This window comes from Hathewaya histolytica, from assembly GCF_901482605.1.
GTDB lineage: Bacteria > Bacillota > Clostridia > Clostridiales > Clostridiaceae > Hathewaya > Hathewaya histolytica.
In genome coordinates this window covers 2,187,912-2,303,254 of sequence record NZ_LR590481.1, presented here as the reverse complement: position 1 = coordinate 2,303,254, position 115,343 = coordinate 2,187,912, and the positions used below count along the sequence as shown (strand labels likewise).

Annotated in this window: 112 protein-coding genes, 5 tRNA genes and 4 riboswitches (2 of these 121 cut by a window edge); of the genes, 97 read left to right on the top strand and 20 right to left on the bottom strand. The window is 29.1% G+C overall.

Features of this window, described 5'->3' with window-relative positions:
• A protein-coding gene (locus FGL08_RS11095; RefSeq protein WP_138210850.1) for a hypothetical protein crosses the window boundary here: on the bottom strand, nucleotides 1-164 show its 5' portion. It extends 40 nt beyond the left edge of the window; the window shows 164 of its 204 coding nt (coding positions 1-164); the start codon lies at nucleotides 162-164; its stop codon lies beyond the left edge, outside the window.
• A gap of 137 nt (nucleotides 165-301) precedes the next feature.
• Between FGL08_RS11095 and FGL08_RS11090 the strand changes: the two genes are divergently transcribed.
• The 3 genes from FGL08_RS11090 to FGL08_RS11080 all read left to right on the top strand — a co-directional run bounded on the left by FGL08_RS11090 (nucleotide 302) and on the right by FGL08_RS11080 (nucleotide 3,593).
• On the top strand, nucleotides 302-1,207 hold the full coding sequence (locus FGL08_RS11090; protein WP_138210849.1) for an ABC transporter ATP-binding protein: 906 nt from the start codon (nucleotides 302-304) through the stop codon (nucleotides 1,205-1,207).
• Nucleotides 1,207-2,439 carry a DUF2705 family protein gene (locus FGL08_RS11085; RefSeq protein WP_138210848.1) on the top strand — a complete coding sequence of 411 codons (1,233 nt, stop codon included), beginning with the start codon at nucleotides 1,207-1,209 and terminating at the stop codon, nucleotides 2,437-2,439. Before FGL08_RS11090 ends, FGL08_RS11085 begins: the two co-directional genes overlap by 1 nt.
• An 86-nt stretch (nucleotides 2,440-2,525) precedes the next feature.
• A complete protein-coding gene (locus tag FGL08_RS11080; protein WP_138210847.1) occupies nucleotides 2,526-3,593 on the top strand; it encodes a mannose-1-phosphate guanylyltransferase in 1,068 nt (355 codons plus the stop codon).
• A 50-nt stretch (nucleotides 3,594-3,643) separates the two neighbouring features.
• On the opposite strand, the gene FGL08_RS11075 is transcribed toward FGL08_RS11080, so the two are convergent.
• The gene (locus FGL08_RS11075; RefSeq protein WP_138210846.1) at nucleotides 3,644-3,970 is read right to left on the bottom strand and encodes a HesB-like protein; all 327 of its coding nucleotides are present in this window, start codon (nucleotides 3,968-3,970) and stop codon (nucleotides 3,644-3,646) included.
• Nucleotides 3,971-4,222: 252 nt separating this feature from the next.
• Nucleotides 4,223-4,366 carry a hypothetical protein gene (locus FGL08_RS13455; RefSeq protein WP_171012060.1) on the bottom strand — a complete coding sequence of 48 codons (144 nt, stop codon included), beginning with the start codon at nucleotides 4,364-4,366 and terminating at the stop codon, nucleotides 4,223-4,225.
• Nucleotides 4,367-4,871: 505 nt separating this feature from the next.
• Here FGL08_RS13455 and FGL08_RS11070 point away from each other — a divergent pair.
• Nucleotides 4,872-6,173 carry an APC family permease gene (locus FGL08_RS11070; RefSeq protein WP_138210845.1) on the top strand — a complete coding sequence of 434 codons (1,302 nt, stop codon included), beginning with the start codon at nucleotides 4,872-4,874 and terminating at the stop codon, nucleotides 6,171-6,173.
• Between the two features lie 68 nt (nucleotides 6,174-6,241).
• On the top strand, nucleotides 6,242-7,072 hold the full coding sequence (locus tag FGL08_RS11065; RefSeq protein WP_171012059.1) for a class I mannose-6-phosphate isomerase: 831 nt from the start codon (nucleotides 6,242-6,244) through the stop codon (nucleotides 7,070-7,072).
• A 53-nt stretch (nucleotides 7,073-7,125) separates the two neighbouring features.
• On the opposite strand, the gene FGL08_RS11060 is transcribed toward FGL08_RS11065, so the two are convergent.
• Nucleotides 7,126-7,293, bottom strand: a complete 168-nt coding sequence (locus FGL08_RS11060) for a small, acid-soluble spore protein, alpha/beta type (RefSeq protein WP_138211332.1) — start codon at nucleotides 7,291-7,293, stop codon at nucleotides 7,126-7,128.
• A 236-nt stretch (nucleotides 7,294-7,529) separates the two neighbouring features.
• Between FGL08_RS11060 and FGL08_RS11055 the strand changes: the two genes are divergently transcribed.
• The 3 genes from FGL08_RS11055 (at nucleotide 7,530) to FGL08_RS11045 (ending at nucleotide 10,877) form a co-directional block, all read left to right on the top strand.
• The gene (locus FGL08_RS11055; RefSeq protein WP_138210843.1) at nucleotides 7,530-8,552 is read left to right on the top strand and encodes a LacI family DNA-binding transcriptional regulator; all 1,023 of its coding nucleotides are present in this window, start codon (nucleotides 7,530-7,532) and stop codon (nucleotides 8,550-8,552) included.
• A gap of 146 nt (nucleotides 8,553-8,698) precedes the next feature.
• A complete protein-coding gene (gene galT / locus FGL08_RS11050; RefSeq protein WP_138210842.1) occupies nucleotides 8,699-9,682 on the top strand; it encodes a galactose-1-phosphate uridylyltransferase in 984 nt (327 codons plus the stop codon).
• A gap of 25 nt (nucleotides 9,683-9,707) precedes the next feature.
• A complete protein-coding gene (locus tag FGL08_RS11045; RefSeq protein WP_138210841.1) occupies nucleotides 9,708-10,877 on the top strand; it encodes a galactokinase in 1,170 nt (389 codons plus the stop codon).
• Between the two features lie 88 nt (nucleotides 10,878-10,965).
• Here the strand turns inward: FGL08_RS11045 and FGL08_RS11040 are convergent, their stop codons facing one another.
• Nucleotides 10,966-12,090 (bottom strand): glycosyltransferase family 4 protein, encoded by a 1,125-nt coding sequence (locus FGL08_RS11040; RefSeq protein WP_138210840.1) that lies wholly within the window; start codon nucleotides 12,088-12,090, stop codon nucleotides 10,966-10,968.
• Nucleotides 12,091-12,216: 126 nt separating this feature from the next.
• Between FGL08_RS11040 and FGL08_RS11035 the strand changes: the two genes are divergently transcribed.
• Genes FGL08_RS11035 through FGL08_RS11025 form a run of 3 tightly spaced genes read left to right on the top strand, consistent with a single transcriptional unit; the run spans nucleotide 12,217 to nucleotide 15,058 of the window.
• Complete coding sequence (locus FGL08_RS11035) at nucleotides 12,217-13,224, top strand: CotS family spore coat protein (RefSeq protein ID WP_138210839.1); 1,008 nt, start codon at nucleotides 12,217-12,219, stop codon at nucleotides 13,222-13,224.
• 27 nt (nucleotides 13,225-13,251) lie between these two features.
• Nucleotides 13,252-14,010, top strand: coding sequence for a spore coat protein (locus tag FGL08_RS11030; protein WP_138210838.1), 759 nt, complete (start codon nucleotides 13,252-13,254; stop codon nucleotides 14,008-14,010).
• Between the two features lie 13 nt (nucleotides 14,011-14,023).
• A complete protein-coding gene (locus FGL08_RS11025; RefSeq protein ID WP_138210837.1) occupies nucleotides 14,024-15,058 on the top strand; it encodes a CotS family spore coat protein in 1,035 nt (344 codons plus the stop codon).
• A gap of 37 nt (nucleotides 15,059-15,095) precedes the next feature.
• Here FGL08_RS11025 and FGL08_RS11020 read toward each other — a convergent pair whose 3' ends face one another.
• Nucleotides 15,096-16,220, bottom strand: coding sequence for a glycosyltransferase family 4 protein (locus FGL08_RS11020; RefSeq protein WP_138210836.1), 1,125 nt, complete (start codon nucleotides 16,218-16,220; stop codon nucleotides 15,096-15,098).
• Nucleotides 16,221-16,351: 131 nt separating this feature from the next.
• On the opposite strand from FGL08_RS11020, the gene FGL08_RS11015 reads away from it, so the two are divergent.
• The 17 genes from FGL08_RS11015 to rho all read left to right on the top strand — a co-directional run bounded on the left by FGL08_RS11015 (nucleotide 16,352) and on the right by rho (nucleotide 33,357).
• Nucleotides 16,352-17,353, top strand: coding sequence for a CotS family spore coat protein (locus tag FGL08_RS11015; RefSeq protein WP_138210835.1), 1,002 nt, complete (start codon nucleotides 16,352-16,354; stop codon nucleotides 17,351-17,353).
• A gap of 160 nt (nucleotides 17,354-17,513) precedes the next feature.
• Nucleotides 17,514-18,431, top strand: a complete 918-nt coding sequence (yabG, locus tag FGL08_RS11010; RefSeq protein ID WP_138210834.1) for a sporulation peptidase YabG — start codon at nucleotides 17,514-17,516, stop codon at nucleotides 18,429-18,431.
• 194 nt (nucleotides 18,432-18,625) lie between these two features.
• Nucleotides 18,626-18,862 carry a Veg family protein gene (locus tag FGL08_RS11005; RefSeq protein WP_138210833.1) on the top strand — a complete coding sequence of 79 codons (237 nt, stop codon included), beginning with the start codon at nucleotides 18,626-18,628 and terminating at the stop codon, nucleotides 18,860-18,862.
• 191 nt (nucleotides 18,863-19,053) lie between these two features.
• The gene (locus tag FGL08_RS11000) at nucleotides 19,054-20,613 is read left to right on the top strand and encodes a DUF3794 and LysM peptidoglycan-binding domain-containing protein (RefSeq protein WP_138210832.1); all 1,560 of its coding nucleotides are present in this window, start codon (nucleotides 19,054-19,056) and stop codon (nucleotides 20,611-20,613) included.
• A gap of 123 nt (nucleotides 20,614-20,736) precedes the next feature.
• Nucleotides 20,737-21,582 (top strand): 4-(cytidine 5'-diphospho)-2-C-methyl-D-erythritol kinase, encoded by an 846-nt coding sequence (ispE, locus tag FGL08_RS10995; protein WP_138210831.1) that lies wholly within the window; start codon nucleotides 20,737-20,739, stop codon nucleotides 21,580-21,582.
• A gap of 96 nt (nucleotides 21,583-21,678) precedes the next feature.
• Complete coding sequence (locus tag FGL08_RS10990; protein WP_138210830.1) at nucleotides 21,679-21,870, top strand: CLC_0170 family protein; 192 nt, start codon at nucleotides 21,679-21,681, stop codon at nucleotides 21,868-21,870.
• 38 nt (nucleotides 21,871-21,908) lie between these two features.
• Nucleotides 21,909-23,369: a spore germination protein gene (locus FGL08_RS10985; protein WP_415578605.1), complete on the top strand. Its 1,461-nt coding sequence runs from the start codon at nucleotides 21,909-21,911 to the stop codon at nucleotides 23,367-23,369.
• A gap of 41 nt (nucleotides 23,370-23,410) precedes the next feature.
• The gene (locus tag FGL08_RS10980) at nucleotides 23,411-24,514 is read left to right on the top strand and encodes a GerAB/ArcD/ProY family transporter (protein WP_138210829.1); all 1,104 of its coding nucleotides are present in this window, start codon (nucleotides 23,411-23,413) and stop codon (nucleotides 24,512-24,514) included.
• On the top strand, nucleotides 24,504-25,688 hold the full coding sequence (locus tag FGL08_RS10975; RefSeq protein WP_138210828.1) for a Ger(x)C family spore germination protein: 1,185 nt from the start codon (nucleotides 24,504-24,506) through the stop codon (nucleotides 25,686-25,688). The genes FGL08_RS10980 and FGL08_RS10975 overlap by 11 nt, the downstream gene beginning before the upstream one ends.
• A gap of 63 nt (nucleotides 25,689-25,751) precedes the next feature.
• Nucleotides 25,752-26,393 (top strand): stage II sporulation protein R, encoded by a 642-nt coding sequence (gene spoIIR, locus FGL08_RS10970; protein ID WP_138210827.1) that lies wholly within the window; start codon nucleotides 25,752-25,754, stop codon nucleotides 26,391-26,393.
• Nucleotides 26,394-26,506: 113 nt separating this feature from the next.
• A complete protein-coding gene (gene ypeB, locus FGL08_RS10965) occupies nucleotides 26,507-27,883 on the top strand; it encodes a germination protein YpeB (protein ID WP_138210826.1) in 1,377 nt (458 codons plus the stop codon).
• A 143-nt stretch (nucleotides 27,884-28,026) separates the two neighbouring features.
• The gene (locus FGL08_RS10960) at nucleotides 28,027-29,058 is read left to right on the top strand and encodes a D-alanine--D-alanine ligase family protein (protein WP_138210825.1); all 1,032 of its coding nucleotides are present in this window, start codon (nucleotides 28,027-28,029) and stop codon (nucleotides 29,056-29,058) included.
• 22 nt (nucleotides 29,059-29,080) lie between these two features.
• Complete coding sequence (locus tag FGL08_RS10955) at nucleotides 29,081-30,061, top strand: DUF814 domain-containing protein (RefSeq protein ID WP_138211330.1); 981 nt, start codon at nucleotides 29,081-29,083, stop codon at nucleotides 30,059-30,061.
• 16 nt (nucleotides 30,062-30,077) lie between these two features.
• Complete coding sequence (locus FGL08_RS10950; RefSeq protein ID WP_138210824.1) at nucleotides 30,078-30,518, top strand: YwiB family protein; 441 nt, start codon at nucleotides 30,078-30,080, stop codon at nucleotides 30,516-30,518.
• Between the two features lie 168 nt (nucleotides 30,519-30,686).
• Nucleotides 30,687-30,911 (top strand): hypothetical protein, encoded by a 225-nt coding sequence (locus FGL08_RS10945; protein ID WP_138210823.1) that lies wholly within the window; start codon nucleotides 30,687-30,689, stop codon nucleotides 30,909-30,911.
• A 222-nt stretch (nucleotides 30,912-31,133) separates the two neighbouring features.
• Nucleotides 31,134-31,478 (top strand): hypothetical protein, encoded by a 345-nt coding sequence (locus FGL08_RS10940; RefSeq protein WP_138210822.1) that lies wholly within the window; start codon nucleotides 31,134-31,136, stop codon nucleotides 31,476-31,478.
• 376 nt (nucleotides 31,479-31,854) lie between these two features.
• On the top strand, nucleotides 31,855-33,357 hold the full coding sequence (gene rho, locus FGL08_RS10935; RefSeq protein ID WP_138210821.1) for a transcription termination factor Rho: 1,503 nt from the start codon (nucleotides 31,855-31,857) through the stop codon (nucleotides 33,355-33,357).
• A gap of 138 nt (nucleotides 33,358-33,495) precedes the next feature.
• Here the strand turns inward: rho and rpmE are convergent, their stop codons facing one another.
• A complete protein-coding gene (rpmE, locus tag FGL08_RS10930; protein ID WP_138210820.1) occupies nucleotides 33,496-33,705 on the bottom strand; it encodes a 50S ribosomal protein L31 in 210 nt (69 codons plus the stop codon).
• 172 nt (nucleotides 33,706-33,877) lie between these two features.
• On the opposite strand from rpmE, the gene FGL08_RS10925 reads away from it, so the two are divergent.
• The 26 genes from FGL08_RS10925 (at nucleotide 33,878) to FGL08_RS10800 (ending at nucleotide 55,499) form a co-directional block, all read left to right on the top strand.
• Nucleotides 33,878-34,456: a thymidine kinase gene (locus FGL08_RS10925; RefSeq protein ID WP_138210819.1), complete on the top strand. Its 579-nt coding sequence runs from the start codon at nucleotides 33,878-33,880 to the stop codon at nucleotides 34,454-34,456.
• Between the two features lie 55 nt (nucleotides 34,457-34,511).
• On the top strand, nucleotides 34,512-35,360 hold the full coding sequence (prmC, locus tag FGL08_RS10920) for a peptide chain release factor N(5)-glutamine methyltransferase (RefSeq protein WP_138210818.1): 849 nt from the start codon (nucleotides 34,512-34,514) through the stop codon (nucleotides 35,358-35,360).
• A 59-nt stretch (nucleotides 35,361-35,419) separates the two neighbouring features.
• Nucleotides 35,420-36,499 (top strand): peptide chain release factor 1, encoded by a 1,080-nt coding sequence (gene prfA / locus FGL08_RS10915; protein ID WP_138210817.1) that lies wholly within the window; start codon nucleotides 35,420-35,422, stop codon nucleotides 36,497-36,499.
• A gap of 31 nt (nucleotides 36,500-36,530) precedes the next feature.
• Nucleotides 36,531-37,106 (top strand): hypothetical protein, encoded by a 576-nt coding sequence (locus FGL08_RS10910; RefSeq protein WP_171012058.1) that lies wholly within the window; start codon nucleotides 36,531-36,533, stop codon nucleotides 37,104-37,106.
• Nucleotides 37,107-37,168: 62 nt separating this feature from the next.
• Entirely contained in the window at nucleotides 37,169-37,888 is a 720-nt protein-coding gene (locus FGL08_RS10905) for a ZIP family metal transporter (protein ID WP_138210815.1), read from the top strand.
• Nucleotides 37,889-37,916: 28 nt separating this feature from the next.
• Nucleotides 37,917-38,966: an L-threonylcarbamoyladenylate synthase gene (locus FGL08_RS10900; RefSeq protein ID WP_138210814.1), complete on the top strand. Its 1,050-nt coding sequence runs from the start codon at nucleotides 37,917-37,919 to the stop codon at nucleotides 38,964-38,966.
• 17 nt (nucleotides 38,967-38,983) lie between these two features.
• Nucleotides 38,984-39,448 (top strand): low molecular weight protein arginine phosphatase, encoded by a 465-nt coding sequence (locus FGL08_RS10895; RefSeq protein WP_138210813.1) that lies wholly within the window; start codon nucleotides 38,984-38,986, stop codon nucleotides 39,446-39,448.
• Nucleotides 39,449-39,514: 66 nt separating this feature from the next.
• Nucleotides 39,515-39,964 carry a ribose 5-phosphate isomerase B gene (gene rpiB / locus FGL08_RS10890; protein WP_138210812.1) on the top strand — a complete coding sequence of 150 codons (450 nt, stop codon included), beginning with the start codon at nucleotides 39,515-39,517 and terminating at the stop codon, nucleotides 39,962-39,964.
• Between the two features lie 25 nt (nucleotides 39,965-39,989).
• Complete coding sequence (gene upp, locus FGL08_RS10885) at nucleotides 39,990-40,619, top strand: uracil phosphoribosyltransferase (RefSeq protein ID WP_138210811.1); 630 nt, start codon at nucleotides 39,990-39,992, stop codon at nucleotides 40,617-40,619.
• Between the two features lie 185 nt (nucleotides 40,620-40,804).
• The gene (locus FGL08_RS10880) at nucleotides 40,805-41,290 is read left to right on the top strand and encodes a deoxycytidylate deaminase (protein WP_138210810.1); all 486 of its coding nucleotides are present in this window, start codon (nucleotides 40,805-40,807) and stop codon (nucleotides 41,288-41,290) included.
• A gap of 25 nt (nucleotides 41,291-41,315) precedes the next feature.
• On the top strand, nucleotides 41,316-42,341 hold the full coding sequence (locus FGL08_RS10875) for an MraY family glycosyltransferase (protein WP_138210809.1): 1,026 nt from the start codon (nucleotides 41,316-41,318) through the stop codon (nucleotides 42,339-42,341).
• Between the two features lie 562 nt (nucleotides 42,342-42,903).
• Nucleotides 42,904-43,266, top strand: coding sequence for an ATP synthase subunit I (locus FGL08_RS10870; RefSeq protein ID WP_138210808.1), 363 nt, complete (start codon nucleotides 42,904-42,906; stop codon nucleotides 43,264-43,266).
• 13 nt (nucleotides 43,267-43,279) lie between these two features.
• A complete protein-coding gene (locus FGL08_RS10865) occupies nucleotides 43,280-43,957 on the top strand; it encodes a F0F1 ATP synthase subunit A (RefSeq protein WP_243117980.1) in 678 nt (225 codons plus the stop codon).
• Nucleotides 43,958-43,982: 25 nt separating this feature from the next.
• Nucleotides 43,983-44,219, top strand: coding sequence for an ATP synthase F0 subunit C (gene atpE, locus FGL08_RS10860; protein WP_138210807.1), 237 nt, complete (start codon nucleotides 43,983-43,985; stop codon nucleotides 44,217-44,219).
• A gap of 56 nt (nucleotides 44,220-44,275) precedes the next feature.
• Nucleotides 44,276-44,758, top strand: coding sequence for a F0F1 ATP synthase subunit B (locus tag FGL08_RS10855; RefSeq protein WP_138210806.1), 483 nt, complete (start codon nucleotides 44,276-44,278; stop codon nucleotides 44,756-44,758).
• Between the two features lie 2 nt (nucleotides 44,759-44,760).
• Entirely contained in the window at nucleotides 44,761-45,294 is a 534-nt protein-coding gene (locus FGL08_RS10850) for a F0F1 ATP synthase subunit delta (protein ID WP_138210805.1), read from the top strand.
• Nucleotides 45,295-45,309: 15 nt separating this feature from the next.
• Nucleotides 45,310-46,824 carry a F0F1 ATP synthase subunit alpha gene (gene atpA, locus FGL08_RS10845; RefSeq protein WP_138210804.1) on the top strand — a complete coding sequence of 505 codons (1,515 nt, stop codon included), beginning with the start codon at nucleotides 45,310-45,312 and terminating at the stop codon, nucleotides 46,822-46,824.
• A 28-nt stretch (nucleotides 46,825-46,852) separates the two neighbouring features.
• Complete coding sequence (gene atpG, locus FGL08_RS10840; RefSeq protein ID WP_138210803.1) at nucleotides 46,853-47,698, top strand: ATP synthase F1 subunit gamma; 846 nt, start codon at nucleotides 46,853-46,855, stop codon at nucleotides 47,696-47,698.
• 46 nt (nucleotides 47,699-47,744) lie between these two features.
• Nucleotides 47,745-49,136 (top strand): F0F1 ATP synthase subunit beta, encoded by a 1,392-nt coding sequence (atpD, locus tag FGL08_RS10835; RefSeq protein ID WP_138210802.1) that lies wholly within the window; start codon nucleotides 47,745-47,747, stop codon nucleotides 49,134-49,136.
• A gap of 26 nt (nucleotides 49,137-49,162) precedes the next feature.
• Complete coding sequence (gene atpC, locus FGL08_RS10830; RefSeq protein ID WP_138210801.1) at nucleotides 49,163-49,564, top strand: ATP synthase F1 subunit epsilon; 402 nt, start codon at nucleotides 49,163-49,165, stop codon at nucleotides 49,562-49,564.
• Nucleotides 49,565-49,743: 179 nt separating this feature from the next.
• Nucleotides 49,744-50,397 (top strand): hypothetical protein, encoded by a 654-nt coding sequence (locus FGL08_RS10825; RefSeq protein WP_138210800.1) that lies wholly within the window; start codon nucleotides 49,744-49,746, stop codon nucleotides 50,395-50,397.
• A 28-nt stretch (nucleotides 50,398-50,425) separates the two neighbouring features.
• On the top strand, nucleotides 50,426-51,685 hold the full coding sequence (gene murA, locus FGL08_RS10820) for a UDP-N-acetylglucosamine 1-carboxyvinyltransferase (RefSeq protein WP_138210799.1): 1,260 nt from the start codon (nucleotides 50,426-50,428) through the stop codon (nucleotides 51,683-51,685).
• A 154-nt stretch (nucleotides 51,686-51,839) separates the two neighbouring features.
• Nucleotides 51,840-52,928 carry a stage II sporulation protein D gene (spoIID, locus tag FGL08_RS10815; RefSeq protein WP_138210798.1) on the top strand — a complete coding sequence of 363 codons (1,089 nt, stop codon included), beginning with the start codon at nucleotides 51,840-51,842 and terminating at the stop codon, nucleotides 52,926-52,928.
• Nucleotides 52,929-53,126: 198 nt separating this feature from the next.
• A complete protein-coding gene (locus FGL08_RS10810; protein WP_171012057.1) occupies nucleotides 53,127-53,942 on the top strand; it encodes a M23 family metallopeptidase in 816 nt (271 codons plus the stop codon).
• Nucleotides 53,943-54,019: 77 nt separating this feature from the next.
• The gene (gene spoIIID, locus FGL08_RS10805; RefSeq protein ID WP_138210796.1) at nucleotides 54,020-54,271 is read left to right on the top strand and encodes a sporulation transcriptional regulator SpoIIID; all 252 of its coding nucleotides are present in this window, start codon (nucleotides 54,020-54,022) and stop codon (nucleotides 54,269-54,271) included.
• A 235-nt stretch (nucleotides 54,272-54,506) separates the two neighbouring features.
• Nucleotides 54,507-55,499 carry a rod shape-determining protein gene (locus tag FGL08_RS10800; RefSeq protein ID WP_138210795.1) on the top strand — a complete coding sequence of 331 codons (993 nt, stop codon included), beginning with the start codon at nucleotides 54,507-54,509 and terminating at the stop codon, nucleotides 55,497-55,499.
• A gap of 28 nt (nucleotides 55,500-55,527) precedes the next feature.
• On the opposite strand, the gene yyaC is transcribed toward FGL08_RS10800, so the two are convergent.
• The gene (yyaC, locus tag FGL08_RS10795) at nucleotides 55,528-56,076 is read right to left on the bottom strand and encodes a spore protease YyaC (RefSeq protein WP_138210794.1); all 549 of its coding nucleotides are present in this window, start codon (nucleotides 56,074-56,076) and stop codon (nucleotides 55,528-55,530) included.
• A 239-nt stretch (nucleotides 56,077-56,315) separates the two neighbouring features.
• On the opposite strand from yyaC, the gene FGL08_RS10790 reads away from it, so the two are divergent.
• The 13 genes from FGL08_RS10790 (at nucleotide 56,316) to FGL08_RS10730 (ending at nucleotide 70,688) form a co-directional block, all read left to right on the top strand.
• Nucleotides 56,316-56,400: transfer RNA gene (locus tag FGL08_RS10790), tRNA-Tyr, on the top strand.
• A 21-nt stretch (nucleotides 56,401-56,421) separates the two neighbouring features.
• Nucleotides 56,422-56,497: transfer RNA gene (locus tag FGL08_RS10785), tRNA-Thr, on the top strand.
• Between the two features lie 7 nt (nucleotides 56,498-56,504).
• Nucleotides 56,505-56,589: transfer RNA gene (locus tag FGL08_RS10780), tRNA-Tyr, on the top strand.
• Nucleotides 56,590-56,685: 96 nt separating this feature from the next.
• Nucleotides 56,686-56,770, top strand: a tRNA-Tyr gene (locus tag FGL08_RS10775).
• Between the two features lie 158 nt (nucleotides 56,771-56,928).
• Nucleotides 56,929-57,032: riboswitch (SAM riboswitch) on the top strand.
• A gap of 90 nt (nucleotides 57,033-57,122) precedes the next feature.
• Nucleotides 57,123-58,298, top strand: a complete 1,176-nt coding sequence (gene metK, locus FGL08_RS10770; protein WP_138210793.1) for a methionine adenosyltransferase — start codon at nucleotides 57,123-57,125, stop codon at nucleotides 58,296-58,298.
• Between the two features lie 127 nt (nucleotides 58,299-58,425).
• Nucleotides 58,426-60,645 carry an SF1B family DNA helicase RecD2 gene (recD2, locus tag FGL08_RS10765; protein ID WP_138210792.1) on the top strand — a complete coding sequence of 740 codons (2,220 nt, stop codon included), beginning with the start codon at nucleotides 58,426-58,428 and terminating at the stop codon, nucleotides 60,643-60,645.
• Nucleotides 60,646-60,729: 84 nt separating this feature from the next.
• Entirely contained in the window at nucleotides 60,730-61,389 is a 660-nt protein-coding gene (locus FGL08_RS10760; protein WP_138210791.1) for a ComF family protein, read from the top strand.
• 256 nt (nucleotides 61,390-61,645) lie between these two features.
• Nucleotides 61,646-62,170 carry a ribosome hibernation-promoting factor, HPF/YfiA family gene (hpf, locus tag FGL08_RS10755; RefSeq protein ID WP_138210790.1) on the top strand — a complete coding sequence of 175 codons (525 nt, stop codon included), beginning with the start codon at nucleotides 61,646-61,648 and terminating at the stop codon, nucleotides 62,168-62,170.
• A gap of 229 nt (nucleotides 62,171-62,399) precedes the next feature.
• Nucleotides 62,400-64,904 carry a preprotein translocase subunit SecA gene (gene secA / locus FGL08_RS10750; RefSeq protein WP_138210789.1) on the top strand — a complete coding sequence of 835 codons (2,505 nt, stop codon included), beginning with the start codon at nucleotides 62,400-62,402 and terminating at the stop codon, nucleotides 64,902-64,904.
• A 402-nt stretch (nucleotides 64,905-65,306) separates the two neighbouring features.
• Nucleotides 65,307-66,215, top strand: coding sequence for a hypothetical protein (locus FGL08_RS10745; protein ID WP_138210788.1), 909 nt, complete (start codon nucleotides 65,307-65,309; stop codon nucleotides 66,213-66,215).
• 236 nt (nucleotides 66,216-66,451) lie between these two features.
• Nucleotides 66,452-67,562, top strand: a protein-coding gene (gene prfB / locus FGL08_RS10740) for a peptide chain release factor 2 (RefSeq protein ID WP_179951329.1) whose coding sequence is annotated in 2 segments (ribosomal slippage) — nucleotides 66,452-66,529 and nucleotides 66,531-67,562 — 1,110 coding nt in all. Because the reading frame shifts where the segments join, the coding sequence is not laid out codon by codon here.
• Between the two features lie 46 nt (nucleotides 67,563-67,608).
• Entirely contained in the window at nucleotides 67,609-69,777 is a 2,169-nt protein-coding gene (locus FGL08_RS10735; RefSeq protein WP_138210787.1) for a Tex family protein, read from the top strand.
• 60 nt (nucleotides 69,778-69,837) lie between these two features.
• A riboswitch (FMN riboswitch) is annotated at nucleotides 69,838-69,955 on the top strand.
• 94 nt (nucleotides 69,956-70,049) lie between these two features.
• Nucleotides 70,050-70,688 carry an ECF transporter S component gene (locus FGL08_RS10730; RefSeq protein ID WP_138210786.1) on the top strand — a complete coding sequence of 213 codons (639 nt, stop codon included), beginning with the start codon at nucleotides 70,050-70,052 and terminating at the stop codon, nucleotides 70,686-70,688.
• Between the two features lie 102 nt (nucleotides 70,689-70,790).
• Here the strand turns inward: FGL08_RS10730 and rimI are convergent, their stop codons facing one another.
• Genes rimI through tsaE form a run of 3 tightly spaced genes read right to left on the bottom strand, consistent with a single transcriptional unit; the run spans nucleotide 70,791 to nucleotide 72,420 of the window.
• Nucleotides 70,791-71,243, bottom strand: a complete 453-nt coding sequence (gene rimI, locus FGL08_RS10725; RefSeq protein WP_138210785.1) for a ribosomal protein S18-alanine N-acetyltransferase — start codon at nucleotides 71,241-71,243, stop codon at nucleotides 70,791-70,793.
• A gap of 5 nt (nucleotides 71,244-71,248) precedes the next feature.
• Nucleotides 71,249-71,962, bottom strand: a complete 714-nt coding sequence (gene tsaB / locus FGL08_RS10720) for a tRNA (adenosine(37)-N6)-threonylcarbamoyltransferase complex dimerization subunit type 1 TsaB (RefSeq protein WP_138210784.1) — start codon at nucleotides 71,960-71,962, stop codon at nucleotides 71,249-71,251.
• Nucleotides 71,962-72,420, bottom strand: a complete 459-nt coding sequence (tsaE, locus tag FGL08_RS10715) for a tRNA (adenosine(37)-N6)-threonylcarbamoyltransferase complex ATPase subunit type 1 TsaE (protein ID WP_138210783.1) — start codon at nucleotides 72,418-72,420, stop codon at nucleotides 71,962-71,964. Before tsaE ends, tsaB begins: the two co-directional genes overlap by 1 nt.
• Nucleotides 72,421-72,696: 276 nt before the next feature.
• Between tsaE and FGL08_RS10710 the strand changes: the two genes are divergently transcribed.
• The 10 genes from FGL08_RS10710 to pepT all read left to right on the top strand — a co-directional run bounded on the left by FGL08_RS10710 (nucleotide 72,697) and on the right by pepT (nucleotide 82,389).
• Nucleotides 72,697-73,317, top strand: coding sequence for a CBS domain-containing protein (locus FGL08_RS10710; RefSeq protein WP_138210782.1), 621 nt, complete (start codon nucleotides 72,697-72,699; stop codon nucleotides 73,315-73,317).
• Between the two features lie 138 nt (nucleotides 73,318-73,455).
• A tRNA-Trp gene (locus FGL08_RS10705) sits at nucleotides 73,456-73,531 on the top strand.
• Between the two features lie 176 nt (nucleotides 73,532-73,707).
• A complete protein-coding gene (locus FGL08_RS10700) occupies nucleotides 73,708-74,961 on the top strand; it encodes an NAD(P)/FAD-dependent oxidoreductase (RefSeq protein ID WP_138210781.1) in 1,254 nt (417 codons plus the stop codon).
• 11 nt (nucleotides 74,962-74,972) lie between these two features.
• Nucleotides 74,973-75,971: a tRNA epoxyqueuosine(34) reductase QueG gene (queG, locus tag FGL08_RS10695; RefSeq protein ID WP_138210780.1), complete on the top strand. Its 999-nt coding sequence runs from the start codon at nucleotides 74,973-74,975 to the stop codon at nucleotides 75,969-75,971.
• 34 nt (nucleotides 75,972-76,005) lie between these two features.
• Entirely contained in the window at nucleotides 76,006-76,710 is a 705-nt protein-coding gene (locus FGL08_RS10690; protein WP_138210779.1) for a lysophospholipid acyltransferase family protein, read from the top strand.
• A gap of 252 nt (nucleotides 76,711-76,962) precedes the next feature.
• Nucleotides 76,963-78,156: a glycine C-acetyltransferase gene (locus tag FGL08_RS10685; RefSeq protein WP_138210778.1), complete on the top strand. Its 1,194-nt coding sequence runs from the start codon at nucleotides 76,963-76,965 to the stop codon at nucleotides 78,154-78,156.
• A 25-nt stretch (nucleotides 78,157-78,181) separates the two neighbouring features.
• Complete coding sequence (locus FGL08_RS10680; RefSeq protein ID WP_138210777.1) at nucleotides 78,182-79,132, top strand: L-threonine 3-dehydrogenase; 951 nt, start codon at nucleotides 78,182-78,184, stop codon at nucleotides 79,130-79,132.
• A 146-nt stretch (nucleotides 79,133-79,278) separates the two neighbouring features.
• Nucleotides 79,279-79,908, top strand: coding sequence for an endonuclease III (gene nth / locus FGL08_RS10675; RefSeq protein WP_138210776.1), 630 nt, complete (start codon nucleotides 79,279-79,281; stop codon nucleotides 79,906-79,908).
• Between the two features lie 49 nt (nucleotides 79,909-79,957).
• Nucleotides 79,958-81,133 (top strand): NAD(P)-dependent malic enzyme, encoded by a 1,176-nt coding sequence (locus tag FGL08_RS10670; RefSeq protein ID WP_138210775.1) that lies wholly within the window; start codon nucleotides 79,958-79,960, stop codon nucleotides 81,131-81,133.
• A 29-nt stretch (nucleotides 81,134-81,162) separates the two neighbouring features.
• Entirely contained in the window at nucleotides 81,163-82,389 is a 1,227-nt protein-coding gene (gene pepT / locus FGL08_RS10665) for a peptidase T (protein ID WP_138210774.1), read from the top strand.
• A 32-nt stretch (nucleotides 82,390-82,421) separates the two neighbouring features.
• Here the strand turns inward: pepT and FGL08_RS10660 are convergent, their stop codons facing one another.
• The 3 genes from FGL08_RS10660 to FGL08_RS10650 all read right to left on the bottom strand — a co-directional run bounded on the left by FGL08_RS10660 (nucleotide 82,422) and on the right by FGL08_RS10650 (nucleotide 85,268).
• Nucleotides 82,422-83,639 carry a S1C family serine protease gene (locus FGL08_RS10660; RefSeq protein ID WP_243117979.1) on the bottom strand — a complete coding sequence of 406 codons (1,218 nt, stop codon included), beginning with the start codon at nucleotides 83,637-83,639 and terminating at the stop codon, nucleotides 82,422-82,424.
• A 181-nt stretch (nucleotides 83,640-83,820) separates the two neighbouring features.
• Nucleotides 83,821-84,396 carry a type II toxin-antitoxin system VapC family toxin gene (locus FGL08_RS10655; protein WP_171012056.1) on the bottom strand — a complete coding sequence of 192 codons (576 nt, stop codon included), beginning with the start codon at nucleotides 84,394-84,396 and terminating at the stop codon, nucleotides 83,821-83,823.
• Between the two features lie 248 nt (nucleotides 84,397-84,644).
• Complete coding sequence (locus FGL08_RS10650) at nucleotides 84,645-85,268, bottom strand: RusA family crossover junction endodeoxyribonuclease (RefSeq protein WP_138210772.1); 624 nt, start codon at nucleotides 85,266-85,268, stop codon at nucleotides 84,645-84,647.
• A gap of 184 nt (nucleotides 85,269-85,452) precedes the next feature.
• Between FGL08_RS10650 and tsaD the strand changes: the two genes are divergently transcribed.
• Nucleotides 85,453-86,475 carry a tRNA (adenosine(37)-N6)-threonylcarbamoyltransferase complex transferase subunit TsaD gene (gene tsaD, locus FGL08_RS10645; protein ID WP_138210771.1) on the top strand — a complete coding sequence of 341 codons (1,023 nt, stop codon included), beginning with the start codon at nucleotides 85,453-85,455 and terminating at the stop codon, nucleotides 86,473-86,475.
• Between the two features lie 175 nt (nucleotides 86,476-86,650).
• Here the strand turns inward: tsaD and pdxS are convergent, their stop codons facing one another.
• Nucleotides 86,651-87,520 carry a pyridoxal 5'-phosphate synthase lyase subunit PdxS gene (pdxS, locus tag FGL08_RS10640; RefSeq protein ID WP_138210770.1) on the bottom strand — a complete coding sequence of 290 codons (870 nt, stop codon included), beginning with the start codon at nucleotides 87,518-87,520 and terminating at the stop codon, nucleotides 86,651-86,653.
• 186 nt (nucleotides 87,521-87,706) lie between these two features.
• Here pdxS and FGL08_RS10635 point away from each other — a divergent pair, with 186 nt between their 5' ends.
• Complete coding sequence (locus FGL08_RS10635) at nucleotides 87,707-88,528, top strand: formate/nitrite transporter family protein (protein WP_138210769.1); 822 nt, start codon at nucleotides 87,707-87,709, stop codon at nucleotides 88,526-88,528.
• 89 nt (nucleotides 88,529-88,617) lie between these two features.
• Complete coding sequence (locus tag FGL08_RS10630) at nucleotides 88,618-89,892, top strand: M14 family metallopeptidase (protein ID WP_138210768.1); 1,275 nt, start codon at nucleotides 88,618-88,620, stop codon at nucleotides 89,890-89,892.
• A 63-nt stretch (nucleotides 89,893-89,955) separates the two neighbouring features.
• Here FGL08_RS10630 and FGL08_RS10625 read toward each other — a convergent pair whose 3' ends face one another.
• The gene (locus tag FGL08_RS10625; RefSeq protein WP_138210767.1) at nucleotides 89,956-91,875 is read right to left on the bottom strand and encodes an ABC-F family ATP-binding cassette domain-containing protein; all 1,920 of its coding nucleotides are present in this window, start codon (nucleotides 91,873-91,875) and stop codon (nucleotides 89,956-89,958) included.
• Nucleotides 91,876-92,114: 239 nt separating this feature from the next.
• Here FGL08_RS10625 and FGL08_RS10620 point away from each other — a divergent pair, with 239 nt between their 5' ends.
• The 5 genes from FGL08_RS10620 to FGL08_RS10600 all read left to right on the top strand — a co-directional run bounded on the left by FGL08_RS10620 (nucleotide 92,115) and on the right by FGL08_RS10600 (nucleotide 98,211).
• On the top strand, nucleotides 92,115-92,759 hold the full coding sequence (locus FGL08_RS10620) for a redox-sensing transcriptional repressor Rex (RefSeq protein ID WP_138210766.1): 645 nt from the start codon (nucleotides 92,115-92,117) through the stop codon (nucleotides 92,757-92,759).
• A 276-nt stretch (nucleotides 92,760-93,035) separates the two neighbouring features.
• Nucleotides 93,036-93,159, top strand: a riboswitch (glycine riboswitch).
• A gap of 196 nt (nucleotides 93,160-93,355) precedes the next feature.
• Nucleotides 93,356-94,225: a sulfide/dihydroorotate dehydrogenase-like FAD/NAD-binding protein gene (locus tag FGL08_RS10615; RefSeq protein WP_138210765.1), complete on the top strand. Its 870-nt coding sequence runs from the start codon at nucleotides 93,356-93,358 to the stop codon at nucleotides 94,223-94,225.
• Nucleotides 94,225-95,616, top strand: coding sequence for an NADPH-dependent glutamate synthase (gene gltA / locus FGL08_RS10610; RefSeq protein WP_138210764.1), 1,392 nt, complete (start codon nucleotides 94,225-94,227; stop codon nucleotides 95,614-95,616). Before FGL08_RS10615 ends, gltA begins: the two co-directional genes overlap by 1 nt.
• Nucleotides 95,617-95,883: 267 nt before the next feature.
• Nucleotides 95,884-97,080, top strand: coding sequence for a CD0519/CD1768 family membrane protein (locus FGL08_RS10605; RefSeq protein ID WP_138210763.1), 1,197 nt, complete (start codon nucleotides 95,884-95,886; stop codon nucleotides 97,078-97,080).
• Between the two features lie 243 nt (nucleotides 97,081-97,323).
• Complete coding sequence (locus tag FGL08_RS10600; RefSeq protein ID WP_138210762.1) at nucleotides 97,324-98,211, top strand: DNA-3-methyladenine glycosylase family protein; 888 nt, start codon at nucleotides 97,324-97,326, stop codon at nucleotides 98,209-98,211.
• 302 nt (nucleotides 98,212-98,513) lie between these two features.
• Here FGL08_RS10600 and FGL08_RS10595 read toward each other — a convergent pair whose 3' ends face one another.
• Nucleotides 98,514-98,771: a hypothetical protein gene (locus FGL08_RS10595; RefSeq protein ID WP_138210761.1), complete on the bottom strand. Its 258-nt coding sequence runs from the start codon at nucleotides 98,769-98,771 to the stop codon at nucleotides 98,514-98,516.
• Nucleotides 98,772-98,860: 89 nt separating this feature from the next.
• On the opposite strand from FGL08_RS10595, the gene FGL08_RS10590 reads away from it, so the two are divergent.
• Together FGL08_RS10590 and FGL08_RS10585 are read left to right on the top strand one after the other, a co-directional pair.
• Nucleotides 98,861-99,793, top strand: a complete 933-nt coding sequence (locus tag FGL08_RS10590) for a hypothetical protein (RefSeq protein ID WP_138210760.1) — start codon at nucleotides 98,861-98,863, stop codon at nucleotides 99,791-99,793.
• 317 nt (nucleotides 99,794-100,110) lie between these two features.
• Complete coding sequence (locus FGL08_RS10585) at nucleotides 100,111-101,574, top strand: IS1182 family transposase (RefSeq protein WP_138208895.1); 1,464 nt, start codon at nucleotides 100,111-100,113, stop codon at nucleotides 101,572-101,574.
• 131 nt (nucleotides 101,575-101,705) lie between these two features.
• On the opposite strand, the gene FGL08_RS10580 is transcribed toward FGL08_RS10585, so the two are convergent.
• A complete protein-coding gene (locus FGL08_RS10580) occupies nucleotides 101,706-102,365 on the bottom strand; it encodes a TIGR01906 family membrane protein (RefSeq protein WP_171012055.1) in 660 nt (219 codons plus the stop codon).
• A gap of 312 nt (nucleotides 102,366-102,677) precedes the next feature.
• On the opposite strand from FGL08_RS10580, the gene groES reads away from it, so the two are divergent.
• The 6 genes from groES (at nucleotide 102,678) to guaA (ending at nucleotide 110,240) form a co-directional block, all read left to right on the top strand.
• Nucleotides 102,678-102,965: a co-chaperone GroES gene (groES, locus tag FGL08_RS10575; protein WP_138210758.1), complete on the top strand. Its 288-nt coding sequence runs from the start codon at nucleotides 102,678-102,680 to the stop codon at nucleotides 102,963-102,965.
• Between the two features lie 40 nt (nucleotides 102,966-103,005).
• Nucleotides 103,006-104,637: a chaperonin GroEL gene (groL, locus tag FGL08_RS10570; RefSeq protein WP_138210757.1), complete on the top strand. Its 1,632-nt coding sequence runs from the start codon at nucleotides 103,006-103,008 to the stop codon at nucleotides 104,635-104,637.
• A 180-nt stretch (nucleotides 104,638-104,817) separates the two neighbouring features.
• The gene (locus FGL08_RS10565; protein WP_138210756.1) at nucleotides 104,818-105,912 is read left to right on the top strand and encodes a PfkB family carbohydrate kinase; all 1,095 of its coding nucleotides are present in this window, start codon (nucleotides 104,818-104,820) and stop codon (nucleotides 105,910-105,912) included.
• Nucleotides 105,906-106,826, top strand: a complete 921-nt coding sequence (locus FGL08_RS10560; protein WP_138210755.1) for a pseudouridine-5'-phosphate glycosidase — start codon at nucleotides 105,906-105,908, stop codon at nucleotides 106,824-106,826. The genes FGL08_RS10565 and FGL08_RS10560 overlap by 7 nt, the downstream gene beginning before the upstream one ends.
• Before the next feature lie 217 nt (nucleotides 106,827-107,043).
• Nucleotides 107,044-107,140, top strand: a riboswitch (purine riboswitch).
• Nucleotides 107,141-107,231: 91 nt separating this feature from the next.
• Entirely contained in the window at nucleotides 107,232-108,686 is a 1,455-nt protein-coding gene (guaB, locus tag FGL08_RS10555; protein WP_138210754.1) for an IMP dehydrogenase, read from the top strand.
• A gap of 18 nt (nucleotides 108,687-108,704) precedes the next feature.
• Nucleotides 108,705-110,240, top strand: coding sequence for a glutamine-hydrolyzing GMP synthase (gene guaA, locus FGL08_RS10550; RefSeq protein WP_138210753.1), 1,536 nt, complete (start codon nucleotides 108,705-108,707; stop codon nucleotides 110,238-110,240).
• 180 nt (nucleotides 110,241-110,420) lie between these two features.
• Here guaA and FGL08_RS13705 read toward each other — a convergent pair whose 3' ends face one another.
• Nucleotides 110,421-110,552, bottom strand: coding sequence for a hypothetical protein (locus FGL08_RS13705; protein WP_279232957.1), 132 nt, complete (start codon nucleotides 110,550-110,552; stop codon nucleotides 110,421-110,423).
• Between the two features lie 417 nt (nucleotides 110,553-110,969).
• Between FGL08_RS13705 and FGL08_RS10545 the strand changes: the two genes are divergently transcribed.
• The 4 genes from FGL08_RS10545 to FGL08_RS10530 all read left to right on the top strand — a co-directional run bounded on the left by FGL08_RS10545 (nucleotide 110,970) and on the right by FGL08_RS10530 (nucleotide 115,027).
• The gene (locus tag FGL08_RS10545) at nucleotides 110,970-111,521 is read left to right on the top strand and encodes a sugar O-acetyltransferase (protein WP_138210752.1); all 552 of its coding nucleotides are present in this window, start codon (nucleotides 110,970-110,972) and stop codon (nucleotides 111,519-111,521) included.
• Between the two features lie 280 nt (nucleotides 111,522-111,801).
• Nucleotides 111,802-112,233, top strand: a complete 432-nt coding sequence (locus FGL08_RS10540; RefSeq protein WP_138210751.1) for an SRPBCC family protein — start codon at nucleotides 111,802-111,804, stop codon at nucleotides 112,231-112,233.
• A gap of 1,209 nt (nucleotides 112,234-113,442) precedes the next feature.
• The gene (locus FGL08_RS10535; protein ID WP_138210750.1) at nucleotides 113,443-114,375 is read left to right on the top strand and encodes a helix-turn-helix transcriptional regulator; all 933 of its coding nucleotides are present in this window, start codon (nucleotides 113,443-113,445) and stop codon (nucleotides 114,373-114,375) included.
• 130 nt (nucleotides 114,376-114,505) lie between these two features.
• On the top strand, nucleotides 114,506-115,027 hold the full coding sequence (locus tag FGL08_RS10530) for a ClbS/DfsB family four-helix bundle protein (RefSeq protein WP_138210749.1): 522 nt from the start codon (nucleotides 114,506-114,508) through the stop codon (nucleotides 115,025-115,027).
• A 176-nt stretch (nucleotides 115,028-115,203) separates the two neighbouring features.
• Here FGL08_RS10530 and FGL08_RS10525 read toward each other — a convergent pair whose 3' ends face one another.
• Nucleotides 115,204-115,343, bottom strand: the 3' end of a protein-coding gene (locus tag FGL08_RS10525; RefSeq protein ID WP_138208895.1) for an IS1182 family transposase. The gene runs 1,324 nt beyond the window's last position; the window shows 140 of its 1,464 coding nt (coding positions 1,325-1,464); its start codon lies off the right edge, out of view — the gene reads right to left on this strand; the stop codon is at nucleotides 115,204-115,206.

Below are 115,343 nucleotides of genomic sequence, written 5' to 3'. Positions count from 1 at the left end.
TGTGGATATATGGAGAAACCATATAATTCATTTTGGAGTTTTTCAGATTTAATTTTATTTTTATTAATTTCCTTATCTTTACGAACAATATAATCTTCTAGAGATTCTCCTACATCCTTATTTTTATAATATGGTACATTGTTTACTAAATTATCTTTATCCATCTCAATACCTCCTTATATATTTATTATCTTCAAAAGTTTAAAAAAAATTCTAATCTAGCTTAAATTACAAACATAATGTTTATTTTTTACTATTTTATAGTATAATCATATTAAACGCTAGGAGAGGAGTGGAGTAGATGAATGTTTTAGAGGTAAGTGGACTTAAAAAGAAACTTGGAAAAGAGTTAATTATAAAGGGAATAGATTTTTCTGTTAAAGAGGGTGAAGTCTTTGGATTTCTTGGACCAAATGGTGCAGGGAAGACAACTACCATTAGAATGATTGTTGGTCTTATTCATAATGATAGTGGAAGTATAAAGATAATGGGACATGATTTAAAAAATGAAAGAGAGAAAGCATTATCAAATGTAGGAGCAGTAGTAGAAAATCCTGAATTATATGGTTATCTATCTGGTAGGGAAAATTTAATGCAGATAGCAAGGATAAGAGGAGTTAAACGAAGGGAAGTAAACAGACTTATAGAGTTAGTTGGGCTTAAAGATAAAATAGATGTTAATGTAAAGAAGTATTCTCTAGGTATGAAACAAAGATTAGGACTTGCTGCAGCTCTAATATCAGATCCTAAGTTACTTATATTAGATGAACCTACTAATGGGTTAGACCCAACAGGAATATTAGATTTTAGAAAAATAGTAAAAACTGCTGCTAAGGAGAGAGGCGTATCTGTATTTATATCTTCACATATTTTAAGTGAAGTTCAGCAATTATGTGATAGAGTAGCTTTTATTAAGGATGGGCTTATTCAATCTATAGAGAGTGTAAATAATGAAGAAGATGAAAGTATAATTACAGTTATAAGATCTTTAGATAATGAACATTGCATAAAAGTTTTAAATGAAATAGATAAAATAGCAGAAATAGTGGAAAGGGAAGATTGTATAGAAATAAAGACTAGTAAGGAAGATATACCTGTAATAATAAAAAATTTAATACATAGAGGTGTTCTCCTTGAGGAATTTTATATAAAACACAAGGGATTAGAGCAAAGATATTTAGAATTAGTTAAGGGGGGAGCTAAATAATGGGTACTTTAATTAAAAATGAGCTAATAAAATTATTTAAAAGAAAAAAGACTTTAGTAGTATTTATAGGATTTTTATTACTTCTATCTGTAGCTACATTTCTACAATATAATACTGAAAAGTCTATTTTAGAAAGTAATAAACCTGAAAATATATTGGCTTCTCATAACAAAACTTTAAAGCATCTAGAAGAAGAAAAGAAAAGTGTAAGTAGTGAATTAAAGGACAAGCCAGATGAATTAACACTAAGAATTAAAGGTATAGATGAGGAGATATTATCAGTAGAAAAAAATATTGCAGAGGTTCAAGAAGTAATTAAAAGTGGTAATAAAGAGCCAGATTGGAAAGTTAAATTACAAGATGATATAAAATTAGGAGAAGCCCAATATGAACTAAATAAAAAAGGTAAAGTTAAAGATTTAGAATTTATAAGATTAAAAATAGAGGAATCCAAGTACCTTCTTAAAAATAATATTAAACCTGTGGAAGACTATAAAGTAAACGGATTTAACTTTTTAAGATTCATAATAAGTAGTTTAGGTATGTCATTTTTAACTATGGGTATAATTGTATTCTCAGCAGATATAGTATCTGGAGAATATACTCCTGCAACACTTAAATTTTTGTTAATTCAACCTATATCTAGAGTTAAAGTACTTTTATCTAAATTTATATCGCTAGTAGCTTCAGCTGTAACATTAATAATTGGTGGAGAGCTTATATTCTTTTTAGGAATTAGTATTTGGAGAGGTATGGGAAATGCAAACTATCCAATAATACAAGGGGTTAAATATGCTTTTGACACGACTAGATTAAATGAGTTTGGTAAATATAATTTAGTTCCCATGACTAACTCAGGGAGTATAATGCCTGTATGGAAGTTCTTAGCTTTAGCTTTGTTGATACAGATAGTATATATAATAACTTGCTGTACCTTAGCATTTTTAATTTCAACCATTGTAAAGAGTAGTATGATGTCCATGACTCTTTCTATAGTTACAGTTATTATGTTTCAGTTCTTATCAGTTGTAATGGGGAAATTCCAAGGATTTAATAGATTTATAGTTACAATGTATTCAAATCCTATAAGCTTGCTAGAAGGCAATCTTGCTTTTCAGATAGGAGATCCAAGCATAAGTACTAAAAATGCCGTGATAATAATGCTTGTTTGGATAATCATATGTTACATTATTTCACATATTAATTTTAAGAAAAAAGATATATTAATATAATATTTAGTAAATATATAAACTTATTCACTCCAAAGAGTTTGTATACATAATATAAATGTATAACAATTCTTTGGAGTGTTTTATTCGTGTTATATGCTTTAATACTAGCCGGTGGAAAAGGAACTAGATTGTATCCACTATCTAGAAATGATAACCCTAAACAGTTTCTAAATATAATAGACGATAAAAGTTTTTTAAGAACTACTGTAGATAGAATACTTCCCATAGTTCCAAAAGAAAATATATATGTAGTTACTAACAAAAATTATTATGAGCAAATTTGTAATGAGATACCAGAAATAAATAAGGAAAATATAATTTTAGAACCAAACAATAAAGAAACTGCTACATGTATAGGCTTTTCAGCTATAAAGCTTTTAAAAAAAGATAATGATGCAACCATGATAGTACTACCATCTGATCACTATATAGCTAATGAAAAAATATTTATAGAAACAATAGAAGAGGCTGTTACAATAGCAAAGAGAAAGAGAGGACTTGTTACGCTAGGAATTACACCTGATAGGCCTGATACTGGTTATGGATATATAGAGATGGGGGACATGGTTAATTCTAAAGTTAATTCTTATAAGGTAAGTAGGTTTCTAGAAAAACCCAATAGTGAAGTTGCTAAAGATTTAATTCTAAAAGAGACTTATCTTTGGAATAGTGGTATGTTTATTTGGAGAGCAGATATATTTTTAAGGGAGATGGAAAAGTATCTACCTGAAATGTATGAGAGATTAATGACAATATATAAAAGTTTGGGTACAAGTGAAGAAGAGAATGTTATTAATGAACAATATAATTTAATTAAAGGAATTTCTGTGGATTTTGGAATAATGCAAAAAACAAGAAAGGCATATGTTATAAAAAGTAACTTTATTTGGGATGATATAGGTAGTTATACTGCTTTAAGTCGATTTATAGAAAATTTCCGGGGTAATAATGTAAAAGGAAATGTCTTTATGGAAGAATGTGAGGATTGTTCTGTATTCTCTAAAGATAAACTAATTATAGGGTTTGGAATAAATAACTTGGTTATAGTGGATACAGATGATGTTATACTAGTTATGGATAAAACTAAAGATCAAGATGTAAAACATTTAGTAAATATTCTTAAGGATAAAGAAGAATATGATAAATATATATAAATATAAAAAAGAAGTTCTATAAAATATATAGAACTTCTTTTTTTACTTAATTAGTGGCAACCAGAACAAGTTGAGCATCCTCCAGCAGGTGGAATCTCTGTTTCTATGGATAGACCGCCATAGCCATTTTCTTCACTGGATTTAATTTGTAATGCACCGAATTCTTCGTTTATATCTTTTTGAACAAGGAAAGTTAAGTCTTCAATCTTTTCTACAAGATCATCTTCTTTTTGTTCATCTAAAGTTATACCGAATCTTGGACCGCTACATCCCATACCAGATACGATTATCCTAACAATATCCGTATCTATATCGCTATTTTTTAAAAGTTCTTTAAGTTCATTTAAAGCACTTTCACTCATTTTAACTATTGCCATATATTTTACCTCACTTTATATTTAGAGAATTTGGTCTTAAATATTATGAATTTAAAGTAAAAACAAGAAGCATTATTATTTGATAAATACACTCAACATATTCAAATATAGAATAATACAAACAAAGTTTTTTTTCAATAGGATTAGGATTTAGTTTTTTAATAGAAGATACTATTAGTATTGTTATTTTAAATAAAAGTTATTCAAAATAAAAAGAGACTCTATAAAAACTATAGAATCCCTTTTATTATTTTAGCCGCAGCTTGAACAACTTCCACATCCGCCAGAAGAAGTTTCTGGTTCGATAGATAGGCCACCATAACCATTTTCTTCACCAGATTTAATTTGTAAACAACCATATTCTTTATTTATATCTTCTTCTACAAGGAAAGTCATATCTTCAACTTTTTCAAAAACATCATTTTCTTTTTGTTCATCCAGAACAAGTCCAAATCTTGGACCACCTCAGCCAATGCCTGATATAACTATTCTAACAGTATTAGTCTCTATTTTATTGTCTTTTAAAAGTTCTTTAAATTCTTTTAAAGCAACTTCGCTTATCTTAACTATTGACATATAGATTACCTCTTTTCATTTTTAATGGGTACAGATTTTATTTAATTATAAAAGTTATATAATAAACTTTATTATATGATAAAAACAATCAAAATTTAGCTTTATACTTATAATAATATAAATAAAACTAATTTTCAATAGGGTATCTATTTGAAATTTCTATAACACATATAGATTATAATATAATTAATTTCTAATTTAGAAATTATAATAAAAAATGACAACATATAACTTAAAAAAAATATTGAATTGAACTTAAAATATGATAGAATAAATAATATTACGCTTAAGATGAAACCATAAAAGGTCGAATATGGAGGGAAATATGGAAAAGGAAAATTTAAAGAAATCCGTTAATTTTTTTAATGCATTATTTTTGGTTATTGGAACTATTATTGGATCAGGTATATTTCTTAAATTGGGTATAGTATTTAAGAATGCTGGTTCTGGAATTATGGGGTTGTGGGCGTGGATTATAGGAGGAGTTATAACCTTATGTTCCGCACTTACTATTGCTGAGGTAGGTACAGCTATACCTAAAACAGGAGGATTATATATTTATCTAGAAGAGTTATATGGAAAGAAAGTTGGATTTTTGTTGGGATGGGTTCAAACTATTATAGGTGCACCAGCGATTTATGCTGCACTTTCTATAGCTTTTATGACTTTTGCATCTTTTTTTATACCTATGAGTGGCATTATGTTAAAGGTGTTTGCAGCAATAGTTTTAATACTTCTAACTTGTTTAAATATTATAAGTACTAGATATGGTGGTTATATTCAATCCGTATCAACTATAGGAAAGTTATTGCCTATAATAATTTTAGTTTTTTTCGGAATTATTAAAGGAGAGGCACAAGTTGTAATATCAATGAAAGATGCATCATTTAGTTCAGGGTTTGGCACAGCCATATTAGGAACTTTTTGGGCTTATGATGGATGGATATATGTTACTAATATGGCTGGTGAATTAAAGAATCCTAAAAGGGATTTACCAAGATCAATTATTTTAGGGGTTTTGTCTGTTATTTTTACATATGTAGTTTTTAATTTTGCTATATTAAAGATTCTTTCATTTGATAAAATTATAATATCAAAAGAGCCTGCCGTTGATGCAGCTACAATTTTGTTTGGAAATCAAGGAGCTGTATTTATAATATTAGGAATTATGGTATCAGTTTTTGGTACATTAAATGGGTATTTGATGAGTGGAGCTAGAACACCATTTGCTATGGCAAGTAAAGGAGAATTACCGTTTTCAGAGATATTGTCAAAAGTTCATCCTAAATTCAATACCCCTATTAATGCATTAATATTACAGACTGTTATATCATTAATATATATATTTAGTGGTAGTTTTAATACCTTAACAGATATGGTTGTTTTTGTACTTTGGATATTCTTTACACTAGGAGTTTTCTCTGTATTTATTTTAAGAAAGAAATATAGTGAAAAAGAAAGACCATATAAAGTACCATTATATCCTATAGTACCTATACTTGGTGGATTAGGTGGAGTATATATATTAGTAGCTACAATTAAAAGTAACCCATTTAATTCATTTATAGGCATAGCAATAACCTTATCCGGCCTAGTTGTATATTATTTTGTAAATAATAAAAATTAAAATCATTAACAATAGAAATGCTCTTTGAATACTTTAATAATAAAAGTAGTTTAGGGAGTGTTTTTTATATGAAAAATTCAATATTGAAATTAAATGCAGTACACAAACGTAAACCATGGGGATGGGAAGATTGGAACTTATGCTGTCATAAAGAGGGAGTATCTATAATAGAAAACTATGATATAGAAGAGAAAAATTTATGGAAATACTTGAATTTTAAAGATTTCCCTATACTAGTAAAAAATATAATGGCAATAAAAGATTTATCAATTCAAGTTCATCCAGGGCATGAGTTTGCAAGAATGGTAGAAAAGGATAATGGAAAAAGTGAATGTTGGTATATTTTGGATTCTAAGGAGAACTCATATATATATTACGGGTTAAAAGAAAATGTAAGTTATGAAAAACTTAAGGATATATTATATAATGGAACTATAGAAGAATTTGTGCATAGGGTCCCGGTGAAAAGAGGAGATTTTATATATATACCAGCAGGAACTATACACGCTATAGGTGCTGGAATAGAACTTTTGGAAATTCAGCAAAATAGCAATATAACTTATAGGATATATGACTATAATAGGGGTAGAGAACTACATCTTGAAAAGGCATTACATGTAATTGATTTAAAAAATAACTTAAATATTAAAAAGATTGATGATTTTAAGATTTTTAAAAGTAATGAATTTATAATAGAAAAAATACGTGTAAGTAAGAGTGGAGTTTTTGAAACCTTGGATAAGTTTCAATGTATTTTCATTTTAGAAGGAGAAGGGGAAATTAAGAATTTGAGTTCAGGGGAAGTACTAGAACTTAAGGAGAAAGATACTTTCTTTATTGAGTCAGGCATAGAATATGAAATTAAGGGAAATATAGAATTTATAAAAACTGGAGAATAAAATATATACCTACTTCAAGTTGGTAGGAAGTAGGTATATACTAAAATTAACTTTTACCTATTTCTTTTAGCACCTTCACCAGAAGTTTTACCAAGTTTTTTAGATTCATTATTTACACCAATTTCATTTGCAGTTTCAACTTTCATTTTCTCTAATTCGGTTCTTGTTTTTTGACTTACTTTTTTATTTTGTTTACTATTTTTATTATTTTTATGTGACATTATATTAGCCTCTGTAAAAGAAGCTTTCACCTCCCCGAAATTTTAGTACATTTTTAGTATTATCAAATTTATAATAAATATTATGTAAGTTTATGGTGCAAAAGGTTAAAATACAAAGAAAAAACAAAAAAATAAAAATGAAATTTAAAAAATATTGAAATACAATTAAAAATTTGATAATATGTAGTTAGTGGAAATTTAGCGAAAATTCAAATAAATAGTAAAGAGGTGACCTCATGCCAGTAACAATTAACGATGTAGCTAAAGAGGCAGGAGTTTCAATAACTACTGTATCTAGAGTGCTTAATAACAATTACCCAGTAAAAAAGGAAACTAGAGAAAAAATAGAAAAGGCTATAGATAAACTTAATTATAGACCGAATATAATGGCTAGAGGATTAATAACTAAAAAAACTTGTGTTATAGGAGTATTGGTTCCAGGAATTACAAATTTGTTTTTTTCAACTATAGTTGAAAGCATAGAAAAATGTATAAAAAAATTTGGTTATAGCATTTCATTGTGTAATACTTGTGGTAGTGCCAAAGAAGAGAAGGAATTAATTGAAGATATTATTTCAAGACAAGTAGATGGAATTATATCTATAGACCCTAATTTAGATAATTTAAAGGAAGGTTATTACAAGAAAATATCAAAAGTATTACCTACAATAGTTATAAAAGGATCATGGAAAGATGATGAGTATAACTCTGTTACTTATGATGAAAGGAAAGGTACAATTGAGGCATTTAAGTATCTTTTAAAATTGAAACATAAGGACATATTATTTGTTAGAGGTAATAAGAGCCTTTCTTATGATATAAAAGAAGAGGTTTATAAAAACATAGTACAGGAACATAAATTATCCTATGATAAGGTGTTAAATGTTGGTGAGGGAAATAGTATAGAAGTTGTAGAAAATACAGAAATTCTATTTGAAAAATTATTAGATAAGGAAAAAAGACCTACTGCAGTTCTTGCATGTAATGATCTTATGGCTATTGGAATATTAAATGTTTGTTCAAAACTTGGTATAAATGTTCCAGAAGATATGTCTATTATTGGTTTCGATAATACCATACTTTCTAGTGTGACAAGACCAAGGCTTACCACAGTGGATCAAAATATGATGCAGGTAGCCAAAGAAGCATCTGTACACCTAATGGAAATGATAGATAATAGTAATAAAACTAAAGTTAGCATAGAACTTCAAACTAAGCTAATATTAAGAGAAAGCTGTGGAGAAAATAATAAAAAGTAAAAGTTAGAAGACATAAAAGTATTGATATATTTTATTCAGTGCATTTATGTTTTTTTACTTTAATAATATTAATGTGTTATAATTGAGTAAAATAATTTTTGTGGTTAAAGATATAGAAAAGGTTTTCTTAATAAGGGGGTTTTTTTATGGCAGAATTAAGGTGGAATCCGTTGTTAAAAGATTGGACTATGGTTGCATCACATAGGCAGAACAGACCTCAGATGCCAAAGGATTGGTGTCCATTTTGTCCAGGATCGGGAAAAGTTCCAAAGGACTATGAGGTTTTAAAATATGAAAATGATTTTCCGGCTTTGTGTACTGATCCATCAGAACCAGATGAGGTGGGGAGCTCATTCTATAAAATAAAAAAGGCCTATGGAAAGTGTGAGGTTATACTTTATTCTCAAAATCATAATGCGGTACTAAGTGACCTTCCAGTAGATCATATAAGAAAGTTAGTAGACTTATGGTGTGAAAGATATATAGAATTATCTAAAGATACAAATATAAAATATATATTACAATTTGAAAATAGAGGGGAAGAGGTAGGGGTTACGATGCCTCATCCTCATGGACAAATATATGGATATTCTGTAATGCCTTTAAAAATTCAAACAGAATTAAATTCTTGTAGGGAATATTATGAGGAAAATTCAGAATGTCTTATTTGTAAGATGAATAAGGAAGAAGTGGATTTTAAGAGTAGAATTGTAATGGAAAATGAAGATTTTATAGCATATATTCCATTTTTTACGGACTATCCTTATGGCATATTTATAGTGGCAAAAGATCATTACAGTAAAATAATAGATTTTGATGAAAGAGCGAAAAATAATTTTGCTGATATTCTCAGAAAAGTTTCAGGGACTTTTGATGCTTTATTTGACAGGGTATTTCCTTATATGATGTGTATTCATCAGGCGCCAGTTAATTCTGAAGAATATGGAAATTATGATGATTATTATCACTTTCACGTAGAATTTTATCCACCATTAAGGTCGCAAGATAAAATTAAATTTAATGCATCTTCAGAAACGGGGGCTTGGGCTGCTTGTAATCCAAGGGCTGTTGAGGAAACTGCACAAGAATTAAGAGATGCATATAAAAGATTTATGAATACAAATAATTAATTATAGGGTAGTATAGGGGGATATTATGGAATTAATAAATCTTAATAAGAGTTTTAATGAAATATACGGGGTAAATTTTAAGAATGAAATATTTTGTTTTCATTCTCCTGGAAGAGTAAATTTAATTGGAGAACACATAGATTATAATGGTGGTCTGGTTTTCCCTTGTGCTCTGGACCTTGGTATTTATGGTCTAGTTAGGCAAAATAATAGTAACAGAATAAACTTAGCTTCTACAAATTTTGATCTCAAGGTGTCTTTAGATATAGATAACATAATGTATGAAAAAAAAGATGGCTGGGCTAACTACTGTAAGGGTGTTTTAAAAGTAATGAAAGATAGAGGATTTACAATTAAAGGCATGGATATTTTGGTAAGTGGTGATATACCAAATGGAGCAGGATTATCTTCATCTGCATCTTTAGAAGTATTAATTGGACATATAGTCAATGACCTTTTTAATGATTGTAAAATACCAATGGTGGATATAGTTAGACTATGCCAAAAAGCTGAAAATGAATTTGTAGGTGTAAATTGTGGCATTATGGATCAATTTGCAGTGGGTATGGGAAAAATGAATAAAGCTATATTGTTAGACTGTAATACCCTAGAATATAAATATGCTGATTTGGATTTAAAGGATTATACTCTAGTACTTATGAATACAAATAAGAGAAGGGCATTAAATGAATCGAAATACAATGAAAGAAGAGCAGAGTGTGATGAAGCAGTAAATACAATTAAAATGAAAAGAGATATAACTAACTTATGTGAGATTTCCAAAGAGGAATTTATAGAATATAAGAAGTTATTAAAAAAAGATATAATAAGGAATAGAGCAGAACATGTTATTCATGAAAACCAAAGGGTAAAAGATGCATATAGGGCTTTAATTGAGGGGGATTTAAAAGAATTTGGTGATTTATTAGTTGAGTCTCATAAATCATTAAAAAATTTATATGAGGTAACAGGTTTAGAACTTGATACAATTGTTGAAGAAGCTCTAAAGGTAAAGGAGTGCATTGGCGCTAGAATGACTGGAGCTGGATTTGGGGGATGCGCCATAGCTATAGTAAAAAAGGAAGCTGTGAATGATTTTATCACAAAAGTAAGAATTGGATATAGAGAAACAATAGGACATGAACCAAGTTTTTATTTAAGTGGCATAGGCGGGGGCACCAGGAAATTAAGTTAAAAAAATGCTTGTAAAATATATTAATATATTTTACAAGCATTTTTGTTTTTTATAAAATAATAAGTCATGATCCAAGATATAATAAGTTTTAAATCATTTTATTATAAATCTTATTATATGATTCTAGTGTTAGTTCTGCAGTGTTTTTCCAAGAAAATTCTTTTGAACCTTCCAAGGATTTTTTTCTTAAGGATTCCCTTAGATTTTTATTATTTAGAACATTTTCTATAGAATATTCTAAGTCTTTTTTTATATGTGGATTTATTAATATTCCATTACCTTTAACAACTTCCGGAATTGAGGAAAGGTTTGAAGAAATAACAGGAGTTCCGCAACTCATTGCTTCTAAGGGAGGAAGACCAAAACCTTCATAAAAAGATGGATAAATGAAAACAGAAGCTGCATTATAAAAAATAGGCAATTCTTCTTCAGGGATAAATCCAGTAAAAATTATTTTCTCACCCATACCTAAACTTTCGGCTAGCCTAACTAGTTTTTGATTTGGATCTCTATAAGAACCTATAATGAAAAGGTTAAACTTTTCATCTAAATTTTTATAAGCTTTAGAGAATGCTTCTATAAGAGAATGGACATTCTTTCTATCGCTAAAACCACCTACATACATTGCAAATTTATTTGTAATATTATATTTTTCTTTAATATAATTTTTACAGTACAGTGGATCTAAGGGCTTAAAGATTTTATTTGCAGCTAAAGGCGTTACAAAAATTTTATTTTCATCTACAGGAAAAAATCTTAATATATCCTTTTTAGAAAACTCTGAAACAGTGAGTATTCCATCAGAATTTTCTATTATATAAGGCATTTCTTTTAAGAACTTATTTAAATATCCCTTACCTACAGTTTCAGGCATTACATAAGGAATTAAGTCGTGAACTGTTACGAATTTTATACAATCTATATTATTTGAAAGACCTATTCCATTTTGAGGTACGTGATATATGTCTATTTTTTCATTTTCAATGTTATTAGGGAAAATATGTTGTTGAAAAAATCTATGGTGTTTTTCGGAAGACATTATAAAGTTTGCATTATATTTTTCATATTTTTCATATCCTAAACCTGACCAAAATAAGTGATAATAATTTTCGTCATCTATTTTTAGGAGATTTTTTAATAAGTTATCTGTATAAGTACCTATACCAGTGCCATGATACCAATTAATACCTCTACAGTCTATAGCAATTTTCATGAGATCACTCCCTAACATTTATAACATATATAATACTATATTAACTTCTTATTAAAGTTGTGCTAGCACAATAATTTAAGCATACTCATATATTAAAATATAGCAATTAATAGGGGCATTAAATCTATGTTTGAGGAAATAAAGAACCTAGTAGAGAAAAATTATAATTTAGAAGTTTGTAACATAGAAAAAATAAAAAATGTATATAAGATTCAAGCTGATAATAAATTTTATGCGTTAAAGGTTATAAAATATGAATTTTCTCATTTCATTTATATATATAAAGCAATGAAACATCTTCAAAGCAATGGCTATGATAGAATACCTGAGTTTATTCCTACAAAAGATGGAATGGACTATATAAGTTTTCTAGGTAAATATGCATATCTTAATCCATGGTTAGATGCCAGAGAGAGTAACTATGATAATTTTGTAGATATGTATCTTGCAACATCTAATTTGGCAAAACTTCATTTAAGCTCTCAGGGATTTAGTGTGAATAAAAATATGAAACCAAGAATAGGGTGGCTTAGATGGATAAAAACATTTAGTACAAGGAAAGACGAAATTTTAGATTTTAAAAGAAGAATTTCTGAAAAAAGTAATAAGAGCCTCTTCGACATGGAATATTTAAGTATTATGGAAAGAGAATTAAAGAGATGTGAAAAATCTATAACAAAATTACAGAGAAGTTCCTATGAGAAATTAATGAGGCAAGAAATGAAAAACAATGGTTTTTGCCACCATGATTATGCTAACCATAATGTTTTAATTAATAAGGAAAACAATGTATATTTAATAGATTTTGATTATTGTATACTGGATACTCATTTACATGATTTATGTAGTCTTCTCATAAGACGAATGAAGGATGGTAAATGGAGTATTTTTAATGCTTTAGATATTCTAAAAATTTATGATGAAATAAATCCAATATATAATAATGAGATTCCAGTTATGGCAGGATTTATGGAGTTTCCGCAGGCTTATTGGCAACTTGGAATACAATATTATTGGGAAAGGCAGCCATGGGAAGAAGAAGCATTTATAAAGAGGCTAAAAAGATATGTCTTAGATATAGAACAAAGAGAAGAGTTTATTAATGATTTTATAAAGTTAGACGTTTTTAATTAAAGTTACGGTGTATAAGGTGGTGAAATAATGAATCCTAGAATCTTAGATTTTAAGGAATATCTTATAAAAAATAATATTAATATAGTAAATAGCTTTAAAAAGATAGAATATATAAAAAGTATAACAGAAAAAGAAGTTATAGAACATTTAAGGACTGTAAGTGAGTTTCATAAAAGAACAATGGGATTTGAAATGTTTTTAAAGAATAAGCTTCCTAATAAAATTGGGAGAGAGATAGAAGAATATAAAGTTAATCTTAGAAGAGCTTCTAGAGAAATAGATAGGATAAAGCTCTCAAAGCCTATGAATGAATTTGAAGAAGTTTTAGTTAGAGTTGGTGATGTTTATATTAAAAGGGCAGAGGACTCTTTAAGAATTGTGGATTCTTCATATTATATAGAAATAATTCTAAGGAGCATGAGGAGAAAAGAAATTTGTATACAAAACATATGGAAAGATAACCTACAATCCTATGGGGATAACATAAATATAATTAACATTAAAAATGCTTCTTATAATTTATTAGAAATGGATATTATACATCTAGTTAATAAACTTCGTAAGGAGCAATATAATTTTAATTGGTACATTATATGTAAGGAATTTTGCCATGTAGAAAATATTGATGATTATAGTGAGGAATTTATAATTTCTCTTGTATCTTATCCAACTGAGTTTATGAAGTGTTGTAATAAGTATATAGAAAATAAAAAAAGTTGGTCTGTAGAAAAGTATGTTAAGAAACTTAAAAAGGCTATTTTAGAAGATGGGGAAAGTCTGATTTAGAGGGAGTGGTTATATGATGGAAGTCAGATATAAGGAAAGGGAGTATTTGAAAGACTACTGTCTTGATATAAAACTGTTTAAGAAGTTTAATCTTACGGTTAAGGATGTTATACCTATTAGAAAAGTTTTTATAGTAGTTACAGAAGAAGGCGATTTTATACTGAAAAAGTTAGATTATGATGTTGAAGGATTATATTTTATAAGTCATGGATTAGAATATATAAGAAGAAATGGATTTAGGAGAACTTTTAATTTTAGAAAAACCATAGATGGGAAAATATATGAGACTTATAAAGGTGAAAATTATTGTATGATAAATCTCATAAATGGAAGAGAGTGTGTATATAGTAATCCCGTAGATGTTACTTTGGCAACAGATACTTTAGCATTACTTCATAAAAGCTCAAAGGGATTTTATAGTGAATTTAGAAACAGGGATAATAGGGGGAAAATCATAGAGAAGTTACAGGAAGAGTTAAATCAAATTAAGTTACTAAAAAATATGGTTTTAAGTTATCGTGAAAAAAAAGAACTTGATGAAATTTTCTTAGATAATGTGGACTACTTAATAGAAAAAGCAAATGAAAGTATAAGTATATTAAATAAATCCTCCTACTATAGTATTTGTAATAAAGAGGATAAAGTAGCATTTTGCCATCATGATCTTGCATATCATAATATAATAATCAAAGATGAAGAGGCGTATTTTATTGATTTTGATTACGCTATTATAGATCTAAAAGTACATGACATGGCTAATTATATTTATAGAGTTATAAAAAGTTTTGGGTACGATATAGAAAAGGCTAAGTATATTATAGAGGAATATAGCAATAATTATTATATAGATAAAGATGAGTTAGAAGTTTTACATGGCATTATGAGTTTTCCCCATAGAAAGTTTATATTATTTAGAAATTATTATTTTAGACAAAAAGACTGGGAATACAGTAGTTTTTTACAGAAAGCTATAAATAAATGTGATTTTAAAGATGAAGAGGAAGAGTTTTTACAAAAATTCAATGATGTGTTTTTGCATAATAAATAAAACTGCTGATTATATTATCAGCAGTTTTATTTGTAATTTATTTATTGGAATTGCATAGAATTTTATAAGACTCCATTGTTTTATAAGCAGTATTTTTCCAATTAAATTGTTTTGACCTTTTAATTCCTAAATTTTTCAATTTAATCATAAGCTCCTTATTAGTTAATAAATTATACATTTCATTACTTAAGGCATAGGTATCTCGTGGATTTATCAAAATGGCAGCATCTCCAGTAACTTCTGGTATTGAGGTAATATTAGAACTTATTACAGGAATACCACAAGACATAGCTTCTATAGTAGGGAGACCAAAACCTTCATAAAGTGATGGATATATAAATATTTCAGCAGCATTATAAATGTATGGCATATGTTCCATAGATATAAACCCTGGAAATATAACTTCATTTTCTATGGAAAGCCTTTCAGTTTCTTTTTTGTAAGTTTCATATAAAGGTCCTTTTGTACCTGCTATAACTAATTTTATATTTTTTTTATAACCTTTTCTTAATAATTCAAAGGATTGAATTACTCTAAGAATATTTTTTCTTATACCTAGTCCGCCAACATAAAGGATGAAAGGACCATCAATACCATAATTTTTTTTGATTATATCTTTACTATATAATTTATCTAAAGGTTTATATATACTTTCACTTGCTAGAGGAGTTACAAAAATTTTATTTTTAGGATAATTAAATGTTTCAACAATATCACGTTTTGAAAACTCTGATACGGTTATTACAGCATTAGATCTTTCTAAAATAGTAGGCATAGTTCTGTTAAATATATTTAAAAGTTTAGGATTTACTGTTTTAGGAAGTTTACAGGGAATAATGTCATGAAGTGTTATTATATAAGGACATTTTTGTGAAAGTGGCAATCCTATTCCATTTTGAGGTACGTGATATAGAGATATATCAAGAGAATCTATAGAATTAGGATTTCTAACCTCATCCCAAAAATTTTTTTCATAATAATTTTTCGATTTTAGTATGTTCATATTACTATATTTCGGAAAGGATATGTCGCTAGGCATATGCACATAGTAAAAAAAGTTTCCAGGGTTTTTCCCAAGAAAATTTATTAGCTCATAAGTATAAGTTCCTATGCCAGTTCCTCTATACCATTTGGCAGCTCTTCCATCAATACCAATTTTCATAATAAAACTCCTTATATATGAATATAATTTATTATATTAAAAGTTTCATTGAATTGTTAGTAATAAAGAAGAAAATCTTAATTCTAAATATTATATCGATTGCATATAAATTTACAGGGGGGTAGATAACAATGATGAGAGAACTAGAAATCGAAAGACAGTTTGATATTAAAATTGAAGAAATGATTCCTAATAGAGGTATATATGAATTAAATACAAACAAAGGTAAAAGGTGCTTAAAAAGAATTAATTATGGAATCCAAAAATTGTTCTTTATATATGGTGCTAAAGAGCATCTAATAAAGAATGGATTTAAAGATATAGATAGATACTATTTAAATACAGAAGGAAATCCCTATGCTTTGGTAAATGAAGACATATATACTCTTTCACAATGGATTGAGGGGAGAGAGTGTGATTTTTATAATAATAACGATATAATAATAGCATCTAAAAAACTTGCACAATTACATGTTTCTTCTAAGGGCTATGAACCACCAGAAAATAGTAAATTAAAAAGCGATTTAGGAAGATGGCCATATTTAATGGAAAAGAGAGTTAATTCCTTTGGTAAAATGAGAAATATGGTAAGGAAGAAGAAGAATAGGAAGAGTGATTTTGATATCGAGTATTTAAAACATATGGAGTTTTACAAAGAATTAGGTATAAAAGCTAGAGAAATTTTAAATAACTCTAGTTATGAAACCCTATGTGTAGAGGCAGAAAATGAGAAAAGTTTTTGCCATCATGACTATACTTATCACAATATAATAGTAGGTGAAAATGACAATATTAATGTAGTGGATTTTGATTATTGTAAAAGAGAATTGAGAGCTTATGATATATCTAATTTTATTACCAAAGTCCTAAAAAGAAGAGAATGGGATATTGATATTGCTAAACTTATAATAGATTCATATAACTCAATAAGCAAACTAAAAGAAGAAGAATATGAGGTTATATATGCATTTTTAATGTTCCCACAGAGATTTTGGAGATTATCCAATCGCCATTATTATAATGAAACTGCATGGATACAAAATACATTTATGAAAAAAATACAAACTTTATCAAATGAGAAGGAATCATATATAAATTTTATAAATGAATTTAAAAAGAACTTTGATTTATAAAAGTAATATAATTAAAATATATTGGAGTTATAAAAATAATGGTAAAATAATATAATATAAAAAGTAGCACCAGTTAAAAGTGCTACTTTTTATATTTAGGTACCAACAATAAGGTTTAAGCATATACTATTTAAGAGAGTATTCTTTACGGGGGAGTATAATGAATATAGGCGACTTTGTAGTGCGAAAATCTTATGAAAAGGATATAACTTTTAAAATAATAGATATAAAAACTTTAGAAAATAAAGAAAAAGTATATATACTTAAAGGGGTAAATCTTAGGATAGAGGCAGATGCTTTAGGTGATGATCTTGAAGTTGTCACAGAAAAAAATATGAGTAAAGCAGATATTATATTCAATAAAAAAATTAATGAGTCAATAAAAAAAGTTATAGCAAAAAGGGAAGAAGAAAAATCTATTTTGGTTTCAGCAAAGGAAAAAAAACAAGGGAAATTTCGGAAAAAGTCAAGAGGAGAAGGTGGAAAAAGAAACTTTAAAAACAACCTAAGTTTTGGGAGACCAGGACGTATACTTCATATAGATGGAGACTCAGAGTATTTACAATTATGTCTTGAAACATATAAAAAACTTTCACTGGAGGCCTTTGGACATGCTATTCCAGAAAAAGAGCAACCCAATATTACATTAGAATTGGTAAAGGAGTATAATCCAGATATAGTAGTTATAACAGGACATGATGGTATGATAAGGCATGCAAAAGAATACATGGATCTAGATAATTATAGGAATACCAAGTATTTTATAGATACAGTTAGGAAACTTAGGGCTTATGAAAGAAGTTATGATGATTTGGTTATTTTTGCAGGGGCTTGCCAATCCTGTTATGAAGCAATATTAGATGCGGGTGCAAATTTTGCCAGTTCACCTAATAGAGTTCTAATACATTGTCTTGATCCTGTTTTAGTTTGTGAAAAAATAGCGTATTACAATATTGAAAATATAGTACCCATTGAAGAAGTAATTAAAAACACTATAACAGGTATAAAGGGAATAGGAGGCCTTCAAACAAGAGGTAAATATAGGGAGGGGTTCCCTAAGTCTTCATTTATAAAGTAAAATGTGCTATAATATATATATAAATAGGGTAAAATCCATACATTTTACTCTATTTCTTATTCATAAATGCTATATTTTATATGAAATAATTAATTAGTATAAAATATATGGTTTATATTCATAATAATAAATAGATGTGTAAAATTTGATATTAATAAAAATTAATATAAATGCCTTAGAAAGGGTGTGTTTTAATGGAAGCTAAGAGCCAATTAGGAGTGATTAGATCAGAAATTGAAAGACATGTAGGTAAAAAGGTTAACCTAAAAGATTCTGCAGGGAGGAAAAAAGTCCTTATAGAAGATGGTGTAATAGAAAATGCCTACTCAAGTATTTTCACAGTAAAAGTAGAAGGTAGTTTTGACAGAATAATTGCTTATAGCTATTCAGACGTGCTTACCAAAACTGTTCAAATTCAGTATATAGCATAATCTAAATATGGTCTACATATTTCTAGCTAAATTTTTCATCTCACTTAACAATGATCATCCTGACTTATATAATTTAATCCCAGAAAAAATAGTAGAATTATGACATATAAAAAATAAATTATTTCTCATAAATTCTTAAAGTACATTATATACATTAATTAGTAGGTATTTTAAGAAGGGGGAAATAAAGTATGGAACTTATTAAAGAGAATATAGAGTATGAGCAGTTACTAGGAGAAAACTATGCAGATACGGTATTAAGAGATGAATATGTAATTCCGGATACTCATCCTGATGTAGAAGATATTCTTCTTTTAGATGCAAGACCGAGGGTTAGTAATATTCAAGTTCTTCAAGACAAGGTATTTATAGAAGGTGTGATTGACTATAATTTAATGTATGTTAATAGAGGTGAAGAAGCATCTCAAGTTCATGCAGTAAAATATACCAAATCATTTACAAATAGCATAGATTGTAATGGTGCAACTTCTGATATGAATTGTGAAGCAGCGTGTTTTGTAGAACATATGGAATGTAATATAGTAAATGAAAGAAAGGTTTGCATAGAAGGAATAGTTAAGTTAAAAAGTGAAGTGTATAACAAATATAATTATGAAATAGTAAAAGATATTAAAGAAGCAGAAGAAGTTCAATTTTGGAGAAATCCTATATTGATAGATAAGGTTATAGATAATATATCTACAGATTTAATGGGTGAGTGCAGTATAAAGATACCTATGGAAAAGCCACAGGTATCTAAAATAATAAATTGGGATGCTAATTTTCATAAAAAAGATGTTAAGATTTTAGATGGAAAATTAAAGCTAGAACTATGGGCCAAAATAAAAATACTTTATCAAGCACCAGAAAATTTTAAAGATATATATACACTTGAAGAAGATATATTTATTGAAAAAGATCTAGAATCAAGAAGTGTTAATGAAGATATGAATAATTTTACATCATACGATATATTGGATTTAAATTATTCTATTAAAGAAGATGATTTAGGAGAGAATAGAATATTAGATATAGTTCTTATGGGTAAAGCTAATACTAGAGTTACGTGTAAAGAAGAACTTAAAACTATAGAAGATGCATATTGCCCTAATATGATCTTAAACATGGAGAAAAAGCAATACAACATGAATATTATCCATGATCAGGTTACTGAAGAAAGGGTCATAAAGGGAGATGTTGAACTAGATAGTACAATTCCTAGGCCGAGGGAAATTATCTTTTGCAAGGCTACTTTAAATGTAACAGATAAAAAACTAGTAGAAGATAGAGTTGTGGTTGATGGAATAATTAATGTTAATGTTCTCTATAAAAGTGATGAAGAGGGAAAAGAGACATATTCAATAGAAGATCAAATTCCTTTTAACACTGCTATGGACATTGAAGGAACAAAAATTCATATGCAATCACTTTGTAGAATGGCACTGGAAGATGTAGAAGCTGAAATTCGAGGTGGCAATATTTCTATAAAGGCAATAGTACAGCTATATGTACGTGTGAATTATATGGAAGGCAAGGAGTTTTTAGTCCATGTAGAAAAAGGGGAAGGTGAAGTCCCTAAGAAAAAAGCTAGTATAATAATTTATTCTGTGCAACCAGGAGATACTCTATGGAAAATAGCTAAAAGATACAATACTACAATAGAAACTATAAGTAAGGTAAATGAAATTGAAGATGTTAATAACATTAAGGTTGGATCAAAACTTATTATACCAGGAAGAGCTATTATATAATTTTTAAATCTTAAGATAGTCTTAATTATAAGACTATCTTTTTTTACAATATTATATATTAATACTTATTTGATGTTATAATGTTTAGAGAAATAATATTCAATTAAGGAAGTGGTTTTATATATGCAAAAAAAAGCTTATGCAAAAGTTAATTTATCCTTGGATGTAGTTGGAAAAAGAGAAGATGATTATCATCTTTTGAAGATGATAATGCAGCAAATAGATTTATACGATATTATAGATATAAATGAAAATAAGGAAAAGGAAATTAAAGTTTTTTGTAATAAGCCTTTTGTACCCTTAGATAATAGAAATCTAGCATATAAGGCTGCTGAAGCTTTTATTGAAAAGTACAATATAGGTGTGGGAGTAGATATAAAGATCCAAAAAAACATTCCTGTATCTGCAGGACTTGCTGGCGGGAGTACAGATGCAGCAGCAGTTTTATCCTTAATGAGGGAAATCTTTAAAAAGCATATAAGTATGGATGAGATAATGAAACTAGGTCTTGAAATCGGGGCTGACGTTCCTTACTGTATACAGGGAGGAACCGCACTTTGTGAAGGTATAGGGGAAAAAATTAATCCATTAAAACCATTTAGAAATTACATACTAGTTTTGGTGAAACCTAATTTTGGAGTATCTACTAAAGATATATATAAAAGTTTAAATATAAATAAAATATATAAGCACCCTAATACAGAAGCTATAATAAAAGCTATGGAAAATGAAGATTTAAGATTTGTAGGAAGTAACATGAAAAATGTTCTTGAAAATGTAACAGTAAGTGTTTATCCTACTATCTCTAATATTAAAAAAAATATGATGAATTTAGGTGCTGTAGGAAGTTTGATGAGTGGAAGTGGTCCAACAGTATTTGGACTATTTGAGGATATGCTAAAAGCTCAGAGAGCATATGAATATTTTAAATGCACATATAATGATGTATTCATTACTAGAACTTTATGATATTTTGTATAAATTAATATATGTTAGCAAAAACTATTTAAACATAGAACTTATCTATATTTAAATAGTTTTTTATTTTTATAAGGAGACATTATCATGGAATATTTTGAATTATTTGACAAATATTTTTTTATATTAGTATTAATTGATGGGCTTATATTGACTCAAATTGATGTAAGAACTTTTAAAAAAATTAAAGACCATACTGCTGAAAAAAGAGCAAGGATATTAGGATATTCTCTAATAATAATTGGGTTCATACTTTTTCTTATTAGGGAGCTTGCTTGAAAAATAAGTTAAATTGAAATAAGGTAGGTGTTATAGTTTTGAAAGAGCATATAAAAAAAGAAATTGATATATGGACAAAAAATAATATGAAGTATCTAAGAGAACTTTTAAAAGATAATTCAGATATGGTATTTAGAGAATTTAATTTAAAAGACAGAAAAGTTGGATTAGTTTACATAGATGGCATGGCAGATAAACTTTTATTAAATGAATATGTTATAGAACCTATAATGGAGAACTTGGAAGAGATTATTCTTGCAGGTGAAATTAAAGATAATATTATTTCTGTTTCTGATATAAGAGAAGTTGAGAGTCTAGAAAAAGGAGTTAATGCTATTCTTTCTGGGGAAACTCTAATGTTTGTAGATGGGCTTGAAAAGGCTTATGTTATTGCTAACCGTTCATGGCCAACAAGAAGTGTATCAGAGCCTTCAGCTGAAACAGCAATAAGAGGATCGAGAGAAGGATTTGTTGAGACTATAAGATTTAATACAGCTTTAATTAGAAGAAGAATTAGAGATACCAGACTTAAAATACAGGCTAAAAGTATAGGAGTAAGATCCAAAACTGATGTTGCTATCTTATATATTGATGATATTGTAAACAAAGAAGCATTAAGCGAAGTACAGGATCGAATTGATAGTATAAATATAGATGCTATCTTAGATAGCTCGTATATAAGTGCATTTATAGAAGATAATAGATTTTCCCCATTCCCTCAAATTCAAAGCACAGAGAGGCCCGATGTAGTTGCAGCTGCTTTATATGAAGGTAGAATAGCTATATTGGTAGATAACTCACCTTTTGCAATTATTGTCCCTAGTACTATGATTAATTTATTTCAATCTCCAGATGATTATTATCAAAGATGGATAGATAGTTCTATAGTTAGGATACTTAGATTCTTTTCTATATTTATGTCAATAATACTACCTGGACTATATGTAGCTATAACATCTTTTCATACTTCCATAATACCTACAAAGCTTGCATATTCTATAGCAGCATCTAGGGAAGGTGTTCCATTTCCGGCGTTTATAGAGGCTATTATTATGGAAGTAAGTTTAGCATTATTAATAGAAGCAGTAGCAAGGCTTCCAAAAGCCATAGGGGCTACAATAGGTATTGTAGGAGGACTAATCATAGGTCAGGCAGCTGTTAGTGCTGGTATAGTAAGTCCTATAATGATAATTATACTTGGGGTTACAGCTATTACTACATTTATAACACCCAATTATGAAATTACTTCTGCATTTAGATATATTAGATTTATATTAATCATACTAGCAGCAGCATTAGGATTATATGGAATGGTTCTAGGATTAATATTAGTATTAATACATTTAGTCAGACTTAAAAGTTTTACAATACCATATCTAGCTCCTATAGTATGTCCTAGTTTTAAAGATTTTAAGGACTTATTTATTAGATTACCATTAAAATATTTAAAAGAAAGACCTAGATATATGAAAACGGAAGATAAGATAAGGCAAAAATAGAAAGGGGTGAACTTTCTTACTACTTATAGTAAGTGGAATATATGAAACAAAACTTTAAGGTTGGAAGTTATGGCATATTTTGTACCATGATAGTAAGCATAATGGGAATAAATATATTTTACTATCCTAGAACTGTAACAACAATTGTGGAAACTGAAGGGTGGATAGTTACTATATTAGCATGCTTAATTTATATATTTTTTCTAAAATTAATATATAAAACTATGGAGTTAAATGAATTTAAAACTTTTGATGAGTTAATTATGGCTAATTTTGGGAAAATATTAGGCAGTATAATTCTTATAATATTTTGTTTATATAATATAGTGTTTAGTGGAATTGGTATCAGGATATTTGTAGAAGTTTTGAATATGTATCTTTTACCGAAGACTCCTTCAGAATTTATGATAATTTCATTTATAATAGTTGGAATCTTTATAGTTCGTGGAGGCATAGAGGCTGTAATAAAGTTTAATGAAATAATATTTTGGATAGTTTTCATACCTTTATCTATAACTCTTATGTTAACATTAAATAATTGTGATTTTACAAATGTATTGCCTGTCCTAAATAATGCACCAGTAAATTATGCTAAAGGTACATTAAAAGCTATGTATGCTTTTATAGGAACCAATATAGCATATATGATTATACCTTATGCTAAAAATAAGGATAAACTTAGTAAGGTATTAACTAAATCAACAATTTTTGTAGCAGTATCATATATTATAGTTACTGTTTTTGCCCTTTCAATTTTTGGAAGCAATGAAATTAAATCTTTACTATGGCCAACTATATCTACTATTAGATCCATAAATATTCCAGGAGCTTTTATAGAAAGATGGGAAGGCGTTGTTATGGTATTTTGGATTTTGTTTTTCTTTACGAGTTTTATAAATATGTTTAACTTTTCATCTGAAATATTAGGTAGTGTAATGAAATTAAAAGATGTTAGATTTTCAGCTGCTATTATAGCACCAATATATTACTATGTTGCTTTAAGTGCTAGTAATATAGCCGAGGTTTATGAGTTTAGACAGAAGTTTCCCTATGCTTGGATTAATATAGCAATAATGCTTTTCCCCATTTGTATATACCTCTTTTGTAAATTTAAAAGTAAAAGGGGGAAGACCAATGAGAAATAAATTTAAACTAATCTCCATATTAATAATAATTTCTATGTTTCTAACAGGATGTTGGGATAAAATAGAGATAGATAGAAGAATATTTGTGTCTACCATAGCTATAGACCCGGGAAAGGACATTGATAGGTGGAAAGATTTAAAGAATGTAAATAAAGAAGATCCATTTCAAGAAAGACAAATTAAAAAATTAAAGGTGACATACGGATTCCCAGATATAAGTATGTTAGGACCTAACATAGGTGGAGCGGCAGAAGAAAAAAATATAATGACTGAAGGATATTCAATGACTGATTGTTTATCAGAGGCTATAAGTAAAAGTAGTCGAAGTGTTCATTTAGGACAAAGCAAGTTATTAATTTTAAGTGATTCTATATTATCTTATCCTGATATAATGAAAGAGGTCATGGACTATTTCAAAAGAAATCCCAGTATAAATAGAAGTATGAATATAGTAATAGTAGAGGGAAGTGCAGAAGAATACGAAAATTTTAAACCTAAAATGGAACGTAACTTTCAAAATTACGTAAGTGGACTTATGGAAAATAGTAATAAAACGGCAAGTATATTACCTACTACATTAAATGAATTTTTAAAGTTATTAGGTGATAATGGAAGTGCAATTGTTCCCTATATGAAAATAGATAAGAATAAAAATGAGCTAATATTGTATGGCATTGGATTAATTAAGGATTATAAATTTATAGGTAATCTTAATAGTGTAGAAACATCAGATATTGAAATATTAAGAGGAAAGGTGAAAAGTGGTAAAAAGGTTATTTATAAAGATGGTCATCCTATAGATTATAGTATAGAAGGTGTAGAGCGCAAGCTTAAGATTAAAAAAATAGATAAAAATAAATTAGAAATGGATATAGATATTAAAATTGAAGGTGCTATAAATGGATTTACAGTAGAAAAGGATTTGTTGTCTGCGGATAAAATAAGAGAAATAGAAGGTGATTTTAACAAATCACTAGGCGTTGAGTGTGAAAAGGTAATAAATATGCTTCAATATAAATATAACATTGAACCTTTTGGAATTAGAGAACACATAAAAAAATATCACCCATATAAATGGAGAGAGATAGAGAAGAATTGGGAAGAAATTTATAAAGGTGCAAATATAAAAGTTAATTTTGATACTAAAATAAGAAGAATAGGTATAACTAGATGATTAAAAAGTAAAAATATGGATATACTCCTAAATAGAATAAATCATATTTAGGGGGAATCGGTTATGAAAAAAACACTAACTTTTATAATAATATCTTTAATATTATTTGGAGTATTTGGAAATAATGCTAAAGGAAATTCTAAAAATGAGGAAGAATTAATAAATGACATATCAAATAAGATAGTTAGATTTCATGTTATAGCTAATAGTGATTCTAAACAAGATCAGGAACTTAAATTAAAGGTTAGAGATAGCGTATTAAAATTTATATCTCCTAAATTAAAGGATTGTAATGATATAGAAGAATCAAGAAAAATTATAAATAGATATAATAAAGATATAATAGAGGTTTCTAAAAAAGTTATACGAGAAAATGGATATAAGTATGATGTTAAAACAAATCTTTCTAGAGAGAATTTTCCTCAAAAAACTTATAGCAATATAACTCTTCCACAAGGTAATTACGAAGCATATAGAATAATAATAGGAACTGGGAATGGACAAAATTGGTGGTGCGTAATGTTTCCACCACTATGCTTTGTTGATGCTACTAAAACAGAGGTCAATGAGAAAAAGACTGAAAAAGAAATGAAAACTGTTCTAAATGATGAAGAATATAATTCTATAAATAATTCTAATAAAAATAAACTAAAAGTAAAATTTAAAGTAGTAGAGATTTTAAATAAAAATAAAAAAGCTAAATAAAATAAAAGACGATTTTGAGTAAAATCGTCTTTTATTTTATTTTTTTATACATAGTATAGCGGAATTAGTAAAAACTAATAACATATTTTATCACAAAGATAGGAGGCAATATTATGGAAGGAAGTAAAAAGAGAGTAGTATATACATTAGTGGCTACAATGATTATTGTTTTTTCAACTACTTTTGCATTATTAATGACTTTGGAGAGAATTGATTATAGAAATTATCTTCAAAGTCAATATAGTAAGAACTTATATAATATGGTAGGCTCTGTTGAGAATATAAGAACAAATTTAGGTAAAGTTGCTATTGTAGGATCAAGAGAACAAAGTATAAGTGTATTTAACGAGATTTTTAAACATGCTTCTATGGCAAATGAAAATCTACATTCTTTACCGATTTCTCAAGCAACATTAGGAAATACAAGTAAATTTTTAACCCAAGTAGGGGATTTTTGTTATGTATTAGGAAATAGTGCATCGAAAGATGTAAAGTTAACAAATAAGGAGTTTGAGCAGATAAATGATTTAGAAATGCAGGCATATTCTCTAGAAACAGAATTAAATTCCGTTATAAACGATATAAATAAGGGAAAGGTAAGTTGGGGTGAAATTAGGAAAAAGACTTCTACAGTATTTGCCAAGGAAGAGGATAATCTAGCAAATAAATTTACAAGTATCCAAAAACAGATAATTCAATATCCAGTACTTATATATGATGGGCCGTTTTCTGATAACTCTTTAAATATAAAACCTAAGGTTATTGGAGAAAAAGAAGTTACAATAGATAAATGTAAGGAAAGTATACAGGATTTATACGGAAAACAAAACATAAGCAAGATAGAAAATATTCAACCTCCTAAAGATAAGAAAGCTAAAGGCGGAATTCCTTCTTATAGATTTAATGTAGATCTAAAGAATAAAAAAGAAGGAGAAAGTATAGTAGCTGAAGTTAGTAAGAATGGAGGACATATAGTATATTTATTATATAACAAGGCTAAAGGAGCACCTAAACTTAAACCAGAAGAAGCAGAGAAGATAGGAATGAGTACTTTGCAGAAGATGGGTTATAAGGGTATGATGCCAACATTTAAGTTAAAATACGAGGATTATCTAGTTGTTAACTATGTTTACAAAGAAGGAGATGTAACAATCTATCCTGATCAAATTAAAGTTAAAATATCCTTAATAGATGGATCCATAATAGGTATAGAAAGTGATAAATATCTAATTTCTCATGTTAAAGATAGAAAAATACCGAACCCTAAAATAACGCCAGAAAAAGGAAAAGAAAGGGTGGGTAAGAATTTAGATATCAGTAAGATTAGTTTAGCGATTATTCCTACAGAAACTAATACTGAAGTTCTATGTTATGAGTATTTAGGTACTTATAGAGATAAAAAATATATAGTTTATATTAATGCTCAAACAGGATATGAGGAGAGAATAGTTGAAATTATTAATACTCCGAATGGAGAATTAACAATTTAATTTTGAAATTTATTTTAAAAATATCTCTTATACACTTTTAAAATTATCTCTCTCTATATATAATATAAAGTATTAGAAGTAAAGAGAATTTCACAATAAAATATATAGTTTTATTGTATTAATTTAGATATAGGAGAGATAAAATGAACAAAAAAGTGGCTATATTATTTGGAGGTCAATCTACAGAACATGAAGTGTCTAGATTATCTGCCTCATCTGTTTTAAAGCATATAAATCAACAAAAATATGATGTTTATCCTATAGGGATAACAAAGGATGGAAAATGGTTTGAATACACTGGAGATATAGAAAATATAAAAAGTGGAAAATGGGAAGAAGATCAATTTTATAAAAAACCTGAGGGTGAAAAAATTTTGTTTAATGGTGAAGTTGATGTAGTATTCCCAGTACTTCATGGACTATACGGGGAAGATGGAACAATTCAAGGAATGTGTAAACTATTAAATCTTCCTTGTGTAGGTCCTGGAGTTATGTCATCTGCAGTATGTATGGATAAAGTTTATACAAAATATGTATTAGAGAGATTTGGTATAAAGCAAGCAGACTATGTAGTGGTAACAGCTTTTGATTATAAAAGCAAAAAAGAAGAGTTAATTAATAAGATAGAAACTAAATTAGGCTATGACTTGTTTATAAAGCCATCTAATAGCGGTTCATCTGTTGGAATTACAAAAGCTCATAATCGAGATGAATTAGTAAAAGGTATAGAAGAAGCTCTTAAATTTGACAGAAAAGTATTGATTGAAGAAGCATTAAATGCAAGAGAAATAGAAGTTGCAGTACTTGGAAATGACGATCCTAAAGCATCAATCCCAGGAGAGATAATTCCTGCTAAAGAGTTCTATGACTATGAGGCAAAATATCAAAGTGAAGAGTCTAAATTACTTATACCTGCAAATTTAACTGACCAAGAATTAGAAAATGTAAGACAAAGAGCTCTTGATGTGTATAAAGCTTTGGATTGTGCAGGTATGTCTAGAGTAGATTTCTTAGTTACAAAAGATACTACAGAAATTTACTTAAATGAAGTAAATACAATTCCAGGATTCACTGACATAAGCATGTATTCTAAGATGTGGGAAGCTACAGGTATATGTTATGAGGAATTAATAGATAGATTAATAGAACTTGCTATAGAGAGAAAAGATGGTTAGTAGGAGAGGGGAAAGAGATAACATGACAAGAGCCGTTGCTATGATTTCAGGTGGATTAGACAGCATATTAGCTGCAAAGCTTATTAAGGAACAAGACATAGAAGTTATAGGCATATGTTTTAAATCTTTCTTTTTTAACGAAGAGCATGCAAAGAGGATGACAAAACAGATAGAAATACCTTTAGAAGTTATCGATTTTTCTACAGAACATCTAGAGATGGTTAAGAATCCCAAACATGGGTATGGTAAAAACATGAACCCATGTATAGATTGTCATGCTATGATGATGAAATATTCTGGTGAGTTATTAGAAAAGTTCAATGCGGATTTTATAATAACTGGAGAGGTTTTAAATCAAAGACCTATGTCCCAAAATAAATCAGCATTACAACTGGTAAAGAAAGAATCAGGGATCGGAAACAAAATTTTAAGACCATTATGTGCATTAAATTTAGAGCCTACAGAGATGGAAGAAGAAGGGCTAGTTGATAGAAGCAAGTTACTAAATATATCAGGGAGAAATAGAAAAGTTCAAATGGAACTTGCAGAAAAATGGGGTATAATTGATTATCCTTCTCCAGCTGGTGGATGTAAATTAACTGAACCTAATTTTTCTAAGAGATTGAAAGATCTATTAAGACATAGGGAAGATGTAACTAGTAGAGAAATTGAACTTCTTAAAATTGGTAGGCATTTTAGGGTAAGTAATAGTAGTAAAATAATATCTACAAGAATAAAAGAAGAAACAGAAATATTAAAAAAACTATTAATTAAGGAAGATGTGTACATGCTAGCTAAGGATTTTAAAGGATCTTTAGTGGTAATAATAGGTGAACGTACAAAGGAAGATATAGAGTTTGCTGCAAAAGTTACCTCTAGATATAGCAAAGGTAAAGATAAAGAGAGTATTAAAGTTAAATATGGGCAATTCGGTGAGGCATTGAGTAACACAATAGAATCTAAAAGTGCCACTGAAGAAGAACTTAAAAAATATATGATATAGGTATAAGGTGAGAAAAATGAATAAAAAGGCAATAATATCTGTTATTAGTAAGCAAAAGGGTTATGAAGATGATATTATTGAAGTAGTAACTCCAGGAAAATTCTATAAAAAAGACGGTAAATATTATGTTGTATATGAAGAAACAGAGCTATCAGGCATGGAGGGTACAACGACTATTTTAAAAGTAGAAAATGATGAATTTACTTTGAGTAGGAAGGGTACTATCAATTCTAAGATGTCATTTAAAAAGAATGGAACTGATCACATACTATATAGTACACCACAGGGAAGTTTAAGTTTTTCTATGGATATTATAAAGGTTAAAGTAGACTTAAATGACCAAGGAGGCAATATATATTCTAACTATAATTTAAATGTTGCTGACGGTCAAAGTATTTCTACTGAATTAAATGTAAATGTTAAAATCATAGAAGATATAAATAATAGTATAAATTAAGATTATTAAATATTAAAGCTAAACATAAATAAAAAAGGTAAAACTTTATGTATAAAGTTTTACCTTTTTTACGTGCTCAATTTTAGTTGATTATGCACATATTTCTTATAAACGTTTAAAAAGAAATTAAATGTAAATAATTAAAATAAAAGTATGTGAGGTGAGAATATGTTTTTAGAAAACAGGTATGAAAAAATAATAGAAATTATATGCTCAGCCAGGGGAGTAAAAAAAGAAGAGTTATTAGAAATATTGGATGAAGAAGAATGTAGAAACTTATTGTTTCTAATGTTAAAAAAATATAATTGTATGGATGAAGAGAAGTTATCAAAAGAACTTAAAATAAATAATATAAAAAAGAAAGCCGAGAGGCAGAAGAACAATTTTTTGTAAATAAAGAATTTAGAGATGTATATTTTCATATTATAAAAGAGTTCGATAAAATAATTTAAAGTAAAATCACATTTAATGATTTTTGATTTAATAAATATGATTTAAATAGGGTATATAAATTATATTAAGAATTACTTTTTCGAACAAACTTTTGCATTTTAAAGGAATTTGATAAATTATATAGAATAAGAACATATATATTTTATTGAGGTGGTAATCTAAATGGATATTAATATGGATCTTACGTTAGCTTTAAAAAAAAATGATAACAATTATGATATAAATGATATTAATTTATTTAACCTAAAAGAAAATAATATTTATGGACAGAAAATAAAAATATATAAAAATAAAAATGGAGATATTACTTTTCAAGTTTTTTGTAATATGTGTGAGGAAGAACATATATATATATTAAATTTAAAAAGTGTACTAAAAAAGGATGTATCTATATTAGGGTGCCATTTGCTAGGGATACCTCTAGTTATTATTGGAAAAAAAGAAGTGGTTAATAAATTAGCTTTACATCATAATTATATGAATTATAAAATAGAAGCTATTTTTTAAAATGTGGGTAATAAATTTTACTCATTTTTTTTGTTGTTTTTTAATTAAAGTTGAATTAAAATATACTAAGTAGGATATAATTATAAAATAAAGACATTTCTCTATAACTTTTATATCTAACAATTAAATCCCAAATTTAAAATATAAAATTATATATGTAAAATTTAATATATAGAAATTTAAATACTTATTATGGTGTTTTATGAAATTAAGAGCCTAATTTTTCAAGAATATGAAAAATTAGCTTTAAAAATATCTAAATACTGAAGTTTTATGATTTATAATATATACATAAAGGGTAAAATCAAGAGAAGGGAGAAACATCTAGTAATTAATTATTGTACATTAATAGAATTAGATGTGATTATGTGATTATATGGATTTAAGTAATAAGAACCTAAATGAGTTAAAAGAAATAGCTAAAAAACTAGGCATAAAAAATATATCTAAGTTTAGAAAATCAGAATTGATAGAAGCAATTAGTGAGAGCCCAAGTTTTTTTATTCAAAAAGATGGTGCTATTTTGAAAGAAAAGATAGCTCCTAAAAATAAAGATCAGGTTAAAATAAATTCTACAAAAGATGAGAGTAATAATATGAATGATGAAAATTTAAAAGACAGCTATTTTATAGAAAAGACATGTATAGAGGATAAGCAGTGTGAACCTGAAAAAAAAGAACTGATTCATAAAAAGGAAAAATTAAAAGTTATGATAGATGAATCAGATAGTGCTAAAGGGGTCTTAGAGCTTATTGACAATAATAGTTTTGGTTTTTTAAGAGGACATAACTATATGTCTTGTTCAGATGATATATATGTATCACCTTCTCAAATAAGAAAATTCAATTTAAAAACCGGAGACGAGGTAAAAGGAAAAGTTAGAATACCTAAAGAAGGAGAAAAATTTAGGGCTTTACTATATGTTGAGAGTATAAATGGTGAATCACCTCAAAAAGCAATAGGAAGATATCCTTTTGAAAAATTAACGCCTATATATCCAGAGGAAAGAATATTTCTAGAAACTGAGAATGAAGATATATCTACAAGATTAATGGATATAATTTGTCCAATAGGTAAAGGGCAAAGAGGATTGATAGTTGCTCCACCAAAAGCAGGTAAAACAACATTATTACAAAAAGTTGCGAATAGTATTACTAAGAATCATCCTAATGTAAAATTAATTGTATTATTAATAGATGAGAGACCAGAAGAAGTAACTGAGATGCAAGAAAAGATAAAAGGGGAAGTTATATATTCTACTTTTGATGAGGAGCCATCACATCATATTAAAGTAGCTGATATGGTGTTGGAAAGAGCTAAAAGAATGGTAGAACAAGGACAAGATGTAGTTATACTTATGGATAGCTTAACAAGGCTAACTAGAGCAAATAACCTAGTTATTGAACCTACAGGAAGAACTTTATCTGGGGGACTAGATCCAGGAGCATTAATAAGACCTAAAAAGTTTTTCGGAGCAGCAAGGAATATAAGAAATGGAGCTAGTTTAACTATTTTAGCAACTGTGTTAGTGGATACGGGAAGCCGTATGGATGATATGATTTTTGAGGAATTTAAAGGAACTGGTAATATGGAGGTTCACTTAGATAGAAAACTTCAGGAAAGAAGAATATTCCCTGCAATTGATATATATAAATCTGGAACAAGAAGAGAAGACTTACTTTTATATAAAGAAGAGCAAGAAGTTGGATTTAATATAAGAAGAAATATGTATAAAGAAGGTACAGCTCAAAATATAACTGAAAAATTAATTAATCTTCTTGGAAAGACTAAAAGTAATAAAGAGCTTATAGATATTTTAAGTAAAAATATAGAATTAATTTCAAAAGGTAAGGAAAATAGAGATTCTAAATTAAAATAAAAATTGATAAATCAATAAAAAGAGATTATCCTTATTTAAGTGATAATCTCTTTTTATTGACTAGTAAATTATTTATAATTTTAATATATTATAAATTTGTAAAAAAATAAAGAAGGTAAACCTTCTTTATTAAAATTATTATTCAGCTTTAATGTTGAATTTTTTCATAAATTTATCAATTCTACCACCTTGGTCTACAACCTTTTGTTTACCAGTGAAGAATGGATGACATTTTGAACATATGTCAATTTTAAGTTCAGGTTTTACTGAACCAGTTGTGAATGTATTACCACAAGCACACTTAACAACTGCTTCTGCATTAAATTCTGGATGTAAATCTTTTTTCATTTCTTTCACCTCTTTTTTAAACAAATATTGTTGTATACCCGTCTTATCAACCTCTTAATTTTAACATAAGCATATATTTAAATCAATAAAAATTTTACCTATTTATAAAATCTAACCTATCTGATAAAATTATATAGTAAAAAATATAGACTTGGTTTTAGGAGGATACTTAATGGATATACTAAGAAGTCATGGGTGGTTAGAAATGATTGTAGGACCCATGTATAGTGGTAAATCAGAAGAGCTAATAAGAAGGGTTAGAAGAGCAGAAATAGCAAAACAAAAAGTTGTTGTATTTAAACCTAGTATAGATGATAGATATAGCAGAGAAGATGTAGTATCTCATTGTGGGGAAAGAGTAAGAGCACTGAGTATTAATAGTTCAGAGGAAATATTTAAATTTATAACTGAAGATGTTAAAGTGGTAGCAATTGATGAAATTCAGTTTTTTGAAAAGGATATTATAGATATAATTAAGAAGTTAACTAAGGCCAATAAAAGAGTTATATGTGCTGGATTAGATATGGACTTTAAGGGAGAACCCTTTGGATCAATACCGGATCTTTTAGCTATTGCTGAATACGTTCAAAAAGTTAATGCAATTTGTGTATGTTGTGGGAATCCAGCTACTAGAACTCAAAGATTAATAAATGGTGTAGCAGCTAATTATTCAGACCCTATTGTTTTAATTGGGGCAAAAGAAAGTTATGAAGCAAGATGTGTTGAATGTTACATAGAACCCCAAAAGTAAATTTTTTATTAGATTACATAGTTTAGTTTTAAATTGATTTTTAGGAGGTGAGTATATGAATATAGGTGGACTACTTAAAAAGGCATATGAAATTTTAAAATCAGAAGAGATAGATAGTTATATAATAGATAGTCAGCTTTTACTATGCAAAGTATTAAAAAGAGATAAAGTTTTCATAATAGTAAATAGAGATTATGAGTTAACGCAAGACGAGGAAGAGTTATTTTTACAATATATTAATAGAAGAAAAAATAGAATGCCTATAAAATACATTTTAGAGGAATGTGAATTTATGGGGCTAAGTTTTTTTGTTAAAGAAGGGGTTTTAATACCAAGACCTGATACAGAAGTTCTTGTGGAATGGGCAATAAAAACTATAAATAATAATAATCTTAATAGTATATGTGATCTTTGTTCTGGGAGCGGTGCTATTGGGCTTTCAGTAGCTAATTATGTGAAAAATGTTCATGTGGATTTATATGATATTTCAGAAGTTGCATTAGATGTTTCTAAGGAAAATATTAAAAGATTATATATTAATAATGCAGATATATATTATAGTGACCTCCTAACAAAGGCTATTAAGGATAAAAAAACATACAATTTATTACTTTCAAACCCTCCATACATAGAAGAAAGAGAAATTTCAAATCTTATGAGAGACGTTAAAGATTATGAACCATATATTGCATTATCAGGCGGGAAAGATGGGCTTTATTTCTATAGAAAAATAATAGAAGATTCATGTAAAGTATTAGAAAAAGGTGGATATATAGGTTTTGAAATAGGGCATAATCAGGCAAAAGATGTAAAGAGGTTACTAGAAGAGAAAGGGTTTAATCAAATAGAAGTTTTAAAGGATTTAAGTGGCTTAGATAGAGTTGTTACAGCAATTTATTGTTAAGAATAAAGCTTTATGGTATAATTATAGAATGTTAAATTAAGAATACGGAGTGATAAAAAATGTTGGATAGACTTAACTTTTTAGAGAACAAGTATGATGAGTTATCTATAAAAATTAGCGATCCGTCTATTATGGCAAATCAAAAAGAGTGGCAAAAGTTATGTAAAGAACATGCTGAACTTGAGATAATAGTTATGAAATATAGACAATATAAAAATGCTCTTGAACAAATAGAAGAAAATAAAGAAATGTTAAAAGATGAAACTGACAAAGATATGAAAGAAATGATTCAAGAGGATTTAAAAAGTGTAACAGAAGAAAAGGAAAGTTATGAAGAAGAATTAAGAGTATTATTGTTACCTAAGGATCCAAATGACTCTAAGAACGTATTTATAGAAATAAGAGGAGGAGCAGGTGGCGAAGAAGCGGCACTATTTGCATCTAATCTTTTTAGAATGTATATAAAATACGCAGAGAATAACGGTTGGAAATACGAGATCATGAGTTCTAATGAAACTGATATTGGTGGTTTCAAAGAAGTAGTATTTATGATAAGAGGAAATGGTGCTTATAGTAAGTTTAAGTACGAGAGTGGAGTCCACAGAGTGCAAAGGGTTCCAGATACTGAATCAAGTGGAAGAATACACACATCTACTGCAACTGTAGCAGTTCTTCCAGAAGTTGAAGATGTAGATGTTGAAATTAATCAAAATGATTTAAGAATAGACGTGTTTAGGGCTTCAGGAAATGGTGGTCAGTGTGTTAATACTACAGACTCAGCTGTTAGAATAACACATTTACCAACTGGATTAGTTGTTTCTTGCCAGGATGAAAAATCACAGCTAAAAAATAAAGAAAAAGCTATGAAGGTTTTAAGAGCAAGATTATATGAAATTGCAGAAAATGAGAGAAATAAGGGTATAGCAGAAGATAGAAAGAATCAAGTAGGTTCTGGAGATAGAAGTGAAAGAATAAGAACTTATAATTATCCACAAGGAAGAGTAACAGACCATAGAATAGGACTTACATTGTATAAGTTGGAATCATTTTTAGATGGCGATATAGATGAGGTAATTAACGCATTAATTACAGAGGAGCAATCTAAAAAAATGCAGTCTATGGGAAATTCTGAGTTTTAGAATCATATAAAATATTCTAAAGGGTGATATTATGAATACAAATAAAGCCATTAAAAAACAGAGGAACAAGTATTTTAGATTCGTTTTTTTAATGAGCTTTATTTTTATACTCTTTCCATGCATTGTAATATATAGAAAGTTATATAACTATATAGTTTTTATCTATATAGTTGTGTTAGATCTTTTAATATTAATTTCTATATTAAAAAGAACAGAAGAAGAATGGTTATTTTATACACAAAAAATTAGTAAGTTTTATATTAAAAATGGTATCTTTAAAAGAGTATATTCATTTAAATGTGAAGAGGCTAGGTTTGTACATGTGGATGGAAAGGAAGAGAATTTAAAGCTTTTTTTAATAATACAATCTAAGAGAAAAAATAAAACTTTAAAAGTTATAACCAAAAAGTTTATTAAACAATATCCTTATGCAGGTAGTTATTATTATAATCTTTTTAAAAGAAAACCAGATTATAATTATTATTATGTAATTGTGGATAAGGGTAAATATAGAAAGCATTTATTGTTAGATAAACTATATAGTAGTTGCTTTAACGCTTTTTATTCAGAAGAAGCAGTAAAATATATAAAAGAATATAGAAAATAATCATATACCTCCCTATTATAAAATAAATTTATAAAGAATTTATAATAAATGGAGGTATTATATTGAGTATAAATTTAGTAATGCTATTATTTTGTCTTTGCATGTCTCTAATTGGTACTATGATAGGGGCATTAATAGGGGTAAGTGTAAAAAATCCATCAGAAAAAGCTTTAGGATTTACTCTTTCTTTAGCATCGGGTTTAATGATTATAGTTTCTGTTTTTGAACTAATACCTGAAGCAATTCAAAAAATAAATATTAAACATACATGTATGTTTTTTTTGTTTGGAGTTGTAATTATTTTAATAATAAATTATTTTAGTTATTTTTATTTTAAAGATAATACTATTAAAATGGCAATTCTAATAGCTTTAGGTATAATGCTTCACAACTTTCCAGAAGGTATTATAATGGGAGTTGGATTTATGAGTGGGGGAAGTCTGGGAATCAAGATGAGTATATTAATAGCTATACACGATATACCTGAAGGAATATCTGTAGCTGCCCCCTTAAAATATTCTAAAGTTAGTAGTGCGAAGATATTAGCATATACCTTTCTTGTAGGATTTCCTGCTCTTATTGGAGCTATAATTGGTATGGTTATCGGAAATATATCGGATATTGCTATAGGGGGAAGTTTATCTACAGCGGCAGGGATTATGATATATGTAACTCTATTTGAAATGATTCCTAAATCTATGAAATTAAGTGGTTATAAAAGATGTATTTTAGGAACTATAATAGGGTGCATGTTAGGAATATTTATGATATTATTTATGTAACTTTTAGACAAAATACGGAGATGATTTTATGAAAACAAAAGTAGCCTTATTAAATGAAAATAATATAGATAAAAACATTATTAAAGAGGCTTCCGATATAATAAAACAAGGAGGATTAGTTGTTTTTCCAACAGAGACAGTATATGGAATAGGAGCTAATGCTTTAGATAGTAACGCTGTAGATAAAATATTTTTAGCTAAAGGCAGACCACAGGATAACCCATTAATTATACATGTAGCTGATTTTAATATAGAAACTTATGTGAAATATATACCTGAAAAGGCTAAAAAGTTAATGGATAAATTTTGGCCAGGACCTTTAACTTTAATATTCAATAAATCAGACATGATTCCATTAAACACCAGTGCTAATCTATCAACTATAGGAGTTAGGATGCCTGATAATCCAATAGCCATAGAACTTATAAAGTTTAGTAATACTCCAATTGCTGCACCATCTGCAAATATATCAGGTAAACCTAGTCCTACAAAAGTAGAGCATTGTATAGAAGATTTGGAAGGCAAAGTGGATTATATCATCGGCGGGGGTGAATCTATAGTTGGATTGGAATCAACTATAGTTGATTGTACATCGGATAGGTTATGTGTGTTAAGACCTGGAGCTATTACAATAGAGATGCTTAGTGAGATAGACCCACATGTATATATAGATCCACAGATATTAAAAAAAGCAGATGGAAATTTTAGACCAAAGGCGCCAGGAATGAAGTATAGACATTATGCTCCAAAAGCTCCAGTAAAAATTATTAAAGGAGATTTAAAAAAAACTGTTGCAAAAATAAATGAATTGGTGCAAAATTATATAGATGATAAAAAAACAGTGGGAATTATAGCTACGGATGAAACTAAAGTTCTTTATAAAAATGGATATGTAGTTTCTATTGGAAGTAGGTATAATGAGAAAGAAATAGCTCATAATCTATTTAAGGTTTTAAGAGATTTTGATAAGTTAGAAGTAGATTATATCTTATCTGAATCCTTTGAAGAGATTGGTATTGGCATAGCTATAATGAATCGACTTAAAAAGTCTGCTGGGTTTAATATTATAGATGTATAATAATATGGAGGGTATTTATGAAAATTCTTTTTGTGTGTACTGGTAATACATGTAGAAGTCCTATGGCTGAGGCTATATTTAATAAATTAAATAACAATCTTGATCATAGTGCTTATTCTGCAGGTATTTCCGTTATAGATGAGGATTTCACGACTAAAAATTCTTCTATAGTTATTATGGAAAAAATAGGTCAAGATATAAGTAAGAGGAAAGCTGTATTTTTAACAGAAGAACTTTTACAAAAATATGACTTAATATTAACTATGACACTAAGTCATAAATTATATATAGTTCAACACTATACTGATTTATCTAATAATGTTTATACACTTAATGAATATGTAGGAATTGAAAAGGATATATTAGATCCCTTTGGCGGGAATCTTAGTATATATATAGAAACATTTAAAAATTTAGAAGAGAGTATTTCTTTGTTACTAAAAAAACTAGAAAAAGATAATAGTGTTACTAAAAAGAGTTAATTGGCTTTTTGGTAATACCACTATCTTTTTTTTTAGGGTATTATTCAATTTTGGAGGTGTATTTTTATGAGAATAGCTCTAGGAAGTGATCATGGGGGAATGAACCTAAAAAATGCAATTATAAAGCATTTAGAAGAAAAAGGATATGAAGTTAAGGATTTTGGAACTCACACCAAAGAATCTTGTGATTATCCAGACTATGCTTTAAAAGTTGCAGAAGAAGTTAGAGATAAAAAATTTGAATTTGGTATTTTAGTTTGTGGAACAGGTATAGGTATAAGTATTGCTGCAAATAAGGTTCCAGGAGTTAGAGCTGCTTTATGTAGTGATACATTTAGTGCTCATGCTACAAGAGAGCATAATGATGCAAATATTCTAGCTCTAGGAGAAAGAGTTGTAGGCCAAGGTCTTGCACTTGATATTGTAGATGAATTTTTAGGTGCCAAATTTGAGGGTGGAAGACATAGTAATAGAATAAATAAAATAACTGAAATTGAAAAAAAATATTTTAAATAAAGAAAAACAATCGGGAGGAATTTTGATGAGTAAAGTAACGCAGATAGCACATCCTTTAATATTACATAAGTTAACATTTATAAGAGATAAGAATACAGGTTCTAAGGATTTTAGAGAATTGGTAGAAGAAGTAGCTATGTTAATGGCTTATGAAGTAACGAGAGATATGCAACTTCAAGAAGTAGAAATAGAGACACCAATATGTAAAACTAAATCTAAAGTTTTAGCAGGTAAAAAACTTGCTATTGTTCCTATATTAAGAGCAGGGTTAGGTATGGTTGATGGAATGCTTAAATTGATACCAGCTGCTAAAGTAGGACATATAGGAATGTATAGGGATGAAGAAACTCTTCAGCCAGTAGAATATTTCTGTAAGTTACCTCAAGATATACAAGATAGGGATGTAATAGTTACAGATCCTATGCTTGCAACTGGGGGATCTGCAATAGATGCTATAGCTGCGTTAAAGAAAAGAGGGGCTAAAAATATTAGACTTATGTGCTTAATAGCTTCTCCAGAGGGTACTAAGGCTGTTATGGATGCACATCCAGATGTAGATATTTATTTAGCATCTTTAGATGAAAAATTAAGTGAAAATGGATATATAGTTCCTGGATTAGGTGATGCAGGTGACAGATTGTTTGGAACAAAATAATAGAAAATTATAAGGGCTATTTTTATAGCCCTTATAATTTTCTACCTTACTAATTAGTATTTACAAAAGTTAATTTACAAAATATTATTAATTTATTAAATATAAAATACGAAATACATTATTTTTTCCTTTAAAACATTAAAAATTTGTTATAAAATAATATGTGATATACATAGGAGGGAAAAATGGGTAGAATAGATAAACATAATTACTATTTAGATATTTCAGAAACAATATTAGAACGCGGAACCTGTATAAGAAGGAATTATGGTTCAGTTATTGTAAATAATGATGAAATAATATCTACGGGTTATACAGGGGCTCCTAGAAACACTCCTAACTGTTGTGATATGGGGATTTGTCTAAGACAGGAAATGAACATCCCAAGAGGTACACAATATGAATTGTGTAGGTCTGTACATTCTGAAGTCAATGCCATAATTAGTGCCTCAAGAAAAGAAATTTTGGGGGGGACCTTATATCTGGTAGGTAAGGAGAAAGACGGGAGTTTGGTGAAAAACGCAGATTGTTGTATAATGTGTAAGAAGATAATAATTAATTCAGGTATAGATAGAGTAATTATTAGGGATACAAAGAGTGAGTATAGGATTGTTGAAGTTAGTAAGTGGATAAATGAAAGTATGGATTTATTTACTACTAAGGGTTATTAAAACAAAGACAGGAAGGTTAAATAATATGAAAGAAGCTTTAATGTTGGCTGTACTTTCTACTATTGCATCTTTAATCATAACACCTATGGTTAGAAAGTTAGCAATAAAAATAAATGCAGTCGATATTCCCAAGGATATTAGAAGAGTACATAAAAAGCCTATACCTCTTTTAGGTGGAGTGGCTATATTTATTTCTTTTATTATAGGTATAATATTTCAAGAGGAAATGCTGAACTTACAAGAAACAGGAATAATTTTGGGTGGGACCTTGATAATCATCGGTGGAGTTATAGATGATATTAAAGAGTTGAAGCCCATTTATAAGCTTGGTTTTCAATTAAGTGCTACTTTAGTGCTTATATTTTGTGGACTAAATATAAAATATATAACTAATCCTTTTACTAGTACTGAATTGTTTTTAAATATAGGTAATTTTTCTATACCACTTACTATATTATGGATAATTGGCGTAACTAATGCCTTCAATCTAATAGATGGTTTAGATGGATTATCTGCGGGAATTGGTTTTATAGCATCTGTAACATTATTTATTATAGCTATTTTAAATCACAGATATGAAACAGCTATTATGACAGCTATACTTGGCGGAGCTCTTCTAGGATTTATCCCATATAATTTCAATCCGGCTTCCATATTTATGGGAGATGCTGGAGCTCAACTTATAGGCTTCTTATTAGCAGCCATATCCATTAAGGGAGCTATAAAGTCTGCAGCGGCATTTTCTTTAGCGGTACCCATACTAGCTTTTGGACTTCCAATTTATGATACTTTATTTGCTATGATAAGAAGAAAAATTAACGGAAAACCAATAATGCAGGCAGATAAGGGACATCTTCATCACAGACTTTTAAATATGGGGTTAACACAGAAGCAGGCTGTATTAATAATGTATTTAATAAGTTGTATATTAGGAGGGGTATCTATTATAGCTATGCAAATTAGTAGCCAAAGGTCATATTTTTTAACTACCTCTGTTATTATAGCTATAGTTCTACTTGCGTGGAAAAGTGGTTTTTTCAAAAGTCAATAGTAATATTTAAAAAGAAGGTTTTAATTTTAAAACCTTCTTTTTTTATTAAATCTGTATTTGTTAAGAATAACTAATTAAAGGAGTATATAAATTATTAAATAGAATACAGAATATATTATAAAGAGTTTATAATAACCATTAAAAAGTAAAAATTTACGGATAAATTAAAATAGTGAATTTTATAAGTATAAAAAAATCTAATTTCTGAAAAAATACTAATATTATGTTAAGTGGAAATTTATCAATAAGAATTATCATTTATGAAGTGTGGGGCTATAGGCTACATAAAGACTTTAAGGATTGGTATATAGTAAGAAATGTATCATATTTATAATATATTAAAAATCAATTATAATCTTGAAAATGAATAATATTATACAAAAAAATCTATAACTGTGAAAAGAGAAGGAAAAGAGTAGTTTTAATATATAATCTAACTTTAATTTATATAAATAAGAAGATTTTACACTATAAAGAACAATATAAGCGAAAATGGAATTTTATTTATAAAAACTACAGTAATATAATAGAGAACATAATTTGAACTTCGGAGGAAAGTGATTTGAATAAGGATGTTAAAAACATGTTAAAAGTAATTATTATTTTTATAATTTCTATTTCCGCTGTCGGTTCTATAATTTTATATTTTATAAATAAAACGTACATCTGGCCATTTATAACGGGTTCTACAATGGCAATACTTTCATTTACTATAAACTCTTTAACCACAAGTAATGTATTGAGCAAGAATGCTAATAAGGGACTCTTATTTTTAAGTTCCATATTTAGAGTGCTTTTAGTATGTATAGTGGGAGCAGTTATAGCTAAAAATAACATGAATGAAATTTTGCCTTATATATTAGGTTACTCCGTTGAGTTTATAGGTATGTTTTTTTATGGGTTATCTCTAAAGAAACAAATTTAAGGAAGTGATGTTATTGGAGGATATAATTTTACTAAATTTTAAACTCTTTGGTTATCCCATGGATTTTACATTAAGTATGCTTATTCAGTGTATTGTCACCATATTTATAGTTTTTCTCATTTTATTTTTTAGTAGGAACTTAAAAAAGTTCCCAGATAGGAGACAAAGTGTAGCAGAAATATTTGTTGAGACTGTTGATAAGCTTATTAAAGATAATATGGGAGATAAGTTTAGGGGGTTCATTCCCTTTTTCGGTACCTTAAGTGTTTATATAATATTATTAAATCTAGTGGGATTATTTGGTATAAAACCACCTACTACAGACTACAATGTTGCATTAGGTCTAGGACTTATAAGTTTTATAGTAATTCAAGGATATACTATTAAAAAAATAGGTGTAGCACATTATTTTCTCGGATATGCTAAACCTATTAGTATTTTACTACCAATAAACATATTAGAACGAATAGCATTTCCCATATCCCTAAGTCTTAGATTATTTGGGAATATGTTTGCAGCTACTATGATTATGGACTTAATTTATAGTGGATTAGGAAGTGTATCACCAATTGCAGAAATCGGTATACCAATATTCTTTCATGGATATTTTGATATATTTGATGGAACATTACAAATGGTTATATTTATAATGCTAACAATGATAAATGTAAAAATAATTTCTGAACACTAATTATAATTTAAAGGAGGAATCATAAATGAATCACGAATTTGTATTAGGAATGATCGCACTTGCAGCAGGTATATCTTCTTTGGCATGTATAGGTGGAGGTATTGGAACAGGTAATGCTACTAGTAAAGCAGTAGAAAGTATAGCAAGACAACCAGAAGCAAGCAATAAAATAATGACTGCATTAATCATAGGGGGAGCTTTATCAGAGGCTACTGCAATATACGGTCTATTAGTTGCAATATTATTGATATTAAAATTGTAATAAGAGGTAAGATATGAAATTAAATTATATTGAGCCTGAAGGGAGGCTGAATATTTATGACTAAGATAGAGTTTTCAAAAGTTTTATTCCCTATGATAAACTTTTTAATCCTGTACTTTATTGCAAAAAAATATTTTTTCCAAAAGATAATACAAAAATTAGATGATAGGAAAAATGAAGTTCAAGATTTGCATAGTAAAGCTGAAGAATATAAAAAATCAGCAGAAGATATAAAGAAAAGTATTGAGGACGAAAATCTTAAGTCCAGAGAAGAAAGTAAAAAAATATTAGAAGAATATAAAGCTAATGCTGAGAAAATGTATTCTGAAATAGTAAATAATGCTAAAAAAGAAGCAAAATTAATAATTGATAGAAGTGAAAAAGAAGTAGAAAGAGAAAAAGACAAAGCTAAAAGTGAAATAAAACATGAAGTTGCAGATTTATCTATCTTAATGTGTAAAAAGGTATTGCAAAGAGAAATAGATGAAAATGAACATAGAAAACTTATAAACGATTTCATATCTAAGGTAGGTACTTAAGTATGTATGAGTATTTAGATAAGAGATATGCTCTTGCTTTGTATGAAGTTGGAGAAAAGAATGGTAGGGTAGAAGAGTACTTAGAAGATTTAAGAGAGATAGTTAAGATGGTAAAATCAGATGAAAACTTTGTAAAAGTCATCAAACATCCTCAAATAAGTACTGCTAAAAAGAGAGAAATTTTTACACTTGCTTTTAAGAATAAGATAGACGATGAAGTACTTTCTTTTCTAATAATCCTTATAAATAAAGGTAGAATACTTTATTTAGAAGAAAAATTAAAAGAGATGGAAAAGATATATTTAGAAAGACATAACCAGCTTTTAGCAGAGGTTATAACAGCTGTTCCGCTAATTGAAGTGGAAAGACGCATGTTAACAAGAAAACTAGAAAGTAAATATGATAAAACAATAATTTTAGATGAAAAGGTAGATGAAACTATTATAGGTGGAGTCTATGTAAGAGTCGGTGATGACGTGATAGATGGGACAATTAAATCCAAACTTAAGGATATTGAAAAACTCATATTGGCTTAGAGAAGAGGTGAAATTATGCATGTTAAACCTGAAGAAATAACTTCAATTATAAGAAAAGAGATAGAAAAGTACGAAAAAAAGATTGAAACTGTGGACTCTGGTACAATTATTCAAATTGGAGATGGTATAGCTAGGGTTTATGGGCTTGATGATTGTATGGAAGGTGAACTTTTAGAGTTTCCTAACAATGTTTATGGAATGGCTCTAAATTTAGAGCAAGATAATGTGGGATGTGTTCTTTTCGGTTCAGAAGAGGGAATTAAAGAAGGTGATGTAGTAAAAAGATGTCGCAAAGTAGTTGATGTTCCAGTTGGAGAAGCATTAGTAGGAAGAGTTGTAAATCCTCTAGGAAATCCTATAGATGGAAAAGGACCTATAAAGACAACTGAAAGAAGGGCCGTGGAAACTAGTGCTCCAGGAGTTATAGAAAGACAATCAGTTAAGGAACCTTTACAAACAGGTATAAAAGCTATAGATGCAATGGTTCCAATAGGAAAAGGACAAAGAGAGCTTATTATTGGTGACAGACAAATTGGTAAAACGGCTATAGGGATAGATGCAATAATAAACCAAAAAGGAAAAGATGTTGTTTGTATTTATGTAGCCATAGGACAAAAGCAGTCCACAGTTGCTAATATAGTAAATATATTAGAAAACCAGGGGGCTTTAGATTATACTATAGTAGTTTCGTCTACAGCATCAGATTCTGCGCCATTGCAATTTTTGGCTCCTTATTCTGGATGCAGCATGGGCGAATATTTCATGTATAAGGGAAAAGATGTTTTAATAATATATGATGATTTATCAAAACATGCAGTAGCATATAGAACAATGTCATTATTACTTCGTAGGGCACCAGGAAGAGAAGCTTATCCTGGGGATGTTTTTTATCTACACTCAAGATTATTAGAAAGAGCAGCTAAGTTATCAGAAAAGTTAGGTGGAGGCTCATTAACTGCACTACCAATTATAGAAACTTTAGCAGGAGATGTAACAGCATACATACCTACTAATGTTATATCTATTACAGATGGTCAGATATTTCTTGAATCAGATCTTTTCTATTCAGGACAAAAACCAGCTATAAATCCAGGTATATCTGTATCGAGGGTAGGTGGAAGTGCTCAAATAAAAGCTATGAAACAAGTAGCAGGTACTTTAAGATTAGAGCTTGCACAGTATAGGGAACTAGCAGCATTTGCACAGTTCGGGTCAGATTTAGATAAGGAAGCTATAAGAAGGCTTGAAAAAGGTAAAAGGCTAATAGAAATATTAAAGCAAAATCAGTATGAGCCTATGGCAGTAGAAAAACAGGTTATTATTTTATATGCAATTGTTAAAGACTATTTATCAGATATACCTGTTAATAAAATCTCTGATTTTGAAAAGGAATTCTTGAATTATGTAGAAACTCACCATAGAGATGTATTAAAAAATATCGTTGATACTGGTAAGTTAACAGAAGAAATCGAGGGTTCTATTAGAAAAGCCATAGAAGAATTTAAAAAGGTATTTGTTGTAAATGATTAATATTAACCCTTTAAGGAGGTGTGATTAATTGGCTGGAACAAGTTTTGCTGTAATAAGGAAAAGAATAAATTCTATAAATAATACTAAAAAAATAACTAAGGCGATGTCTTTAGTTGCTACATCAAAATTAAGAAAAAATAAAGAGAGACTTTATATAAATAATCAGTATAAAGCTAATCTTCATAAAGTGATTTTAAATATGTTAAGTAGTTATGAAGAAGGAAGTATTTTGGTAGATGGAAACGGGTCTAATAAAAAATTATATATAGTTATAACGTCTGAATTAGGATTATGTGCAGGATATAACGCAAATGTTATATCTAAATTAAAAGAGAGTATAAAAGAAAATAATAATGAATACGGTGTTTTTGTTATAGGACAAAAAGGTTTAAATTCAATAAAAAGAATAAATTATGATATTTTAAAAGAATACACCGATATACCAAGCGTTCCTACCTTCAAATATTCAAAAAATATTACAAAAGATATATTAGATTTATATTTGAATGAAGAAGTGGGAGAGGTAAATATTATATATACAGAATTTATTTCTACTATTAAAAGAGAGGTTAAAGTAGAAAGAATACTCCCAATTGATTTAAACAGTGATTCTAAGGAAAATGAAATATATGAATTGGAAAATTTTGAGATATTAGATGAAGTTATAAAGAGTTATATTGAAGAACGTTTATTTAATGCAATGCTTAATGGTAGAACCAGCGAAGAAAGTTCAAGAATGGAAGCTATGAATGGGGCAACGAAAAATGCAAATGATATTTTAGATAAGCTTAGTATTCAATACAATAGATTAAGACAAAGTGTTATAACTCAAGAGATATCAGAAATTGTTGGAGGAGCAGAGGCACAACGCTAATGATACATGTAGGGGAAATGCTCCCCTTATTTTTGGAGGTGAAATAATGCCAGGACAAATAGGAAAAGTAGTTCAAATTATAGGACCGGTAATCGATATTAAATTTGATTCAGATGCGTTGCCTAATATATATAATGCTATTGAGATTGATATGGGTGACAGAAAGATTGTGGCGGAAGTTGAGCAACATATTGGAGATGATATTGTTAGAACAATAGCTGTAGAAAATACAGAGGGTCTAAGAAGAGGAATGAATGCCTTCGATACTGGAAAATCAATCACTGTACCTGTTGGGAATCCTGTTTTAGGTAGATTATTTAATGTTTTAGGAAAACCCATGGATGAGGGAGAACCAGTAAAAACTGATGTATCATATCCTATTCATAGATCAGCACCAAGTTTTGAGGAACAATCAGTAAAGCCGGAAATATTCGAAACTGGAATTAAAGTAATAGACCTTTTAGCACCTTACCCTAAGGGCGGTAAAATAGGATTGTTTGGAGGGGCAGGTGTTGGAAAGACAGTATTAATTCAGGAACTTATAAATAATATTGCAAAACAATATGGAGGTCTATCTGTATTTACAGGTGTTGGTGAAAGAACAAGAGAAGGTAATGACCTATATAATGAAATGAAAGATTCTGGGGTTATAGAGAAAACTGCACTAGTATTTGGACAGATGAATGAACCACCAGGAGCGAGAATGAGAGTAGCATTGACAGGACTTACTATGGCAGAATATTTTAGAGATCAAGGGCAAGATGTACTTTTATTTATAGATAATATATTTAGATTTACGCAGGCTGGTTCTGAAGTTTCTGCATTGTTAGGAAGAATTCCAAGTGCAGTTGGATATCAACCAACCCTTGCAACTGAAATGGGTGCATTACAAGAAAGAATAACATCCACAAAAAATGGATCAATTACTTCAGTTCAAGCTGTATATGTACCTGCAGATGATTTAACTGACCCCGCACCAGCAACTACTTTTACGCATCTTGATGCTACGACTGTGTTATCAAGGGATATAGTAGAACTAGGTATATATCCTGCTGTAGATCCATTAGATTCTACATCAAGAATATTAGATCCTAGAGTTGTTGGAGAAGAACATTATAATGTGGCTGTTAAAGTTAAACATATACTAGAAAGATATAAAGAATTACAAGATATAATAGCTATTTTGGGTGTAGATGAACTAGCAGAAGAGGATAAATTAACAGTATCTAGGGCTAGAAAGATACAAAGATTTTTATCACAGCCATTTACAGTTGCAGAACAATTTACAGGTATGCAAGGTAAATTTGTAGCTATAGAGGATACTGTTAAAGGATTCAAAGATATTTTAGAAGGTAAACTTGATGACATTCCTGAAAGTGCTTTCTTGTTTGTAGGAACTATAGAAGAGGTGCTTGAAAAAGCTAAATCTATGGAATAGCATTGAATTCGTTGAAGGTGAAATAAATGAAAGAAATAATACTAAATATTATTACGCCTGAGAAAAAGTTTTTTTCAGGTACTATAACTAAACTAATTACAGAAGATAAAGAAGGAAGTTTAGGAATACTTCCAGGTCATATGAGTATGGTGAAATCCTTATTGCCACATATATGTACCTTTAAAACTAAGGAAGAAAAAGAAATGAAAGCATTTATATCGTCAGGGATTTTAAAGGTAGATAAAGGATCAATAGATATACTTTGTGATTCCGCAGAGTGGCCAGAAGATATAGATGTTAATAGGGCTAAAAAAGCTCAAGAAAGAGCTGAAGAAAGAATAAAAACAATGCCTGAGGGGACTGATATAAAGAGGGCTGAATTAGCGTTGAAAAGAGCGTTAATAAGAACTAAAATTAGAAATATATAAATATTTTAAGAAAAGGCAACCTATAGAGGTTGCCTTTTCTTATGCGCATATAGGAACATTTTACTATGAATATTTATATTATAATATATAATACAAAGTCTTTATTTTAAATCTATAAGTATAAAATGTGAAAAAGTGTAAATGATTAAGATATAAATAAAATTTAAAGAGGTTTAATTATGAAGACTAAAAAATTATCTTTATTAATAATAACATTTTTAATTATAATTAATTATAAATCCTTAATTTGCTACAGTACAAATGTGAATAGTTTTAATAATGAAATTTTATCTAGTATAACTTCAGAAGATATTACAACCTATGTATCTATAAAAGGGACTTTTGGAAATAAAGATAAAATAAAAAAATATAAGAATGAAATTAAAGATATCCTTTCACAAGAAGATATTTATTTGAAGGAAAGTAGATTTAATGATCTTTATGAAAATTTAGAAGCAGCAAACTTGTATATTAATTATGATAGTAAGTATTCATTTAACTTATTCATATCTATGAAAGGTTATAATGAAGAAAAAATTAATAAATTAGTACAGAAGATTGAGAAATCCTTAAGCTCTATAAAGTCCAATATTAAAATAAATTTTAATATCAAAGCAAAATTAAAAAATAATATAGAAATAGAAACTGAAAAAAATAAAGTAGAAGATAATTTAAATAATAAAGGATATATATTAGAAACAATTAAACTTAGCAATGCCTATAGTACAAAAGTATCAAATAAAGTAGAAGAGGAATATTATTATGTTTTTTCTTCCTATGATACAGCAAATTATTTAGTAATAGGTGACCCAGAAATTTTTATTTCTTATTAGAGAAACTAATAAAGAGTGGAGGATAGTTATGGACAAGATTATTGTAAAAGGTGGGAAAGAACTTAAGGGAATCGTAGAAATTAATTCTGCTAAAAATGCTGTATTACCTATTATGGCAGCATGTATTTTAAATGGAGAGAAGAATACTATTAAAAATTTGCCAATGCTTGAAGATGTAATTGTTCTTTCAGAAGTTTTAAAGTCAATTAACGGAAAAGTTCACATAGATGAAATAAGTAGAGAAATTATAATTGATAGCAGTGATTTAAAGGCAGTACAACCGTCCGATGAATTAGTAAGAAAAATGAGAGCGTCCTTTTTGATTATGGGAGCTATGCTCGCGAGGTTTGGAAAATTCAAACTTTCATTACCAGGAGGATGTAATATTGGTACAAGACCTATCGACTTACATTTAAAGGGGTTAGCAGCTTTAGGAGCAGATATAAATATAGGACATGGATATGTAGAAGCTAAGGCTAGAAAATTAGTAGGATCTAATATATATTTAGATTTTCCCTCAGTAGGTGCAACAGAAAATATTATGATGGCAGCTACCTTAGCAGAAGGTGATACAATTATAGGAAATTGTGCCGAAGAGCCTGAAATAGAAGACTTAGCTAATTGTTTAATAAAAATGGGTGCCAAAATTGAAGGAGTAGGAACTGATACAATAAAAATTGCAGGAGTAAAAGAATTAAAAGGAATAGAATACACGCCCATATATGACAGAATAGAAGCGGGAACTTTTATGATAGCGGCTGCTATTACGAATAGTTTAATTAACATAAAAGGTATAAAGGAAGAACATTTAAAACCCGTAATAGCGAAGCTTAGGGAAATGGGAGTGGATATTTTAATTAAAGGGGATACTATGAAAGTGGATGGTAGGAGAATTCTTACACCTACGAATATTAAGACTATGCCATACCCTGGATTCCCTACAGATATGCAATCTCAAATAACTTCATTATTAAGTGTAATTAGAGGAACCAGTGTTATAACAGAAACAATTTTTGAAAATAGATTTATGCATGCAGCTGAACTAAGTAGGATGGGTGCTAATATAAAGATAGATGGAAGAAGTGCTATAATACAAGGGGTAGATAAATTAACAGGTGCGGAAGTAAAGGCTACAGATCTCAGAGCTGGTGCAGCAATGATATTAGCAGGTCTTATAGCAGAGGGTGAGACTAAGATATCGGATGTCTATCATATAGATAGAGGTTATGTAGATATAGAAAAAAGATTTAAGGAGTTAGGCGCAGATATTAAAAGAATAAAAGAATAAAATTAAACTTTTACCTAAAAGAAACTTATTTATAAAATTTTCTTTTAGGTTTTTTTATATATTATTATTTGAACTTGAAATAATTAGGAATAAATAAAATATTCTATAATAAAATATTCTATATAACATATAATTTTTCACAAGAGGTGATAAAATGAGAAAGGTAATTGTATCCTTTAAATTAAAAGATATATTAGTAGGATTTATTATATTTAATTTATTTATAATAATACTTTCAGTAACCATAATGGGTAAAAATAAGGGAAATGATAGTAAAGTAGTTCAGAAAAATGAGAGTGTTCCTAAGGTTGAAAGCAAAAGTACCAATTCAAAAGATGAGAAAAATGAAAAGAAAGAAATATTAAAAAATAAAATAGATTCCAAAGTTAATATATATTTATCAAAGGATAAAAAGGTGGTTCAGTTAGATATTGAAGATTATATTATTGGGGTAGTTTCGGCGGAAATGCCAGCTAATTTTGGGGAAGAGGCTTTAAAAGCACAAGCAGTTGCAGCGAGAACATATACGGTAGCACATTTAAAAAGCATATTTAAAGGAGGGTGTAATCTTAACCAAAATGCTGACCTTTGTGATACTGTTCACTGTCAGGCATACATAAATAAAGAAAAAAGGCTAAATTCTTGGCCTAAATCTCAAAGACTTGAGTTATATAAAAAAGTTGAACAAGCGGTAAAAGACACAAAGGGGGAAGTGCTAAGTTATAACGATGAGTTAGTTATGAATCCATATTATTTTGCCGTGAGTAGCGGAAATACAGAAAACTCAGAGGATGTATTTGCAAAGGGTGCCCCGTATTTGAAAAGTGTTGAAAGTCCAGGAGAAGAAATAGCACCTAAATTTAAGAAGGAGTTTAGTTTTTCAAAAAATGAATTTATAAATTCAATGAAAACAAAGTTTCCTAATTTAAAAATAGACAGTAATAATATTGAACAAAATATACAAATTATTAGTAGGAGTAATGCCGGAAGTATATCACAAATTAAAATAGGAAATACAGTTACTACAGGAAAAGTTGTAAGAAGTATAATGGGACTTACTTCTTCGAATTTTAAAGTAAGTTTTCAAGGAAATCATATTAAATTTTCTTGCAAAGGGTATGGACATGGTGTTGGTATGAGTCAATGGGGAGCAAGTGTCATGGCAAAAGAGGGTAAAAAATATAATGAGATATTAAACCATTATTATAGTGGTACTAGTATAACAAAGTTAAAATATAAATAGTAAACTATTTAAGATCCTAAAAGTTTTTATTGGTAAAGCCTTATAGCTATCAATAAACTTTTAGGATATTTTTTTGACCAAATAACATATTGTCACATTATGTCTAATAATAAATATAAATATATATAAATATTTTTATTCTAAACATGTATTATTTACGTTTTAATGGACAAAATTACTAACAGGAGGTGCTTATTAATGGATAATAAAGCAAATAATACTCATGATTCACAAAGAAGCTTTGGAAAATTTCTAAAGAAAGAGAGTTTTTACGTAATTCTATTTGTTTCCTTATGTATAGTTGCTGCAATTGCAGCTATAACAATTAATTCAAGGAAAGTTGCAACAAACAAGAAAGAGGCTACTAAGAATATAGTTAGTAAAGATACTAAAACAAAAAGTGATAAACCGGATAATGCACTGTTAGTAGAAAGAGAAAAAAATAAAGTAGCTCAAAATAATAAAGAAAAACCTGATGTTAAGGTTTATAAAAGTGGTAAGAAGTTAAACTCAAAAGGCAATACTGCATCAGTATCCAACAATGTGGATATGAAGTTTACAAAGCCTGTAGAGGGTAAAGTACTACAAGAATATTCTGAAGTTCCAGTATTATCACAAGAATTTAGTGACGAGAAGACTAAAACATATAAAACAAATCTTGGTGTAAATATAGCAGCTAAGATTGGAACTTCTGTAAAAGTTGCGGCAAATGGAGTTATTGAAACTATAGGAGATAATCCAAAAGGAAATGGATATATGGTTGTAGTTGATCATAAAAACGGATTCAAAACAATCTATTCTAACTTAGATGGAAAACTTTCTGTTAAAAAAGGTGACAAAGTAAAACAAGGACAAGAAATAGGAAAAGTAGGAAATACTACATTAAGAGCTTCTAAAAGTGATGATAAGAAAGAAGCAGGACATTTACATTTTGCTATGTTACAAGGAAATGGCAATTTTAAAGATTTAGACTATGAAAATAAGTATATAAACCCAGCTAAATTTATAAAATAGTCTTTCAAATAAAATAGCCGCTTTTTTGCAAAGTGGCTATTTTATAATATTAAAGTTATTTTAAGGAGGTATTATTGTTGAAGGATTATATAGAGGAAAGAGTTTTAGAAGTTGCTAAATATATAATAGAATCGAAATCAACTATAAGAAAAACTGCAAAAGTATTTGGAGTAAGTAAAAGTACTATACACAAAGATATGACTGAAAGATTACCTAAAATTAATCCTCAAATTGCAGACGAAGCTAAGTATATTTTAGAAGTGAATAAGTCAGAGAGACATATACGTGGTGGAAAGGCGACTCAATTAAAGTATAAAAGTATTAGCTAAATCCCTATTTCATATGCAAAACTGTTATGGTATAATAATTTATCCAAAGTTTATAAAAAATTTATAAAAAGTTTATAAAGATATGATATTATTTTAAATATATTATATAAATTCACTTTTTAGAAAAAAATAAAATAAAAGATAAAAAAAATATCTTTATAAAGAGGAATTTTGATTATTCATATAGAAATATTAACTGTTAAAACTAATATACCAAAGAGCAGGAGTGAAAACTATGTTTTTTTTTGGAATGGGAACTGATATGGGCATAGATTTAGGTACGGCTACAGTTTTAGTCTACATAAAGGGAAAAGGTGTAATTTTAAAAGAGCCTTCAGTGGTTGCAATTGACAAAACAAATGATAGGGTACTAGCAGTTGGTGAAGAAGCTAGACAGATGATTGGTAGAACACCAGGGAATATAGTAGCTATAAGACCATTAAAAGATGGAGTTATATCTGACTACGATATGACAGAAAAGATGCTTAAGCATTTTATACGTAAAGCTTGTGGTAGAAAAAAATCATCATCTCCAAGGGTCGCAGTTTGTGTTCCTTGTGAAGCTACAGAAGTAGAAAGAAGAGCTGTTAAGGATGCTGCAAGGATGGCAGGAGCTAAAATGATTGAACTTATTGAAGAACCTGTTGCAGCAGCTATAGGAGCAGGACTTGATATATCTAAAGCTAGTGGTAATATGGTTATAGATATTGGAGGAGGAACAACTGATATTGCTGTTATTTCTTTAGGTGGTATGGTTGTTAGACAATCTATCAAGGTTGCAGGTGATGAGTTTGATGAGGCTATAATTAAGTACATAAGAAAGACGCACAAGCTTATGATTGGAGAAAGAACTGCTGAAGACTTAAAAGTTAATATTGGTTGTGCATATGAAGTAGAGGAAAAAAAGATGGAGATAAGAGGTAGGGACTTGATAACTGGTTTACCTAAAAATATTGAAGTAACTTCCAGCGAAATGAGAGAAGCTCTAAGTGAGGCAGTTTCAGCTATAGCTGAATGTGCTCATTCAGTGCTTGAAAAAACACCACCAGAATTGGCTTCAGATATAGCTGATAAAGGTATTGTAATGACTGGCGGCGGAGCTTTATTAAATGGTTTAGATAAATTGGTACAAGAACATACCAAAGTTCCAGTTTATGTAGCAGAAGAAAGTGTATCTTGTGTTGCTTTAGGAACTGGTAAGTATTTAGATTATTTAGGAAAATCTTAAAGTCATAAATAAAAAAATACAAGCTATGTTAAGCTTGTATTTTTTTATTTGCTTGTAAACTATATAAATAATAGGAATGGATTAATGCATCGCATAAAAAAATAGCCATATTATATATGAAGTTTAGGCGTATATTTCTCGCAGAAAATAATTGATTTTTTTCACTAACATCAACTATGCCGACAATAGATGCAGTACCTACTTCGGGAAGTGATTTCCCAACGCCTTTTCCAGGATAAATTGGATGGTTTCTAATAGCAATACTTCCTATATATTGTTCTTCTCCAAGACATGCATCTATACCTATAATTTTTTTATTGGGATAAGCTTTTTTTAATTCTTCTAATCTATTTTTTATGTTTAAGGCATGAATAGGATTATTTAGAGTTCCGAAGACTGGTAAGGGAAACTTTTTTTGTTTTAGTAAGCTTCCAACTATAGGACCAAAAGAATCACCAATGCATTTATCTGTTCCTATACATATTAACATTGTATCCTCGTCTATATATTTTAATATTGAATTTGCGATTTTATAGTATCCTAAAGGTTCTTTATAGTTTATGTATTCTTTACACAATATGCATACCCCCAGCTAATAAAAATTAAATTATACTATATATAAATATAGGAAAATGTATGAATATATACTAAACAAAATGAATTTTGAATAAAATTATATGTATATTAGAGATAAAATGAGTAATAATAAGAAATAAGAATATAATTCTAAAATATGAAGTTAATTATATTTGAAATAATGTTAATAAAAATGTATACTAATCCTTGTCGGAAAACACGACAAAATGCTTTTAAATTGGATGAGTTCCCGAGTGGCCAAAGGGGGCAGACTGTAAATCTGTTGCGTCTCGCTTCGATGGTTCGAATCCATCCTCATCCACCAATTTAAATTAAAATTATATATGCTGGCATGGCTCAATTGGTAGAGCAGCTGACTTGTAATCAGCAGGTTGTAGGTTCAAGTCCTATTGCCAGCTCCATATATTCGGATGAGTTCCCGAGTGGCCAAAGGGGGCAGACTGTAAATCTGTTGCGTCTCGCTTCGATGGTTCGAATCCATCCTCATCCACCATTTTAATTTAAAATTAAATAGCTTTTAACATTACATGGTAATATATTATTTTATTAAAGCTAATATGTTTAAATGTATGTTGATAATAGAATACTTGGATGAGTTCCCGAGTGGCCAAAGGGGGCAGACTGTAAATCTGTTGCGTTTCGCTTCGATGGTTCGAATCCATCTTCATCCACCAAAAGGACATACGTTGTATGTCCTTTTACTTTTATATACTATATTTGTAGTAGTGAAAATTAAGTATAAATTTAAATTATTAGATAGATTTATGAATATAAATTCTTATTGACATTTTTTTAATTCCATGATAACATTTAATTAAAATCGAATATGATGCTCTTATCAAGAGAGGTGGAGGGAAAGGGCCCTATGAAACCCGGCAACCGATGCTTAAAAGCATTATGGTGCCAATTCCTGCAGAATATTCTGCAAGATAAGAGGTGTGTACATGTAAATGCTACCTCTTCTTTATTTTGGAAGAGGTTTTTTTATTATAAAATAATGGCTAAATTTTATTAGGAGGATTAAAAATGAGAAGACTATTTACGTCAGAATCAGTTACTGAAGGGCATCCAGATAAAATATGTGACCAAATTTCAGATGCTATTTTGGATGAAATATTATCTAAAGATCCACAAGGAAGGGTAGCTTGTGAGACAGTTGTAACTACAGGTATGGTAATGGTTGTAGGAGAAGTAAGTACTAATTGTTATGTTGATATACCTAAAGTTGTTAGAAATACAATTAAAGATATAGGATATACAAGAGCTAAGTTTGGATTTGATGCAGATACATGTTCTGTTATAACATCTATAGATGAACAATCTTCTGATATAGCTATGGGTGTAGATGAGGCACTAGAAGCTAGAGAAGGAGAAAAGTCTGCTATAGAAGATATAGGTGCTGGAGATCAAGGTATGATGTTTGGATACGCTTCTAATGAAACAGAAGAGTATATGCCATTACCTATTTCTCTTGCTCACAAATTATCTTTAAGATTATCACAAGTTAGAAAAGAAGGTATTTTAGATTATTTAAGACCAGATGGTAAAACACAAGTCACTGTAGAATATGGCGAAAATGGTCCTGTTAGAATAGATACAATAGTTATTTCTACTCAACATGCTCCAGAAATAACTCATGAGCAAATACAAAAGGACTTAATAGAAAATGTAATAAAGGTTGTAGTACCACAAGAATTATTGGATTCTACTACAAAATATTTTATAAATCCTACAGGAAGATTTGTAATTGGAGGTCCGCAAGGGGATTCTGGATTAACTGGAAGAAAGATAATAGTAGACACTTATGGTGGAGCTGGAAGACATGGTGGTGGTGCATTCTCAGGAAAGGATGCTACAAAAGTTGATAGATCAGCTGCATACGCTGCAAGATGGGTAGCTAAGAATTTAGTTGCAGCAGGAGTAGCAGATAAGATGGAAATTCAATTAGCATATGCCATTGGAGTTGCTAAACCAGTATCTATAAGTGTAGAGACATTTGGAACTGGTAAAATTGAGAACGATAAAATTGTAGAAATAGTAAATAAAGTTTTCGATTTAAGACCAGCTGCTATTATAAAAGAACTAGATTTAAGAAGACCTATATACAGACAAACAGCGGCGTACGGACATTTTGGAAGAACAGATGTAGACCTTCCATGGGAACACTTAGATAAGGTTGATGAAATAAAGAAATATATTTAGTTATATTAAGTTAAAGAAATTAAACACGGACATACTTTAAGTGTATCCGTGTTTTTTATTTTATATTATTGAAGATTTCTTTTATATGTTATAATTTAAGTGTTTAAAAAATAATGGGAGAGATTCTATGTTAGAAATGATAGGTATAGTACAAAGTATAATATTCAAAAATGAGGAAAATGGGTATACTGTAGCCAAAATAAAGGAACTAAAAAATAGTAAAGATGAAATAACTATAGTAGGAACAATTCCTTTTCTGGTAGAAGGACAAAATTTAAAAATTAAAGGGGAGTGGTCTTCCCATCCTACCTTTGGGAAACAGTTAAAAGTGTTATCTTGTGAGGAGATAGTACCAAAGACTCTTATAGGCATAGAAAAATATCTATCTTCAGGAATAATATCTGGTATAGGACCTGTCACAGCAAGAAAGATTATAGATCATTTTAAAGAAGAAACTTTAGATATTTTAGATAATGATATAGATAGGTTAAAAGAAATCGAGGGTATAGGTGAAAAAAAGATAAAACTTATATATGAATCTTATTCAAGGCAGAGGGAAGTAAGAAATATAATGATATTTCTTCAACCCTATGGTATAACTGCTAATCAATGTGTGAAAATATATAATAAGTATGGTACTAATGCTATAGAAATTTTAAAACAAAATCCATATAAAATGGTAGAGGATATATCGGGTATGGGCTTTAAAACAGCAGATAAAATAGCCTTAAATTTGGGCCTTGATAAAAATTCCTCATATAGAATAAAAAGTGGTATTAAGTATGTTGTAAATGAATTTTGTTTGTTAGGTAATACCTATATGCCTATGGATGAACTTTTAAAAAGAGGGGAAAGTATTCTTTGTGTAAATAAAGATGAAATAGAAAAAAATATTTTTGAAGTAGTGGTCTCAGGAAATATAAAGGTTGAGAATATTGATGGAGTAGAATGTGTTTTTACTATTCCTTATTATTATAGTGAATTATCTGTTACTAAAAAGGTTTTAAGTTTAACCATGTCTTCCTATGATAAAATTAATATAGATGTGGAAGAGGAAATAAAAAGTTTTGAGAAAGAAAATAACATTAAATTTGCACCTTCTCAAAAGGAAGCTATTTGTGGAGCTTTTGAAAGTGGTATGGAAATTATAACTGGTGGTCCTGGAACAGGTAAAACCACAATAATAAATTGTATAATTAGAATTTTTGAAAATGCAGGAATGACTGTTACTATGGGGGCCCCTACTGGTAGAGCTGCAAAAAGGATGACTGAAGCTACAAATAGAGAAGCAAAGACAATACATAGACTTTTAGAAATAGGATATAGTGATGATGATTCAAATATGCAGTTTTTTAAAAGTGAAGAAGAACCTTTGGAATCTAATGTAGTTATTATAGATGAAGCATCTATGATAGATATTATGCTTATGAATAATCTCTTAAAAGCTGTATCCCTAGGAACTAGGGTAATCATAGTGGGGGATGTAGACCAACTTCCTTCTGTTGGACCTGGAAATGTATTGAGAGATTTAATAGAAAGTAAAAGTGTAAAAGTAGTTAGATTGAAGGAGATTTTTAGGCAAGGCAAAGAAAGTATGATTGTAGTTAATGCCCATAAAATAAACAATGGAGAAATGCCTATAATAAATAAAAAGAATAATGACTTTTACTTTTTAAGATGCGGTGAAATGGAGAATGTTATTAAGACTATTTTAGACTTGATTTCTGAAAGACTTCCTAAGTTTAATGAAAACTGGAATAATATTCGAGACATACAAATATTATCACCTACAAGAAAAGGGATATTAGGCGTAGAAAATTTAAATAAGAGTTTACAAAGTATATTAAATAAAGAAAGTAAAAATAAGAAAGAAAAAGAATTTAGAGATACTATTTTTAGAGTAGGGGATAAAGTTATGCAGATTAAGAATAACTACTCTATGAAATGGACTAAAATAGATAATAGTGAAGAAGGTATTGGAGTATACAACGGTGATATAGGCTATATAACAGATATAGATGATAGCGAAAATCTTATTGTTTTATTTGATGATGAAAAGCGTGTTAAATATGATAATGTATTTTTGGATGAACTTAACCTTGCGTATGCAATAACCATTCATAAAAGTCAAGGAAGTGAATTTCCAGTTGTTATTATACCTATGTTTATGGGACCACCTATGCTTATGAATAAAAACTTATTGTATACTGGAATTACAAGGGCAAAAAAGATGGCAGTTTTAGTTGGTCAAGAGAAAGCATTAAGCTTTATGGTGAAAAATGATAGAAGTTTTGAGAGATATTCATCACTTAGGTGGAGGATATGTAGTATAATGGAAGATTTTTAAGGTTAAGAGAATAGAAAAATAAAAATTGGATATATTTAGAATATAGGCTTTTATAATATATTTATAATAGAGGATAATATAAATATGCTTAAATATATTTTAAATTGTATCTTAGATTTAGTTTACTATAGAAGTGACTTATGCTTATGCTGTGATAAAACATTATATAATGAGGAACTTCTTTGTGATACTTGTTTAAAAAATTTAATATTATGTCATAGCTATTTTGAGATTAATAAGCATGATTATAACTTTAAGTGTTATAGTTGTGCTTATTACTCTAATACTATAAAAACATTAATTTTAAAAATGAAATATAAAAATGATTTTAAATCCGCTGAATTTTTAAGTGGATTAATTTATAACTTTATAGTTAAAAACAATATAAATATAGATATTATAACTTTTGTGCCAAGCAGCAAGAGTAGAAAGAAAAGACGTGGATATAATCAAAGTGAAGTTTTAGCACATTATACATCTAGGAAGTTAAAAATAGAAAAAAAGAAGTTACTTTTAAAAAAAGATGGAACTAAAGATCAAATAGGGTTAAGTGAAAAAGAACGATGGGAAAATGTAAGAGACATGTTTTTCTTTAATAAAAAATATAACATTGAAGATAAAAGGATTTTACTTATAGATGATGTTATAACTACAGGGGCTACAATATATAACTGTAATGAGGTGTTAAAACAGAGTGGAGCTAAAGAAGTAATACTGCTTACTGTAGCTAGAAATATAGGTTAATCTAAAATACCCCACAGTATATAATTATATCATATATGTTTATATAATTCATCCATTCATATAAGATAATAAAGTTAAAGAAAGTACGCAATTTTAAGAAGGTAGTGTGTAAATTTATTTAATATTATGTGAATTTCTTTTTAAATCATTGTTATTTTTATATGCTCATTATAAAATATATACAAGGCAACAGTTGAACAACTAAATTCAACTAAGCATTTAACAAAACTCTTAATATGTGAGAGGGGCTGAGTTTATGAAAGTTAAATTCACTGGCAAAAATATTGAGATTACAGAAGCACTTAAAGAAGTGATTTCTAATAAGTTGTTGAAGCTAGATAAGTATTTTAAACAAGAAGTGGAAGCTCATTCAGTGTTAAGTGTTCAAAAAGAACTTCACAATTTTGAATTAACGATTCCTTTTAAAGGTGGAATTTTAAGAGCAGAAGAAGAAAGTGAAGATATGTATAAGTCAGTAGACTTAGTACTAGATAAAATAGAAAGACAAATAAGAAAACAGAAAACTAAGTTGCAAAGAAAGTTACAAGGCGAAAGTTTAGCTTTTTCTTTCATAAAGGAAGAAAAGCATCCTAAAGAAGAACCTAAGATAGTTAAGACAAAGAAGTTTGCAATGAAGCCTATGTCTTCAGAAGAAGCTATGTTACAGATGGAGCTTTTAGGTCATAACTTCTTTATGTATATGGATGGAGATACATCAGAAGTAAATGTTATATATAAGAGGAAAGATGGTAATTATGGTTTAATCGAACCTGAATTTTAATGAAAATTTGAATATAAGTTTAAAGCAGTGATAGTAATCACTGCTTTAATTATATATAATTTAATAGATATAATAATATAAAGTTCTTATTACATTTATGTAGAAATTTTAAGTAATGTTATAAAATGATTAAATATAGATATATTAAGTTGAATAGTGAAATTTTAAATGATATAATTTTTAATTATAGGCACTTAAGTTAATAAAAATAGAGTGAGGATGACAAAGTATGAAGCTTTATGAAAAAGTATTTGGTACATATAGTGAAAGACAAATAAAAAAGATCACACCAATAGTAAATAAAATAAAATCTTATGATGAATCTATGTCTAAACTTACAGATGAAGAACTTAAAAATAAAACTTTAGAATTTAAAGAAAGATTAGGCAAAGGAGAAACCCTAGATGAAATCCTTCCAGAAGCTTTTGCAGTAGTTAGAGAAGCTTCATGGCGTGTTCTAGGAATGAAACATTTTGATGTACAATTAATAGGTGGAATAGTTCTTCATCAAGGAAGAATTTCAGAGATGAAGACTGGAGAAGGAAAAACTTTAGTAGCAACTTTACCTACTTATTTGAATGCCTTAACAGGTGATGGAGTTCACGTAATCACAGTAAATGACTATCTTGCTAAGAGAGATAGTGAGTGGATGGGACAAATATATAGGTTTTTAGGACTTTCCGTAGGAGTAAACCTTCATAACTTAAGTGCAGAAGAGAAAAGAACGGTTTACGAATCAGATATAACTTATGGTACAAATAATGAATTCGGCTTTGATTATTTAAGAGATAACATGGTTATATACAAAGAGGAAAGAGTACAAAGAAAATTAAACTATTGTATTGTGGATGAGGTTGACTCTGTATTAATTGATGAGGCTAGAACACCGCTTATAATATCAGGAGAAGGGGATAAGTCTACTGAATTTTATAAGATCGCAGATTTCTTTGTAAAGAGTATTTCTGAAGGGGATTATGAACTTGATGAAAAGGCTAACTCTGTTATATTAACTGATACGGGTATAGAAAAAGCAGAAAAATTCTTTAAGTTAGATAATTATGCAGATGCAGAGAATATGATGATTCAACACCATGTAATTCAAGCTTTAAAGGCTAATTATCATATGAGAAAAGATAAAGATTATATGGTTAAAGATGGCGAAATTATAATAGTTGATGAATTTACTGGAAGACTTATGGAAGGAAGAAGATATAGTGATGGACTTCACCAAGCTATAGAGGCTAAAGAAGGAGTTAAAGTTGAAAAGGAATCTAAAACTTTAGCAACTATTACATTCCAAAACTATTTCAGAATGTATAAAAAACTAGCTGGTATGACGGGTACTGCTAAAACTGAAGAGAATGAGTTTAGAGAAATTTATGGTCTTGACGTAATAGAGATTCCTACAAATAAACCAATAGCTAGAGCCGATAAACCAGATTTAGTATTTAAAACACAAAAAGCTAAATATAATGCTATCGTAGAAGAAATAGTAGAAACTAATAAAAAAGGTCAGCCTGTACTTGTAGGTACAGTTAGCATCGAAAAATCAGAAGTAATATCTGATTTGCTTAAAAAAAGAGGTGTTAAGCATCAGGTTTTAAATGCTAAGTTCCACGAGAAAGAAGCAGATATTGTATCTCATGCTGGTGCAAAAGGAATGGTTACAATTGCAACTAACATGGCAGGACGTGGTACAGATATAAAATTAGAAGATGATGCTTTAGAAGTAGGTGGACTAAAAGTAATAGGAACTGAAAGGCACGAGTCAAGACGTATAGATAACCAATTAAGAGGTCGTTCAGGTCGTCAAGGTGACTCAGGAGAATCAAGATTTTATGTTTCTTTAGATGATGACTTAATGAGAATATTCGGTTCTGAGAGGCTTCAAGGGGTAGTAGATAAACTAGGTCTTGAAGACGAAGCTATAGAAAGTAAATTAGTTTCTAATGCTATAGAAAGTGCTCAAAAGAAGGTTGAGGGAAATAACTTTGACATAAGAAAAAATGTACTACAATATGATGATGTTATGAATCAGCAAAGAACTATAATATATGATCAAAGAGCACAAGTTTTAGAAGGAAAAGATTTAAGAGAACAAATAGTAAATATGATCGAAGACATAGTAAACGCAACAGTGGATTCTCATATTAGAAATGTAGAAGACGATTACGAAAATGAAGTTGAAAAACTTGTTTTATATTTAGAAGATATATTTGTTCCTAAAAATTCTATAGATACTAAAGAGTTATCTAAAAAGGGAATAGAAGATATTAAAAAAGAGTTAACAGAAAGTGCATTAAAATTATATGAAGAAAAGGAATCAGAATTTGAGGAATCAGAAGAAATAAGGGAAATTGAAAGAATTATACTTCTTAAAGTTGTTGATTCTAAGTGGATGGATCATATAGATAATATGGATCATTTAAGACAAGGAATAGGTCTTAGAGCATATAAACAACAGGATCCAGTTCAAGCATATCAATTTGAAGGAACTGATATGTTTAATGAAATGATATGGAATATAAAAATTGAAACTATTAAATATTTATTCCACGTTCAAGTTCATCAAAACATAGAGAGAGAAAGAGTAGCAGTAGTTACCAACACAAAACATGGTGATGAGGATTTAAAAAAGGAACCAATTAGAAAAGGTGAAAGAGTTGGAAGAAATGATTTATGTCCATGTAATTCAGGTAAAAAGTATAAAAACTGCTGCGGAAGATTTGAATAGAAACTTTGATAATATATGGCTTGGTCTAAGGATTTTCTAAGGATATAAAGCAACCAAATAAGAATTTAATGTTAACACCTTACTATAAAATGTATAAAAATTTTATAGTAAGGTGTTTTTTGTGTGTAAAATATTACAATAAGTGAATGATATTATTAAGAAATTATAAAGATGCTTAAAAATGGTATTAAATGTGATAAATTTAATTTTGTAAGCTTAAGGCTGACAAAATTAAGTTAGATAGGAGGAATTTATGATAAGAGTTAAGATAAAAAGATTATTTTAAAGTCAATTATTATATTGAATGTGTGAGAATTATTATTGAATATACGAATGAGATAAAGAAAAAACTTTATGAGTGCATTAGATATATAAATACAATAAAAATTTAGGAGGGAAAGTATGAATAAAAAATCTAAGGGATATATATTAGCAATAGTATTAACAATATCAGCTGCATCATTTATGGGGTATGAACTTAAAGTAAGTGGAGTTAATATTAGCATTTCTAATAAAAAAAGGGAAGTTATAGCGGCACAAGGGAAAGAGACAGAAAAAAACAATACCAATATGGAAATAAAATTATCTGATAGAGAAGAACTGCTAAAAGTAAATCCAATAGGTAAAAAGATAAAAAATAATTTTAATTATCCTGACAAGGAAAAAATACATTTTAAAATGATTAATGCTGTAGATAATTTTAAAACCTGTAAAGGGGAATTTAATGAGGAAAGTACTATGCTGAACTTGAATGGAAAATATACCTTTGCAGTTGATACAGAAAATAAATCCTCAGTATCAGTGATAAAAGAGAGTGGAAAAAAACCTGTAACTTTAATTTATCATGATGATAAGAGAAAAGTTTTTGAGGATGAGGATAAAAGTTATAGAGAGTTTGAGGAAAAACAAGAGAAAGAAAAACCTACAATTGTAAGACCCTTTGAACTATATTTAAATCCAACGTCTAATAGAACAGACATTGGATATTTAGGTGTAAGCAGCGATATTATTTGTGCGGAGGCATTTTCAAAATACCTATATATTTATGAAGATTGGAATTATACAGAGACAACTTTTTTAGGTAGAAATGTATATAAGTTAGAGGGAGTAATTGATCCACATCTAGGTGGTAATATGAAAGGGAAATTCTCTTTACTTATGGATAAAGAAACGGGAATAGTACTTCAATTTTTATCATTTGATGATAATGGAAAAATAAAAGATAAATTAGAAGTTAGTAAATTAGAAGTAAATACCCCAATAGATAAAGCTTTATACAATAAAAGTACATCTGGATATACAAAAAAATAATAAGTAAATAAAATTCAGATTTTTAACTTTTATAGTTATTAATTTGGTTTTATACTAACACAGGAGGGAAAATATTTTTTCCCTCCTATTTAATTACATAAAAAATATCTAGTTATTTTTTAGCTAAAACTTCTGTAAGTTTTTTCTATTTAACTTTATATAAATCAAAGTAAGTAAGTAAAATTTGTGTTATAATATATTTTGTTTATGTAATTAGTAGGAAAGAGGTGCTAACTTTGTTGGTTAAATTAGAAGAAATAAGTAATGAAATTAATGAAATTGTTGATAGAGTAAGTGAAATGAGGGTTTCTCTTTGACTTAGATAACTTATATAGTAAATTATCTGAATTAGAAACAACCATGCAGCAAAATGGTTTTTGGGATGATGTTCAAAAGGCTGGGGAAATAACTCAGGAAGCTAAAATCCTAAAAGATAAGATAGATAATTATAATTTGCTTAAAAATAGAGCAGAAGATTTAAAAGTGCTGCTTCAGATTAGTATTGAAGAAAATGATGAATCCACCTATAGCGAAATAAAGTGTGAATTAAAAGAAATAAAAAATACACTTAGAAACTTAAAAATTGAAACATTACTTTCAGGTAAGTATGATAGAAATAATGCTATACTCACTCTCCATACTGGGGTAGGCGGAAATGATGCTCAGGATTGGACTGAAATGTTATATAGAATGTATTCTAGATGGTGTGATAAAAAAGGGTTTAAAATAGAAGTTTTAGATTATATATCGGCAGATGAAGCTGGAATAAAAACTGTTACTTTAAAGGTTAGTGGAGAATTTGCTTATGGATACTTAAAGGCAGAAAAAGGTGTTCATAGGCTGGTTAGGATTTCTCCGTACAATGCAAATGGAAAAAGGCAGACGTCTTTTGCATCCTGTGAGGTTATACCAGAATTGCGTGATGAACAGGACGATATAGAAATTAATCCACAAGATTTAAAGATAGATACCTATAGATCAGGTGGAGCTGGTGGACAGCATGTTAATAAGACGGAATCTGCAATTAGAATAACTCATATACCTACAGGAATTATCGTTCAATGTCAAAATGAAAGAAGTCAGTTTACTAATAAAGAAACAGCTTTAAAGATGTTAAAAGCAAAGCTTGTTACTTTAAAGGAACTTGAACATAAAGAGAAAATTGAAGATTTAAGTGGAGAATTAAAAGGTATCAGTTGGGGGAGCCAAATTAGATCATATATATTTCATCCGTATAATCTTGTAAAAGATCATAGAAGTGGAGTGGAAACTTCTAATGTAAATGCTGTTATAGATGGTGAACTTGATATATTCATTAATTCTTATTTAGAAAGAGAACTGAAATAATTTTTTTATATTGAAGGGAGGCAACACTTTTTAAGTGTTATTTTATATGTCAAATATTTTAGATACTTTATGTGGAGAATTTAACTTAAAGAAGTTTCAAATAGAAAATGTAATATCTATGCTAGATGAAGGGAATACTGTGCCATTCATTTCTAGATATAGAAAAGAAAGAACTGGTGGATTAACAGACGTACAGCTAAGGGAAATAGCAGAAAGGCTTAAATATCTAAGAAATTTAGATGAAAGAAAAGAAACTGTTACGAAATCCATAGAAGAACAGGGAAAATTAACAGATGAGCTTAAAATTAGAATAGAGAAAGCAACTACTTTAACTGAAGTAGAAGATTTATATAGACCGTATAAACCTAAGAAAAGAACTAGAGCAATTATTGCAGAGGAAAAAGGTTTAAAACCTTTAGCAGAATTAATTTTATCTGGTGAATGTACAGGTGACATAGGAAGTATTGCACAGTCTTATATTAATGAAGAGAAAAAGGTAACTAGTATTGAGGATGCAATCAAAGGTGCTGAAGATATAATAGCAGAAATAATTTCTGATGAAGCCGAGCATAGGAAATGGATAAGAGATTTGCTTGGAAAAGAAGGAATTATTCAGTGTAGAAAGAGTTCAAAAGAAGAGGACAAAGATGAAGCTAAGACCTATGAAATGTACTATGAATATAATGAAAATGTTAAAAAAATGCCATCACATAGAATTTTAGCTATAAATAGAGGTGAAAAAGAGGGAATACTATCTGTAAAAATTTCCATAGAAGAAGGAAAAATAATAAATTATTTAGAAAGTAAAATAAAAAAAGGAAATGAAAATACAGATAAGTATATAGAAAATAGTATAAAGGATTCTCTGAAAAGATTAATATATCCTTCTATAGAAAGAGAAATAAGAAGTGAACTAACAGAAAAGGCAGAAGAAGGTGCAATAAATGTATTTAAAGCCAACCTAAAATCTCTTTTAATGCAAGCACCTATAAAAGGTAAAGTGGTTTTAGGATATGATCCAGGGTTTAGAACTGGGTGTAAAATTGCAGTATTAGATGATACAGGGAAGGTATTAGGTATAGAAACAGTATATGCAACGCTTCCTAACAATGATAAGGAAAAGGCTATTGAGATATTAATAGGACTTATAGTAAAACACAATGTAGACGTTATTTCCTTAGGTAATGGTACTGCATGTAGAGAATCAGAAGAAATTATAGGTGAAGTTATAAAAAGAGTAAAACAAAATCATAATAAAGATGTTTATTATGTAATAGTTTCAGAATCTGGGGCTTCTGTATATTCGGCTTCAGAACTTGCTAGTAAGGAGTACCCAGATATTAATGTATCAATAAGGGGAGCCATTTCAATAGGGAGACGACTTCAAGATCCGTTAGCTGAGTTAGTTAAAATAGATCCTAAATCTTTAGGGGTAGGGCAATATCAACATGATGTTGGACAGAAAAAATTAGAAGAATCTCTAAAGGGTGTAGTTGAAGACTCAGTAAATAATGTGGGTGTAGATTTAAATATGGCAACACCATCACTATTATCTTATATTTCAGGGATAAATAGTACTATTGCAAAAAATATAGTTGCTTATAGAGAAGAAAATGGTAAGTTTAAAAATAGAAAAGAACTTAAAAAAGTTAAGAGATTAGGAGATAAAGCATTTGAACAATGTGCTGGTTTTCTTAGGGTTATGGAAAGTCCAGAGCCATTAGACAATACTAGTGTACATCCAGAATCATACGAAGGTGCTAAAAAACTTTTAGATATACTTAATTATTCAAAAGAAGAACTAGAAAAAGGCGGACTTATAGATATAGAAGAGAGAGCAACTAAATATGGTATTGATAGTTTAGGTGAAGAAATAGGAATAGGTGTACCGACGTTAAAAGATATAATAAAAGAATTAAAGAAACCAGGTAGAGACCCAAGAGAAGAATTACCTAAACCTATATTTAAGACAGGAATTTTAGAGCTTAGTCAACTAAAATCTGGGATGGAACTTATGGGAACCATTAGAAATGTAGCTGATTTTGGTGCATTTGTAGATATAGGAGTGCATCAAGATGGATTGGTTCATATAAGTCAGCTTGCAGATAAATTTATTAAACATCCTTTAGATGTAGTTAAGGTAGGAGATATAGTTAAGGTAAGAGTTATAGATGTAGATGAAAAAAGAGGTAGAATTTCTCTTAGCATGAAGTAAGTAAAAGGTTGATAAGTTTAAAATTAAATAGTATAATAAATTTAGAAAATAAAAAAATAAGTTACTCTTCAGGGCGGGGCGTAATTCCCCACCGGCGGTAAAGCCCGCGAGCTATTTATAGCATGATTCGGTGAAATTCCGAGGCCGACAGTTAAAGTCTGGATGAAAGAAGAGAGGTATAAGTATGTGTATTTGCCCTGAATTTTTTCAGGGCTTTTTTGTTATGCCTCACCCTGAAAGATAAAAAAATATCTTTTATTGGGGGAATAAAAATGGAAAGATCAAACCAAAAACTAGAATTAAGTGTGTTAATTAAAGTTTCTATGCTTGCTGTAATATCTTTATTATTAATGCAAATAGAACTTTCATTATCATTCTTATTTCCTGAGTTTTTAAAAATTGATTTAAGTGACATACCAGCTTTATTTGGAGGATTTGCACTAGGACCAATTGCGGGAGTTTTAATTTTGTTACTTAAAAACTTGTTACATGGTATATTAATGACTAAAACTGCTTTCATAGGGGAAGTTGCAAACTTTTCTGTAGGTGTATTTTTAATATATATATCAAGCCATATATATATTAAAAATAGGAGTAAAAAGGGCGCTATTCTAGGATTATTAACTGGGACAATCGTTATGGCATTAGTGGCAGGAATTATGAATTACTATATATTTATGCCTGCATATGCTAATCTTTATGGAGTATCTGTTGATTCCTTTGTAAAAATGGCTAGTAAGGTAAATGGAAATGTAAATAGTTTTAAAAGTCTAATATATTGGTCTATAATTCCATTTAATCTACTAAAGGGTTTTATAGTATCTTTAGTTTCTATGGGGTTATATAAAAGTTTAGCACCAGTAATTTTAAATAATAAGCATAAGAATAAATTGAATATTGATAATAAATAAGTAGTCTAACTAAGAATACAAAAATCAGTAGCTAATAATAACAAAGTTTAAAAATTAGCTACTGATTTTTATTAGAATATATAAATTAGATTGTATACTGATTTAAATTATATCACTCCACATAATAATAGCATTTTCTATGGGGCTAGTATAAAAACTTTTCCTAATACCACAGTTTTTAAAACCTTCTCTAAGATAAAGTCTTTGTGCATTTAGATTAGATTCTCTTACCTCTAGGGTCATATGCAAAACACTATGTTGTATACAAATTTTTTTTAATTCTTTTATTAAGGAGCTTCCTATTCCCATTTTTCTATATTTAGGGTGAACAGCTACATTAGTTATATGAGCCTCATCAGTAATTATCCACATTCCTGCAAATGCAATAACACTTTTTCCACATTTACATACTATATAGTGTGCAAGATTGTTATTTAATTCGTCATTAAATGATTCTATACTCCAAGGAACTTTTAAACTTAAGGTATTTACCAAATATGTATCTTCTATATCACAAAGTTCCATATTCTTAAATACAAATTTACAGGAATTCATAAAGTCTATACACCTTCTTTATGTTTTTCTTCGTATTCTCTTTCGGCTTGAGACTTCTTCAAATAAATAGGAGATAAGGCGAATATATTTTCTGCAGTACCTTCATTTAAAGAATTTAATCCAAGCTCCCCAAGGGAAGAGGCTTTAACTAGATTTAAATGTGTTGGAGCAAAATTTAAATTCGCACCAGAGAGATTATCTATTAAGTGTTGCTTTAATTTATATGTTCCATCACCAATAAAAGTTACCTTACAGTTGTATTCTTTAACTTTTTCTATAAGTTCATCTATATGAATAGCCATATAATCGCATAGTCGTATTAATTTATTGTTTTCAAATTTATATATAGAAGTATATACTGTATTTCTTAAGGCATCCATTATAGGACATATTATTCCATCAGAAAAGGCTAAATTATAGGCTAAAGCATCTAAAGAAGATACACTAGTTAAAGGTTTGTTAAGTCCTTGACTTAATCCTTTTATAGTAGCCATTCCTATTCTTAAGCCTGTAAAGGAACCAGGGCCTTTGGATATAACAAAGCCATCAATATCAGTAATATATGTTTCTGTATTTTTAAGTAGGGAATCTATTATAGGCATAATAATTACAGAGTGTTGTTTTTTATAATTAAAAGTTATCTCACCTAAAAGTTTATTATCTTCTAGCAAAGCACAACTTGCACTTTCACTAGAAGAGTCTAGGCTTAGTATTTTCATTATTGTAGCTCCTTTACATAATCATATTTTTTATTTATATATTTAAAAATTATTTCCCTAGTATTAGGAGACTCTTCTGGAATTTTATTTATGTATATATAGAGCGCATCTTCCTTAGGAATCAAATCTTCAATATAATTGGCCCATTCAATAATAGAAACTGAGTCCGAAAATATATATTCGTCAAAGCCAATGGCTTCTATTTCATCAGGATCATTAACTCTATATACATCAAAATGATTAAGTTTAAGTCTTCCAAGATATTCATTAACTATAGTAAATGTAGGGCTTGTAATATGGTCTTCAATTTCAAGTCCTTTAGCAATTCCTTTGCTCATATGGGTTTTACCGGTTCCTAAATCACCTATAAGACAGATAATATCTCCACTACCACAAAGTTTTCCTAATTTAACTCCAAGATTATAAGTTTCTTCTACAGAATTAACTAATAAATTCATACTCTCACCTCTATAATATTCTATCCTAATATAATAAAAAAGTTAAGGGAGATAATGAGAATATTAAATAAAAAAACTAATAATATTATTAATCATATAGGAATATATATAATAGAAGCCTAAAGCATAATTTAAAGAATACTTTAAAAATTCAGAAAAATATTGTATAATATAAAGAAATTTAACTAAATTTGTTTTTAGTTTTAAAAAATAAAAAACCTAGTTAATATTAAATAAGGTATAACTTTATAAAGGTTTAATAAGGGAGGGTCATAAATGTTTGTAAATAATTTAATGCTACCTAAGGAAAAATTGATTACAGTTTCGCCAAAGGAGACTGTGAAAAAGGCTTTAGAACTTATAGAAGAGCATAAATTTTTATCTATTCCTGTATCAGAGGGGAACAAATTTTATGGTACTATTTCAAAAGAAAGAATTTATACATTTTACTTCGAAAAGAATTTAGATAAAAAAAGTCTCCTAGAAGAATTTTTAGTTGAAAATGTATTAAGAGAAGATGTACCAAGAATTAATCCCATGGCTCAAATTGAAGAAGCATCACATTTTTTAGCTACTAAAAATACAGCATTTGTAGCAGTTATAAATGCCTCTAATCAATTCGAAGGCATAATAACTCATAATGCAGTTTTTAAACAGTTTACTGAATTATTTGGCCTTAATAGAGGTAAGCGAATATCTGTTATAGCTCATGACATTCCCGGACAAATCTCAAAGCTTTCTAAAATAATCACAGAAAATAATGCAAGAATTATAAGTTTTGTAGTTGTAGACCCTAAAAGTTTAACTGAGGTTAAGGAAATAGTAATTAGAGTAAATGCAGATAATTTTGATGATATATTAAGAAAAATTAGAGATGCAGGTTTTAAGGTACAATAATAAATTTATCTAAAGCATATTTTTAGTTTTTATTAATATTTTATATTTTCTTGATTAAATAATAATATATTAAATGTAGAAATTGAAAAAAATATGTTGATTTTACCAAACAACCATGATATAATTTATCATGTGTTTAGGGGTATAGCTCAATTGGTAGAGTAGCGGTCTCCAAAACCGTTGGTTGCGGGTTCAAGTCCTGCTGCCCCTGCCAGTTAATATTTAAAAAATTGATACAGCATTTGAATGACTAAGCCAGTTTTATACTGCTTAGTCATTTTTAATTTTATCATAAATAAATAATTGATTTAAGACTGTTTATAAGTCTATAATATATTAGGAAAGTTAGTGGCTTATAAATATTTTATGATCTTCTGAGGTGATTCAAAGATGGATTATGATGTAGTGATTATAGGAGGTGGCGCTGCAGGTCTTGCAGCTGCTATAGGAGCAAAAAAACAAGGTGCAGATAAGGTACTTATATTAGAGAAAGAAAACTATCTAGGAGGTATACTGAACCAATGTATACATAATGGGTTTGGGAAATACCTTTTTAATAAAGAAGTTACAGGGCCAGAATACGCTTCTATATTTATAGAAGAAGTAAAAAAACTAGGTATAGAATATAAAACTAAAACTATGGTTTTAGAAATTGATAAGAATAAGAAAATATTAGCGGTTAATGGAAAAGAAGGAGTTATAGAAATACAATGTAAAGCTCTTGTCTTAGCTATGGGTTGTAGGGAAAAGACTAGAGGAGTAGCTAAGGTTTCAGGAAGTGCTTTTGCTGGAGTATTTACAGCTGGAATGGTTCAACGTTTAATAAACTTAGAAGGAGTAATGCCAGGGAAAGAAGTAGTAATACTAGGTTCGGGAGATTTAGGGCTTATTATGGCAAAGAGACTAACTTTAGAAGGTGCGAAAGTTAAAGCTGTAATAGAAAATTTATCTTACTGTGGTGGACTAGAGGAAAATTATTATACATGTCTAAAAAATTTCAATATCCCTCTAAAACTTAAATATACCATTACAGATATAAATGGCAAAGAGAGAGTGAATGGAGTAACAATAGCAAGAGTTGATGATAATAAAAGAGTAATAAAAGGAACAGAAGAATTTATCTGTTGTGATACTGTAGTGCTTTCAGTAGGATTAGTGCCTGATGGAGAATTGTTTAAAAATATGGGTTTAAGGATAAATAGAATAACAGGTGGTACGGAAGTAGATGAAAGCATGCAAAGTAATATAGAAGGTGTTTTTTCTGCTGGGAATATAGTACATCTACATGACTATGTAGATGATGTTACTAGAGAAGGTTTTTTGGCAGGAAAAAGTGCTACAAAATATGTATTAGAGAAACTAGATAATAAGAAGAGTTTTAAAGTTTCCGAGGGGAGAGGAATCTCATATATACTACCTAAAATTGTTCACATAGGAAATATAGATGAGAATGTTGAATTTAAGTTTCGTTCATCTAAAGAATATGAGAATGTGAAAATTAGGTTTAGCTTTGGAGATAATTTTATAGAAATTCATAAGAAGAAAGTCATACCAAGCAAGATGGAAGTAATTACTTTAAGCAAAGAAGAACTACTAAAAAATTATAGGGAAGATAAAGTTTTAGTAGAAATATGTGAAAAGTAAAAGAGGTGTTTATGGAACTTAAGGATAAAATAAAGAAGTTTTGTAATTCTTTAGGATTAAATAACATTGGTTTTATTGAATGTAAAAGATTTGATGACCTAGAAAAGTTCTTAAAATATAAAAAAGAAAAAGGAATACTTAATGAATTTGAAGAAGAGGATATAGAGAAAAGGATAGATCCTAAACTTCTTATGAAAGAAGGAAAAACTATAATATCAATAGCATTTCCATATTTCTATGAAGATGTAAAAAAGGATTTAATTTATTTTTCCAAATACACATTAGGGATGGATTATCACATAATAGTAAAAGAATATCTTAATAAAATAGGAGAATATATAGTAGAACTAGGTGGTAATTATAAATGTTTTGTAGATAATAATCCACTACCAGAGAGGTATATTGCAATGAAATCTGGTGTAGGGTTTATCGGTAAGAATAATTGTTTAATTACAGAAGAGTACGGTTCATATATTTTCCTTGGAGAGATAATTACAGATCTATATATAGAAGAGGATAAACCAATTAAAAATAAATGTGGTGAATGTAATAAGTGTACTAAAGCTTGTCCTACAAAGGCTATATTAAATTGGGATACGAAAAACAATGCAAGTGGAATAAATAATAATTCTAATGTATGTTTATCGTATATAAATCAGAAAAAACAGTTAGAGGATGTATGGATAAAAAAAATAGGGGGAAGGATTTGGGGCTGTGACACTTGTCAAGATGTTTGTCCTTTCAATCAAAATATAAAAAAAAGTAATTTAGAAGCTTTTAAACCCATAGAATATATGAAGAAGCCAAACTTAGAAGAGCTTAGTACTCTAGATAAAAGAACTTTCAACGAAAAATATAAAAGCATAGCATGTTCATGGAGAGGAAAAAATATTCTTACAAGAAATACTTTTATAGCTTTAAAGAATATTAAAAAGGAAATTCCTCATATTGATAAATTTAACTCTCCATATGTTGAAGAATATTATAATAAAATAAAAAACTTAAAGTAAAATAAGATAAATATTTTGAAAGGAATGGGAACGTATGATATCTCCTACAATGGCCAAACTAATTTCTATATTACCAGAAGGGATTGTTCATTTTCTTGCAAGAAAAGTTGTAGATAAAAATATTAATAAGTATGCAAATATAAAAATAAATGGATTAGAGAATTTAAAAGGTATTAAGACACCTACAATATTTATATGTAATCACTTAAGCAACTCTGATGGACTTATTTTAGGTAAAGTACTTAAAGACTTTGATCCTACCTTTGTTGCAGGAATAAAGTTATCTAACGATCCAACTACTAATTTAGCAATAGGTATACATAAGACAACTACAATTAAACCTAATACTGCTGATAAAGAGGGACTTAAAAATATAATGAATCTTATAAAAGAGGGAGAAAATATTATTATATTCCCAGAAGGAACTAGAAGTAGAACAGGTAAAATGATACAAGCTAAAAAAGGTATACTTCTTATCAGTAAGCTTACAAAAGCACCTATAGTTCCAATAGGATTATATGGAACGGAAAAATTATTACCTATTAATAAAGAGGGAGATATGAGTAGTGAAAAGTTTAACTATGCTGACGTAAATATTAGCATAGGAAAACAATTTTTTATGCCTAAAAAAGAAAGTGATGAAGATAAAAAAGTATATGAAGAGAGAGCTATAAATGAAATTATGTATAGCATAGCAGAGCTAATCCCTGAAGAATACAGAGGAGTTTATTCAAAATAATATTTCTGAAATAAATAGTTGAATTACAACTATTTATTTTTATTATTTATAATAATTTAAATTTTTGTTAAAATAAATTAAAGTGTGTCAAAATTAAAACAAATCATTGAAAAAGTAACAATAATAGAGTATGATAAATATGCAAATGCAATTTTTATTGCAAAAGTTTTACTTTACTTAATAATATATAAATAAAGACAAATAAATTATTTGCTTTAAACAAAAGCAAAGTTATATTGTGGAGGTGTTTTAATGTCTAGCAAAATTTTAGAAAAATTTTTAAAGGAAAATTTAGAGGACTTAAAACAAAAAGGATTATATAATGTTATAAATCCTTTACAGAGTGCAAACGGACCAATGATTACAATTGATGAGAAGGAATTTGTAAATCTTTCATCTAATAACTATTTAGGACTAGCTACTCATCCAAGAATGGTTGAAGCTAATATAGAAGCTACTAAAAAGTATGGTGTTGGTGCAGGGGCAGTTAGAACAATTAATGGAACATTACAGGTGCACGTTGAACTTGAACAAAAACTTGCAGAATTTAAACACACAGAATCAGCTATAGCATTCCAATCAGGATTTAACTGTAACATGGCAGCAATACAAGCTGTAATGGACAAAAATGATGCTATATTATCTGATGAATTAAACCATGCTTCTATTATTGATGGATGTAAATTATCAAGAGCTAAAATTATAAGATTTAACCATTCAGATATGAATGATTTAAGAGAAAAAGCTAAAGAAGCAAAAGAATCAGGTTTATATAACAAGATAATGGTTATAACTGATGGAGTTTTTTCAATGGATGGAGATATAGCAAAACTTCCTGAGATTGTAGAAATAGCAGAAGAATTTGATTTAATAACATATGTAGATGATGCTCATGGTTCAGGAGTATTAGGAAAAGGTGCTGGAACAGTTAAGCATTTTGGACTTTCTGATAAAATAGACTTCCAAATAGGTACATTATCTAAGGCAATAGGGGTTGTTGGCGGATATGTAGCAGGTAAGAAGGATCTTATAGATTGGTTAAAAGTTAGAGGTAGACCATTCCTATTCTCAACTTCATTAACTCCAGGTGCAGCAGCATCTTGTATAGAAGCTATAAATATTTTAACCGAAAGTACTGAGCTTTGGGAAAAACTTTGGGAAAATGGCAACTATTTGAAGAAAGGCTTAAAAGAATTAGGCTTTAATATTGGAAATAGTGAAACACCAATTACTCCTTGTATAATCGGTGAGGAGACAAAGGCTCAGGAATTTAGTAAGAGACTGTATGAAGAAGGGGTTTATGCTAAGTCAATAGTATTCCCAACAGTTCCAAAGGGAACAGGAAGAGTTAGAAATATGCCAACAGCAGCTCATACTAAAGAAATGTTAGATAATGCTCTAAAAGCTTACGAAAAAGTAGGTAAAGAAATGGGGATTATAAAATAAACTATACATTTTGGAGGGGAATATAATGAAAAAAATATTAGTTACAGGCTCATTAGGGCAAATTGGAAGTGAACTTGTTGCAAAACTAAGAGATGTATATGGCACTAATAATGTAATAGCATCTGATATTAGAAAACCAGAAGGAAATCCAACAGTTGAGAGTGGTCCATTTGAGATTTTAGACGTACTAGATGCTCAAAAAATGAGTAGTATTGTTAAAGATAATAACGTAGATTCTATAATTCATTTAGCTGCATTATTATCTGCAGTTGCAGAAGCAAAACCTCAACTTGCTTGGAATATAAATATGGGTGGTTTAGTAAACGCACTAGAAGTTGCTAGAGAAGGAAAGTGCCAATTCTTTACTCCAAGTTCAATAGGTGCTTTCGGTCCATCAACTCCAAAAGTAAGTACTCCACAAGATACATTACAAAGACCTCAAACAATGTATGGTGTAACTAAAGTTTCGGGAGAATTATTATGTGATTACTATTTCAAAAAATTTGGAGTAGATACAAGAGGAGTTAGATTCCCAGGATTAATTTCATACGTTGCGCCTCCAGGGGGAGGAACTACAGATTATGCTGTAGATATTTATTATGAAGCATTAAAGAACAAAGCATATACAAGTTATATAGGAAAAGGAACTCATATGGACATGATGTACATGCCTGATGCATTAAATGCTATAGTTAATTTAATGGAAGCAGACCCTGCTAAATTAAAACATAGAAATGCATTTAATATAACGGCTATGAGTTTTGAACCAGAACAAATTGCAGCAGAAATAAGAAAACATATACCAGAATTTAAAATGGAATATGATGTAGATCCAGTAAGACAAGCTATAGCAGAAAGCTGGCCAGATTCAATTGACTGCACAGCAGCAAAAGAAGAATGGGGCTTCAAAACTGAATATGATCTAGCAAAAATGACTGCTGATATGTTAGAAAAATTAAAAGCAAAAGGAATTTAGGATTATAATAAAGAGAGCTTGAAGTTGCACTAGTGCGCTCGAGCTCTTTTGTTTAAAATTGAGTTTAATTACATAATACTAAATCTATAATAATTATATTGCCTTATGTTATAATTAAAATATAAAACGAAGATAAAGGTGGTAAAATGGATAAAAAAGAAATAGATATAGTATTAAAAATCTTAGAGGAAACCTATAAAGGGGCAAAATGTGGATTAGATTTTGATACTCCATATCAGCTATTGGTGTCCACAATTTTATCAGCACAATGTACAGATGAAAGAGTAAATAAAGTTTGTGGTGAACTTTATAAAGATTATGGAACACCTGATAAGATAGTTTCTCTAAGTGAAGAAGAATTAGGAGAGAAAATAAAATCTTGTGGTTTTTATAAAAATAAGAGTAAAAATATTTTAGGAGCTACAAGAATAATTATAAATAAGTACAAAGGTGAAATCCCAGAAACTATGGAGGAGTTAATAGAGCTTCCCGGTGTAGGAAGAAAAACTGCTAACGTAGTTCTTTCCAATGCCTTTGGTGTACCAGCTATAGCAGTAGATACCCATGTGTTTAGACTGTCTAATAGAATAGGTATAGGAAAGGGAGAAGATGTAGGTAGGGTAGAAAAAGAATTAATGAAGAACATACCGAAGGAAAAATGGAGTGATTCCCATCATTACTTAATTTGGCATGGAAGAAAAATATGCAAGGCTAGAAAACCAAATTGTGATGAATGTCCTTTAGTTCCACATTGTGATTATTATAGAAGTTTATAATATAAATTAATACAAATTTTATATAGAAAAATTAGGAGGCGTTTCGATTATGTCATATGGTGAACAAGCGTTAAAAGTACACAAAGAAAATAAGGGTAAACTTGAAGTAATAAGCAAAATTAAGGTTGATACAAGAGAAGATTTAGCAGTTGCATATACTCCAGGTGTTGCAGAACCTTGCCTTCAAATTGCAAAGGATAATGAAAAAATATTCGACTATACAATAAAAAGCCATACAGTAGCAATAGTTACTAATGGAAGTGCAGTTCTAGGCTTAGGGAATATAGGAGCAGGTGCGGGACTTCCAGTTATGGAGGGAAAAGCACTATTATTTAAAGAATTTGGTGATGTAGATGCATTCCCAATCTGTATAGACTCTCAAGACCCAGAAGAAATAATTAAAACTGTTAAACTAATAGAACCAGTATTTGGTGGAATTAACTTAGAAGATATAAAAGCGCCTGAATGTTTTTATATAGAAGAAACATTAAAGAAAGAATTAAACATACCAGTATTTCATGATGACCAACATGGTACAGCTATTGTTACTTTAGCTGGCTTATATAATGCATTAAAAATTACAGGAAAATCTATTGATGAGATTGGTGTAGTTATAAATGGTTCAGGAGCAGCTGGAATTGCTATTTGTAAACTTCTTATAAGTGCTGGTGCTAAAAACATCGTAATGTGTGATAGTAAAGGTGCAATAGTTAAAGGAGCTTCTAATTTAAATGCTTCAAAAGCTGAAATTGCTGAAATTACTAATAAAAATCTTGAAAAGGGTACTTTAGCTGATGTTGTTAAAGGAAAAGATGTGTTCATAGGAGTTTCAGGACCAGGAGTTTTAACAAAAGAAATGGTTAAGACTATGAATAAAGATTCTATAATATTTGCTATGGCAAATCCTACACCAGAAATAATGCCAGATGAAGCAAAAGAAGCAGGTGCAAGAGTTATAGCTACAGGTAGATCAGATTTCCCAAATCAAATAAATAATGTACTTGTATTCCCAGGAATATTCAAAGGTGCTTTAAAAGTAAGAGCAAAAGAAATAACTAATGATATGAAACTTGCAGCAGCTAAGGCAGTAGCTAACTTAGTTAAAGAAGAAGAGTTAAATGAAGAATTTATAATTCCATATGCTTTAGATAAAACAGTAGCAGATTCAGTAGCTAAGGAAGTTGAAAGAATAGCTATCGAAACTGGAATAGCTAGAATAAAATAATATAGATTACATGAAAGGGGTTAATGTAAATGTCAAACTTAGTTAAGAGATTTTTGCATTATGTGTCTTTTGATACTCAATCAGATCCAAACTCTAATACTGTACCATCAACATCAAAGCAGTTGATATTAGCAAAAGAAATTGGGAAAGAACTAGAAGGATTGGGGATGAAAAATGTATCTGTTGATGAAAATGGATACGTTATGGCAGAACTTCCAGCTAATTGTGATAAAGATATCCCAACTATAGGATTTATAGCTCATATGGATACAAGTCCTGAAATGCCTGGTTGTAATATTAAACCTCAGATAGTTGAAAATTATGATGGGGGAGATATAGTTTTAAATAAAGAAAAAAATATAGTATTAACAGTAAAGGATACACCTGATTTAAAAAAATATATCGGAAAATCTATAATAACAACTGATGGTACAACTCTACTTGGTGCTGACGATAAAGCAGGAATAGCTGAAATCGTAACTGCAATAGAATACTTAATAGAACATCCAGAAATAAAACATGGAAAAGTAGTAGTTGGCTTTACACCAGATGAGGAAGTTGGAAAAGGTGCAGACCATTTTGATGTTAAAAAATTTGGTGCAGATTTTGCCTATACTTTAGATGGAAGTGAAGTTGGAGAGTTCGTGTATGAAACTTTTAATGCAGCTGGAGCAAAAGTAACTATACATGGAAATAATGTTCATACAGGCTATGCAAAAGGAAAAATGGTAAATTCAATCTTCTTAGCACAAGAATTTATGTCTATGCTACCTGAAGCTGAAAGACCAGAGAAGACTTGTGGATATGAAGGATTCTATCATATAGATAGTATAGAAGGAAATGTAGAAGAAACTAAGTTAGAATACATTATAAGAGATTTTGATAGAGAAAAGTTTGAAAGCAAAAAAGAAACTATTAAAAAAGTTGGGGAAGATTTAAATAAAAAATATGGCGAAGGAATATTTGAAGTTGAAGTTTATGATCAATACTATAATATGAGAGAAAAACTAGAGCCAGAAAAACATATTATAGATACAGGTATACAAGCTGTTAAAGAAGTAGGTTTAGAGCCAATAGTACAACCAATAAGAGGTGGTACAGATGGAGCTAGATTATCATTTATGGGATTACCAACTCCAAATATATTTGCAGGTGGACAAAACTTCCACTCAAAATATGAGTTTGTGCCAGTATATTCAATGGAAAAAGCAACTGAGGTAATAGTTAAAATAATAGAAATATATGCAAATAGATAGTTAAAAAACAGGCTAATATTAGCCTGTTTTTTCTATTGCGCTTCTAATTTTAATTTTATTGATACTTCTTTTCCATCTCTATATACTTTTAAGTTTATGGTATCTCCTGCTTTACGTCCTTGTTTAGCTTTATCTAAGTCCTCCATGGAAGTTATCTTTTTTCCATCAGCAGAAATTATTATGTCCCCAGGATTTAAACCGGCTTTTTCACCAGGTCCATATTGGACAACTTCAGAAATATATGCACCAACTGGTATGTTATATTGTTTAGAATCTTCCTTAGTTACAGTTCTTCCTAAGATACCAACCATTACTTTAGGTGTCATTAAGTTTTGTATTTTAGGTTTAATTTGGTTAATTGGTATAGCGAAGCCTAAACCTTCAACACCTTTACCAACTCTTTTTTCAGTGTTTATACCTATTACCTGACCTTTAGAATTTACAAGAGGTCCACCACTGTTACCAGGATTTATAGCGGCATCAGTTTGTATTAGTTTTAAGTCTTTATTTCTTTCATCTATAGTCCTATTTACGGCACTTATAACACCAGTGGTTACAGAACCTAAAAGATCTCTACCTAAAGGATTACCTATTGCAACAGCTGGCTCTCCTACAATTAAAGAATCAGAATCACCAAAGTTTGCTACACCAGGCATATCAACTTTTTCAGTTATTTTAATTACAGCTACATCATAACTAGGATCTGAATTTATAAGTTTTGCTGGAACTTCTTTTCCATTATTAAATATTACTTTTATTGTTTTAGCACCTTGAATTACATGGTTATTAGTTAATATATAGCCCTCTTTATCAAAGATTATTCCAGAACCGAGGCCTTCTTGTTGTTGAACTTCAGCTCCCCAAGCTAAGGTCTTAGGAAAACCTTTTGTAGATACACCTACTACTGTAGGTCCTACGTTTTTAGCTATATCTGCAACACTCATTTGCTGTAAAGTGTTTACAGGAGTATTTTTACTATTTAATGTGTTGTTATTAGATGGAGATGAGCTTTTATTTATAATACTAGGATTATCTTTTAAATAGTTTATAGTGGCTATGGATGATACTACACCACCTAAAGTTGTGCAAAGGATACCTACCAAAATATAAATTAAAACTTTGCCAGATCTTCTTTTCTTTTTTATATTTTCATAATCATTATTCATAGTATTTTCATTTACCTCCTTAAAATCGTCTTTATTTACATTTATAGAAGTATTATTATCATTGTCATTGGAAAACATACCCATAGTTTTTATCCTCCTATGTAAATTATTATACTCTTAATCTTTAGTTTAATAATAATACCTTATTGTGACAACTAAGTGACAAAATTAAAAAATAAATTTTAATAGTTTATAAATAACATTAATAATAAAAGACTATTTATTAAAATATAAAAGATGCGCAATTGTATTTATTACGCATCTTTTATATTTTAAGTAATTTTACCGTTGTAAAGATATTATTTTCAAAGTCTCTATCTAAAGTTAAGAAGTACTGGACACCATGATATTGGGCACAGGCAAGATGAAAAGAATCATTCACTGAAAGCATATATTCAGTTATAAAGTACTTAGAAATATCTATACAGGGCTTGGTTATACTTAGATATTCAAATTTCAGTATGTTTTCCAAATAGGCATATAGTTCTACTGACTTATCAAAATAGATTTTTAGCAGATCTTTTTTCCACGGGTTTTTTAAAATATTATAAAAATATTTATTAAATGGTATGTCCTTGTATTTTTCAAACTTTTTATCTTTTATAATTTTCCTATGATATTTATTAAAACAGGAACAAATTAGATTAATATTAGATTTTGTATTTAAGGGAATTACTCTATTAGCCTTATACTTCATATCTGTAAGAAAAAGTTTTTTAGTTATTTGATTCATGGTTTCAGCTGCAGTCATATCAGTTACAAATAACTTGCACTTTGAGAGCATTAAAGCTGTAATTAAGTTAGCGCATTCTTTGTTTTTAGGATCATTATCATAAAGCAAGGTTAAAATAAAGCAGGTATCCATCATGATTGTGGTTGAAGAATTAAAGTTACACTGATTAAAAGGGTAGTTATAAATATCTATATTAAGTTCTAGCCTTTAATTCATGATGAAATCTACGATGGAAATTTTGCTTTTTTATAGTATACATATTAAATCTCCTTTAAAATTTCGTTCTTTATATGTTTATTACTATAAGTGTTTATATATAACTTCTTTTAAATTATATATTACTTAAGTTATAGACTTTAAAAGAGTTTTTTAAAGCAAGATTTGCAAATTAAGGTTTTTCCCTTATCGGCTGAAATTAATTCAGAATTTGAATATGTTTTATTACATATATTACATATGGAAGAATTAGAATTATTTTTAGATACATTTAAGGCTTTAGGTTTATTTTTCTTAGAGTTTGGAGGTGGAGAGTATAATATAGGCTCTTTCTCTAAAGAGTTTAAATTAATATTGTATTGCATATTATACTTACTTTCTGCAAAAAGCTCTAATTCAAATCTAGGATTTTCTTTATCATAAAATTCCTCTATAATAATCCTTCTTATTTGAGCATCATTTATTATAAGTCCACTTTTTTCTACACCATCAAAAATACTTTTAGTTATGTTATTTGTGTCAGGATGTCTTTTACTACTTTTATAATAAACTTTTAAAATGGCAATAACAGATTCTTCTATAACTACTTCAGGGTTCTGAGCTCTAGCATTTAATGCTATTTCCTCTTCGTAAAGGGCATATCTATCATGATATTTACCAGAGTTACACGGAAGAATAGCTCTACCATTTACATTAAATAGTTTAAAATTAGATTTAGAAATAGGAGATCCTTGTACAATAATTTTAGCATATGTACTATTCATATATATCCTCCCAAACATATATTCTCTTTAGTATTTTATTATAACATTTTAATATATTAGTGTAAAATGCTATGTTCTTGAAGTAATATAATATATAAAGTATAATATACAGATGTAATAAATATAAAAACAAAACATAAAATATGAAATTTAAATAGAGTTATTGAAAAGAGGTAGTATTAACATGGAAAAAGGTATAAAAATACTTTCTATAGAGTCAAGTTGTGATGAAACATCTGCAGCAGTTGTAGTGGATGGAAGGAAAGTTTTGTCTAATGTTATATCCTCACAAATAAGTACACATGAAAAGTTTGGTGGGGTTGTACCTGAGGTAGCTTCTAGAAAACATATAGAAGCAATTAGTGCAGTAGTTGATGAGGCTATAAAAGAATCAAATATTACCATGGAAGAGATTGATGCTATAGCTGTAACTTATGGTCCAGGACTTGTTGGAGCACTTTTAGTTGGGCTTCAGTATGCTAAAGGCTTAGCTTATGCTTTAAAAAAGCCATTAATAGGTGTAAACCATATAGAAGGCCATATCTGTGCTAATTTTATTGAGCATGAAAATTTAGAGCCTCCCTTTGTTTGTTTAATTGTATCTGGAGGACACACTTTTATTGTATATATGAAAGATTATGGAGAGTTTGAAGTTTTAGGTCAAACAAGGGATGATGCAGCAGGGGAAGCCTTTGACAAAGTAGCAAGGGCAATTGGACTTGGATATCCAGGTGGACCTAAAATAGATAAAATATCAAAAATAGGAAATGCTTTTGCTATTAATTTTCCTAAAGCTAAATTTTCAGAAGAAACTTTAGACTTTTCTTTTAGTGGAATAAAATCTGCTGTATTAAATTATTTAAATAATGCTAAAATGAAAGGTGAAGAAGTTAAAAATCAAGATGTTGCAGCATCCTTCCAAAGGGCTGTAGTAGAAGTTTTAGCAGAAAATGCTATGAAAGCATGTAAATTAAAAAATGTAGATAAAATTATAGTGGCAGGTGGAGTTGCGTGTAATTCAGCTTTAAGAGATGAACTAAATAAAGAAGGGGAAAAAAGAGGAATAAAAGTTTTATACCCATCCCCAATATTGTGTACAGATAATGCAGCTATGATTGGAAGTGCAGGATATTTCGAATATAAAAAAGGCAGAGTTGCAGAACTTACTTTAAATGCTGTACCAAATTTAAAATTAGGTCAGAGGTAACAGTATTTAAATAAAAATAAGCTCTTATAAGAATAGTATAGATATGTTTTTCTATATATTCAAAATAAGAGCTGTTTTTTATTCATAGAGGTATTTATAAAATAGATTAATTTATCTATATTTACTTTTGATCTATTGAGAACTAGGCTTTACAGTAGTTTCTCTTCTCTACTAATTACCATCCTCTTTCAGCATATTTACATTGTAAATCATCTATTACTAGGCCTGACATTGCGTCACCAAGGTCTTCTGATATTTCGGCAAGTTTTTTAGGATCATTATAGTGAGTTGTAGCTAGTACAATAGCTCTAGCTCTTTGTTCTGGGTTTCCTGATTTAAATATTCCAGATCCTACGAATACACCTTCAGAACCAAGTTGCATCATTAAAGCTGCATCAGCAGGTGTAGCTATACCACCAGCTGCGAAATTAACCACAGGTAATTTTCCTTCTTTCCATACATACTGAATTAGATCATATGGTGCATTCATTTCTTTTGCAATACTCATTAATTGTTCTTCAGAGGCATTTTTAACTCTTTTTATATCATCCATCATGGTTCTCATGTGTCTTACAGCCTCTACAACATTACCAGTACCAGCTTCACCTTTTGTTCTTATCATAGCAGCGCCTTCTCCAATTCTTCTTAGAGCTTCACCTAAATTTCTAGCACCACAAACAAAAGGAGCTTTAAAATCTCTTTTATTTACATGAAAAGCTTCATCAGCAGGAGTTAAAACTTCACTTTCATCTATAAAATCTATTCCTATGGATTCGAGTATTTGAGCTTCCACAAAATGTCCTATTCTAACTTTAGCCATTACAGGAATTGAAACAGCTTCTTTTATTTCTTTTATCATCTTAGGATCTGACATTCTAGCAATGCCACCTTGTTTCCTAATGTCAGCTGGAACTCTTTCAAGAGCCATTACAGCACAAGCACCAGCTTTTTCAGCTATTTTTGCTTGCTCTACATTAGTTACATCCATTATAACTCCATTCTTAAATATCTCAGTTAAGTTTTTGTTAGTATTATAGTTATTCATATATAATCCCCCTATATAAAATTTACAAATAAAGAATAATTTATTTTATATTCTATTTCCTATATAAGTATAAAATAGAAATAAGAAAAAATAAAGTGTACCCATACATTGTAATGGAATTGTACTAGAAAAAAAGTTATTCTATAGTATAATAGTTTAGAATAACATTATTACGGGGGAAGAAAAATGGAGAAACTATTGTTAACACCGGGGGAAGTATGTGATTATACTATTGAAGTGGGGGTAAAAAAGGCAAAGGGTAGAAAATTAAATATGTTTTTGCTTGGGATAATGGCAGGCGTGTTTATATCTATAGGAGCCTTTTCTTCTACAGTAGCATCTCACAGTATAAAAAATTTTGGGGTTTCAAAATTAGTAGCTGGATTCGTGTTTCCAGTAGGATTAATATTAGTATTAATATGTGGAGCTGAACTTTTCACAGGAAATAACTTACTATCTATAGCGTATTTAGAAAAGAGAATAACCTTTAAAGATTTTATAAGTAATTGGATCTTAGTTTTTATAGGTAACTTTGTAGGGGCTATTCTATTTGCACTTTTAATTTATCATAGTGGTGCTATTAAAGCTAATGGAGGTATGGTTGAAGCTTATGCTTTGAAGACCACATATGTAAAAGAGAGCCTAAGTATTAAAGAGGCACTTTTAAGTGGTATACTTTGTAATATTATAGTATGCAGCTCTGTATGGGGAAGTTATGCATCTAAAGATATAACTGGCAAGGTATTCATGGCATTTTTTCCAATTATGGCTTTTGTAATTAGTGGATTTGAGCATTGTGTTGCTAATATGTATTATTTATCTCTAGGACATTTGTGTAAGGGAAATTTAAACTTAACCTCAGTATCTACCTTATCTAAAGAAAACTTGAGTATGATAAATGGTTTAAATTTATTTAAGAATATATCTATAGTTACCTTAGGAAATATAATAGGTGGGGCTATATTTATAGGAATTACATATTGGTTTATATATAAACGTAATAAATAAATTAAATAAAAAACTAATAATTAAAATTAATCACCAAAACTATATTAATTATATAAGCTGATTATATAACTAGTATGTGAGGTGATTTTTTGATTATTTTAAAGGAAGGGGATAGAGGTACAAGGGTAAAGAGGTTGCAATCTTTGCTCAAACAGTTAGGTTATAATGTTGGAAATATTGATGGAATATATGGAAGTAGAACTAAAAATGCCGTTTCAAGTTTTCAAAGAGATAGAGGTATACTACCAACGGGAGTAGTAGATGATATAACTTATAATAGAATAACTGACTATTATAAAGGCTTTAGAACTTACATTGTAAAACAAGGTGATACTTTAAGTGGTATATCAAAAATGTTTAATGTTCCAATAAATCAAATAGTTATATCAAATAATATACAGAATCCTGATATGTTATCCATTGGTCAAGAGTTAATTATACCTTATAGAAACTTAGGGGTAGTACCTACTGATATAGATTATACCTATGAAATTATGGAGGAAAACATTAAGGCATTAAAACGATTATATCCATTTATAGAAATAGGGAGTATAGGCAAAAGTGTTCTAGGAAAAGAATTGTATTATATAAAACTTGGAAATGGCCCAAATAGAGTTACTTATAATGCTTCCCATCATGCCCTAGAGTGGATAACCTCACCTTTACTTATGAAATTTACAGAAAACTTTTTAAAAGCTTATATAAATGGTGAAAATATAGAAAGTTATTCTCCTAGGGAAATATGGGATAGTTCAACAATATATATAATTCCTATGGTGAACCCAGATGGGGTAGATCTAGTTTTAAATGGACTTTCAAGAGATAATCCATACTATAATCAGCTTATCCAATGGAATAATGGAAGTACAGACTTCTCTAAAAATTGGAGTGCCAACATAAGAGGGGTAGATTTAAATCATAATTACAATGCATCCTTTGAGGAAGCTAAGAAAGCGGAAGAAGAGTATGGAGTTTATGGACCAGGTCCAACTAGATATGGAGGACCTTATCCAGAGTCTGAACCTGAAACAAGGGCCATGGTAAAGTTCACAAGGGAAGGTAATTTTAGATTAGTAATTGCCTATCATAGTCAAGGCGAAGTTATATTTTGGCAGTATAAAGACTTAGCAGGAGAGGAAAATAGGAGAATTGCAGAGGTTTTTTCAAGACTAAGTGGGTATAGGCTAGGAGAAACTGTTGGTATTTCATCTTATGGTGGATATAAGGACTGGTTTATAAAAGAATTTAGAAGGCCAGGTTATACTATAGAAGTTGGATTAGGTAAAAACCCACTACCTATAAGCCAATTTGATAAAATATACAATGATAATATAAAAGTGCTTTTAGAGGCAGCTATAATATAGTACTTTTTATAAAAGAGAGTGAGAAAATTTCTACTCTCTTTTATAAAGTTCAACTATACGTGATTATTGTAGGAGATTCTCCCACTCTTCGTATAATTCTTCAAGGGTAAGTTCTTTTGAGCTTAATGCATTATTTACTTCTATGGTTTTATCTGGATTAGAATATATTTCTTCTTTGCAAAGATCTGCATGAAGAGATGCTATTTCATCTTCTATTAAACTTATCTCTTTTTCTAAGCTTTTTATTCTTATATTTTTTTGCTTTGCTTCCTTTTCTAACTCTCTTTTTTTCTTCTTTTCTTGAGTTAGTTGGGTTTTAGTTTTACCTGAAGATTCTTCTTCAGCTATTTTAAAACGAGTAGGATTTAATTTCTTTTCTATATAATACGAATAATTTCCAAGATACTCATGCACTCCATCTACTTTTAGTTCTAAAATTTTATTTATAACTTTATTTAAGAAGTATCTATCATGTGATATAACAAGAATTGTGCCATCATAAGTTAATAAGGCATCTTCTAAAGCTTCACGTGATAGAATGTCTAAGTGGTTTGTTGGTTCATCTAGAAGTAAAAAATTTGCCTTTGTAAGCATTAATTTTAATAGATTTATCCTACATTTTTCACCACCACTTAGAGAGGATATAACTTTAAATACATCATCACCGAAAAATAAAAAAGAGGCTAAAGCACTTCTAACTTCAGTAGTGGTAAGGTGTGGGAAGTCATCCCAAACTTCATCTAGAACAGTCTTATCTTGATTTAAATTGGATTGTTCTTGATCGTAGTATCCAATATCTACATTTTTACCTAAAGAGCTATAACCGCTATCTGCTTTAACTAAATCTAATAGAATTTTAAATAATGTGGTTTTTCCACGTCCGTTCTCTCCAATTAAGGCTACTTTCTCTTCCCTTTTAAGTTGAAAGCTTAAGTTATTGAAAAGTACTTTCTCTCCATATCTTTTACTTAAGTTTTCGATAAATAGTACATCACTACCACTTGTTATATCAGTATGAAAAGAGAAGGGTTTTAACTTAATTTCCTTTAAAGGAGCATCTATCTTTTCCATTTTATCAAGGGCTTTTTGACGACTTTCAGCAGCTCTGACACTCTTTTCTCTATTAAAGGATTTAAATCTTTTAATAATTTCTTCTTGGCGCTTAATTTCCTCTTGTTGATGTTCATAAGCTTTTATATGAAGTTCATAATTTTTCTTTTTAAGTTCTATGAATTTAGAATAGTTTCCATTATAGCTTTCAATTTTTCCATTTAAGAGCTCTATGGTTCTATTGGTAATGGAATCAAGAAAAAATCTATCGTGAGAAATAATTATTATACTACCTTTATAAGATTTTAAATATTCTTCTAACCATTCTATAGCATCTAAATCTAAGTGGTTAGTAGGTTCGTCTAAAAGCAGAATTTCAGGTTTTGTAAGTAGTAATTTACAAAGTGCTACACGAGTTTTTTGTCCACCACTTAATATATTTATTTCTTTTGAAAAACTTTCTTCTTTAAAACCTAATCCATAAAGTACTTTATAGATTTCAGCTTTATATACATATCCACCCTTAAGCTCATAAATCTCCCTAGAATTTGTATAATCTTTTATTAACCTATTATAATGCTCAGTATTAGAATCTTCATATGGTTGGTTAAGTTCCTTTTCAAGTCTATTTATTTTTTCTTCTAGACGTATAAGCTCATCAAAAACTGTAAGCATTTCTTCATATATGGTTTTAGTGGAATCTAGAGATAGGTTCTGAGATAAATATCCAAGTTGTTTACTTTTATCTATAAACATATCACCACCATCATGCTCTAAGTTCCCAGTAAGTATTTTGAATAAGGTTGACTTACCTGCACCATTAGAACCAACTAGGCCAATTTTGTCGCCTTCATTAATACTAAAAGTAATATCTTTTAATATTTCATCAATACCATAACTTTTATATATCTTATTACAACTAAGAACTATCATTATTATCACCTTCATTCCTATTAAATGCATATAAACTATTATACAGAATTATTATATAATAGTCACTTAGGTATTTATATAATGTTAAAATTGGATATAATATATAATTATAGCATAGTATAATACTTGACAATAACTTACCTATAATACTAATATTATATATATTGCTGTATTCAAAAAATCTATAAAAAATAATTTAACTATACATTATAAAGAGATATTATAGGGAGGTGTTATTTTTGGATAAAAAGAAGAATAATATATCTATGGCAGTAATCAAGAGATTACCTAAATACCATAGATATTTAAGAGAATTATTAAGTAATGATGTAGATAGAATTTCTTCAAAAGAACTAAGTGAAAAAATAGGCTTTACAGCATCACAAATTAGACAAGATTTAAATTGTTTTGGAGATTTTGGACAGCAAGGATATGGATATAATGTAAGTGATTTATACGAACAAATTAGTAATATATTAGGACTTTCAAAGGATTATAAAATGGTATTAGTTGGTTCAGGGAATATAGGGCAAGCGGTTGCTAATTATGTTAACTTTGAAAAGTTAGGTTTTGTAATTGAAGGTATTTTTGATAGGAATCCTAAATTAATAGGATTAAAAATTAGAGATATTGAAGTTAAAGATATAGATATGTTACCACAATTTTTAAATGAAAATGAAATAGGTATAGGTATAATATGTGTAACTAGTGAAAGTGCTCAAAATATATGCGATACTCTTACAACTGGTGGAGTAAAGGGAATTTGGAACTTTGCACCAGTGGATTTAAATGTTCCAAAGAATGTAACTGTTGAAAATGTACATTTAAGTGAGAGTTTATTAACATTAAGCTGTTTACTTAATAACTGTGATAGTTGTTGTTAAAAAATAATCAAAGTACATATACCTTTAGGAGGTTTTAAATGAAAACTTATCTAAAGGTTTGCTTTTCAATCAGCACATATGTAATGTTTTTATTGACTAAATATTTATAAAATTATAATATAAGTATATAAAGGAATAAGTGTAGCTTTATATATTTAAAAACTAAATACGTGAATGAGGGTTATTGGAGATACTTTTAAAAAAGTAACCGAAGAAGAAAAGAATAAATTTCGCTATGGATTTATTATGAAACTTTCAGGTGGAGGAACAATAGCCGGACACACCCCTGGAGAGACTCGTAAAGAGCATCGAAGAAGAAACTTAGTATTTTGAAAATATTATGACGTAGTATTTTCAAAGTATTAAGGAATCTTTCAGATAAAAGGACAGGGATAAATAGCATATATTACAGCTATTTATCCCTGTTTTTTTGTGTTTATTAAATATGTTAATAATCTAATAATTCGGATAAGTTGCAATATAATTGTTAAAAATGTTACATAAGTATATAAAAGATGTTATAATAATTTAAGTGAAAATTATAAATTTTAATAACATAAAATCATTTAATATACAATAATTATGGAGGAATGGACATGTATAAAATTGTTGAGAAAAGACAATTATCTCCTCAAATATTTTTAATGAATATTGAGGCGCCAAGAGTTGCAAAGTCAGCTTTACCAGGACAATTCGTAATAGTGAAAATGACTGAACAAGGGGAAAGACTTCCTTTAACAATTTGTGATTATGATGCTAATAAGGGTACAGTTACAATTGTTGTACAAGCAATAGGATGCTCAACTCAAAAGATGATGGATTATAATGAAGGAGACTATTTCCACGACTTTGTAGGACCTTTAGGACAAGCATCAGAATTTGTGGAGCAAGATATAGAAGAGCTTAAAAAGAAAAGAATTTTATTTGTAGCAGGTGGATTAGGAACTGCTCCTGTTTATCCTCAAGTTAAATGGTTACATGAGCATGGGGTAAATGCTGATGTTATTATCGGTGCAAAAACTAAAGAATTAGTAATATTAGAAGAAGAAATGAAAGCAGTAGGACAAGATGTATACATAGCTACAGATGATGGTTCATATGGATTTAAAGGCCTTGTTACAAATTTAATAGAAGATTTAGTTAATAATCAAGGTAAAAAATATGACCTAGTAGTAGCAATTGGACCAATGATAATGATGAAATTTGTATGTTTAACTACAGAAAAATTAGGAATAGATACTGTAGTAAGTTTAAACCCTATTATGGTTGACGGTACAGGAATGTGTGGGGCTTGTAGGGTAACTGTAGATGGAGAAACTAAATTTGCATGTGTAGATGGACCAGAGTTCGATGGACATAAGGTTGACTTCAATGAAGCTATGAGAAGAGCTGCAATGTATAAATCAGAGGAAACTAAACAAAATGAAGGAATTCAAAAAGGATGCAATTTAGGAGGTGCTAAATAATGAATTTAGATAGAATGAAAAAAGTTCCTATTGCTGAACAAGATGCAAAAGTTAGAGCTAGAAATTTTGAAGAAGTTTGTTTAGGATATACAGAAGAAGAGGCAGTACAAGAAGCTTCTAGATGTTTAAATTGTAAAAATCCAAGATGTGTTACAATGTGCCCTGTTAGCATAGCTATACCAGAGTTCATTCAACACGTTAAAAATAGAGAATTTGAAGAGGCTGCAAAAACTATAGCAGAATATAGTGCATTGCCAGCAGTATGTGGAAGAGTTTGTCCACAAGAATTACAATGTGAAAGTAAATGTGTTTTAGGTATAAAAGGAGAATCAGTAGCTATAGGAAAGTTAGAGAGGTTTGTAGCTGACTGGACAAGAGAGCATAATGTGGATATAGCATCTACTAAAGCTAAAAATGGTAAAAAGGTTGCTGTAATAGGAAGTGGTCCTGCAGGATTAACTTGTGCAGGAGATCTTGCAAAAGATGGTTATGATGTGACTATTTTTGAAGCATTACATGAACCAGGTGGAGTACTAGTATATGGTATACCAGAATTTAGATTACCTAAAGATACAGTTGTTAAACATGAAATAGAAAATGTTAAAAAATTAGGTGTAAAAATTGAGACTAACGTAATTGTTGGTAGAACAGTTACTATAGATGAGTTATTTGAAGTTGAGAAATTTGATGCTGTATTCATAGGATCAGGAGCTGGTCTTCCTAAGTTCATGGGAATACAAGGTGAAAACTTAAATGGAGTATGTTCAGCTAATGAATTCTTAACAAGAACTAATCTAATGAAGGCTTTCAAAGAAGGTTACGAAACTCCAATTAGAGTAGGAGAAAAAGTTGCAGTAGTAGGCGGAGGAAACGTTGCTATGGATGCTGTAAGAACAGCACTAAGACTAGGTGCTAAAGAAGCTCACATAGTATACAGAAGATCTGAATCAGAACTTCCAGCAAGAATAGAAGAAGTTCATCATGCTAAAGAAGAAGGTGTAACATTTGACCTTCTAGTTAATCCAATAGAAATTTTAGGTGATGAAAATGGTTGGGTTAAGGGTATGAAATGTGTAAGAATGGAATTAGGTGAACCAGATGAATCTGGAAGAAGAAGACCAGTTGAAATTCCAAACTCAGAGTTCGTATTAGATGTAGACACTGTAATTATGTCACTTGGAACATCACCAAACCCATTAATTCCATCTACAACAAAAGGTCTTGAAATTAATAAGAGAAGATGTATCGTAGCAGAAGAAGATACAGGTTTAACTTCAAGAGAAAATGTGTATGCTGGAGGAGATGCTGTAACTGGAGCAGCTACAGTTATACTAGCTATGGAAGCAGGAAAGAAAGCAGCTAAAGCTATTGATGAAAAATTAAATAGCTAAAATTTAAAAAGAGTATGTCTGATTATTTATTGGACATACTCTTTTTTATTTATACAAATATTTTATATTCATAGTAAAAATATATAGATAAAAATATAAGTATAAAAATATAAAGAATTGTTTGACATTTAACATTTGTATATATAAAATATAAATTGAAATACAAAAGAAAGGAGAGAGACTGTTAATTTGCCCTAAGTTTTTAGAAAATTTAGTCAATTGTAAGTTTCTTTTAAAAGTTTCACAAATATTAGGAGGGGTTATTCAATGAGTGGGGAAAAGACTATAACTAAACCAGTGGAAGAAAAAAAAACTAATCAAAAAAAGATAGTTAAAGTTGTAACAACAGAAACTTATGTAGCTTTTGCAGTTATTGCAGTTTTATTTTGGGTATTTGCTAGTAGAATGGGTGTAGATAAGATGTTTAAAACCATGATGGGTACTGCACACGATTTAATTCTAAATACTATATGGTTTTTAATGGGGGTAATAGTTTTAGCAGGTGCATTTACATCATTGTTATCTGAATTTGGAATAGTAGCTATAATAAATAAAGTTTTATATCCTCTTATGAAACCTTTGTATGGACTTCCAGGTGCAGCATCTGTAGGGGCTGTTACTACGTATCTATCAGATAATCCATCAATAGTTCCTATTGTTCAAGATAAGGGATTTTTGAAGTATTTTAAAAAATACCAGATTCCATCACTTGTAAACTTTGGTACAGTTTTTGGAATGGGATTAATAGTTACAACATTTATGCTAGCTCAGTCTTCTGATAAAGTAAATTTAGGTAAAGCTGTTCTAATAGGGAATATAGCAGCTTTAACAGGTGGTATTTTAAGCGTAAGATTAATGTTAATCGTAGGTAAAAAGAGATATGGAACAGAGCAAGAGGCTGTAGATGGTGAATATGAAGGCTATGATATGTTAAAATATAGAGAAGTTAGAGAAGGAAATGTTACTCAAAGAGTTTTACAAGCATTATTAGATGGTGGTAAGACAGGTGTTGATACAGCACTTACAATTATACCAGGAGTTGTAATAATGTGTACATTTATAATGATGTTATCAAAGGGACCTGGACCTAATGGTGTTTTCACAGGAGCAGCATATGAAGGAATAGGATTCTTTCCTTGGATAGGATCAAAATTACAATTTATAATTAAACCTTTATTTGGTTTCTCAAATTCAGAAGCCATAACATTCCCTATTACGTCTTTAGCATCTGTTGGAGCATCCCTGGCAGTAGTACCAGAGTTTTTAAAAGCAGGTATTATAAATGCAAAAGATGTAGCTGTATTTACAGCAATGGCAATATGTAATGCTGGTTTCTTAAGCGTTCACGTTGGACTTATGGATGCTATTGGAGAGAGAGATTTAGTTAATAAAGCTATTATAACGCAATTATTAGGTGGTATAGCATCAGGTATATTAGCTAATATATTATATATGATTTTTTAGGACTAAATAATATTATAATAAATAATTTAATAATTCATATAACGAAACAGCTCTTAAACCTTTATAAGAGCTGTTTTAATATTAAATTATATGAAAGTATGTAGTTAATATATAAATGGTTTGTTATAATATTATTAAAAAATATAAATTAGTACAAAATAATTAATAATAGCTATAAGATATTTATAGATAAGAAAATATATAATACATAATATTAATTAATATAAAAGGAAGGTGAACATAATGGACTATAGAGAATATGAGGCTTTAGAAGAAATAGAACAAGGGATTATAATTAAAAATGTAAAAAGTTTTGAACTTAAGGATATATTCGATTGTGGACAATGTTTTAGATGGAACAGGAGAGATGATGGAAGTTATGTAGGTGTAGCATTTGGGAAGGTTATTGAAGTTCAAAAAAACCAAGATGATGTCATAATATATAATACTAACATTAAGGATTTTTATGATATATGGGAAGAGTATTTTGATTTAAAGAGGAATTATGGAGATATTAAAGAAGAGCTTAGTAAAGATCCAATATTAGCTGAATCTACATCGTTTGGAAAAGGAATAAGAATTTTAAAACAAGATCCTTTTGAAATTACACTTTCATTTATTATTTCAGCTAATAATAGGATACCTATGATAAAAAAAGCCATAAATAATATAAGTAAAGCATGGGGAGAAGAGATTATATACAAGGGGGAATCTTATTATACTTTCCCTAAATTAGAAAAATTAAAAGACGCTACTATAGAAGAATTAGAAGAATGTAGAACAGGGTTTAGGGCAAAATATATAAAAGATACTGTAGAGAAAATATATAGTGGAGAGAAAAATTTAGACTATATAAAAGGTCTTAGTGATGATGAATGTCATGAAGCTATGAAAGAGTTTAACGGCATTGGGCCTAAAGTATCTGATTGCATAATACTTTTTTCTATGCAAAAGTATTCAGCTTTTCCAGTGGATGTATGGGTTAAAAGAGCCATGCAACATTTTTATGTAGCTCCTGATGTGTCATTACCTAAGATTAGAAAATTCGGCAGGGATAAATTTGGCGATTTATCTGGATTTGCTCAACAATATTTATTTTATTACGCCAGAGAAAACAATATTAAAATATAAAAGTATTGATATTACAAGGTTATTAGTAGAAATTTAATAAAACGTCAAAAATTTAAATTAAAAAATTTTACGTTCATGGAATAGTGGATAGCAATATATGAAGGTAGCCTTTGAAATCATAGCAAGGGTATGAAAAGTAAAAGTGTCAAAAGAACATATTAGACAGCATCTAAGAAGATGATTAGGTTATGTTACAAAATATAGAATATAATATTAAATTTTAGACTAGGCGTTAAAATGTAATCCTAGTCTAAAATTCTAATACATATTATTTGAAACTTATATTGTATCTTCAAAAAAGTTTATTTTAAATCTTTTTTTAGTATACTTATTCCAGTACTAATTCCAAATAATAATATAAAAAGACCAATCAATTTTAAGAAAAATGAAATATTAGAGTAATCATTTATAATTACCAAAAATGCTATACCAATTATCATTGTAAATAAAGATAAAAACATTAGTTTAATAGTAGATATGTTGTTAAGAAATACTTTATTTATGATGATAAACAAGATAAATATAATGAAGATAATAAAAAATACATATAAAGAACTCATAAAAGATACTCCTCCTATGGTAAAATATTGAATAATAATGTTGATTTTGGTATAGTTAACATTATTATAGCACATTAAGGGGGATAACAATGAGTAAAATTAAATTAACAAGTGCTTTATTAGTATCTGCTACTATATTTTTTAATTCAGTTATGGTAGGTGCAACACCAGTAAAAGATGACAATTATAAAATGGCACTAACTCAAAGTAATTTCAAAACTAACATATCAGAAGGTATAGCTAAGTCGCAACTTAATAATTTTAAAAATGACCCAAAAAGCGTAGAAGCCTTAAAAGAGTTAGAAAAAAATGCAGTGTCATATAATAGTAGCCAAGCTTATATAAGGGTAATTCAAGATGGGTGTGGTAATGTTAAGGTAGATCCTAAAAAATATACAGAAGAAGAATATGAATTATTGGAAGGACAAGATAAACTTTTGAAACTGTATGATAATAAGAAAATTACGAGGTCATTTCCAAACAAATCCGAAAATAGTTGGATTAGAATAAATTTGGATGGATATGAAAAAAGCAATGGAGAGTATGAGTTTTATCTTTTCTATGACTGGAAAAAAAGACCTCTTTGTTATTTCAGTGATGTACTAGCATTAGGTCATGACTCTAATATATATTTTAATAATTCTACAGCTAGAAGTCATCACGAATCAATTTCAATAGATCTTTTTGAGCAAGAAAAAGCTTATGTTAAGGATTATAAAAGCTCACAAAGTAGTCACTGTAAAACATCTGTAAATGGTATTGCATTTAAGTTTAAAATAGATAAAGTTTCAGATGTGAACAAATCAATGCATAGAGGATATATGACTGTAAAAGGTGGATTTACTAATTCAACTACTAAAGCAGGAAATATGGAAATCTCTTATGCACATACTCAGTTAGCCTTTGATTATAATATACAAGATGCTATTGAGTTTTTGACATCTGGTAATATTAAACTTAAAGTTAAAGGATATCAGGATGTAATATCATATTCAGACGTTTTTTATAGACGTAGGAGATAAATAAGTACCAATGATTTAACACTATTCATATAGTATTAAAAACTGTTTTTTATACATTTTAGTTAAGAGAGATAATGATTATTTAATATATTAATAACGAATTAAAATATATCTAGATATATAAATATTTACAAATAATTGAGATTATGATTATAATATTCATGAGAAAACAATATTAAAATATAAAAGAAGCTTTTTAAGGAGGGTACTGAAAAAGTACCCTCCTAATCTTAATAGACATAACACTACAGTTTGTGTAGATGTTATGTCTATTTTTTAGTATAATTTTTATATTACTAATTTAAGCAGGTGATTTTATGTTAATGCATCAAAAGATGATATTAAGCGAATATGGTGATATATATGATAGGATTATCCCTAAAGATAATATGTTGAGAAGGATTAAAGAAATGGTAGATTTCTCATTCATCTACGATGAATTAGTTTCTACATATTGCAATAATAACGGTCGCGGAGCGATTGACCCAATAAGAATGTTTAAATATCTTTTACTAAAAACTATTTTCAATATTTCTGATGTAGATGTTGTTGAACGCTCTAAATATGATATGTCTTTTAAATATTTCTTAGATATGGCTCCGGAGGAGGATGTAATTAATCCAAGTTCTTTAACTAAATTTAGAAAGCTACGCTTAAAGGACACTAATCTAATGGACATGCTAATTTCTAAAACCGTAGAAATAGCATTGGAAAAGGAAATTATAAAATCAAAATCAATTATTGTTGATTCAACTCATACCAAAGCTAGATACAATCAAAAAACACCTAGGGAAGTTTTAATTGAACAATCTAAAAAACTTCGAAAGTCAGTTTATAACATTGATGAGTCAATGAAAGCAAGGTTTCCTAATAAAGTTAACAACGGTCTTCTTGAGGATGAAATAGAGTATTGTCAAAAACTTATATCAGTTATTGAAAAAGAAGAGGTCATTTCAAGTTATCCAGCTGTAAAAGAAAAATTAAATTTATTAAAAGAAACAATCGAAGATGATTTAGAGGTTTTGTCATTCTCTAAAGATGCTGACGCAAAAGTTGGACACAAAACTGCTGATACATCTTTCTTTGGGTATAAAACTCATATTGCAATGACTGAGGAACGTATTATTACTGCTGCTGTAGTTACTTCGGGAGAAAAACACGATGGAAAACAACTAAAATCACTTATTGAAAAGAGCGAAGCCTCTGGCTTAAACATAGAAAATATTATTGGAGATGCAGCTTATTCAGAAAAAGAAAATATAGAATATGTAAATGAAAGTGAAAAAAATCTAATTGCAAAGCTTAGTAAATCAGTATCTCATGGTAACAAAAGACAAACTAAAACGAAGTTTGAATATAATAAAGATGCAGATATGTATGCGTGTGAAGCTGGCCATATGAGTACTAAGAAAACTAGTACTAGACCTAAAAAACATGCCAAAGATGGACTAGGTACAGTAATTTCTTATTTTTTTGATGTTAAAAAGTGTCAGTGTTGCCCTTTAAAACAAGGGTGCTATAAAGAAGGTGCTAAAACTAAATCATACTCAGTTTCAATCAAAACGAATACGCATCAAAAACATATTGAATTTCAAGAAACTGATTTTTTTAAAGAAAAATCAAAAGAGAGATATAAAATTGAAGCTAAAAATAGTGAAATGAAACATAGACATGGGTATGATGTTGCGTCAGCCGCAGGTCTTGTTGGCATGCAAATGCAAGGTGCATTGACCATTTTTGCTGTAAACTTGAAGAGAATATTGACTCTAAGCAATCAGTAAATATACCCGATTAGGGTTTAATAATACAAAAAGACTCAAGCTCATACCACAAAATGGTATAAACTTGAGTCTTTTAAATTATGTAAAAAGTAAACCCCCGAAAAACTATAAGTTTTTCAGTGGTCTCCTTTTTAAGAGCTTCTTTTTTTCTTTCTATAAATAAAATATAAAGATATGGATATAATTAGAATTATAAGTAACAAGAAGAAACCTTCATGCATAAAGAATCTTTCAGGCAGAACTGTTATTACAGGGTCTAAAGTTTCGTCAAAAATCCAGTAATCGTTATTAAACAATATATGATGAAATGTATCGAAAGCCTTGGAAAAATTAATTGCTAAAGGTAGTAATAATAAAAAAGGAAAAGAACATAGTATTATAGAAACATATTTTAAGTAATGAAAATTCTTTTTAGCATTTTGTCTTAGTACATAGAATATACTAATTGGTGCAGTAACTAATAGAGAACAATTTAAAGTTTTTATGATATTTCTAACCTCGAAGAAATGAACTCTTCCATTATAAGAAGACTTAAAATAGGGCATAGAAAAGTTCTTACTATTAGAATATAAAAAATCTATTAAATAGTTGTAATTAGATTTTAAGTTGTCAAAACTTAATTCCGAGATTTCTTCTAGTTTTAGGTATTTAATATCTATATAGTAAATATATTTAAATAGCATTACAAAATTTATACACAATACTAGTATAAAAGAACTTAAAATAACATAGAAAAAAGTATTTTTAAATCGCTTAGTTAAATTAGAGTTATTTATTTTGTTTAAATTCATAATATCACCCATATAACTTTTTTATTAAATATTATAACATCAAATATAACAATAAAAAATTAAATTGATAATTTGTTATGAAAACATAAGATATATAAAGCAAAAAACATATATATTATCATAATAGAGCTATATGGGTTAATTTAGCCTTTAATAGTATTTGATATTAATAATGCTATTAATTACTATAATAATTGTATTAGCACTCTAAGTTAATGAGTGCTAATGCATGAGAGTTACATAAGATAAGTGTTTATAAAATAAAAGTAAAATATTAAATTAAATAAACAAATCAATTAAGGAGGGTTTTAAATGAATATAAGACCACTTGCTGACAGAGTTGTTATTAAAAGAATTGAAGCAGAGGAAACTACAAAAAGTGGAATAATAGTAGCTGGAGCAGCTAAAGAAAAACCACAAGAGGCAGAAGTAGTTGCAGTAGGACCTGGTTCAATAGTAGATGGAAAAGAAATTAAAATGGAAGTTGCAGTTGGAGATAGAGTTTTATTCTCTAAATATGCAGGAAATGAAATAAAGTTTGACGGTCAAGAATATATTGTTTTAAGTCAAAGTGATATTTTAGCTGTTATTGAAAAATAGTTTTATCCTAAAAAATTATTATTTATAGGAGGGTCAAAACATGGCAAAGAAAATTTTATTTAATGAAGAAGCTAGAAGAGCTATGCAAAGAGGTGTAGATGTTCTTGCTGATACAGTAAAAGTAACTTTAGGACCTAAGGGAAGAAACGTTGTTTTAGATAAAAAATTTGGTGCACCATTAATAACAAATGACGGTGTTACAATAGCAAGAGAGATAGAATTAGAAGATGCTTATGAAAATATGGGAGCACAATTAGTTAAAGAAGTTGCAACTAAGACAAATGATGTAGCAGGAGATGGTACTACAACAGCTACATTATTAGCTCAAGCTATTATAAGAGAAGGTCTAAAAAACGTAACAGCTGGTGCTAACCCAATGTTAATTAGACATGGTATAAAATTAGCTGTGGACAAAGCAGTTGAAGAAATAAAGAAAATATCAAAACCAGTAAACGGAAAAGCAGACATAGAACAAGTTGCATCTATATCAGCTGCAGATTCAGAAATAGGAAAGTTAATAGCTGATGCTATGGAGAAGGTTGGTAATGAAGGTGTTATCACTATTGAAGAATCAAAATCAATGGGTACAGAGTTAAATGTTGTTGAAGGTATGCAATTCGATAGAGGGTACTTAAGCCCATATATGTCAACAGATACAGAAAAAATGGAAGCAGCTGTTGAAGAACCATATATCTTAATAACAGATAAGAAAATTGCTAACATTCAAGAGTTATTACCATTATTAGAGCAAATCGTTCAACAAGGTAAAAAACTACTTATAATTGCTGATGATGTTGAAGGTGAAGCATTAGCAACATTAGTTGTAAATAAATTAAGAGGTACATTTACTTGTGTAGCTGTAAAAGCTCCAGGATTCGGCGACAGAAGAAAAGAAATGTTAGCTGATATAGCTATATTAACTGGTGGTCAAGTGATTTCTGAAGAATTAGGAAGAGATTTAAAAGACGTAACAGTAGATATGCTTGGTAGAGCTGAAAGTGTTAAAGTATCTAAGGATACTACAACAATAGTAAATGGAAAAGGAAATAAAGAAGAAATTCAAAATAGAGTTAACCAATTAAAAGTTCAAATTGAAGAAACAACTTCTGAATTTGATAAAGAAAAACTACAAGAAAGACTTGCTAAACTTGCAGGTGGAGTTGCTGTAGTAAAAGTTGGTGCAGCTACAGAAACTGAATTAAAAGAAAGAAAACTAAGAATAGAAGATGCCCTAGCAGCTACAAAGGCAGCAGTAGAAGAAGGTATAGTACCAGGTGGTGGAAGCGCATACTTAAATACTATAGCTGAAGTTGCTAAATTAACTGATGAGAATTCTGATGTTCAAGTTGGAATAAACATTATCGTGAGATCTTTAGAAGAACCATTAAGACAAATTGCTACAAATGCTGGTTTAGAAGGTTCAGTAATAATAGAAAAATTAAAATCAAGTGAAATAGGTATTGGATTTGATGCGTATAAAGGTGAATACGTAGACATGCTAAAAGCTGGTATTGTTGATCCAACTAAGGTTACAAGATCAGCTTTACAAAACGCAGCATCTGTAGCTTCAACATTCTTAACTACAGAAGCAGCAGTTGTAGATATTCCAGAAAAACAACCAGCACCAATGGCTCCACCAATGGGCGGTATGGGAATGGATGGAATGTACTAATCCATAGAAGTGAATTTATAGGGTTTTGCATATGCAAAGCCCTATTTTTTTATATAAATTTATAAAAAGCATATAATAAATAATGAAATAAGATTGAATTTTAAAAGAAAATATGATATTATAAGTAAAGTTAGAGAATAAACATAAGTTAATAAAATAAACAAAAGTTAAGGAGAAGCTATGACAAATAGGGAACAAGAAATTTTAGATTTAATTAAAAAGAATCCTATGATTTCTCAAAAAGAATTAGCTAATTCTCTTGGCATAACACGTTCATCCGTGGCGGTACATATAACGAATCTACTGAAGAAGGGCTATATCGTTGGGAAAGGTTATATCATAAATGAAGAGGCCTATGTAAGCATTATAGGTGGAACTAACGTTGATATACAGGGGTTTCCTAATGATAAGTTAATTAGTAAAGATTCTAATCCTGGTGAAGTGAAGATATCATTAGGAGGCGTAGGAAGAAATATTGGCGAAAACTTAGTTAAGTTAGGTGTAGAAACTAAACTTATAAGTGTAGTCGGAGATGATGTTTATGGGAGAAAGATATTAGAGGAGTCTAGAAATATAGGATTAAATATGGAGGACTCACTTGTACTAAAAGGAAAATCTACTTCTACTTATCTATCTATATTAGATGGAGAAGGAGATATGTCAGTTGCTATAGCACACATGGACATATTTGATAGCTTAAAAGTTGAATATATACAAGAAAAAAAACACATTATAGAACATTCAAAAATTTGTATAATAGATACCAATATATCTAAAGAAGTAATTGAATATATTGTTTCTAATCATAAAAATACAGACTTTTTCTTAGATACTGTATCTACGAAAAAAGCACAAAAGGTAAAGGATATAATAGGATATTTTCATACTATAAAGCCTAATAAGCTTGAAGCAGAAATGTTATCAGGTATAAAAATCAATAATCAGACAGACTTAGAAAATACAGCGAAATATTTCTTAGATAAAGGAGTAAAAAGAGTATTTATAAGTTTAGGGGCTGAAGGTGTTTATTATAATGATGGAATAAATTCTAATATAATAAAAACACCTAAGATTGAAGTTGTTAATGCTACAGGAGCAGGAGACGCATTTATAGCAGCACTTGCTTACAGTCATTTAAATGACTTTGAAATAGATCATGCGGCACGATTTGCTAGTGTAGCTTCTATAATGGCTTTATCTCATGAAAATACAATTAACCCTAATATGTCATTAGAAAACATAAATAAAAAGATGAAGGAGATAGGATTATGTTAAATAAATATTTAGAAATTAACCCAGAAGTTTTAGAGGCTATAAAAGCAGGTAAGCCAGTTGTTGCTTTAGAATCAACAATAATATCACATGGTATGCCATATCCTAAAAATGTAGAAATGGCTTTAGAAGTTGAGAAAATAATTAGAGATAATGGTGCTATACCAGCTACTATTGCTATATTAAATGGAAAAATTAAAGTTGGATTAACTAAAGAAGAGGTTGAATACCTAGGTAAAGCAGAAGGTGTAGTAAAAACAAGTAGAAGAGACATACCTTTTATAATTGCTAATAAGTTAGATGGAGCTACTACTGTTGCATCTACAATGATTATATCTGAACTTGCTGGTATAGATGTATTTGCTACAGGAGGAATAGGTGGAGTTCATAGAGGAGCTCAAGAGAGCTTTGATATTTCAGCAGACCTTCAAGAATTAGCACATACTAATGTAGCTGTTGTTTGTGCAGGTGCAAAATCAATACTTGATATAGGATTAACTTTAGAATACTTAGAAACTCAAGGAGTTCCTGTTGTTGGATTTGGTACAGATGAGTTACCTGCTTTCTATACAAGAAAGAGTGGTTTCGGTGTAGATTATAGAATGGATTCTGTAGAAGTTTTAGCATCAGCATTAAAGAGCAAATGGGACCTAGGATTAAATGGAGGAGTGGTAGTTACAAACCCTATTCCAGCAGAGTATGAAATGGACTATGTTACTATAACTAAAGCTATAGAAGAAGCAGTAAAAGAGGCAGAGGAAAAAGGAATTAAAGGAAAAGAAAGTACTCCATTCCTTTTATCTAAAGTTAAAGAGATTACTGGTGGGTCAAGTTTAGAATCAAATATTCAATTAGTTTATAACAATGCTAAACTTGGAGCAGAATTAGCAGTTGAATTATCAAAATTAAATGCTTAATAATATTCAGATGGATATCCTTATCCATCTGTTTTTATTAATAACATAATAATTGCCGTAGAAATTAAGAAAAAGTGTATAAATTTATTCTTATAAAAAATTTTGACTTTATATAAAATATTTTTACAGAAAAAATACATTGACAAAAAGAAAAAGTTTACTTATTATAAGTATAATAATTTATTATAAAAAAATGAAACTTCTCATTCATTTTTAAATACAAATGAATAAAACTTTTCATATAATCTCTAAATAAGGTAGGGAGTCTCTACAGGAACCGTAAATTCCACACTATGAAAAGAGCCTTTAGTTAGTATACAACTAGGACTCTTTTTATAGTGTCATATAGTTGTATTTTTTGTTTGCACAATTGGTAAACTACATAAATAAAAGGAGGATATACAAATGGCTATAATTTTAAAAAAAGGATATACATTTGATGATGTATTACTAGTTCCAAATAAGTCTGAAATATTACCTAAGGAAGTTACTCTTAAAACTAATTTAACTAAAAAAATAAAATTAAATATACCATTAATGAGTGCTGGAATGGATACAGTAACTGAGTCTAAAATGGCTATTGCTATGGCAAGAGAAGGCGGAATTGGTATAATACATAAAAACATGTCCATAGAAGCACAAGCAGCTGAAGTAGATACAGTTAAAAGACAAGAAAATGGTGTTATAACAAATCCTTTCTATCTTAATCCAGAAAATAAAATTCAAGATGCATTAGAATTAATGAAAAAATATAGAATATCAGGTATACCTGTAACTGTAGAAGGAAAACTTGTTGGTATAATAACTAATAGAGACATAGTTTATGAAACTGATTATTCAAAAGAAATAAAAGAAGTTATGACAAGTGAAAATTTAGTTACAGCACCAGAGGGAACTTCTATAGAAGAAGCTAAAGTTATTCTTCAAAAACATAAAATAGAAAAGTTACCTTTAGTAGATAAAGTTAATAATTTAGTAGGATTAATTACAATTAAAGATATTCAAAAGACAATTATGTATCCTACAGCAGCTAAAGATGAAAGAGGAAGATTACTTTGTGGTGCCGCTATAGGTATAACAAGTGATATGCTAGAAAGGGTAAAAGCTCTAGTAGAAGTAGGTGTTGATGTTGTAGTTCTAGACACAGCACACGGTCATTCAAAGGGTGTTATGGATGGTGTTAAGAAAATAAAAGAAAGCTACCCAGAGTTACAAGTTATAGCAGGAAATGTTGCAACTCCAGAAGCTGTAGAAGATTTAATTAAAGTAGGTGCTGACTGTGTTAAAGTAGGTATAGGTCCTGGATCTATTTGTACTACAAGAGTGGTTGCTGGTGTTGGAGTACCACAATTAACAGCAGTTATGGATTGTGCTGAAGTTGGAAAAAAATACGGCATACCAGTTATAGCTGATGGTGGATTAAAGTATTCAGGAGATATAGTAAAAGCTCTTGCAGCAGGTGCTAGCATCTGTATGATGGGATCATTATTTGCAGGATGTGAAGAATCACCAGGAGAATTAGAAATATACCAAGGAAGAAGCTACAAAGTTTATAGAGGTATGGGTTCACTTGCATCTATGGCTAAGGGAAGCAAAGACAGATACTTCCAAGAAGGAAATAAAAAATTAGTTCCAGAAGGTGTTGAAGGAAGAATTCCATTTAAGGGAGCTGTATCAGATACAATATTCCAATTATTAGGCGGTATAAAATCTGGAATGGGTTATTTAGGTTCTAAGGATTTAAACACTTTATACGAAACTGCAAGATTCGTTGTACAAAGTTCAGCAGGACTTAGAGAAAGTCATCCACATGATATAAATATTACTAAAGAAGCACCAAATTATAGCATTAATATGTAATAGAATGGGGGAAATACAGTGGCTAAAGCAAATGAGTTAATTTTAATAATAGACTTCGGTGGACAATATAAGCAACTTATAGGAAGAAGAGTTAGAGAAAATCACGTTTATTGTGAAATAGTATCTAATGATATAACTGTAGAAGAAATGAAAGCAAAGAATCCAAAGGGAATAATATTTACAGGTGGACCAAATAGTGTTTACGAAGAGGGAGCTCCTAGATTAGATAAAGGAGTATTCGAATTAGGTGTTCCAATACTTGGTATTTGCTATGGAGCACAATTAATGTCATATACTCTAGGCGGAAAAGTTAGTACTGCAACAGTAAGAGAATATGGTAAAACTGATGTGGAATTAAACAGTAAATCTTTAATATTTAACGGATTAACAGATAAACAATGTTGGATGAGTCATACAGACTATATTTCAGAAGTACCAGAAGGTTTTGAAATAGTAGGTACTACATCAGAATGTCCAGTAGCAGCATTCGAAAATAAGGAAAGAAAATTATATGGAGTTCAATTCCACCCAGAAGTTGAACATACACTATTCGGAAGAGAAATGCTTAAAAAATTCTTATTCGAAGTATGTGAAGTTTCAGGAGATTGGTCTATGACTTCTTTTATAGAAGAAAAAATAAAAGAAATTAAAGAAAAAGTTGGAGATAAAAAGGTTTTATGTGCATTATCAGGAGGAGTTGACTCTTCTGTTGCAGCAGTACTTGTTCATAGAGCTGTTGGAAAACAATTAACTTGCGTTTTTGTAGATCATGGTCTACTTAGAAAAGACGAAGGTGATCAAGTAGAAAAAATCTTCAGAACAGGTTTCGATATGAACCTTGTGAGAGTAAATGCACAAGAAAGATTCCTTGGAAAGTTAAAAGGAGTTTCTGATCCAGAGAGAAAGAGAAAAATCATAGGTGAAGAATTTATAAGAGTATTTGAAGAGGAATCAGATAAACTTGGCAAAATGGATTTCCTAGTTCAAGGAACTATATATGCTGACGTAGTTGAAAGTGGAACTAAAACTTCAGCTGTAATAAAGAGCCATCACAATGTAGGTGGACTTCCAGAAGATATAGAATTTACTTTAATTGAACCTTTAAGAGAATTATTTAAAGATGAAGTTAGAGCTGTTGGAGAAGAACTTGGAATCCCTAAAAACTTAGTATGGAGACAGCCATTCCCAGGACCAGGACTTGCAATTAGAGTACTAGGTGAAATCACAGAGGATAAGCTCCACATAGTAAGAGAAGCAGATGCAATCTTAAGAGAAGAAGTTGCAAATGCAGGACTTGAAAGAGACATATGGCAATACTTCGCATGCCTACCTAACATTCAATCTGTTGGAGTTATGGGTGACGAGAGGACATATTGCCACACTATAGCATTAAGAGCAGTAACATCATCAGATGGAATGACATCAGATTGGGCTAGAATACCATATGATGTTTTAGATAAAATTTCAAGAAGAATAGTAAATGAAGTTAAAGAGGTTAATAGAATTGTCTATGACGTAACCTCAAAACCACCAGCTACTATCGAGTGGGAGTAAAACCCCCTTTCATCAAGCCTTAGGCATAGATGAAAATCATGGTTTTACCCCTGTCAGAGTTGATGAGGCTTATGGCCACTATAAGGAGATATAAGCCCATAACTTACGGCGGGGAATAAAATTTTAAAATAATATCTAGCTAGAATATAAATAAAGAAGTGACTTCTTATAGTCACTTCTTTATTTATTAATTGCCTTAATAAAGTTAAGTATTTTCTTTACTACGTATATACATATTGGAATAAAAAATATAATAATAAGAATTTTAAGTGATCCAGCTAATATATCCATTGCTTCAACTATTATATCCATTTAATTCTACCCATTACATAATACTTGCATAAAAATGTTGATGTTAATAATGTTGAAAATATTTTCATGATAATATCTCCCTGAGGTTTAATAAATGTATTATTTACTACAATTATACAATTGGTTTATGAAAAATCAAATATGTTATCTCAAATCAAATAAGACTCTAAGGAGTAATTTATATATCCAATAGAATTAAAGTATATTTTATGATTATACTTTGCAAATAACTGAATTATAAGATTTAAGGTAAAAAAGTAATAATCCTATCCTTATGGAAATTCACTCACTTACCCTTAAATATAAAATGCAATTGTTCATATGATATAATATTTATACAATTTTAAATTGAACAATATTTGTTTTTATAAGAGTATTAAGGGAAAATATAATTAATGTTAAAGGCAGGATAAAATAATGAAGAGCGAAAAGGAAAAAATGTTATCAGGTGATTTTTATAATGCAGGTGATTCAGAGCTAATTAAGGAAAGAGAACATATGCAAAAGTTGATTTTTGAATTTAATCATATAGATCCTAGTGAAAAAGAGAGAAGACAGGAAATCTTAAATAAATTAATTATTGCTAAAGGTTCATTTAATATTGAAGCTCCATTTAATTGTGATTATGGTTATAACATTGAAGTAGGTGAGAATTTTTTTGCTAACTATGGATGTACCATATTAGATGTAAATAAAGTTGAAATTGGTGATAATGTACTACTAGGGCCAAATGTTCAAATTTATACTGCTACACATCCTATTGACCCTACAGAAAGACTTACTGGGAAAGAGTATGGTAAACCAATTGTTATAGGAAATAATGTTTGGGTTGGTGGTGGTTCGATAATATGTCCTGGAGTAAAAATTGGAGACAATGTAACTATAGGGGCAGGGAGTGTTGTTACTAAAGATATCCCTAATAATGTAGTTGCTGCAGGAAATCCATGTAGGGTTATTAAGAGTATTTAATATTATGACTTATTTATAAATAACTAGAAAGATAAGCACTTACAAATAAATCAGTAGGTGCTTTTGTTATACTTAAGATTAAAGAGGGAAAAACGTACTAATATAAATCATTGAGTTTATCACCAATAATATCACTTTTATTAGGATATAGATGAGAGTATGTTTATATCATAAGGAATCAGATATAGTGATTATTTTTTTTATTTATTAGTGTATAATGATACTACTTGTAGCATGATAAAAAATAATAGATATAAAATTTAAAAGGGGTGCAGATAGTATGAAACCAAATGCTAATTCAAATATAACGGTAGAAACAACAATTGATGAACCTATAGAAAGAGTATGGAAATATTGGACAGAACCACAACATATAACTAAGTGGAATAATGCTTCGGATGATTGGCATACTTCATTTGCTGAAAATGATTTAAGGGTAGGTGGGAAATTTATTTCAAGGATGGAAGCTAAAGATGCTAGCTTTGGATTTGACTTTGGTGGTACTTATACTGAAGTAAAATTATATGAGATTATTGAATATATTATGGATGATGGTAGAAAGGTTGAAATAAACTTTATAAATCAAGAAAATAAAACTAAGATAATAGAAAATTTTGAAGCGGAAAAAAGCAATCCAATTGAGCTTCAACGAAAGGGATGGCAGGCAATATTAGATAATTTTAAAAAATATGCCGAGCAAGCAGAGGTTTAAGAATAATTATTTTGATTATTAGCATTATAAAATCAATTAGGGGTATATGTATTTTAGTATGGTATCATATGGAATTTAGAAGTACTTAGGAGAGTAAGTATTTTTTATTTATTAATTAAGTTTATTAAGACGCCTAAATATAAGGATTAGCAAGAGTTTAGGTTATTTATAGTAGAAAAGTGGAGATCATTTTTATATTAAAACAAAGAGGCTCTCTATAGTTAGAAGTTAGATTCTAAAGATAGATGCCTCTTAATTCTAATGGGTAATTATGTTATATAAGTTTTCTTTAAATTTTATTTATTAATTTGTGCTAGTAGTAGGCCTTATATTAAGGCCTACAAGTAGGCTTAGTTACTTTTATATGCAATTAATATTTTAAAATTAAAGAATTTTACTTTAATGTATAACATAATAAACCCTCCTTTACGTTATTTAAAATTTATTATATAGTATTTTAATATGAAATACAAGTATAAAATGTGTGTAAATAAGAGAAAAGTGTAGTAAATGTGGGATAGTTTCATTAAATAGGGCTTTTAAAAAAGTTTTATTTATTAGTTAAGTTTATTAAGGCGTCTAAGTATAAGGATTAGCAAGAGTTTAGGTTACTTATAGTAGAAAAGAGGAGATCGTTTTTATATTAAAACAAAGAGGCTCTCTATAGTTAGAAGTTAGGTTCTAAAGATATATGCCTCTTAATTATAATGGGTAGTTATGTTATATAAGTTTTCTTTAAATTTTATTTATTAGTTGTTTCAATGGTATGCCTTAATATAAGCTATACTAATAATATTAACTGCTTTTGTATATAACTAATAGTTTAAACTAAAGATTTTTATTTTTAAATATAACATAAAAACCCTCCTTTACGTTATTTAAAGTTTATTATATTCAATATGAATACAAATGACGCATAAATCGTAGTAAAATTAGGATATAAAATATATCTACTCCAAATGCTTTTTAAAGGCTATATTTTTTATTTATTGATTAAATATGGGCTAAAAACTTTTTATTTATTAATTGAGTATAAAATAATAATTATATTTTTAATTATTTATGTTAAAAAGAAATATGGGATAATATGGTGAGCGCTTACTAAGTTAAACAGTAGGTGCTTTTGTTTATGATACTTATAATCCAATTTTATAACATGACATAAGAAGTCAAGTTTAAAATGATATAATATAAAAAGAGGTGATAGATATGCAAGAGAGTCGTTTATTTAGAATTGTGTATTATCTTTTAAAAAATGGACACACTACTGCACAGGAATTGGCTAAGGAATTAGAGGTGTCTATAAGAACAATTTATAGAGATGTTGATAGATTAAGTATTTCAGGCATTCCAATATGTTGTACTCAGGGTAAAGGTGGAGGAATTAATTTATTAGATAGATACATATTTGATAAAGGTATGGTGTCCGAAACGGAACAGCAATCAATTATTACTGCATTACAAAGCTTGAATGAAATAACAGAGGAAGTAGATAATGATTTAATCTTAAAATTAAGTGCATTATTTAAACAAAATAATCCAAATTGGCTGCAAATTGATTTTTCTAGATGGGGTAATAAGAATATAGATACAAGGAAGTTTAATACAATTAAAGCTACAATTTTGAATAGGCAAGTGTTAACTTTTAGATATGTTAGTAATTATGGTAAGGATAATCTTAGGAGAGTTAAACCTATAAGAATATGTTATAAATCTAAGGGGTGGTATCTTCAAGCATATTGTATGGACAAAAATGATTTTAGAATATATAAAATTAATCGTATGTTAGAGCTTAGAGCATCAAATGAGCTATTTGATGATTTTTTTACACCACCTCCATTAGAAGATTTTAAAAAGGAAAATGATTATACAACGATTAAAATGAAGTTTAAAAAAAGCTCGGCATATAGAGTGTATGATGAGTTTGATGAATCAGATATTAAATTGCTTGAAAATGGACATATTATTGTTGAATGCAACCTTCCTGATGATGATTGGTTATATGGATATTTATTTTCCTTTTGCGGAACTGTAGAAGTCTTAGAACCTGAACATATAAGAAAGTCATTTATTGATATATTAGAGAGTGTTTATATACATTATAAATCTGTTGATAAAGGGGAAGTGGTGTTTAGTGAATGAAAAATATATCAAGGCAAAAAGTATGATTTCTACCTTTAAAAAAGATGATTCGTTAAGTTTTTTTGATTAGAACATGACAGTGGGTGTCAATTTATGTTTGTTATAATATATTGCAAAGGGGGTATAGATTATGGCAAGAGCAACAACGAAGGCAGATTTAATAGAAAGTTCGTCTACACAATATGAAAAGTTGTGGAAGTTAATTGATTCAATGTCACAAGAAGAACAAAATGCAAGTTTTTTATTTGAAGATAGAGATAAAAATTTGAGAGATGTACTTATTCATTTATATGAGTGGCATAACTTAATCCTTAAATGGATAGAGTCTAACTCAAAAGGAGAATATAGACCATTCCTTCCAGAGCCGTATAACTGGAGAACTTATCCCAATATGAATATTGAAATTTGGGAGAAACATCAAGGCACATCATTAGAACAATCAAAAAATATGTTGAGACAAACACATATAGAAGTAATGAAATTGGTAGAACCATATACAAATGATGAATTATTTTCAAAGGGAGTTTATAAGTGGACAAAAGGTAGTACTTTGGGTTCCTATTTTGTTAGTAGCACAGCAAGTCATTATGATTGGGCAATAAAAAAGCTTAAAAAGTATATCAAAAGCTATAGGGGAGAAAAAAATAAATAAATTAGCCGTATAAAAATACTGTTGGATATTAAAAAAGGAGTGAGAAATTGAGACCACTGAAAAACTTATAGTTTTTCGGGGGTTTACTTTTTACATAATTTAAAAGACTCAAGTTTATACCATTTTGTGGTATGAGCTTGAGTCTTTTTGTATTATTAAACCCTAATCGGGTATATTTACTGATTGCTTAGAGTCAATATTCTCTTCAAGTTTACAGCAAAAATGGTCAATGCACCTTGCATTTGCATGCCAACAAGACCTGCGGCTGACGCAACATCATACCCATGTCTATGTTTCATTTCACTATTTTTAGCTT

Excerpts from the sequence above, each read along its gene's own strand:
- FGL08_RS11090 (WP_138210849.1), top strand. The coding sequence starts at position 302 with ATGAATGTTTTAGAGGTAAGTGGACTTAAAAAGAAACTTGGAAAAGAG.
- FGL08_RS11085 (WP_138210848.1), top strand. The coding sequence starts at position 1,207 with ATGGGTACTTTAATTAAAAATGAGCTAATAAAATTATTTAAAAGAAAA.
- FGL08_RS11075 (WP_138210846.1), bottom strand. The coding sequence starts at position 3,970 with ATGGCAATAGTTAAAATGAGTGAAAGTGCTTTAAATGAACTTAAAGAA.
- FGL08_RS13455 (WP_171012060.1), bottom strand. The coding sequence starts at position 4,366 with ATGACTTTCCTTGTAGAAGAAGATATAAATAAAGAATATGGTTGTTTA.
- FGL08_RS11070 (WP_138210845.1), top strand. The coding sequence starts at position 4,872 with ATGGAAAAGGAAAATTTAAAGAAATCCGTTAATTTTTTTAATGCATTA.
- FGL08_RS11065 (WP_171012059.1), top strand. The coding sequence starts at position 6,242 with ATGAAAAATTCAATATTGAAATTAAATGCAGTACACAAACGTAAACCA.
- FGL08_RS11060 (WP_138211332.1), bottom strand. The coding sequence starts at position 7,293 with ATGTCACATAAAAATAATAAAAATAGTAAACAAAATAAAAAAGTAAGT.
- FGL08_RS11055 (WP_138210843.1), top strand. The coding sequence starts at position 7,530 with ATGCCAGTAACAATTAACGATGTAGCTAAAGAGGCAGGAGTTTCAATA.
- galT (WP_138210842.1), top strand. The coding sequence starts at position 8,699 with ATGGCAGAATTAAGGTGGAATCCGTTGTTAAAAGATTGGACTATGGTT.
- FGL08_RS11045 (WP_138210841.1), top strand. The coding sequence starts at position 9,708 with ATGGAATTAATAAATCTTAATAAGAGTTTTAATGAAATATACGGGGTA.
- FGL08_RS11040 (WP_138210840.1), bottom strand. The coding sequence starts at position 12,090 with ATGAAAATTGCTATAGACTGTAGAGGTATTAATTGGTATCATGGCACT.
- FGL08_RS11035 (WP_138210839.1), top strand. The coding sequence starts at position 12,217 with ATGTTTGAGGAAATAAAGAACCTAGTAGAGAAAAATTATAATTTAGAA.
- FGL08_RS11030 (WP_138210838.1), top strand. The coding sequence starts at position 13,252 with ATGAATCCTAGAATCTTAGATTTTAAGGAATATCTTATAAAAAATAAT.
- FGL08_RS11025 (WP_138210837.1), top strand. The coding sequence starts at position 14,024 with ATGATGGAAGTCAGATATAAGGAAAGGGAGTATTTGAAAGACTACTGT.
- FGL08_RS11020 (WP_138210836.1), bottom strand. The coding sequence starts at position 16,220 with ATGAAAATTGGTATTGATGGAAGAGCTGCCAAATGGTATAGAGGAACT.
- FGL08_RS11015 (WP_138210835.1), top strand. The coding sequence starts at position 16,352 with ATGATGAGAGAACTAGAAATCGAAAGACAGTTTGATATTAAAATTGAA.
- yabG (WP_138210834.1), top strand. The coding sequence starts at position 17,514 with ATGAATATAGGCGACTTTGTAGTGCGAAAATCTTATGAAAAGGATATA.
- FGL08_RS11005 (WP_138210833.1), top strand. The coding sequence starts at position 18,626 with ATGGAAGCTAAGAGCCAATTAGGAGTGATTAGATCAGAAATTGAAAGA.
- FGL08_RS11000 (WP_138210832.1), top strand. The coding sequence starts at position 19,054 with ATGGAACTTATTAAAGAGAATATAGAGTATGAGCAGTTACTAGGAGAA.
- ispE (WP_138210831.1), top strand. The coding sequence starts at position 20,737 with ATGCAAAAAAAAGCTTATGCAAAAGTTAATTTATCCTTGGATGTAGTT.
- FGL08_RS10990 (WP_138210830.1), top strand. The coding sequence starts at position 21,679 with ATGGAATATTTTGAATTATTTGACAAATATTTTTTTATATTAGTATTA.
- FGL08_RS10980 (WP_138210829.1), top strand. The coding sequence starts at position 23,411 with ATGAAACAAAACTTTAAGGTTGGAAGTTATGGCATATTTTGTACCATG.
- FGL08_RS10975 (WP_138210828.1), top strand. The coding sequence starts at position 24,504 with ATGAGAAATAAATTTAAACTAATCTCCATATTAATAATAATTTCTATG.
- spoIIR (WP_138210827.1), top strand. The coding sequence starts at position 25,752 with ATGAAAAAAACACTAACTTTTATAATAATATCTTTAATATTATTTGGA.
- ypeB (WP_138210826.1), top strand. The coding sequence starts at position 26,507 with ATGGAAGGAAGTAAAAAGAGAGTAGTATATACATTAGTGGCTACAATG.
- FGL08_RS10960 (WP_138210825.1), top strand. The coding sequence starts at position 28,027 with ATGAACAAAAAAGTGGCTATATTATTTGGAGGTCAATCTACAGAACAT.
- FGL08_RS10955 (WP_138211330.1), top strand. The coding sequence starts at position 29,081 with ATGACAAGAGCCGTTGCTATGATTTCAGGTGGATTAGACAGCATATTA.
- FGL08_RS10950 (WP_138210824.1), top strand. The coding sequence starts at position 30,078 with ATGAATAAAAAGGCAATAATATCTGTTATTAGTAAGCAAAAGGGTTAT.
- FGL08_RS10945 (WP_138210823.1), top strand. The coding sequence starts at position 30,687 with ATGTTTTTAGAAAACAGGTATGAAAAAATAATAGAAATTATATGCTCA.
- FGL08_RS10940 (WP_138210822.1), top strand. The coding sequence starts at position 31,134 with ATGGATATTAATATGGATCTTACGTTAGCTTTAAAAAAAAATGATAAC.
- rho (WP_138210821.1), top strand. The coding sequence starts at position 31,855 with ATGGATTTAAGTAATAAGAACCTAAATGAGTTAAAAGAAATAGCTAAA.
- rpmE (WP_138210820.1), bottom strand. The coding sequence starts at position 33,705 with ATGAAAAAAGATTTACATCCAGAATTTAATGCAGAAGCAGTTGTTAAG.
- FGL08_RS10925 (WP_138210819.1), top strand. The coding sequence starts at position 33,878 with ATGGATATACTAAGAAGTCATGGGTGGTTAGAAATGATTGTAGGACCC.
- prmC (WP_138210818.1), top strand. The coding sequence starts at position 34,512 with ATGAATATAGGTGGACTACTTAAAAAGGCATATGAAATTTTAAAATCA.
- prfA (WP_138210817.1), top strand. The coding sequence starts at position 35,420 with ATGTTGGATAGACTTAACTTTTTAGAGAACAAGTATGATGAGTTATCT.
- FGL08_RS10910 (WP_171012058.1), top strand. The coding sequence starts at position 36,531 with ATGAATACAAATAAAGCCATTAAAAAACAGAGGAACAAGTATTTTAGA.
- FGL08_RS10900 (WP_138210814.1), top strand. The coding sequence starts at position 37,917 with ATGAAAACAAAAGTAGCCTTATTAAATGAAAATAATATAGATAAAAAC.
- FGL08_RS10895 (WP_138210813.1), top strand. The coding sequence starts at position 38,984 with ATGAAAATTCTTTTTGTGTGTACTGGTAATACATGTAGAAGTCCTATG.
- rpiB (WP_138210812.1), top strand. The coding sequence starts at position 39,515 with ATGAGAATAGCTCTAGGAAGTGATCATGGGGGAATGAACCTAAAAAAT.
- upp (WP_138210811.1), top strand. The coding sequence starts at position 39,990 with ATGAGTAAAGTAACGCAGATAGCACATCCTTTAATATTACATAAGTTA.
- FGL08_RS10880 (WP_138210810.1), top strand. The coding sequence starts at position 40,805 with ATGGGTAGAATAGATAAACATAATTACTATTTAGATATTTCAGAAACA.
- FGL08_RS10875 (WP_138210809.1), top strand. The coding sequence starts at position 41,316 with ATGAAAGAAGCTTTAATGTTGGCTGTACTTTCTACTATTGCATCTTTA.
- atpE (WP_138210807.1), top strand. The coding sequence starts at position 43,983 with ATGAATCACGAATTTGTATTAGGAATGATCGCACTTGCAGCAGGTATA.
- FGL08_RS10855 (WP_138210806.1), top strand. The coding sequence starts at position 44,276 with ATGACTAAGATAGAGTTTTCAAAAGTTTTATTCCCTATGATAAACTTT.
- FGL08_RS10850 (WP_138210805.1), top strand. The coding sequence starts at position 44,761 with ATGTATGAGTATTTAGATAAGAGATATGCTCTTGCTTTGTATGAAGTT.
- atpA (WP_138210804.1), top strand. The coding sequence starts at position 45,310 with ATGCATGTTAAACCTGAAGAAATAACTTCAATTATAAGAAAAGAGATA.
- atpD (WP_138210802.1), top strand. The coding sequence starts at position 47,745 with ATGCCAGGACAAATAGGAAAAGTAGTTCAAATTATAGGACCGGTAATC.
- atpC (WP_138210801.1), top strand. The coding sequence starts at position 49,163 with ATGAAAGAAATAATACTAAATATTATTACGCCTGAGAAAAAGTTTTTT.
- FGL08_RS10825 (WP_138210800.1), top strand. The coding sequence starts at position 49,744 with ATGAAGACTAAAAAATTATCTTTATTAATAATAACATTTTTAATTATA.
- murA (WP_138210799.1), top strand. The coding sequence starts at position 50,426 with ATGGACAAGATTATTGTAAAAGGTGGGAAAGAACTTAAGGGAATCGTA.
- spoIID (WP_138210798.1), top strand. The coding sequence starts at position 51,840 with ATGAGAAAGGTAATTGTATCCTTTAAATTAAAAGATATATTAGTAGGA.
- FGL08_RS10810 (WP_171012057.1), top strand. The coding sequence starts at position 53,127 with ATGGATAATAAAGCAAATAATACTCATGATTCACAAAGAAGCTTTGGA.
- FGL08_RS10800 (WP_138210795.1), top strand. The coding sequence starts at position 54,507 with ATGTTTTTTTTTGGAATGGGAACTGATATGGGCATAGATTTAGGTACG.
- metK (WP_138210793.1), top strand. The coding sequence starts at position 57,123 with ATGAGAAGACTATTTACGTCAGAATCAGTTACTGAAGGGCATCCAGAT.
- recD2 (WP_138210792.1), top strand. The coding sequence starts at position 58,426 with ATGTTAGAAATGATAGGTATAGTACAAAGTATAATATTCAAAAATGAG.
- FGL08_RS10760 (WP_138210791.1), top strand. The coding sequence starts at position 60,730 with ATGCTTAAATATATTTTAAATTGTATCTTAGATTTAGTTTACTATAGA.
- hpf (WP_138210790.1), top strand. The coding sequence starts at position 61,646 with ATGAAAGTTAAATTCACTGGCAAAAATATTGAGATTACAGAAGCACTT.
- secA (WP_138210789.1), top strand. The coding sequence starts at position 62,400 with ATGAAGCTTTATGAAAAAGTATTTGGTACATATAGTGAAAGACAAATA.
- FGL08_RS10745 (WP_138210788.1), top strand. The coding sequence starts at position 65,307 with ATGAATAAAAAATCTAAGGGATATATATTAGCAATAGTATTAACAATA.
- FGL08_RS10735 (WP_138210787.1), top strand. The coding sequence starts at position 67,609 with ATGTCAAATATTTTAGATACTTTATGTGGAGAATTTAACTTAAAGAAG.
- FGL08_RS10730 (WP_138210786.1), top strand. The coding sequence starts at position 70,050 with ATGGAAAGATCAAACCAAAAACTAGAATTAAGTGTGTTAATTAAAGTT.
- rimI (WP_138210785.1), bottom strand. The coding sequence starts at position 71,243 with ATGAATTCCTGTAAATTTGTATTTAAGAATATGGAACTTTGTGATATA.
- tsaB (WP_138210784.1), bottom strand. The coding sequence starts at position 71,962 with ATGAAAATACTAAGCCTAGACTCTTCTAGTGAAAGTGCAAGTTGTGCT.
- tsaE (WP_138210783.1), bottom strand. The coding sequence starts at position 72,420 with ATGAATTTATTAGTTAATTCTGTAGAAGAAACTTATAATCTTGGAGTT.
- FGL08_RS10710 (WP_138210782.1), top strand. The coding sequence starts at position 72,697 with ATGTTTGTAAATAATTTAATGCTACCTAAGGAAAAATTGATTACAGTT.
- FGL08_RS10700 (WP_138210781.1), top strand. The coding sequence starts at position 73,708 with ATGGATTATGATGTAGTGATTATAGGAGGTGGCGCTGCAGGTCTTGCA.
- queG (WP_138210780.1), top strand. The coding sequence starts at position 74,973 with ATGGAACTTAAGGATAAAATAAAGAAGTTTTGTAATTCTTTAGGATTA.
- FGL08_RS10690 (WP_138210779.1), top strand. The coding sequence starts at position 76,006 with ATGATATCTCCTACAATGGCCAAACTAATTTCTATATTACCAGAAGGG.
- FGL08_RS10685 (WP_138210778.1), top strand. The coding sequence starts at position 76,963 with ATGTCTAGCAAAATTTTAGAAAAATTTTTAAAGGAAAATTTAGAGGAC.
- FGL08_RS10680 (WP_138210777.1), top strand. The coding sequence starts at position 78,182 with ATGAAAAAAATATTAGTTACAGGCTCATTAGGGCAAATTGGAAGTGAA.
- nth (WP_138210776.1), top strand. The coding sequence starts at position 79,279 with ATGGATAAAAAAGAAATAGATATAGTATTAAAAATCTTAGAGGAAACC.
- FGL08_RS10670 (WP_138210775.1), top strand. The coding sequence starts at position 79,958 with ATGTCATATGGTGAACAAGCGTTAAAAGTACACAAAGAAAATAAGGGT.
- pepT (WP_138210774.1), top strand. The coding sequence starts at position 81,163 with ATGTCAAACTTAGTTAAGAGATTTTTGCATTATGTGTCTTTTGATACT.
- FGL08_RS10660 (WP_243117979.1), bottom strand. The coding sequence starts at position 83,639 with ATGGGTATGTTTTCCAATGACAATGATAATAATACTTCTATAAATGTA.
- FGL08_RS10650 (WP_138210772.1), bottom strand. The coding sequence starts at position 85,268 with ATGAATAGTACATATGCTAAAATTATTGTACAAGGATCTCCTATTTCT.
- tsaD (WP_138210771.1), top strand. The coding sequence starts at position 85,453 with ATGGAAAAAGGTATAAAAATACTTTCTATAGAGTCAAGTTGTGATGAA.
- pdxS (WP_138210770.1), bottom strand. The coding sequence starts at position 87,520 with ATGAATAACTATAATACTAACAAAAACTTAACTGAGATATTTAAGAAT.
- FGL08_RS10635 (WP_138210769.1), top strand. The coding sequence starts at position 87,707 with ATGGAGAAACTATTGTTAACACCGGGGGAAGTATGTGATTATACTATT.
- FGL08_RS10625 (WP_138210767.1), bottom strand. The coding sequence starts at position 91,875 with ATGATAGTTCTTAGTTGTAATAAGATATATAAAAGTTATGGTATTGAT.
- FGL08_RS10615 (WP_138210765.1), top strand. The coding sequence starts at position 93,356 with ATGTATAAAATTGTTGAGAAAAGACAATTATCTCCTCAAATATTTTTA.
- gltA (WP_138210764.1), top strand. The coding sequence starts at position 94,225 with ATGAATTTAGATAGAATGAAAAAAGTTCCTATTGCTGAACAAGATGCA.
- FGL08_RS10605 (WP_138210763.1), top strand. The coding sequence starts at position 95,884 with ATGAGTGGGGAAAAGACTATAACTAAACCAGTGGAAGAAAAAAAAACT.
- FGL08_RS10600 (WP_138210762.1), top strand. The coding sequence starts at position 97,324 with ATGGACTATAGAGAATATGAGGCTTTAGAAGAAATAGAACAAGGGATT.
- FGL08_RS10595 (WP_138210761.1), bottom strand. The coding sequence starts at position 98,771 with ATGAGTTCTTTATATGTATTTTTTATTATCTTCATTATATTTATCTTG.
- FGL08_RS10590 (WP_138210760.1), top strand. The coding sequence starts at position 98,861 with ATGAGTAAAATTAAATTAACAAGTGCTTTATTAGTATCTGCTACTATA.
- FGL08_RS10585 (WP_138208895.1), top strand. The coding sequence starts at position 100,111 with ATGTTAATGCATCAAAAGATGATATTAAGCGAATATGGTGATATATAT.
- FGL08_RS10580 (WP_171012055.1), bottom strand. The coding sequence starts at position 102,365 with ATGAATTTAAACAAAATAAATAACTCTAATTTAACTAAGCGATTTAAA.
- groES (WP_138210758.1), top strand. The coding sequence starts at position 102,678 with ATGAATATAAGACCACTTGCTGACAGAGTTGTTATTAAAAGAATTGAA.
- groL (WP_138210757.1), top strand. The coding sequence starts at position 103,006 with ATGGCAAAGAAAATTTTATTTAATGAAGAAGCTAGAAGAGCTATGCAA.
- FGL08_RS10565 (WP_138210756.1), top strand. The coding sequence starts at position 104,818 with ATGACAAATAGGGAACAAGAAATTTTAGATTTAATTAAAAAGAATCCT.
- FGL08_RS10560 (WP_138210755.1), top strand. The coding sequence starts at position 105,906 with ATGTTAAATAAATATTTAGAAATTAACCCAGAAGTTTTAGAGGCTATA.
- guaB (WP_138210754.1), top strand. The coding sequence starts at position 107,232 with ATGGCTATAATTTTAAAAAAAGGATATACATTTGATGATGTATTACTA.
- FGL08_RS13705 (WP_279232957.1), bottom strand. The coding sequence starts at position 110,552 with ATGGATATAATAGTTGAAGCAATGGATATATTAGCTGGATCACTTAAA.
- FGL08_RS10545 (WP_138210752.1), top strand. The coding sequence starts at position 110,970 with ATGAAGAGCGAAAAGGAAAAAATGTTATCAGGTGATTTTTATAATGCA.
- FGL08_RS10540 (WP_138210751.1), top strand. The coding sequence starts at position 111,802 with ATGAAACCAAATGCTAATTCAAATATAACGGTAGAAACAACAATTGAT.
- FGL08_RS10535 (WP_138210750.1), top strand. The coding sequence starts at position 113,443 with ATGCAAGAGAGTCGTTTATTTAGAATTGTGTATTATCTTTTAAAAAAT.
- FGL08_RS10530 (WP_138210749.1), top strand. The coding sequence starts at position 114,506 with ATGGCAAGAGCAACAACGAAGGCAGATTTAATAGAAAGTTCGTCTACA.